Genomic DNA, 112,604 nt, shown 5'->3' with positions numbered 1-112,604 from the left:
CAAGCTCGCCAAGGCGCTGCTGCCGGCGGTGATCCGATCCAGCACGATGCGCACGGTAATCTCCATGGAGGAGGTGCGCCCCGGCCAAACCGGGACGCTCGCCTTCCACCGCTGGGGCGAGCTGATCCGCGATCATGCCAGCGCGCCCGAAACGATCGTGGCGAGCGCGACCCGCGCCGACACCGCGTGCATCATCTACACCAGCGGAACCGGCGGCGCGCCGCGCGGGGTGATGCAGCACCACGGCGCGATCCTGCACAACGTCGCGGGCACCTCCGCTATCATCGCCGAGGATTTCAGCTGGGGCGACGAGGTGTTCCTGTCGTTCCTGCCGCTCAGCCATGCCTATGAACATACCGCCGGCCAGCATCTCCCGATCGGTCTCGGCGGGCAGATCTATTATGCGGAGGGCATCGAAAAGCTCGCCGCGAACATCGCCGAGGTGCGCCCGACCATCATGGTGGTGGTGCCGCGCCTGTTCGAGGTGCTGCGCGCGCGCATCACCAAGGATGTCGAGAAGAAGGGCGGCATCGCACCGTGGCTGCTCGACCGGGCACAGGCGATCGGCACCAAACGGTATCAAGGTACATCGACAGTGCTCGACAAGCCGATGGACCTGCTGCTCAACGCCACGCTCCGGCCCAAAGTCGCGCAGCGTTTCGGTGGGCGGATCAAGGCGATGGTATCGGGCGGCGCGCCGCTCACGCCCGAAGTCGGCGTGTTCTTCCAGTCGCTCGGCATCGCCTTCCTGCAAGGCTATGGGCAGACCGAATCCGGGCCGGTGGTGTCGTGCAACCGCCCGGCGGCGGGGCTCAAGATGGACACGGTCGGTCCGCCGCTCGACGCGACCGAGGTGCGGATCGCGGAGGACGGCGAAATCCTGGTGCGCGGCGAACTCGTCATGCACGGTTACTGGCGCAATCCGGAGGAAAGCGCGCGCGTGTTGCAGGACGGCTGGCTGCATACCGGCGACATCGGCCTGATCGACGAACGCGGGCGCATCAAGATCACCGATCGCAAGAAGGACATTATCGTCAACGACAAAGGCGAGAACGTCGCCCCGCAAAAGGTCGAGGGGATGCTGACGCTCCAGCCCGAAATCGCGCAGGCGATGATCTACGGTGATCGCAAACCCTATATGGTCGCGCTGCTGGTGCCGGACCCCGAGTGGACGCAGCAATGGTGCGCGATGAACGGCGACCCGTGCAATTTTACCCGGCTGGCCGAGAACAGCGAATATCGCACGATCATCGGCCAGGCGGTGGAGCGGGTGAACCGCGACCTGTCAGTGACCGAGCGAATTCGCCGCTACGTACTGGCCGAGGCGCCGTTCAGCATCGAGAACGAGCAGCTAACCCCCTCGCTCAAGATCCGCCGGCACGTCCTGCGCGACGTCTACGGCGAGCGGCTCGACGGGCTGTATCGCGGCTGAACCGGACATTTCACGATCCGCCACACACGAGTGGTATCGTCGCGACTCGGCCAAAAAGGGGCGAGGTCCGGAAGATTTGCGACGAAATGTGGGCGGATCGCTTCGACACTGCCGTACACAGGTTGCGATTTCCCCTACCAATCGTGTTTCCTTGGCCGCATAAGACCCTCGGACATTCAGGGCCGGGGGGTAGCAATACAGTTGCCCAGGCAAAGGCCTGCCAACGATGGGAGAAACGTCCATGAAGAAGTTCGTCACGATGTCGCTGATCGCCGTCGCTGTTCTGGGCGCAGCTGCTTGCTCGCCGAAGGCCGACACCACCAACGACACCATGGTCACCAACGACACCGTCGTTGAAGATTCGAACATGACCACTGTCGACGATTCGAACATGATGGATTCGAACATGATGGGCTCCAACGCGATGGATTCCAACGCGACGATGTCGAACGCGATGTAATCGTTTGTGGCCGGCGCGGCCTTTCGCCGCACCGGCCACGACGCTATATTGACGTATGCCCGTTGCGACGGGATGAGTCGTTCCGGGTGCTCCCTGGACAGAACCTCAGGGTCCGGCGTGTTGCCGGGCCCTTTTTTATGCGCGTTCGACTCCGGCCACCATCCTCACGGCAGCAGCACGGTCGATCCCTGCGTCTTGCCGGCCTCCAGCGCACGGTGCGCGTCGGCGACGTCCTCCAGCGCGAAGGTCTGGCCGATGTTGGCGGCGATCGCGCCTTGCGACAGCATCTCGAACACGCGCGCGATGCCGGCGCGGCGCTCCTCGGGCGTGACGTAATAGTCGAACAGGGTCGGGCGCGTGATGAACAGCGAACCGCTGCGCGCGAGCAGGCCGAGGTTGACCCCGTCCACCGCGCCGCTCGCGTTGCCGTAGCTGACCACCAGCCCGCGCCGCGTCGTTGCCGCCAAAGATGCTGACCACGTCGCCTTGCCGACGCCATCGAACGTCACCGCCACCCCGTCCGGCACGATCACGCGCACCGCCTCGGCGGTATCGACCTCGCGGTAGAGGATGACGTGGTCGGCGCCGGCGGCCTTGGCAGTGGCGACTTTCTCCTGCGTGCCGACGGTGGCGATCACGGTCGCGCCGATCGCCTTGAGCCAACCGCATAGTAGTTGCCCGACCCCGCCGGCGCCGGCATGGACCAACACCGTCTGGCCGGCCTCAACCCGTGCGCAGCGTTCGACGAGGAACTCGGTGGTGGCACCTTTCAGCATCAGCGCGGCAGCGGTGCGATCGTCGATGTGCGTCGGCAGCTTGAACAGATCGCGCGCCGGCAGGTTGCGGGCGGTGGCATAGGCGCCGCGCGTCGGGCCGAAGGTGGCGACACGGTCGCCGGGTGCGAAATCCGTCACGTCCGCACCGACTGCCTCGATGACGCCCGCCGCCTCTGTGCCAAGGCCGCTCGGCATGTCGATCGGGTACAGCCCGCCGCGATGATAGGTGTCGATGAAGTTCAGCCCGACCGCGGTGTTGCGCATCCGCACCTCGCCGGCAGCGGGTTCGGCCAGCGTGACGTCGTGCCATTGGATCACCTCGGGGCCGCCGGTGCGCTCGATATATGCGGTACGGGCCATGGTTCGTCCTCCTAGCGGGTTATGTGATGCAGGGCGGCAAGGTCCGCCTCGGTATCGATATCGATGAGCTCGTCGGCACGCGTCACGATGTGCCGACCGGAGCGGATCAGGTCGCGCGCGCCCTGATCGCCGCTCAGGCTCGCAAGCGTGTCGAAATGGGCTGCGCTGAACAGCGCGGGCGGGGACAGTCGCACGCCATCACTCGACGCGACGACCGTGTTCGCGTTATCGCTCGCATCGAACAACCGTTGAATATGCGCGGTCGTCACGCACGGCATGTCGGCGAGTGCGATCAGCACCGCATCGCAACCGTGCGTCCGTGCCGCCGCGACGCCGAGCGCGACCGAGGTGGAGGCGCCCTCAGCCGCGCGTGGGTTGAACAGCATTTCGAAGCCGTGCGCCGCATAGTCCGGTGCGGTACCGCCGCACACGGCTATGCGTGCGGCAAAGGGCAGGGGCGCCAGCGTGGCGGCGACGTGTAGCCCGAGCGGCCGACCGAACAGGTCGGCGGCAAGCTTGTCGGCCGCGCCGAACCGCGACGAGCGGCCGGCGGCGAGCAGCACCAGCGCGGTGCGCTCGGGCGTCAGCCGGTCACCGTCTGTCATTGAAGGCGGCAACCATCGCGGCGGCGATCGACAGCGCGATCTCGGCCGGGCCGATCGCGCCGATGTCGAGCCCGACGGGGCCTTCGATCCGGTCGAGGTCTGCCGCCGCGACGCCCGCCGCCGCCAGCCGTTCGCGCCGGGCGGCGTGGCTGCGCCGCGAGCCGAGCGCGCCGACATAGCAGGTCGGCCGGGCGAGCGCGGCGATCAGCGCGGGGTCGTCGATCTTGGTGTCGTGGCTGAGCGTCACCACTGCGGTCGACGGGCCGGGGCCGAGTGCCTCGATCGCCTCGTCCGGCCAGCGGTCGTCCAGCGTCACACCGGGAAAGCGTTCGGCGGTGAGGAAGCGCGCACGCGGGTCGATCACGGTGGCGGCAATGCCGAGTTCGCGCGCGAGCCCGGCAAGCGCCTGCGCGATCTGCACCGCGCCGACGATTAGCAGCCGGCGCGGCGGATCGTAGCGGTTGACGAAGGCCGCGCCCTCCAGCGTGCGCAGGCTCGACTGGCCGGTGTCGAGATCGGTCGAGACGGCGAGCGCATCGCCGGCATCGCGCGCCTCGGCGATGCGGTCGAACAGTTCGGGATCGAACCCCTCGGCGCCGACCGGTTGCACCATCACCGCGATCTGCCCGCCGCACGGCAAGCCGACTTCCCACGCGGCATCGTCCGCCACGCCATATTCCTTCAGCGCGAACGGTGCGCCGGCGATCACCTCGGCGGCGGTGGCGAGGATGTCGCTTTCCACGCAACCGCCCGACACCGATCCCTCGAACCGGCCGTCGGCGTGGACCAGCATGTGGCTGCCGCGCGGGCGCGGTGCCGAGCCCCAGGTCGAGACCACGGTTGCGAGCGCCATCGGCGCACCTTTCCACTGCGTGGCGGCGGCGAGGACGGAGTCGTTATCGGCCATGCGCATGTCTCCGGCGGCTGGCGGTCGCGTTGATCTTCAAGCTGTCATGATCCTGTTGCATGGCGCGGATGCGCATGGAACGCGCCGCCTTGATGGGGACAACGCCTGTGATGATGATGGTTTCCGGCCTCGCGCCGCGCAAGACACGCTTTTCGTGGCGGATGGTCGCGACCGCGGCCGCGTTGCTGCTCGCGCCGGTCACGGCGCGCGCGCAGACCGCGACGGTGCCGCGCCTCGATCCCAAGGCCCCGCTGATCCTGATCGGCCACCGTGGTGCGAGCGGATACCGTCCCGAACACACACTCGCCTCCTACCAACTGGCGATCGAACAGGGCGCCGATTTCATCGAACCCGATCTGGTGCTGACCAAGGATGACGTGTTCGTCGCGCGGCATGAGAACGACATCACCGGCACGACCGACGTCGCCATGCACCCGGAGTTCGCCGCCCGCAAAACCACCAAGACCATCGACGGCGAAAGCCACACCGGCTGGTTTACCGAGGATTTCACGCTGGCCGAGCTGAAGACGCTCCGCGCCAGGGAACGCCTGCCGCAGCTTCGACCCGGCAATGCCGAATATGACGGCCAGTTCCAGGTGCCGACGCTCGACGAGATCATCGCGCTCGCCAAGCGGCGGACGAAGGAATTGCACCGCAGGATCGGCATCTATCCCGAAACCAAGCATCCGAGCTATTTCGCCTCGATCGGGCTGCCGATGGACGACAAGCTGGTCGCACAGTTGAAGAAGGCGGGATGGAGCAAGCCGACCGACCCGGTGTTCATCCAGTCGTTCGAAGTGAACAACCTCAAGCACATCCACACGCTCACCGGCATCCGCCTGATCCAGCTGATGGATGCGCGCGGCGGTCCCGCTGACAAGGCGGCGCCCTCCTATGCGGCGATGGCCACACCTGACGGGCTGAAGCAGATCGCAACCTACGCCTATGGCGTCGGCCCTGGCCTCGACATGATCCAGCACGGTGACGATACGCCTTCCACGCTGGTGGCGGACGCACACGCGGCAGGCTTGCGGCTGCACCCCTGGACGTTCCGCGCGGAGAATTATTTCCTGATCCCCAGCTTCCGCACTGGCACCACGCCAGCCACGCATGGCCGTCTTTCCGACGAAATTCAGCACTATATCAATCTGGGTATCGACGGCTTCTTCACCGACTTCCCCGATATCGGGGCATCGGCGCGACGAGCCGCCGCCGGGGAGTAGGTTTGGTCATGCGTAAGCTGTTGGTGTGTGTGTCTCTGGTTCCCCTCCTGGCGGGCGGCTGTGTCAGCACGGTCGCGCATATCGTGACCGCGCCGGTGCGGATCACGTCCAAAGCAGTCGACTGGACCACCACCAGCCAATCGGAAGCAGATCGCAACTACGGTCGCAAGATGCGCAAGCAGGAAGCGAAGGAGGGCCGCGAACGCCGCCGCGAAGCCAACGAATGTCGCCGCCAACACGGGCAGAATTGCTGATCGGCTGTCAGGCTGCGGGCGCAGCGCTTCTCACGCATATCGGTGTCGGCGCGCGTCATCTCGCAGGCGAGCGGCGGCTACTTCCCGGCGAGGATGCCAGCCACCGCCAGCATTACTTCGGCGCGCCATTGCACGCCGATATGGCTACTGCGCACCTCAATCGAGCGTGAGCCCGGCGCGTGGCAGATCTCGCCCGCGACCAGCCCGTCGCTGCGGCTCCAGATCGCGGTTTCCGGTACCGGCAGCGGGGTGGCGGCAAGTGCCGCCTGCGCGACGACATGTTCGTCGTCGAGCCGGTCGCCGGTGAAAAACTCGAACTGCCGCCACACGTTGGTCGCCCGCGCGGAACCGGCGTAAGGCGAACTGATCGTGACGACCTCGCGCACCAGATCGGGGGCGCGGTGGGCGGCGATCCGCGCCATGATACCCCCCAGGCTAACCCCGATCAGCGTCACCGGCGCGCCCGTCTCGGTGTGAAGCGCGGCGATCCGCTCCATCAGCACCTCGCCCTCGCGCCCGATCGCCTTCGTGCCGAGGTTGCGGCCCAGCCCCCAGCCGTCGACGCGGTAACCGAGCGTGCGCAGAAATCGTTGCAGCAGCGCATTGGAACGATCGGTGTTGACGAGGCCAGGCAGGATCATCACCGGCCGCCCGTCACCGCGCGGTGCCGTCTTCAGCCGGGTGCGCGCGGCGAGCAGTTCGGCCAGCCCGAACAGACCGCGCGGCACTTCTGCGGCGTACAGAAACCGGGAGGGGGGCGGGAGCGCCGCTAGATCTTGAACCGCTAAATCTTGAACCATTGCATGACCGATGCCGCAAACGGCGTCCATGCACCAACGCGGACACCCGCATATCTTAACGCATCGCCGGTCCATGTGTTGCAGGTGCGGATCGCACTGTAGTGGCCGCGCCCGTCGTAGAAGGCGTCGGCGGTGAAGTAGCCGGGGCGATGCCAGCCGCTCTGGCCGAAGCTCGCGCGGATGAAGGTGGCGAGGCGGCGGTACTCCTCGGGCCGCAACGTGACGACCCGGTTGTTCGCATCCGGCGCCGGAAAGGGCAGGTGGTCGACATGCATCACCGTCCGGTCGCTGCCGATCGCGGCGGCGACCACCGTGCCCGGCCGCACGTCCGCCCAGGTCGGCGTTTCGAGGTAAAAGCCGCGCTCGCCCCAGCCGATCTCCACCGCCGGATAGCCGGCGTAGCGCGGATCGCGCAGGTGTTCGGGTCGCAACAGGCCGCGCCAGTCCACCCCGGCGGCGACTACCGGCACGATCAGCCCGGTGTGCACGCCGTTGCTCGACACCGCGATGCGGATGCCGTCTGCCGGCGCGCGCCAGCCGGCGTTGCTGGGGATCGCACCGCCGATCAGCCCGGCGACGACATATCCGGCGAACACCGCCACGACGCCGATCGCCACATTTCGTATCCAACGCCACCGATTCCGCGTCACGCTGCTTTCCCCTCCGCCGTCCCGCGTGTTACGATCTTTTCATGACCACCGATACGCTCCCCACGCATCCGCCCGCAGGTGCCGCCGCCGACTGGACCGTGCCGCAGAATTGGGATCGTTATACGCCGGAGGAACATGGCGTATGGGACACGCTGTTCGCCCGGCAGGCGGCGCTGCTGCCCGGCCGCGCGTCGGATGCGTACCTGCGCGGGCTGGATGTGCTGAAACTGTCCAAACCCGGCATTCCCGACTTCGCGGAGCTGTCGGACCGGCTGATGGGGCTGACCGGCTGGCAGGTCGTCGCGGTGCCGGGACTGGTGCCGGACGACGTGTTCTTTGATCACATGGCGAACCGCCGCTTCGTCGCGGGCAGCTTCATCCGCCGCGCCGACCAGCTCGATTATCTGCAGGAACCGGACGTGTTTCACGACGTATTCGGTCACGTGCCGATGCTCGCCGATCCCGTGTTTGCGGATTACCTCGAGGCGTATGGCAAGGGCGGGCAGCGCGCGGTCGGGCTGGACGCGCTCAAATACCTCGCGAGGCTCTACTGGTACACGGTCGAGTTCGGGCTGGTGGCGGAGCCGGAGGGATTGCGGATCTATGGCGCGGGGATCGTGTCGAGCTTCTCGGAAAGCCGGTTCGCGCTGGAGGATGCCAGCCCCAACCGCATTGCCTTCGATCTCGAACGCGTGATGCGGACCGAATACCGGATCGACGATTTCCAGCAGAATTACTTCGTCATCCCCAGTTTCGAGGAACTGCTGAGCGCGACCACGCAGATCGACTTCGCGCCGCTGTATCGAACGGTGCGGCGCCAGAGTGACCTCGCGCCCGGCGAGGTGCTGCCCGACGACGTCGTGGTGACGCGTGGTACGCAGGATTATGCGCGGGGCAAGGCGCTGGCCTGAGCCGCGCCAGGGTCGCCTGACCGGCGAAGCGCTGCGTCACAGCGACCTTGCAACGGGACCCCGGCCTGCGGCGGGGAAGCGGGAGCGAGTTAAAGCCTCACCAACTCCCGAACCCCGGTGCATCGTTGGCGCCGCCCGGCCCGAGCCGCGTCACCCGCGCCGCGCCGTAGCGCGCGCGTTTGCGCAAGACCAGCGTCGGCCAGTCGCCAATCGCGTTGGCGGAGACCGGCATCAGCCCCTGCCGGCGGTAAGCGGCGGTGACGGGCGCGGCCTGCCAGTCGAGCAGCCCGGCCACGACCAGTGTGCCGCCCTCGACCAGCGCCATCGCGATCGTCGGGGCCAGCCCGATCAACGGCCCGGCAAGGATGTTGGCGACGATCAGGTCGTATGGCGCGCGGCTGATCAGCAGCGGATGCTCCAGCCCCGGCGCGGTGGCGAGCGCGAGCGCCCCAGGCCCGCTGCCGAGCGCCACGCCGTTGACGTGCGCATTCTCCGCGCTGATCGCCACCGCCGCCGCATCGATATCCGAGGCGGTGGCGTAGGCACGCGGCCATAGATGCAGTGCCGCAAAGGCGAGCAGTCCGGTGCCGGTGCCGATATCGAGCACGTTGCGAAAGCGTTTGCCTGCAACCTTCATCGCATCGAGCGCGAGCAGGCAGCCGGTGGTGGTCTGATGGTGACCGGTGCCGAACGCGCGGCTCGCCTCGATCTGGAAAGCGCGCGCGCCGTCGGGCACCGCGCCCTTGTTCGCGCTGGTGTGGACATAGAAACGCGCGGCCTGCACCGGCTCGATCCCGGCCTGGCTGAGCGTGATCCAGTCCTCGTCGGGCACGCGCTCCGCCTTGGCCTTCACGCCTTGCGAACTCGGCGCGAGCGCGCGCACCGCGGTGATCACCGCGCGGCCGGGCTTGCCGCTGAAGAACGCATCCAGTCGCCAGCTCGTCGGATCGTCCTCGACCTCCTCGCTGGTGAGGATCACGGGCGAGGGATCGAACCCCGCCAGCCCTTCTCCCATATCGATCGCCTCCGCCTCGTCGCGGGTGCACGGGATCGACAGCTTCCAGCTTTCGGTCGGGTCAACGGACATAGCTTGCCCCGTTCACGTCGACCACCGCGCCGGTCATCGACGGCGGTGCTTCCAGCGCGAGGAACTTCACCGTCGTCGCCACCTCTTCTGGTGCGGCAACGCGGCCGAGCGGAATGTCGGCGAGCAGCTTGTCGCCGCCGCGACTCGCCAGATAGTCCTCCGCCATGCCGGTCATGGTGAAGCCGGGGCACACCGCAAAGGCGAGGATACCCTCGCGCGCGTACCCTCGCGCAATCGTCTTGGTCATCGCCACCATGCCTGCCTTGGACGCGGCATAATGCCAGTGCGCCGGGCTGTCGCCGCGATAGGCGGCGCGGCTGGCGACGTTGACGATGCGGCCCGGACGCCCGCGCGCCTGCCAGTGCAGTACCGCCAGCCGGCACAGTTCGGCCGAGGCGGTAAGGTTGACGCGCATCGTGCGCTCCCACTGCGCCACCCATTCGTCACCGTCGAGCGGACTGGCCTCGAACACGCCGGCGTTGTTGACCAGCACATCGATCGTGCCGAGCTGCGCCACCGCCGCATCCCATAGCGCCTGCGGGGCGGCGGGGTCGGCGAAATCCGCAGCAATGGTGCCATCGCCGCCGCGCGTCGCCTGCTTGGCGAGGGCAACGTCGGGCAGGTCGAGCGCGGTGACGATCGCCGCGCCGATGCCGCGCGACGATCCGGTCAGGAGGATGTTGGTCATGCGGCTTTTTAGAGCCGAATTGCGCCGAGTCGAGAGTGCGCACCGCCCGTTCGGTCGCGGGCGGGGTTCGAACCCAGCCAGTGGAGGTCGGTAACCGCCCACCCCGGCTTCGCGCCGGGACGGGCTGCAATCGTCAGGCGGCGACGCGCGCCACGAAATCGGCGGCGCTGCTCTTGAGCGTGCCGAGCTTGCCCTCCAGCGTATCGAAACCGCGCCCGACCTGGTCGATGTCGGACGCGACGTTCTCGGTATCCTCGCGGATGGTCGCGATGGTGTGCGACATCGAATCGGCGGCGAGCGCGGTTTCGTCGACGGCGGCGGTGATCGCGGTGACGGTCTGCGCCTGTGCCTCCATCGCGTAGCGGATGCGGTTGGCGCTTTCCTGCACTTCCGCCACGGTCGCCTTGATGCCGGCGTTGGTGTCGACGGTCGAGCGAGTCGCAGACTGGATCGCGGCGATCTTGGCGGCGATGTCGTCGGTCGCGCGCGCGGTCTGGCTGGCGAGCGATTTCACCTCCTGCGCCACCACCGCGAAGCCACGTCCGGCGTCGCCCGCGCGCGCCGCCTCGATCGTGGCGTTGAGCGCGAGCAGGTTGGTCTGCCCGGCGATGTCGCGGATCAGCCCGAGTATCGACTCGATCGACTTGGCATGATCCGACAGCGTTTCCGACATTCCGACCGCCTGGCTGGCCTGGCCGGACGCGCGCGTTGCAATTTCGGCGGCGGCTTCCACTTCGGTGCGGGCATCCTCGATCGCGCGGATCAGTCCGGCGGCGGTCTGCGCCGCCTCGCGCATCGCCATCGCCGATTGTTCGGCGGCAGCGGCGACTTCGGAGGTCTTGCCGAGCATCCCGCGCGTCGAGGCGGAGGTCCGCACCGAATGCGCGCGCAGCGTCACGCTGTCCTCGGTCGCACCCTCCACGGCGCGGGCAATGCCTTCGCGGAACTGCGTCGCGAGTCGTTCGCGGGCATTCAGCAAGGCGTGTTCCTCATAGCTGCGGTACAGCGACGCGGTAACGTCGCATTCCAGCGCGGAGAGCCGCAACAGCGCATCGACCATCGCCGGCAGTCGGGCGTCGCCGGGTTCCAGCCGCTTCAGCAGCACCGACATCGCCACCCGATCGCTCGCGCAGATCATCGCGCGCAATTCCATCGGCGCGACGTCGCCCTTCGCCGCGGTAGCGACCGAGCGTTCGATCGACTCGATCCACGCCCGGCCCACGGGATCGCAGAACCGGTTGCGCAGGAAGGTGCAGCCGATATCGATCATCTTCTCGGTTTCGCTACGGTCCCAGGCGCGGCTGTCGGGGAAGCAGCGCAGCCATTGTGCCCAATACGCCTCGGAGATCACCCGCACGTCGGGCTCCAGGACGTCCCATACCGCGCGGCAAGTCGCCAGCATCGTCGCGTCCATGTCAAACGCGCGCAGCCGTGCGCCGATATCGAACCCTGCTGCGAGGGTGCCGGGGGCGGGCAGGTCTTCAAGGTTCAAGCGGAGGACTCCGGTTGGTGCAACGGCTGCCCGTCGAGCGACGGGTGCTGCTGCCGGTCCTAAGCGGCGCTGGTTAAGAGCGGGTTAGGGCGCCGCGCCAACCGGCGATTTCCTGGCGGCGGACGCCGGGCGCAACTTCATATTGCGTCGCAGCGCTTGCATCGTGCCCCATGGGGACTAATACGACGCCGATAGCCCGCAAGAGGATTTCCGTCTTGGCCAGCCAACGACCCGCCGCACGTCCGTTAAGTCCGCATCTCAGCATCTGGAAATGGGGGCCGCATATGACGGTCTCGATCCTCCATCGCGTGACCGGCAGCGGCATGGCGACGGTCGGCTCGGTGCTGCTGGTCTGGTGGCTCGCTGCCATCGCAGGGGGTGCGAAGAGCTATGCGCTGTTCCACTTCGTGTTCGGCGAAGCGCTGGGCGGCGCGCTCGGCTACATCTTCGGTGTCGGCCTGACGCTGTCGTTCTTCCAGCATCTGGCAAGCGGCGTGCGCCACTTCATCCTCGATACGGGTGCGGGGTACGAGTTGAAGGGCAACAAGCGCGGCGCGCTGGCTACGTTCGTCTTCTCGATCCTCGCCACGATCATCTTCTGGGCATTCATGTTGGGGGGCAAATAATGGGTCGCGGGACTGAACTCGGTCGCGTTCGCGGCCTCGGCAGCGCCAAGCACGGCGCGCACCATTGGTGGAATCAGCGCCTGACGGCGGCGTCCAACCTGTTTCTGATGATCTGGTTCGTCATCGCGATCGCGCGACTGCCGGGCTACGACTACGCAACGGTTCGGCCTTGGCTGTCTTCGGCATGGGTTGCCGTGCCGATGGTCCTGCTTGTCATATCGGTGTTCTGGCACTTCCGGCTGGGACTTCAGGTCGTGATCGAGGATTACGGCCATGCCGAGACGCGCGTCGCGCTGATGTTCGCGCTCAACTTCTTCGTGGTCGTGACTGCTGCGATCGCAATCTTCTCGATCCTCAAGATCGCCTTTACCGCCGGGATGCCGCTCTGATGGCCGAAGCCTACAAGATCATCGATCACACCTATGACGCAATCGTCGTCGGCGCGGGTGGCTCCGGCCTGCGTGCCACGATGGGCATCGCCGAGACCGGTCTGAAGACCGCGTGCATCACCAAGGTGTTCCCCACGCGCAGCCACACCGTCGCCGCGCAGGGCGGCATCGCCGCATCCTTGGGCAACAACACGCCCGACCATTGGTCGTGGCACATGTACGATACCGTCAAGGGTTCCGACTGGCTCGGTGACCAGGACGCGATCGAGTACATGGTGCGCGAGGCGCCCGCCGCCGTCTACGAGCTGGAGCACGCCGGCGTGCCGTTCAGCCGCAACGACAACGGCACGATCTACCAGCGCCCGTTCGGCGGTCACATGCAGAACATGGGCGACGGCCCGCCGGTGCAGCGCACCTGCGCCGCCGCCGACCGGACCGGCCACGCCATGCTCCACGCGCTCTACCAGCAGAGCCTGAAGTATGACGCGGACTTCTACATCGAATATTTCGCGCTCGATCTCATCATGGAGAATGGCGCCTGCCGCGGCGTGATCGCTTTGTGCATGGAAACCGGCGCGATCCACCGTTTCCGTGCGCACAGCGTCGTGCTGGCGACCGGCGGCTACGGCCGCACGTATTTCTCCGCGACCTCGGCGCACACCTGCACCGGCGACGGCAACGCGATGGTGCTGCGCGCCGGCCTGCCGCTGCAGGACATGGAGTTCGTCCAGTTCCACCCGACCGGCATCTACGGCGCGGGCGTGCTCATCACTGAGGGCGCGCGCGGCGAGGGTGGTTACCTCACCAATTCCGAGGGCGAGCGCTTCATGGAGCGTTACGCGCCGTCCGCGAAGGATCTCGCCTCGCGCGACGTCGTGTCGCGTTCGATGGCGCTGGAAATGCGCGAAGGGCGCGGTGTCGGCGAGCACAAGGACCACATCTTCCTGCACCTCGATCATATCGACCCCAAGGTGCTGGCCGAGCGTCTCCCCGGCATCACCGAGACCGGCAAGATCTTCGCCAACGTCGATCTCACCCGCCAGCCGCTGCCGGTCACGCCGACCGTGCATTACAACATGGGCGGCATCCCCACGAACTATCACGGCGAAGTCGTCCACTTGCGTGACGGCAACCCGGATGCGGTCGTCCCTGGCCTGTTCGCGGTCGGCGAGGCGGCGTGCGTCTCGGTGCATGGCGCCAACCGCCTGGGTTCGAACTCGCTGATCGATCTGGTGGTGTTCGGCCGCGCCACCGGCCTGCGCCTCAAAGAGACGCTCAAGCCCAACACTGCGCACAACCCGCTGCCCAAGGGTTCCGAGGAGATGGCGCTGACCCGGCTCGATCGGTTCCGCAACGCCAATGGCAACATCCCGACCGCGAAGATCCGTACCGAGATGCAGCGCACCATGCAGAAGCATTGCGCGGTGTTCCGCGACAATGCGCTGCTCGGCGAAGGCCAGCAGAAGATCGCGCAGATCTACGGGCAGATGCAGGACGTCCACGTCACCGATCGCTCGCTGATCTGGAACACCGATCTGGTCGAGACGCTCGAGCTCGACAACCTCGTCGCACAGGCGGTGGTGACGATGGAAAGCGCCGCCAACCGCAAGGAATCGCGCGGCGCGCACGTCAACGAGGATTATCCGGACCGCAACGACGCGGAGTGGATGAAGCACACCACCGCGACGTTCACCGGCTGGGGCGGCACCGGCGGCAAGGTCGAGATCGGCTACCGCCCGGTCCACGACTACACGCTGACCGACGACGCCGAGTATATCAAACCGAAGAAGCGCGTTTACTAAGGCGCGCCGTGCACGCCGGAGCCAAGCTCCGGCGTGCACCGGCGGCGCGCCCGGCTGGCGCGGCTGCAGCGGCGACCGACGGCGTGGGCTTGGCGCGCGCTCCGGCCGCACGCACCCGCATTCCAACCACACGCTGACCGTTCGTTAACCCGCCACCGCTACGCTCCGGCAGGTCAACGGACGGAAGCATGTCATGGCTGGAACCTTCGGCAAGCGCACCACCGCCCTTGCCACGCCGCATCCCGGTACGCACCCGCGAACCGCGATCGCCGGCACGACACCGCTAAGCTTCGAATACCGCCCCAAAGCCGCCAGTGCGCTCCTCGTGACCGCGCTTACCGGCGCGGTTGCGGTATTTACGGTATGGACCGCGCGCGACAATGACCGCGGCCTCATCATTAATCACCTGATCCGGCTCGACCCGTCACAGGCGACGATTTTCTGGTGGGGGATGGCCGTGGTATGCGGCATCGGTTTCCTGTTGGGGCTGTTCCTGCTGGTGCTGGCGGTGAGTCCACCTCGGCTGGTGACGCTCGACGCAACGGGCATCACCGCGCCACGTAATACGTTCACGACCGCAACCGTCACGCTTGCTTATGGTGCTATAACCGACCTGCGCATCGTCACCGTCAAGCGCCATCGTACGCTGACCATCGCCCACCGCGACGGCCGGCTCAGCATCACCGAAACGGTGATGGGCGAGCATTTCGACACGCTGATCGACGCTCTGGCCGAACGCTGCTCCAGGCGCCGCTAGGCACTCGCGCCAAGGCCGCGCCGACGCTACACGAGCGGAATGCGCACCCGGCTCAGCATCTGCCGCCGCAAGGCACGCTACACTTCCGAAGCCGACGCCCGCGCTGCCGCGTCGGCGGCGCCGTTCGTGCTGCTCCCCTATGCCTGCGACCGGTGCGGCCGGTTCCACCTCACCAGCCGCACCAAGGGCAAGCGCACCGCGCCTGCCCCACGCACATAACGGCAGCGTTACCGCGCCATCGCTGCCGATTGATCGACCGGCACCACCGGCAGCAACACCGAGCTCGCACCTGCCGCGCCATGTTCGATCGTCACGGTCGCCGCCTTGTAGTCACCCGGCTTGGCAAGGAAGATGTTGGGCACGAAGGTCTGCGGGTTGCGGTCATACAGCGGGAACAGTGAGGACTGAACCTGCACCATGATCTTATGGCCGGGCAGGAACTCGTGGTTCACCGCGGGCAGGCGGAACTTGTATTCCTGCACCTTGCCCGCCGGAATGGCGGTCGGCTTCGCAAAGCTGTCGCGATAGCGGCCGCGGAAGATGTCGAGGCTGATCGGCAATTCGTAGCCGCCCATCTTCGGGTCGGTGGCGTTCTCCGCCGGGAAAACGTCGATGATCTTCACCACGAAATCGCCATCGCTGCCGGTCGTCTTGGCGAAGATGTCCGCCCACGGCACACCCGATACGCGCACGGTCTGGGTCAGCACCGGCGTCTGGTACACCATCACGTCGGTGCGCCCGTCGACCGAACGCTGGTCGGACACCAGCCAGTCGCCCCAGCGGCCGTCGTTGAAGTTCACCGGGCGCGGCAGGTGGGGAACCGGGTTGGCGGGATCGGACAGGTAGCTGTCACCCCCGCTCGCCGCCTTCTGGAACGAAAGGCCCTTGTCGGCCTGCAGATACATCGGCGTCAGTGGCGTCGCGCAATCCTTGTCGCAGGACAGCGGCCATTTGCTGAACCGGTCCCAATGGTTCTCGCCCGTATTGTAGATCGCCGCCGCCGGCAGCGTCACCGCCGGGCCGTCCTTCAGATACTGGTTGAAGAACGGCAGCACCATGTCCTCGCGGTATTGCTGTGCGGTGTCGCCGTTCCAGTCGAACGCACCGAGGCTGCGGCCGCTGCGGTTGACCTGGCTGTGCCGCCACGGCCCCATCACGATGAAGTTGTTGGCGCTCTTGCCCGCCTTGACCAGCGATTCGTAGCTGTGGATCGCACCCCACATATCCTCCTGGTCCCACAGCCCCTGTTCCCACAAGGTCGGGACGTCGGACGGGCTTTGCGCCAGCAGCTTGTCGAGCGCCTGCCCCTGCCAGAAAGCATCATAGGCGGGGTGCGACACCATCCGCTGCCACGCCGGCAACTGGTCGTAGCCGGACTGCTTCGCCCAGTCGCCCGCCGAGACGTTGCGGAAGTTCTCGTAATCGTCGTACCCGCCCGAACGCGGCGCCTTGCCCTCGCCCTTGTAGCCGGTCTGCGAGCCGATCCAGCCGATGTTGGCGAGCCGGAACGCGCCGTAGTGGAACCAGTCGTCGCCCATCCAGCCATCGATCATCGGGCTCTGCGGTGCCGCGACCTTCAGCGCGGGGTGCGGGTGGAGCAGCGCCATCACCACGGTAAAGCCTTCGTAGGACGAGCCGATCATGCCGACCTTGCCGTTCGACTGCGGCAGGTTCGCCTTGTTCACCAGCCAGTCGATCGTGTCGTAGGCGTCCGTCGTGTGATCGACCTTGGTCGGGTTGAGCGGGCCGATCGGCGGGCGCGTGACGATGTAATCGCCTTCCGAGCCGTATTTGCCGCGAATGTCCTGATACACGCGGATATAGCCCGCCTTGACGAACATCTCGTCGGCGAGCGGCAGCGTGGAGAGTTCGTTCGGGCTGTCCATGCGGTTGGCACGGCCCTTGGCGTTATACGGCGTGCGCGTCAGCACGATCGGCGCGTTGGTCAGCCCCTTGGCATAGACGATCACGGTGTAGAGCTTGGTGCCGTCGCGCATCGGGATCATCACCTCGCGCTTGACGTAATCGCGCGCCGCCTCGGGCTGGGTGAACTTGGCCGGAATGTCGCCGCCGGCGGCGGGCTGCGGCGGCGAGACCGGCGGGTTCTGCGGCGCGGTCGCCTTGTCCATCTGCGCGGCGGCGGGGGTGACCGCGCCCGACAGGGCGGCGGCGGTGGCGAGCAGCAGGAGCGATTTGGCGCGCATCGGCAGGGAATGACCTTTCATGAGGTGATGGTGACGGCGTAGAGCGGGAAGCAACTTTGTTTCAACTGTAATCCGCATTGACTTGGCGGCTGCACGCGAGTGAGCATCGCCGCTTCTCCCGGCAGGATATTCCGATGCGTGTACGGCGTTCATTCGAGTGGCTTTTCGCGTCGGCGCTGGTGCTGTCGGTCGCGGCGTCGGCGCAGACCAGGGCGCCGGCCAAAAAGCCGGTCGCGGCCGAACAGGACGATGACGAATTCGGGCAATATACCGCGCAGGGGTTCCAATTCGAACATGCGCGCTCGCCCGAATGGCAGCTTGCCGAGCATCGCCGACTCGACCGCGCGCTCGCCGGCGTGCAGCCGCAGCGCAAGGGCGTGGTCGATGCCTATGTGCTGGTGGCGGGGCTCGACAGCGATGCGGTGTTCGGGCGTGAAGCGCGCGAGGCGGCGAAGGTGCTGACGCGCCGCTACGACGCGGCCGGTCACACTATCGTACTGGCCGGACCCGATGGTCACGGCGCCGACACGCTCGCCCGCGGATCGCCCGACAATATCGCCGCGGCACTCGCCCGCATCGCCGAGGTCATGGATAGGAAGGAAGATGTCCTTGTCCTCTACACCACCAGCCACGGCGCGGATTACGGCATCGTCTATCAGGATGGCGACGCCGGTGTCGGCACGATCGCGCCGGTGCGGCTGGCGGCGATGCTGGATGGCCTCGGCATCAAGCGGCGGCTGGTGATCGTCAGCGCGTGTTACGCGGGCGTGTTCGTGCCCAAACTCGCCGAACCGGACGGCGTGGTGATGACCGCCGCCGCTGCCGATCGCTCGTCGTTCGGGTGCGAGGCGGACAGCGACTGGACGTTCTTCGGCGATGCGCTCGTCAACCACGCGCTGCGCAAGGACCAGCCGTTCGCGGCGGCGGCCAAGGAGGCGATCGCGACCATCGCCAAATGGGAGCGGCAGGGCAAATTGCGCGCCTCCAATCCGCAACTCGCGATCGGCGCGCGGGCGGCACGGTGGCTGAGCGTGCTCGATCGCGGTGTGCCGAAGGTGGCGGGCACGCCGGTCGGTCGTCCCGCGACGAGCCTGTTCACGCGCAAGGGGCCATAGCGCACCGCTCGAAGCTGACGGGGCGCAACTCTACCAAACTGCCCGACATGTGGAACTCACCCTGCGCGCAGCGGTTACGCGCGCCATGAACGATATCCGCTACCCCCTGCTTGCCAGGCCGCACATACGTCTGTCGGGTACGATCGACGATGATATGTACACCCTGTTCCGCCAGCAACTTGATGGCTGCCCACAGGAAGGGACGCTGGTCCTCGCGCTCACCACGCTCGGCGGTGACCCGGAGGTGGCGCGTACCATGGCTGACGATATCCGGCTGATCGCCGACTATACCGGTCGCGAAATCCTGTTCCTCGGCAAGGTCGCAGTGTATTCGGCGGGCGCCACGCTGATGTCGGCGTTTCCGGTCGATCGCCGCTTCCTGACGCGGCGCACGCGGCTGATGTTCCACGAACGGCAACTCACCAAGACGCTCGAGATCAAGGGGCCGCTGCGCACCTGCGTCGCCACCATCAAGGCGACACTGCACGAAATCGAGGAGTCTATCCGCATTGAGGAAGAAGGCTTCCGCGATCTGGTAAGGGGCAGTCAGGTTGATTTCGATACGCTGCGGGAGAAGGCGCCCGACAACTGGTATATCGAGGCCGAGGAAGCGCGCGACCTCGGCCTCGTTCTCGACGTGATCTGAAACGACGATCTTACGCCGACAGGCCGCCGTCGACGTCGATGGTGGTGCCGGTGATGAACGACGCCTCGTCGCTGGCTAGGAAGGCGGTGATCGACGCAATCTCGTCGGCGCGGCCGTAGCGGCCGATCGGGATCATCTGCGTGAACTGTGCCGCCATCGCGCCATCGGCGGGGTTCATGTCGGTATCGACTGGCCCGGGCTGCACGACGTTGACGAGGATGCCCCGGCTCGCGAGATCGCGGGCCCACCCGCGCGCCAGTCCCGCCACCGCCGCCTTGGACGCGCCGTACGGGGCGAGGCCGGGTGCGATCGCGCTGTGCGCGTTGATGCTGCCGATAATGATGATGCGGCCGCCATTGCTGATGCGTGGCGCGGCGGCGGCGGTGCCGGCCTGCACGCCGGTCACGTTGACCGCGAAGATCCGCTCGAACGCGGCGTTATCGGTTTGGTCGATCGGTGCCATCTCGAACACGCCGGCGTTGTGGACGAGGATGTCGAGCCCACCGAGCGTGTCGATCGCCTGCCCGATGGCGGCGGTTTGCGCGTCGGCGTTGCCGGCGTCAGCCTGGATCGCATGGCCCTTGCGCCCGGCGGTGGTGATCGCCGCCACGGTCAGGTTGGCCGCGGCCTCGTTACCGCCATAGGTGATCGCGACGTCGGCGCCCTCGGCAGCGAGTCGCCTGGCGATCGCTGCGCCGATCCCGCGCGAGCCGCCGGTGACGATCGCCTTCTTGCCTTCGAATCTGTTGCTCATGGAACGTATCCCTATGCGCAGGCCCGGCACGAGACGGGTCTTTCCGCGCTGCGGCGGAAATGGGCGCGGCTGCGGTACGATCAACGGGTCGCTCTGCTGGCGTTTCCCTTGTGTAAAGGTGAATGCGACACCATTTCAATATTTTGCCAGATGCAGCAAGTTTTCCTTGCGCAGGCGAAACCATTGCTGCTGCCGCACGGGTGGTCGGCAGCTAATGTTTGCGACGCGGCGCGTGCTTGTGTAACGGCATGTGCAAAGCCCTTTGCGCCTCGGCGCACACCAGCCACGGGACACCGATTGTAATGGCCGAATTCTTCCTCCCCGCGAACAGCAAGCCCAAGGCGAACGGCAAGGTTCACGCAGCGGGCGCGGAGGCGAAACGGGTCAAGAAGTTCAAGATCTATCGCTACGATCCCGACACCGGTGAGAACCCGCGCTACGACACGTTCGAGATCGACCTCGATACGTGCGGGCCGATGGTGCTCGACGCGCTCATCAAGATGAAGTCGGAGCAGGATTCCTCGCTCACCTTCCGCCGCTCCTGTCGCGAGGGCATTTGTGGCTCGTGCGCGATGAACATGGACGGCAAGAACGGCCTCGCCTGCACGACGGCGATCGAGGACATTCGCGGCGACATCCGCATCACGCCGCTGCCGCACATGGACGTCATCAAGGATCTCGTCCCCGATTTCACGCACTTCTACGCGCAATATTCGTCGATCAAGCCGTGGCTGCAAACCGTCACCCCGCCGCCCGCCGGCAAGGAGCGTCTGCAGTCCCCGGAAGACCGCGAGAAGCTCGACGGCCTGTACGAATGCATTCTGTGCGCGTGCTGCTCGACCTCGTGCCCGAGCTACTGGTGGAACAGCGACAAGTTCCTCGGCCCGGCGATCCTGTTGCAGGCCTATCGCTGGCTCGCCGACAGCCGCGACGAGATGACCGGCGAGCGGCTCGACGAGCTGGAGGATCCGTTCCGCCTGTATCGTTGCCACACCATCATGAACTGCGCGAACGTCTGCCCGAAGGGGCTCAACCCCGCCAAGGCGATCGCCGAAATCAAGAAGATGGAAGTCGAGCGCGCGCTGTAAGGTGACCGACGCTACGGGTGGTGCCTTCGCGGCGATCGACGATCCCGATCAGCCCGGCTGGATGGTGTGGCGCGGCGGTGACCCGTCGACCTACAACGCCAGTTTCGGCCCGCTGTGGGTGCGCGTCGAGGCCGACACCGCGCGGGTCCGGATGCGGCCCGGTGCCGGCCACGGCAATTTCCACGGCGCGCTGCACGGCGGCGCCGCGCTCGGCTTCATCGACATCGCGCTGTTCGCGGGTGCCTACGCGCTCGGCGCACGCGGCGCGGCGAGCGGCGTGACGGTCGATCTCGCGACGCAGTTCATCAGCGCCGGCCGACTCGACCGGATGTTGGAGGCGCGGATCGAACTGCTCCGCGAAACCGGTCGGCTGCTGTTCCTGCGCGGGCTGCTGGTGCAGGAGGACGAGCCGGTGATCGCCAGCTTTACCGGCACCTTGCGCAAGGTCACGGCGTGACCGGCGTTTTAGCCCGCTACAAAGCGCTCGTTGCCTCCGGCGAATTGCGCGTCGACGCCGAACAAGCTGCGGTTGCCGTGCGTTTGGATGCGTTAGCCGTCGCGCTGGAGGCGGTTCCGCGCAAGGGTTCCACGCTGTGGAAGCTGCTGGGGCGCAAGCCCGATCCGGTGCGTGGCCTCTATATCTGGGGTGGCGTCGGGCGCGGCAAATCGATGTTGATGGACCTGTTCTTCAACAAACTCGACATCCGTCGCAAGCGCCGGGTGCACTTCTCCGAATTCATGCTGGAGGTTCATCAGCGTATCGCGGCCGAGCGCAGGAAGGAAGTCGGCGACCCGATCGTCCCTGCCGCGCGCGGAATCGCCGAAGAAACGCGTGTGCTGGCGTTCGATGAGATCATGGTGACGAACAGTCCCGATGCGATGATCCTGTCGCGACTGTTCACGCAGTTGCTGGCCGAAGGCGTGACGGTGGTGACGACGTCGAACCGTCAGCCTCGCGATCTCTACAAGGATGGCCTCAACCGCGAACATTTTCTACCGTTCATCGACCTGATTGAGACGCAGCTCGACGTGCTGACGCTGAACGGCCCGGTCGATTACCGCCGCGATCGGCTGGGTGCGATCGACACGTGGCTGGTCCCCAACGGCGCCAAGGCTACCGACCTGTTATCGGGCGATTTCTTCCGCCTTACCGACTTCCCGGTCGAGGACCGCGCGCACGTGCCCTCCGAGGATATTCCGGTCGAAGGCGGCCGCACACTGCATGTGCCGAAAAGCATCAAGGGCGTCGCGGTGTTTTCGTTCAAACGGCTCTGCGGCGAGGCTCGGGGTGCCGCCGATTATCTCGCGATCGCAAGACGTTACCATACCGTCATCCTGGTCGGCATCCCAAAGCTCGGCCCGGAGAATCGCAACGAGGCCGCGCGTTTTGTGGCGCTGATCGACGCGCTGTACGAGCACAAGGTCAAGCTGCTCGCCGCAGCCGACGCCGAGCCGGACCAGCTATACGAAAAGGGCGACGGCCGCTTCGAGTTCGACCGCACCGTCAGCCGGCTGGAGGAGATGCGTTCCGAAGACTATCTCGCGCAGGGGCATGGTTCGGCGGGGGCGACGTAACCCTGCACGGCGTATCTGTTACGATCCGCTCCACCTGCTATCCTTCTGCTCAAACACCGGGAGGATGCCATGCTCGTCACCACCACCGAGACCGTCCCCAATCATACGGTCCGCGCCACGCTTGGCCAGGTGTTCGGCGTCGTCGTGCGTAGCCGAGGCCTGGGCGGCAACATCACCGCGTCGCTGCGTTCGATCGTCGGCGGCGAAATCCCTGAATACACCCGGCTGATCGAGGACACCCGCCGCCACGCGATCGACCGGATGGTGCAGAACGCCACGCTGATGGGCGCGAACGCCATCGTAATGATGCGCTTCGACTCGGGCGAGATCGCACAGTCGATGAACGAGGTCGTCGCCTACGGTACTGCCGTCATCCTCGATCCGGCGCCCGAGTGATGCTGCGCACGCTGGTGCTCGTTGCGGCGATGTTGGCGTTCACCGCCGCGTTGATCGTCGTGTCGTTCGTGCCGCTCCAGTGGCCGCTGCTGGTCTGGACCGGGGTGGCGCTGTTCGGCATCCTGTTCGAACGCGCGCGTTACGGCTCGGCGCGGCGGCAGCCGACCGGCAACACTTGGCGCGAGACGCCGGAGCGGTTTGTCGATGATGCATCGGGCCGCGTGATGGTAGTATGGTTCGATGCGGTGACTGGCGAGCGGCGTTACGTCGACACCGCAGAGCAGCATAATGCAACTGCGAATGATTTGCATTAATTAGCCTTCGTGGCAATCCTTTAGCGGTTGCCCTCTTCCCAAAACCGGCCTAAGCCGCGCCGCGTCCATAGTGTACGAGGCCGCGTGCGCGGTCAGAACCGACTCCGGAAAGGATGACAATGGCCCGCAAGAAGATCGCGCTTATCGGCGCAGGCAATATCGGTGGCACGCTCGCCCACCTCGCCGCGCTGAAGGCTCTCGGAGACATCGTGCTGTTCGACGTGGTCGAAGGCGTTCCGCAGGGCAAGGCGCTTGATCTCATGCAGTGCGCGCCGGTCGAGGGCTTCGACGCCAAGATCACCGGCACCAACGATTATGCCGACATTGCCGGCGCCGACGTCATCATCGTCACCGCCGGTGTCGCGCGCAAACCGGGCATGAGCCGCGACGACCTGCTCGGCATCAACCTCAAGGTGATGAAGGCGGTGGGTGAGGGCATCAAGGCCAACGCGCCGGATGCGTTCGTGATCTGCATCACCAACCCGCTCGATGCGATGGTTTGGGCGTTGCGCGAATTCTCCGGGCTGCCGCACGAGAAGGTCGTCGGCATGGCGGGCGTGCTCGATTCGTCGCGGTTCTCGGCGTTCCTCGCCGAGGAATTCCAGGTCTCGATCAAGGACGTTACCAGCTTCGTGCTCGGCGGCCACGGCGATACGATGGTGCCGGTGATCGAATATTCGGCGGTGTCGGGCATCCCGGTGCCGGACCTCATCAAGATGGGTCGCTCCACGCAAGAGAAGATCGACGCGATCGTCAAGCGCACGCGCGGCGGCGGCGGCGAGATCGTCGCGCTGCTGAAGACCGGCTCCGCGTTCTACGCCCCCGCCACCAGCGGCATCGCGATGGCCGAGAGCTACCTGTACGATCAGAAGCGCGTGCTGCCGGCAGCGGTGCACCTCACCGGCCAGTATGGTATCGATAACCTCTATGTCGGCGTGCCTTGCGTGATCGGCGCGGGCGGTGTCGAGCAGATCGTCGAGATCGCGCTCAGCGATGAAGCCAAGAAGAACCTCGATGTGTCGGTCGACGCGGTCAAGGAGCTGCTGGTCGCGTGCAAGGCCATCGACTCCTCGCTCAACTGATTTGCGGCGCGGGCGTAAGCGCCCGCGTCTGACTCTCTCGACTCAAGGAACCGTGCCGCATGAGCATTCTCGTCGACAAGAACACCAAGGTCATCACTCAGGGCATGACCGGTGAGACCGGCAGCTTTCACACGCAGACCGCGCTTGCTTACGGCACGCAGATGGTCGGTGGCGTAACGCCGGGCAAGGGCGGCACCACCCACCTCGACCTGCCGGTGTTCAACACCGTGCTGGAAGCCAAGACCAAGACCGGCGCCGATGCCAGCGTGATCTACGTGCCGCCGCCCTTCGCCGCCGATTCGATCCTCGAGGCGATCGACGCAGAGATCCCACTGATCGTCTGCATCACCGAGGGTATTCCGGTGCTCGACATGGTCAAGGTGAAGCGCGCGCTGTCGGGTTCGAAGTCGCGGCTGATCGGGCCGAACTGCCCCGGCGTGCTGACCCCGAACGAGTGCAAGATCGGCATCATGCCGGGCAACATCTTCTCCAAGGGCTCGGTTGGCGTCGTGTCGCGCTCCGGCACGCTCACCTATGAGGCGGTGTTCCAGACCACCAACGCTGGCCTCGGCCAGACTACGGCGGTCGGCATTGGCGGCGATCCGGTCAACGGCACCAACTTCATCGACGTGCTGGAACTGTTCCTCGCCGATGACGCCACCCAGTCGATCATCATGATCGGCGAGATCGGCGGTTCGGCGGAAGAAGAAGCGGCACAGTTCCTGCGTGACGAGGCCAAGCGTGGCCGCAAGAAGCCGATGGCCGGTTTCATCGCGGGCCGCACCGCGCCTCCGGGTCGCCGCATGGGCCATGCCGGTGCGATCGTGTCGGGCGGCCAGGGCGGCGCCGAGGACAAGATCGCGGCGATGGAAGCGGCCGGCATCAAGGTCGCCGACAGCCCCTCGCTGCTTGGCGAGACGCTAGTTTCGGTTCTCAAGGGTTAAGTGCACGTGCCCCGGTGGGTTCGCCGGGGCCGCTACGGTGCGGGGCGTGGCAGGCGTGCTTATATGTTGACGGCTCCGGCCCTCCGCCGGCGGAATGAAGGATAGTCCGATGGGCTTCGAAGGCCAGGATTTCGGTGACATTGCAGCCGGCGTAAGCCCCGCATTTATCGATTCGCTTTACGCGCGGTACAAGACCTCACCCGAAAGCGTCGAGCCGGCATGGCGCGGCCTGTTCGAGGGTCTCGACGGTGCCGCGCAAAGCCCGAGTTGGGAACGCTCGAACTGGCCGCTCGCCAGCACCGACGACCTCACCGCAGCGCTCGATCCGACGCAGATGGAGCCGGCGCCCAAGCCCGCCAAGGGCGGTGCCAAGCCTGCTGCCGCACCCGCCGCACCGGCGTCGGAAGCCGACATCGTTCGTGCCGCCGCCGACTCGATTCGTGCGATGCTGCTGGTGCGCACCTACCGTGTGCGTGGCCACCTTGCCGCAACCCTCGATCCGCTTGGTCTATCCAAGCGCGAGCTGCCGGCCGATCTGACCCCGGAATATCACGGCTTTTCCGGCGCCGACCTCGATCGCAAGGTCTATATGGGCGGCACGCTTGGCCTGGAATGGGCGACCGTGCGCGACATCGTCGCGACGTTGCGCGCCAATTACTGCGGCAACGTCGGCCTCGAATACATGCACATTGCCGATGTCGAGGAGCGTCGCTTCCTGCAGGACCGCATGGAAGGTCAGGACAAGGCGATCGAGTTCACCGACGTCGGCAAGAAGGCGATCCTCAACAAGGTGATTGAGGCCGAGCAGTGGGAGCGCTTCTGCGGCAAGAAGTACGTCGGCACCAAGCGTTTCGGGCTGGACGGCGGCGAAAGCATGATCCCGGCTCTGGAAAGCGTCATCAAATATGGCGGCGCGCTCGGCGTGCGGGAACTCGTGTTCGGCATGGCGCATCGCGGCCGTCTGAACGTGCTGTCGAACGTGATGGCGAAGCCGTTCCGCGTGATCTTCCACGAATTCGGCGGCGGATCGGACAATCCCGACGATGTGGCAGGCTCGGGCGACGTGAAATATCACCTCGGCACTTCTACCGACCGTGAGTTCGACGGGATCAGCGTGCATATGTCGCTGGTCGCCAACCCGTCGCACCTCGAGGCGGAAGATCCGGTTGTGTTGGGCAAGACGCGCGCGATCCAGACGATCGCGGGTGATCTCGAAACGCACACCGCATCGCTGCCGGTGCTGATCCACGGCGACGCCGCGTTCGCCGGGCAGGGCATCGTTTGGGAGTGCCTCGGCTTCTCCGGCATTCGCGGCTACAATACCGGCGGTTGCCTGCACTTCATCATCAACAACCAGATCGGCTTCACCACCAGCCCGCAATATGCGCGCTCCTCGCCGTACCCGAGCGATGTGGCGAAGGGCGTGCAGGCGCCGATTTTCCACGTCAACGGCGACGATCCCGAAGCGGTTACCTTCGCCACCAAGATGGCGATCGAGTTCCGCCAGCAGTTCCACCGCGACGTGGTCATCGACATGTGGTGCTATCGCCGCTTCGGGCATAACGAGGGCGACGAGCCGGGCTTCACGCAGCCGCTGATGTACGCGCAGATCCGCCAGCATCCGCCGGTCAGCGAAATCTATGGTTCCAAGCTGATCGAGCAGAAAGTGGTCGATCGCGCCTGGATCGACGGTGCGGTGAACGACTTCACCACGCTGCTGGAAGGCGAGTTCGAGGCGGGCGCTTCGTACAAGCCCAACAAGGCGGACTGGTTCGCCGGTCGCTGGTCGGGCCTGCATGCCCCGGTCGATGCCGAAACCACGCGGCGCAGCGTCGAAACCGGCATCGAACAGAAGCTGTTCGATTCGCTTGGTCGCACGCTCACGACCATCCCTGAGGACCTCACCGTTCACAAGACGCTGGCGCGTGTCATCGATGCCAAGCGCGAGATGTTCCGCAACGGTGCCGGCTTCGACTGGGCAACTGGCGAGGCGCTCGCGTTCGGGTCGTTGTTGTCGGAAGGATATGGCGTGCGCCTGTCCGGGCAGGACTCGGGGCGTGGTACGTTCAGCCAGCGCCACGCGGTGTGGACCGACCAGACCGACGAGCATAAGTATCGTCCACTCGAGACCATTCCGCATGGCAATTTCGAGGTGCTCGACTCGCCGCTCAGCGAATATGGCGTGCTCGGTTTTGAGTACGGCTATGCGCTGGCCGATCCGAAAACCTTGGTGCTGTGGGAAGCGCAGTTCGGCGATTTTGCCAACGGCGCGCAGATCATGATCGATCAGTTCATCGCTTCTGGCGAGAGCAAGTGGCTCCGCGCCAATGGTCTCGTCATGCTGCTGCCGCACGGGTACGAGGGGCAGGGGCCGGAGCATAGCTCGGCACGGATGGAGCGGTTCCTGCAACTGTGCGCGCAAGACAATATCCAGATCGCGAACTGCACCACGCCGGCCAACTACTATCATCTTCTGCGCCGGCAGATGCACCGGCCGTTCCGCAAACCACTGGTGGTGTTCACGCCCAAGTCGCTGCTCCGTCACAAGCTCGCGGTTTCGAAGACCGCCGACTTCCTTGGGGATAGCCACTTCCACCGGTTGCTGTCCGATCCGTCGGCGCCGGCGGACGCGGATGTGACGCGGCTGGTGCTGTGCACGGGCAAGGTTGCGTACGACCTGATCGAGGCGCGCGATGCCGCCGGCGACAAGAACACCGCGATCGTCCGTGTCGAGCAGATCTATCCGTTCGCAAGCGAGGCGCTGACCGCGCGGCTGAAGGCGATGCCGAACCTCGAAACGGTGGTGTGGGCGCAGGAAGAGCCGAAGAACAACGGAGCGTGGTTCTTCGTCGAGCCGTTCATCGAGGAGTGTCTGGTTGCTGCTGGCGGCATCGCGCAGCGTCCGCGTTATGCGGGCCGTGCGGCGTCGGCTTCGCCCGCCACGGGCTTGATGAAGCGCCACCTGGTCGAGCAGGGCGCGCTCGTCGCTGAGGCGCTTGGGCACAACGTCCGTGGTGAAATCCGTCGCACACGCAAGAACTGACCGGAACCGCCGCGCCGCCGTTCGGCGCGTGGCGTATGATTGATGCAGATGGACCCCCGGCGGCGCCGGGAACGAGGAAGATAGCATGGCAACCGAAGTCAAAGTCCCCGTTCTGGGCGAATCGATCACTGAAGCGACACTTGGCGAGTGGCTCAAGAAGCCGGGCGAGGCGGTCAAGGCCGACGAGCCGATCGCCAGCCTGGAGACCGACAAGGTGTCGGTCGAAGTGCCATCGCCGGTTGCGGGCGTAATGGGCGAGTGGGCGGTCAAGGTCGGCGATACGGTCGAGGTCGGCGCGATGATCGCGACGATCGAGGCGGGTGACGGCGCCGCCGCTGCTGCGCCGGCCGCCGCGCCGCAATCGGCCCCTGCCGCAACCGTCGGGCAACAGGCACCCGCGCAGTCCAGCGCCAACCCGTCCAACAACGCGCCCGCCGCGCTGTCGCCGTCGGTGCGCCGCGCGGTTCTGGAGACCGGCGTGGATCCGTCGACCGTGCAGGGCACCGGCAAGGACGGCCGCCTTACCAAGGATGACGTGTTCGCCGCCAAGCCGGCGCCGGCCGCCGCCGCTGCGCCTGCACCTGTTGCGGCATCGGTCGCGGCATCCACGGGTCGCAAGGAAGAGCGCGTCCGCATGACGCGCCTGCGCCAGACCATCGCCAAGCGCCTCAAGGATGCGCAGAACACCGCGGCGATGCTCACCACCTTCAACGACGTCGATATGACGGCGGTGATCGAGGCGCGCGCCAAGTACAAGGATCTCTTCGAAAAGAAGCATGGCGTTCGCCTCGGCTTCATGGGCTTCTTCGTGAAGGCCGCGACGATGGCGCTGAAGGACATTCCCAGCGTCAACGCCTCCATCGAGGGCGACGAGATCGTTTATCACGATTACGCCGATATTTCGGTGGCGGTGTCGTCGCCGGGCGGCCTGGTCGTGCCGGTGATCCGCGATGCCGACCAGATGTCGGTTGCGACGATCGAGAAGACGATCGGCGATTTCGGCAAGCGCGCCAAGGACGGCACGCTCAAGATGGACGAGATGAAGGGTGGTACCTTCACCATCTCGAACGGCGGCGTGTTCGGCTCGCTGATGTCGACCCCGATCATCAACCCGCCGCAGGCCGCCGTGCTCGGCCTGCACCGTATCGACGAGCGGCCGGTGGTGGTGAACGGGCAGGTCGTGGTGCGCCCGATGATGTACCTTGCGCTCAGCTACGATCACCGCCTGATCGACGGCCGCGAGGCGGTGACCTTCCTCGTCGCGCTCAAGAACGCGATCGAAGATCCGACGCGCATCCTGATCGACCTGTGATCCTTTTCGCTACGTCGCGGTGACGCGGCGTGGCGGATGTAATTTGACCGGGCGATCACCAGATATTGCCTGACAACTGGGCCCCGGCGAAAGCCCGGGAGCGGAGATTGAAATGGCTGAATACGACTATGACGTTCTGGTGATCGGTTCCGGCCCCGGCGGCTATGTCGCGGCGATTCGCGCGGCACAGCTCGGGCTGCGTACCGCGTGCGTCGAGAGCCGCGAGACGCTGGGCGGCACCTGCCTCAACGTCGGCTGCATCCCGTCCAAGGCGATGCTGCATGCCTCGGAATATTTCGACGCGGCGGCGAACGGCGCGATGGCGAAGATGGGCATCAAGGTGACACCCGAGCTCGACCTGCCGACCATGCATGCGCAGCGCCAGGACGCGGTGAAGCAGCTTACCGGCGGCATCGAATATCTGTTCAAGAAGAACAAGGTGACGTGGCTGAAGGGGCGCGGCGCTTTCGTCGATGCGCATACCGTTCAGGTCGGCGAACAGGCCGTTACCGCCAAGGATATCGTTATCGCGACCGGATCGTCGGTCACGGCGCTGCCCGGCGTGACGATCGACCAGAAGGTCATTGTCGATTCCACCGGTGCGCTTGAACTCGCCCGCGTGCCGGAGCACCTCGTCGTGATCGGCGGCGGTGTGATCGGCCTCGAACTCGGCAGCGTGTGGCGCCGGCTTGGCGCAAAGGTCACGGTGGTCGAGTATCTCGACCAGATCCTGCCCGGCTTCGACGGCGATGTGCGCAAGGAGTCGAACAAGATCTTCAAGAAGCAGGGTCTCGAGTTCAAGCTTTCCACCAAGGTCACAGCGGTTGCGGTCAACGGCGACAAGGCGACGCTGACGGTCGAGCCGGCCGCGGGTGGCGCGCCCGAGACGATCGAGGCGGACGTGGTGCTGGTGTCGATCGGTCGTCGGCCGAACACCGATGGCCTCGCGCTCGAGAAGGCCGGCCTCGCCACCAATCAGCGTGGCCAGATCGAAATCGATCATAGTTTCAAGACGTCGGTCGCCGGTATCTGGGCGATCGGCGACGTGGTGCCGGGGCCGATGCTCGCGCATAAGGCCGAGGACGAAGGCATCGCTGTGGCCGAGAATATCGCCGGCCGGACCGGCATCGTCAATCATGACGTGATCCCAAGCGTGGTTTACACCTGGCCCGAGATCGCCGGCGTCGGATTGACCGAGGAAGCCGCGCGGGAAACGGGTAGCGAGATCAAGGTCGGCAAGTTCCCGATGCTTGGCAACAGTCGCGCCAAGACCAACCACGAGCCGGACGGTTTCGTAAAGATCATCGCCGATGCCAAGAGCGACCGTGTGCTTGGCGTGTGGTGCATCGCGAGCGTCGGCGGCACGATGATCGCGCAAGCCGCGCAGGCGATGGAATTCGGCGCGACCAGTGAAGACATTGCCTATACCTGCCATGCGCATCCGACGCATTCCGAAGCAATCAAGGAAGCGGCGATGGCGGTGCAGGGCAAGCCGATCCACATCTGAGCGGCGCTCGAACGGCACGGAAGGCCCGCCCGAAATGGGCGGTTTTCCGAACGAAGTCGGATTGGGCCGGAGTGCAGGGTATCCTGCACTCCGGCCTTTTTCGTTTGAGACATGACGATCGGCAGCTGCGCTCCTGAGAGGTTGGCCTGATCCAGAGAACACGTCCGTCCAGAGCCGCCGGCGAACGCATCCGCAGCCACGGTTCGCAGCGTCCCACCACCGCCGTTCATTTTCGCACCATGCCGCGCTACACCGCGCCGATGCACACTGCGCTCGCTCTTCACTGGCAGGTAGGCCCGATCCTTCCGTGGCTGGATCTGTTCGGCATCGCGGTATTCGCGATCACCGGCGCGCTTGCCGCGACCGGGCGCGGACAGACGCTCGTCACCGCGACATTCTTCGCGCTCATCACCGGCGTTGGCGGCGGATCGGTGCGCGATCTGCTGATCGGCGTGCCGGTGTTCTGGGTCCACGATCCGCTGGTTGCGGGCGTATGTCTCGGCGTGGCGCTGTTGGTGTGGTGGACGCCGGTGCGATGGTGGCAAGGCGCGGCGCTCGCCTGGCTCGATGCGATCGGGTTGGCCGCCTACGGGGTGTTCGGTGCGGCCAAGGCGCTCGACTTCGGAGTACCGCCGATCCCGGCCGCGTTGATGGGCGTCATCACGGCATGTGTCGGCGGCATCATCCGCGATGTGCTCGCGGGTGAGCCGTCGATCCTGATGCGACCGGAATTGTACGTCACGGCAGCCGCGCTGGCGGCGGGGTCGCACGTTGTGTTGGTCGCGCTCGGGGTGCCGCCCAACTTTGCCGCGCCGAGTGCGGCGATCGCCGGCTTCGCGCTCCGTGCAGCGGCGATCCACTGGCGAATTGCACTGCCGGCTTACGGTCGCGCGCGGTGACCGGCACCGCGCGCATACGCGTCAGGCAGGGTGGCTGCCGCCGGCGAGGTAATCCATCTTGCCGATGCCGACGCCCTTCATGCGCAACAGGCTGTATGCGACGGTAAGGTGGAAGAAGAAGTTCGGCAGCGCAAAATCGGTGACGTAACTTGCACCAGTGAAGGTCAGTTCGGTGCTGGGCAGCTTGAGGATCACCTCGGCGTCTTCACGACCTTCAAAACCGGCGGGGTCGACGGCCTCCAGATAGCCTATCGTCTTGGTAATGCGTGCACGCAGTTCCGACAGCGTCTTTTCCTCGTCCGGCATCGCCAGCGGCGCGGACTGACCCACGCGGATCGCCGCGAACTTCGCAGTGTCGCAGGCGATCTGCACCTGACGGGTGAGCGGCAGCATATCCGCGATCAGCCGTGCCTCCACCAGCGAAGCCTCATCCACGCCGCAGTCGATGGCCTTGGCGAGCAGATGGTCGAGGTTCTTAAGGCCACGCACGAACATCGGCACAGTAATGGCATAGAGGCTTGGCATGCTTCGGTTCCCATCGTCTGCCGCAGTTCCGAGATCGGCCGGCGGCATGATCGCCACGTGGGGTGGCCCGGCGCCACTCGCAAGGCGCGTCTCGACTGGGCAGCACCGGCGCTTGCCTGATGCGCCATGCGCCTTATGGTGCGGCGATGACTCTCCCTTCCAAAGCGCGTGGCGCGCTGCGTGCAGCCACGGCAGCGCATCACGACCGGGTCGACGCCGTATTCTCGCACGCCGACCTGACCGATCGCGAAGGCTATGGTCGTTTCCTGCAGGCACAGGCCGGGGCTTACCTGCCAGTCGAGGCTGCGTTGGAGCACGCCGGCGCAGCGAGGCTGGTGCCGGACTGGGCCGCACGGCGGCGGGCGGAATCGCTTCGGTCCGACCTCGCCGCGCTCGAACTGGCGGTGCCGCACGAAACGTCGGCGCTGACGTTTGACGGGGCTGCCGCAGTGCTCGGGGGCGTCTACGTGCTGGAGGGATCGCGGCTTGGTGGTGCGCTGCTGGCGCGGGGCGTTCCGGCGCACTTCCCGCGCGGCTTCCTTGCTCCAGGTGATTCCGCCGGCTGGCGCAGCTTGCTAGGGATATTAGAACATACGTTAACTTCGGCCGGCGATATCGCGTCGGCAATCGAATCGGCGTCTCGCGTGTTCCTGCTGTTTGAAAGCAGCGGGCGTCGATATCTGAGGACGGACCTGCGTTGAACGATTTCGAAAAGGTCGATCTGACCAACTGCGACCGGGAGCCGATCCATATCCTCGGCGCGATACAGCCGATCGGCTTCCTGCTCGCACTGACCGCCGACTGGATGGTCGCGCGCGCGTCCGCCAACACCGCCGACTTCATCGGTTTCGCACCGGATTACCTGATCGGCAAGCCGCTCGCGGACGTGCTCGATGCGAAGGTCATTCACGCGCTGCGCAACCGGACGGCGATGCTGCGCGGTGTCGACTCGGTCGAACGGATGTTCAATTGCGAGATCGTCAACGACGGGAAATGCTTCGACGTGGCGATCCACCTGTCCGGCGGACAGATCGTGATCGAGGCCGAGCCCGCCTCCAGCGAACACGGCGATGCCACCGGCATGGTCCGCTCGATGATCGCGCGGCTCGACCAGTGCGACGACATGGCGGGATTCTACCGCGAGGGTGCGCGCCAGATCCGCGCCCTGGTGGGTTTCGACCGAGTCATGGTGTACCGCTTCGCCGCCGACGGTTCGGGCGAGGTGGTGGCGGAGGCGGTGCGGGCCGGCATCGGCAAGTTCTTCGGCCTGCACTATCCCGCCAGCGATATTCCCCAGCAGGCACGCGAACTCTACAAGCGCAATCTGCTGCGCGTCATCACCGATGTGAACGCCGAGCCCGTCGCGATCGTGCCGCAGCGCGACGAGGCGGGGCGCCCGCTCGATCTATCGCTCTCCGTGCTGCGATCGGTGTCGCCGATCCACATCGAATATCTGAAGAACATGGGCGTCGAGGCGTCGATGTCGATCTCGATCATCGTCGAGGGGCGATTGTGGGGGCTGTTCGCCTGCCATCACTACGCGCCGCGTTGCCCGTCGTTCGAGCGCCGTTCAGTCAGCGAGCTGTTCGCGCAGATGTTCTCCATGCGGCTGGAAAGCCGCGAGCGGCAGGCGACGGTGGATTTCGAACGCCGTGCACGCGATATCTCGGACCAGTTGCTCGGCGCGGTCGCTTCCGACGAGACGTTGCTGAAGGACCCGGACTGGCTCGGCGACATCCTTACCCATGCGATCCAGGCGGATGGCGTCGGTGTGTGGATCGCTGGCAATCACGCATTTTCGGGCACCACGCCGCCGCTGGAGGATTTTCGCAAGATCATTCGCGCGCTGAACGGCACGGCGGCAGGCAAGGTGTTCGCGACCGACCATATCGCCGCGCTGGTGCCCGGTGCCGAGAGCTTTGCGTCGGATGCGGCCGGGATGTTGGCGATACCGATTTCACGAAGCCCACGTGATTACGTGGTGCTGTTCCGCTCCGAACTGGTTCGCTCTGTCCGCTGGGGTGGCGATCCGCACAAGCCGGTCGAATATGGCCCGAACGGCCCGCGGCTGAGCCCGCGTGAAAGCTTCCAGGAATGGAAGGAACTGGTCGAGGGCCGTTCGCGTCCGTTCACCGCATCCGAACTGCGCGTCGCCGAGACGCTTCGCGCGACGCTGATCGAGGTGGTGCTGCGGCTCGCGGACGAGGCATCGGCCGAGCGCCAGCAGGCGAATGCACGGCAGGAACTGCTCATTGCCGAGCTCAACCACCGCGTTCGCAACATCCTCGGCGTGATCCGCGGGCTGATCCGGCAGTCGCAGCCGTCCGAGGAGCCGGTCAAGGAGTTCGTCAAGCTCATCGATGGGCGTATCCATGCGCTTGCGCGCGCGCACAACCAGATCACCGACGATCATTGGGGGCCGGCACCGATGCAGGCGCTGATCGACGCCGAGGCGGCGGCGTTCGTCGATGAACGCGACCGCGTGGAGTCCGATGGCGTGCCGGTGCTGCTCAACCCGCAGGCCTATTCGACGATGGCACTGGTGCTGCATGAGCTGGTCACCAATTCGACCAAATACGGCAGCCTGTCGGTGCCCGAGGGTCGCGTGCGGATCAGTTGGCGGCGCAATGCCGAGCAGGATCTCGTCATTCACTGGCAGGAGAGCGGTGGGCCGCCGGTGCAGGCGCCGACACGCCGCGGTTTCGGCACGACCATCATTGACCGTTCGGTGCCGTATGATCTCGGCGGCGCGGCGCAGATCGACTATGACGCGGACGGCGTTTCCGCGCAGTTCCGCATCCCGGCACGGCACGTGTCGGAGGCCAAGAGCGTGGCCGGGCCCGCAATCCGCTTTCCGCGCCTATCGATGGGTCACCCGCAGACGGCGCCGCACAAAATGCTCGCTGGGCACGACGTGCTGCTGGTCGAGGACAGCCTCATCATCGCGCTCGACGCGGAAGACATCGCGACGCGGCTGGGGGCGAATACGGTCGCGACTGCCGCCACGGTGGAAGGCGCGCTGGACGCGATCGAGGCGCATCGTCCGCAGGTGGCGATGCTCGATATCAACCTCGGGGATCGCAACAGCTTCCCGGTGGCCGACCGGCTGCTGGATCTCGGCATCCCGTTCATCTTCGCGACCGGCTATGGCGAGCAGGCGCAACTGCCGATGGACCACCGTGGCCGTACCGTCGTGCAAAAACCCTATACGCTGGAAAACGTCGCGCGCGCGATGGACGAGGTGCTGGGGCAGCACCTCGGCGTGGATGCGTAGCGCAGCCCTTGCCACGTCCTTCCCCGGCGCCTTGCCGGGGAAGGGTGCGCGTCAGAAGCCGGCGCTGACCGAGAACAGCACCTTGCCCGACGCGATCGAGCGGCCATCCTTGGTGCTGGCGAAGTTGGGCAGGAGATACGCCGAATCGCGACGGCTGATGTCGGTGCCGACGAAGGCGATGCCCAGCGTCACCGGCGCGATCACGTAATCCGCCCCGACCAAGTAATCGACATAGTCGCCGGTCGGCGCAACGCTGGTGCCGTTGGGCCCGAGGCCGGGGTTGCCGCTCGAATAACCGACATGGCCCTTCACGGTCAGTGCCGTGCCGGGCACGCCTGCGCTGGCGTCGCCCCACACGTAGAAATTGTCTTCCTTGTCGCCGATCCGGCTCTCGGGCGTATTGCTCCAATTGCCGAGCGCCTGTTGTTCGGGCGCGTACGCCACGCCGACCAGCGCCGACACAGGGCCTAAGGTGTGGCTGAGCTTGACGTAAGGCTCGGCGAAGTCGGTCTTGCTTGCGCCGCCGGGGTACATGTACCAGGTCAGCCCGACGTCGACCGTGGTGCCGCCGAAGCTGCGCTTGTAGCCGCCGATCACGTCGAGTTCCATGTTGGCGCCGCCGAACGTGCCCCAGCCGGCAAGGTTCGATCCCCACAAAGCGGCGTAGAAACCGCTCTCGTGGCTGGCGGTGAGGCCGCCCTGGACGGCGGCGTTCTTGTCGCTCTGCGAGACGCCGCGAAAGCGATAGTCGCTGACCAGCGCGATGCTGCCGGACACGGTGATCGGCTTTGGCGGCGCTTGTTCCTGCGCGAGCGCCGGGGTCGCCGCGCATAGAACCGCGATGAGCGCGATTGCATATTTCATTTGGAAGACCTTCCCGCTGTATCGGTGAACGTCCCCGCCTGCACCTACGATCGTGCCGCCTCTCGAATGACCGGGGCAGGCATCCGCCGCAAGAACCGCCTTGTCGCAGGGCGGCGTGGCCGGTGCATTGCCGCTTCGTGACGAAACGTGTCTGGGGGCGACGACCCGGTGTGGATCGCCGCCCCCAGTTCGGTTGTGCGGGAGGGTGGGCGTTACGCCGCAAGCCGTTCCAGATGCTTGGGCGAGCCGAGCAGCGTCACGTCGACACCACGCTTGCGCTGGCGGCCGAGCCACTCGCGCAGCAACTCCGAACAGCTATGGTCGATCGCCGGCACCTTGTGCAGTTCCAGCGTCAGCGGCTTGCCCTCGGGCAGCGCGTCCAGCGTCTTGTTGAGCTTGGGCACGCTGAGGAAGGTCGCCGCGCCATCAAGACTGACGTGGCTGCGCTCATCGTTATGCGCGGTCGCCACCTTGAGGTTGAGGCGGCGGACATGCGGGGCGAGTTCGACCAGCGACAGCGCGATCCCGGCCAGCACGCCGGTAAGCAGATCCGTCGTCACCACCAGCGCGAAGGTCGCCACCCAGATCAGCGCCGGCAGCACGCCGTAATGGCTGAACAGATGCGTGACGTGCTTGAGGCTGATGAGCCGTGCGCCTGTCACCACCAGCACGCCGCCAAGCGCCGCCATCGGGATTTCGCGCAGCAGCCACGGCAGAAGCGCGACGAAGCCGAGGATCCACACGCCGTGCAGCACCGCCGACCATCGCGAGGTCGCGCCCGCCTGTACGTTCGCCGAACTGCGCACGATCACGCCGGTCATCGGCAGTGCGCCGGCGGCACCGCACAGCAGATTGCCGATGCCCTGAGCGCGCAGTTCCTTGTTGTAATCGGTGCGCACGCCGTCATGCATACGGTCGACCGCCGCCGCCGACAGCAACGTCTCGGCACTGGCGATGAACGCGATCGCCACCGCCGACAGAATCAGCGCCGGATCGGCGAGCGGCGACAGGAAGCTCGCGCCGGGTACAGAGACTGCGGCGGCAATCGACTCAGGTACGCTTACCCGCACCACGCCGAGGCTGGCGAACCACGCCACCAACGTCGCGCCGACCACGCCGATCAGCGCGCCGGGAACGAGTTTAAGCGCCGCCGGGCGCAGCTTCTCCCAACCGATCATCAGCGCGATAGTAAGCAGGCCGATGCCGAGCGCGACTTCGGTCGAGGTCATGTTGGTGGGGTCGAGACCCATCACGCGACCGGGCGCGGCGGCGAGGTTGGCGAGGCCGTTCGACAGCGGCTTCGCGTCGAACAGGGTGTGAAACTGCCCGACCACGATCAACGCGCCGATACCAGCGAGCATACCGTGCACGACCGCAGGCGAAATTGCCCGGAACCAGCCACCCAGCTTGAAGATGCCCGCCGCCAACTGGAACGCACCCGCCAGCACAAGGATCGGGCCGAGCGCGGACAGGCCATGATCGCGCACCAGCTCGAACACGATGACGGCGAGACCCGCCGCCGGGCCGCTCACCTGTAACGGTGATCCGGCGAACAGACCGACGACGAGGCCGCCAATGATGCCGGTGACGAGCCCCTTCTCGGGCGGCACACCCGAGGCGATGGCGATGCCCATGCACAGCGGCATCGCCACCAGGAACACCACGATCGAGGCCGCGAAATCGCGGACCATCCAGCCCTGCGGGCGGGGCGCGGCGGCGGGTGTCACTCCGCGGCTTCGGGAAGAGTGAAGTTGGCGGCGAGGCGCTGGCTGGCGGGATGCGCCACCGGCAGCGGCGAACCTTCACGCATCGGCACGAACTGCCCGGTCGTGCCGTCGAGGCCGAGCACCTGACCTTCATGGATATCGACCAGCCAGCCGTGCAGCGAGATCTGGCCGCGCGCGATGCCGGCTGCGACCGATGGGTGCGTGCGCAGATGCGCGATCTGCGCGACGACGTTTTCCAGCGCGATCGCGTGGACGCGCTCGTGCGGGGTGAGGTCGTGATAGCCGCCCGTCACGACGCTTTCCGCCGCTGCCGAATGCTTCAGCCACGATGCCACGTTGGGCATGGCGGACAGGCCGGTCGGGTTCGCGACCGCCTTCATCGCGCCGCAGTCCGAATGGCCGCACACGATGATGTCGCGCACGCCGAGTGCCATCACGGCATATTCGACCGTCGCCGACACGCCACCGAGCATCTCGCCATAGGGCGGCACGATGTTGCCTGCGTTGCGGCATACGAACAGGTCGCCCGGGGCGGCCTGAAGCACCTGCTCCGGCACGATGCGCGAATCCGCGCAGGAGATCATCAGCGCCTTGGGACTTTGCCCGTCGCGGATCAGCTTGCTGAACAGGTCGCTCTGGGGCGGGAAATAGGTCTTTTCGAAATCAAAGACGCGGCCGATCAGTTCGTTCATGGTCGAACTCCTTTGGAACACGCGCACATGCGGTGCGCCTTGCCTTCCATGTACGACCGGAACTTTGCCGCGCCGCAGCGTTGCGGTGACAAAGTGTTGCTTGAGTGCCTGTCTGGGAACGTCCCGGCATGCCGCATCTTTTGGTCACCCGGTATTTCAGCCTGCACCCGTCGGCGAAGCTATAAGGGGTGAGGCCGGTCAGCGCGGCAGCGGCAGCGCGATCGTTGCCGCAAGCCCGCCCTCGGCGCGGTTCGTCAGCGTGAGCGCGCCGCCCTCGGCCTCGACCGCATTCGCGACGATCGCCAAGCCGAGCCCCATTCCCTTGGTATTGCGTGCGCGCGCCTCGTCGAGCCGAACGAACGGGGTGAGCACATCGCGCATCCGTGCCTCCGGAATGCCCGGCCCATCATCCTCGACGACGATGCGCACCGCCGCATCGTCGGACTCGATCCGCACCACCGCGCGATCGCCGTAATGCAATGCGTTCTCGATCAGGTTCGACACCGCCCGCCGGATTGCCGACGCCCGCACGCGCATCTCGAGGTGATCCGGGCCATCATACGTGGCCTCCATCCCGCGATCGGCGGCATTGTCGACCGCGGTCGCCACCAGCACGGCCAGATCGGTCAGCGCCGGCTTCTCCGGGTCGTTCTGTCCGCCGAAGAAGGCGAGCAGCGAGCCGAGCATCTCGCTCATTTCCGCCACGTCCTCGCCGAGCTCGGCGCGCAGTTCGCCGTCGCGCACGCCCTCCAGCCGCAATTGCAGCCGCGCGAGCGGCGTGCGCAGATCGTGACCGACCGCCGCCAGCGCCTGCGTGCGGCCCTCGATCAGTTCGTGAATGCGATCCTGCATTTCGTTGAAGGCGTGGATCAGGCTGCGGATCTCGGCCGATCCTTCTTCCGCGATCGGGGTACGCTGGCCGATGCCGACCTCTCGCGATGCACGGATCAGCACCCGCAACGGGCGCAGCGTCGACCGGATCAGCAACGTGCTCAGCACCGCCAGCAGGATCGCCGGTAACAGTGCGCGCAGGATACGGTCGTATGATGGGTTGAACGCGCTTGTCACGTCGCGCATCTGAAAGGTCATCCAGCTGCCATCGGTCAGGCGCAGGTCGCCGAGCACGGTCGATCCGTCCTGCTGAAGCGCGGGCAGCCGCAACCGCAGCGCCGATCGGGCGAGATCGGGCTCCCAGGAGACGATCTGACCCTGCATGCTGCCGAGTTGCGGGCGGAAGGCGGAATGGTCGGGCTGGTTCGCGCTCCAGCCAATCCGGTAACGATCGGTCTGCAACTCGCGCGCGATCCGATCGCGCTGCGCCTGCGGCCATTCGTTGAGGATCTTGCGCGAGACGACGAGATGCTCCGCCAGCCGGTGCGCCTCATCCTCCCGCAGCGACAGTTCGGAGGCGCGTTCGTACAGCAACGTGCTCGCGCCGAACTCCACGCCGATCGTCAGCAGCAGGATCAGCAGCAGCCGCCCGAGCAGCCCGAGCGAGGCGTGACGCCGCAGGTTCAGGACCGCGTCACCCCTGCGCGCAGCATATATCCGATGCCGCGCACGGTGACGATCGGCGCCTCCTGTCCGGTCGCCGACAGTTTCCGCCGCAGCCGGCTGACCAGAACGTCGATGCTACGGTCCGAACTGTCGCCCAGCCGCGTGCGCGACAGTTCGATCAGCCGTTCGCGCGCGATCACCCGCTGCGGCTGAGCGATGAAGGTAGCGAGCAGATCGAACTCGGCGCCGGTCAGCTCGACCGTCGCGCCGCTCGCCGCGCGTAGTTCGCGGCGGGGGAAGTTCACGGTCCAGCCGTCGAAATGCGCCTCGTCCTGGCGTTCCGCGCCGACCAGCCCGTCGCCCGATCGCCGCCGCAGCACCGCGCGCACCCGCGCGATCAGCTCGCGCGTGCCGAACGGCTTGGGCAGATAGTCGTCTGCGCCGAGTTCGAGCCCCATCACTCGATCCTCCTCGCTGCCGCGCGCGCTGATGAAGATGATCGGCACGTCGCTCTTGCGGCGGATCTGGCGGCACAGGTCGATTCCGTTGGTGCCGGGCAGCATGATGTCGAGGATGACCAGATCGGCGGCCACATTGTCGAACGCGATCCACATTTCCGGTGCGGACCCGGCGGTGTGGACGGTGTAGCCGTTTTCGCGCAGCGCCCGTGCGGTCAGCGTACGCAGCGGCGGATCGTCTTCGACGAGGATGATGTTCGGCTCGCTCATGCGGCCGCTCGGGGGTACCATGACATGGCCACGAACCTAGGCCTGCCGGCCCGCGCGATCAACGCCTGTGCCGCCGGTAGCAGCGGCACCGTGGCGAGGAGCAATGATTTGTAATGCGGCGGCAACCGCAGCGTATCGGCCCGGCCATGTTTCCTCACAATCAGGACCATCGCGGGCAACGCGGGGGACATATTTGAAGAGCATCGATTATCACGAGAGGCCACCCCCGATGCTTATCAAATTCGCACTGCTCGCCCTGCCGCTGGCGCTCGCCGCCACTCCTGCCGCCGCGCAGTCGCTTTCGGACACGCACCAGATGCGCTGGGCGCCCGCGGGCAAGACCACGCCGCTGGTCAGCTACCATCCGATTAAGCGTAGCTGCGCCAGCGCGCCGCTGCACCTGTCCGGCAAGACCCCGCACATGACCGCCGCGCCGATCTGCGCAAAGGCCGACACCAAGGCCGAGGTCGCCGCGCGCGACTAAGGCATGATCCGCGTGCCGTCCTCCAATAATTCGGGCCGGACGCGGAACGCCGTCATCGAGATGTGCACTTCGACCAGAAACGAGAAAAGCCCCGCGATCAGCAGCACCATCGCGAGGATGAACGACAGCGCCACCACCGTGCCCATGTGCAGCTTGAACAGCACGGCCACGAACAGGATGGCGACCACCGTGCATGTCATCACCGCGCTCGCGACGGTCAGCGTCAGGGCGCGGTTTATGACGGTCATGCGCTTGTCGAGCAGGCGCAGTTCGCGCACATAGCGGCCGAGTTCCTGCCCGTCGGAACGTGTGTGCCGCGCCTCCAGATCGCGCGCGCGATCGATCACGCGCGACAGCCTGCCGGCCAGCACGTTCAGCAGCGCGCCGATGCCCGCCAGCATGAAGATCGGCGACAGCGAAAGCTGGATCGCCTGCGCGATCGTGTTGACGGGCGGCAAGGCGTGCGGGATCGCGTGCATTGCGTCCTTGTGCGATCCACGTCGCCGATACGCAAGCGAGCTTGCAAGGCGGAACGGCGCACGCCAGTCTCGCCATCATGAAAGCGCGAACCACCCGGCGGCTCCGCCAGATCCATTTGTATATCGGCATGTTCTTCGCGCCGATGATCCTGCTGTTCGCGTTGAGCGGCGCGTTGCAGACCTTCCGCCTCAACGAACCGCGTGGCTGGGGTGGCACGCCGCCGACGTGGATGGTGTGGGTCGGCGCGATTCACAAAAACCAGTCCGCGCCGCGCGACAACGCCCGCCATGATGACCGGCACGACGACCATCAGGACGCCCGCCCCAAGCCGGCGCGGCCGCCCCAGGTCGCTCCGTCGCCGCTGCCGCTCAAGATCCTCACCGTGCTGATGGCGGTCGGGCTTTTCGCGTCGACGGTGATCGGCATGGTAATCGCACTAAACCTGCGCGCTTACCGTACCGGTTCATGGGTTGCGCTTGCGCTCGGCACGGTTTTGCCGATCGTCCTCCTCAGGCTGTGAAGGACGATTTCCTCCGACGGTAAACCATTCGCGCGCGGCTATCCTATAATGTCCTGTGAGCACCCCTTTCCGGATGGGGCGTCTGTTTAGTCAAGCACAGGGAAAGTCGATGAACTGGTTCGAATCCAATGCGCCGATCCGGCTCAAGCTGTTGATAGCGTTCGGCAGCTTCATCGGCTTGTTCGCGGCGAGCGCATGTGCGGTGCTGCTTCTGCCGAAGATGACCGCCTTTGGCGTGGTACTCGGCGCGGGCGGTGTCGCGCTCGTGCTGTCCTATCTCTACCGTGACGCGATCTCGCGGCCCTATGTCGCGACTGTGGTGCGCATGGAGGGTCTTGCGGCTGGTGATCTCGACAGTCCGATCGCCTATACCGAGTATCATGACTGCGTCGGCCGGCTGACCAAGGCGATGTTCGCATTCCGCGCAGCGGCGCAGGAGCAGGTGTCGCTCAACCGCGAGGCCGAGAAGCATGCGGCGATCGTGCGCGGCATGTCCGACAATTTCGGGCGCCTGTCGCGGGGCGACCTGACCGCCGACATCACCGAGGATTATCCGCCCGCCTATGCGGCGCTGAAGACCAGCTTCAACGAAGCGCTGGCGAACCTTCGGGATCTGCTCGGTACGGTCACCGCCAGTACCGACAACATCCGCGTCGGTTCGCAGGAGATCGCGATGGCGTCGGAGGATCTCGCCCGCCGTACCGAGGGTAATGCCGCCAGCTTGGAACAGACCGCCGCGGCGGTGCAGGAAATCGATACGCGCCTGAAGGCGACGGCCGAGGCGGCGACCAGGTCGGTCGACACGCAGATGCAGGCGATGACGGCGGTGACCGAAGGGCGCGCCCGCACCGATATCGCCGTGCACGCGATGCACCGCGTCAGCGAATGCGCCAAGGGCATCGACGATGTGATCGAGGGGCTCGACAAGATTGCTTTCCAGACGCGCGTGCTGGCGATGAACGCCACGGTGGAGGCCGGCCGCGCCGGCGATGCGGGTCTGGGCTTCGCGGTGGTCGCCGACTTGGTTTCGGCGCTGGCGATGCGCGCGGAAGAGGAATCGAAGCGTGCCCGCAATCAGCTCAGCGCCACGCAAAAGGAGATCGGCGACGCGGTCGACGCGGTGCAGAAGGTGGAAACCGCCTTTTGCGTGATCGCCGCCTCGGGTGAAGAGGCGGCACACCTCGCCAGGCAGATCGCCAGCGACAACGATGCGCAGGCGAGCGCGATCACCCAGGTCAACAGCGCGGTCGGCAGCATGGACGAATCGACGCAGCAGAATGCCGCGATGGTCGAGCAGACCTCGGCCGCCGCACGCAACCTTACCACCGAGATCGCGACGCTGGCGGAAAATGCGAGCCGCTTTCAGATCGGTGCCGCATCGCCGGGTTCAGGTGCCGCGGAAACCGCAGCGCCCGTCCGGCGCACGCGTCCCGGCGTGGCGCGTGGTACCCGCGCGGTGTTGGCCTCGCTCGCCGCGAGCAAGGCCGACCACGGCGACTGGTCGAACTTCTAGGGTGTGCGCCGCCGCTGCGTGCTGTGCCTCACACGCGGCGGTAGCGGAAGTACCACACCTCGTGTCCCTGCCGCCGTGCCTTGCGCTCGTACCGTGTCTCGGGCCAGTCGGCAGGACGTTCCAGGTAGTCGCGCGCGCTGCCTGCCAGCCAGGTGAAATCGCGGCGCTGGTTCATCACCATCATCGACCAGCGGCAATAGGTCGGGTCGTCGGTGCCGAGCCGGAACTCGGCGCCAGACTTTAGTTTTGCGGCGATCAGGTCGAGCGGGCCGTGATTGACCATGCGCCGCTTGGCGTGTCGTGCCTTCCTCCACGGATCGGGATGGAGCAGATATAGCCGATCGAGGCTCGCGTCCGGCAACCGCTCGACCACCTCCAGCGCGTCGCCCATGTGCAGGCGCACGTTCTCCAGCGCACCGTCGCGGATGTGGTTGAGCGCGCCGACCACACCGTTCAGGAACGGCTCGCAGCCGATGAAGCCATGGTCGGGCCGCATCGCCGCCTGGCCGGCGAGGTGCTCGCCCGCGCCGAAGCCGATCTCCAGTTCAAGCGGGCGATCCGCGCCGAACAGGGTCGCCGCGTCGAGCGGCCCCGTCTCAGGTACGCTCACGCGCGGCAACAGATCCTCGACCAACGCGGACTGGCCCTGGCGCAGCTTGTGCCCCTGGCGGCGGCCGTAAAGGCGGCGGATCGTGGCGGGGTCGTTCATGGTCGGCTCTGTCATGGTGGCTGGGGCGATAGCGAAGCGCTGCGGCGCCGTCACCCGCTTTGGAGACAATCGGCTGTCCAGCCGTTGCGCTATCGACCAACGATAAGGACGGGGCTTTGGCGGACGAGACAGGCGATGTCGACGATCTCAAATCGGCAAATGCAAAGGAACTGCACCGCGCGGTCAGGGAGGAGGGCGAGGAGGAGCTTCGCCGTCCACTGGCGTCGCTGTTCTGGTCGGGCATCGCAGCGGGGGTGGCGATCAACACGTCGTTGCTCACCGAAGGCGTGTTGCACCAGCACCTTCCCGATACGCCGTGGCGCGAGTTGATCACAGCGCTCGGCTATCCGATCGGATTTCTGATTGTCATCCTCGGCCGGATGCAATTGTTCACCGAAAGCACGATTACTGCAGTTCTACCGCTTGTCAGCGATCCCACGCGCGAATCGTTGCTGCGCACGTTGCGGCTGTGGGGGGTGGTGTTGAGTGCAAACATGATCGGCACCGCAATCGGCGCGGCGACGATCGCCTTTGGTGGCCTCGGGTCGGCCGGTGCGCACGATGCGATGATCGCGGTGTCGCTGCCGATCCTCGATCATGCGCCGTTCGCGACGCTGATCAACGCCGTGCCGGCCGGGTTCCTGATCGCTATTCTGGCGTGGACGCTGCCTAACGCACGCGAGCAGTCCTTCCTCGTCATCTTCGCGGTGACGTGGGTGGTCGCGATCTGTGGTTTCTCGCACTCGGTGGTCGGGTCGTGCGAGGCGTTCCTGTTGTTCTTCTCAGGGCATGCCGATGGCCTGCGCACCGTGTTCGGGCTGATCCTGCCGGCGATCGTCGGCAACCTGATCGGCGGGGCCGGCATCTTCGCGCTGCTCGCGCACGGGCAGGTGCGTGGCGAAATGACCAAGGAGGCGCTGAAGCAGAGAAAGGAAGAGCGCCGCCAGCGCAGGCTCGACCGCCGTGGCGCGAAGTCCGATCAGCATGGCTGAGCTCGCGCGGGTTACTTGATGCTGCCGCTGTTGACCTGCACCGTGCGTTTCTTGCCCCAGGTGCTAGTCTTCGACGCATAAGGTTCGTGCCCGACGATCTCGAACGCCTGTTCCGGCGACGGCAACCGGTCGCGAGCCGGATAGGCGGTGACGGTAGCGACATCGTCCAGTGCGATCGTCCAGCTCGCGGCGTTCGCACCCTTGTCGCTGGCGAGCAGTGCCGCCAGCGAATCCGGGCCGACCCAGATGCCGCGCCCGGCATCGTTGAGCGCGATCAGGTACGAATCCATGCTGCCGACGGGGCGGTAGACGCCGTGCTGCTCCAGTCCGGCATAATGGCCGGTATCGCGGCACCACGCCCGCGCCGGCTCCACCGGCGCATCCTTGCGCGGCTTTACGTCACGGCTGGCGCCAAACAGGCCGGCGAACAGGCTCGATGCCAGCGCGTTGTCACCCTTCACCGCATTGGCCTTGCCGCTGAAGGTGAGCGTCGTCGCGCAATCCGCGATCGGCACGGCGGCGGGTTGCGGCGTGATCTTGCGCGGCCAGCCAAGCGCGGCGATCGCACCGCGCAGCCGCGCGTCGATCTCCTCCGCGCCGATCGTGGTCGAGGAATAGCGCAACTCGACGTACCAGCCCGGCCCGAGCGGCAGATAGGCGAGCGCGGTGCTGCGGTACGGACCCTTCACCGGACGATAGCTCGCGATCAGTCCGCTCGCCGCGCTCTGCCCCGGCGGCGCAAAGGCGACCGGTGGCTTGGCGATGGTCACTCCGCCGTAGGCGGCGCGGGCTGCGACTACGCGGGCGGTGCGGTCGAACCACACCGGCACCGATCCGGTGACGTTGCGGAAGATGAAGACGGTGATGTCCTCGCTCGAATTCGATGTGCCGAAGTTGAAGGCTTCGTCGAGATGATCGGGCGCGAACGCGCGCGCGTCGAAGCGCTTGAGGCCATCGAGCGTCGTCGGGATGACAAGGCTGGTCGGTTCGTGCCGGTACGGCTTGTCTGCGGCGATCGCGAGGGGTGGGGGCTGCGTCTGCGCGGCGGCGGTGACGGGCAGTACCACGCCCGCCAGAAGAAAAGCCAAGATGATGCGCATGAAAAAGCCCCCCGGAAGCGATGTTCCGGGAGGCTAATGCAAGTTTACGCGAAGGGAAGGGGCTTTACGCGACGGCGGCCTTCAGCGCGTCGACCAGATCGGTCTTTTCCCAGGTGAAGCCGTCCGCATCCGGCTCGCGACCGAAGTGGCCATAGGCGGCGGTGCGCTTGTAGATCGGCGCGTTGAGCTTGAGGTGTTCGCGGATGCCCTTCGGCGTCAGCCGGACGAGCTGGGGCAGGACTTCCTCGATCTTCGCTTCCGGCACGGTGCCGGTGCCATGCAGGTCGACATAGACCGACAGCGGCTCGGCGATGCCGATCGCGTAGGACAGCTGGATCGTGCAGCGCTTGGCGAGGCCGGCGGCGACGACGTTCTTGGCGAGGTAGCGCGAGACGTAGGCGGCGGAGCGATCGACCTTGGTCGGGTCCTTGCCCGAGAAGGCGCCGCCGCCGTGCGGAGCCGCACCGCCGTAGGTGTCGACGATGATTTTCCGCCCGGTGACGCCCGCGTCGCCGTCCGGCCCGCCGATTTCAAACGCGCCGGTCGGGTTGATGTAGATCGCGGTCTCGTCGGTGATGAAACCGTCCGGCAGCGTCTCGTTCAGTACGCCGGTGACGTAGCTGCGCAGTTCCTCGTACTTGGCAGGATCGGCATTGTCGCCCTGCAGGCAATAGCCCGGCGCATGCTGCGTCGAGACGACCAGAGCGGTGGCGCGCACCGGCTTCTCGTTCTCATAGGCGAGCGTCACCTGGCTCTTGGCGTCGGGCTCGAGGAAGGGCGCTGCGCCCGAGTGGCGATCGGCAGCCATCCGCTCGAGGATCTTGTGGCTGTAGTACAGCGTGGCGGGCATCAGGCCGGGCGTCTCGTCGGTCGCGTAACCGAACATGATGCCCTGGTCGCCGGCACCCTCGTCCTTGTTGGCGCCTTCGTCCACGCCCATCGCGATTTCCGCCGACTGGCCGTGCAGGTTGTTGTGGAACGCGAACTTGTCCCAGTGGAAGCCCGACTGTTCGTAGCCGATTTCCTTGACGGTCTGGCGCACCGCCGCCTCGATCTCGGCAAGCGCGCCGTCGGCCCAGGCGCCGTTCTCGTACACGCCCTTGCAGCGGATCTCCCCGGCCAGCACGACGAGGTTGGTGGTGGTCAGCGTCTCGCAGGCGATGCGCGCATAGGGGTCCTTGCCGAGGAACAGATCGACCACGGTGTCGCTGATCTGGTCGGCGACCTTGTCGGGATGCCCTTCCGAGACCGACTCGGAGGTGAACAGGAACGAAGCGCGCATATCTTCACCTTTGCTGGCGCGGCCCCGCACGGCGGAACGGCGCATATAAAGCTTTCCTTATATGCCCTAACGGCGCGCCAAGCGGAACGCAACGGCCAACAACAGCATCGCGCCCGCGACCAGCATCGCCAGCCAGTTGCCAGCGCGTGCGAACAGCGTCGGCGGCAGCGCCGCGGGCAGCGGCAGTTCGACCGCGCCGCGCGTGTTCCACGGGATCGACGCCAGCACACGACCGTGCGCGTCGATCGCCGCCGAGACGCCAGTCGGCGTGGCGCGCAGCACCGGCAGCCCTTCCTCGATCGCACGCATGCGCCCTTGCGCGAGGTTCTGTTCGGGGCCGGAGCGGCTGTACCAACTGTCGTTCGAGGGGTTGAAGAGGAAGTCCGGGCGGAGCTTCGGATCGACGACGTGGCCGGAAAAGATGATCTCGTAGCAGATCTGGAACCCCACCTTGCCGAAGCCGGGCAGCGTCATCGTGCGCGGCCCCGCGCCGGGCGCGAAGTCGAGATCGCCCGGCACCAGCCGCGACAGACCGATCGCCGACATCAGTGGGCGGGCGGGGAGATACTCGCCCCAAGGCACCAGATGCGCCTTGTCGTAGCGCCCCAACAGTGTCGCACGCGCGTCGATCGCATAGACAGAATTGGTGGCGCTTTTCAGATTGCCGGTCGCGTCGAACTGCAGGCCGTTGCCGCCGGTCAGCACGATATCGTTCGGCCCGAGCGTCGCGGCGATGCCGGAGCGCACCAGGAACGGTGCGCCACGGAAGTAATATTGCGGCGGATAGCCATCCTCCACGTAGAAGCGCAACGCCCCTTCCGGCCACAGGATCAGGCGCGGGGCGGGGCCGGGCTTGCCACCGAGGTCTTGCAGCGCGCGCAGGTTGGTTTCCGGGTAATCGTCACGCGGGCGCTGTTCCTGATCGAGATCGGGCTGGACGATGCGGACGCGCGGGGCGTTGCGGGCAGGGGCGACCGGCGTCGTCGGCATCACGATGACGCTCAACGCGGCCAGCGCCAACGCCGCCAGCGTACCCGCCGCGAACCGCCAGCGGCGCGTGGCCAGCAACGTGAGCGCGCCCGCCGCGAGGATCGAAACACCCGACAGCGCATAGGTCCCGACATACGCCAGCAGCGCGGACACGCCGGGCAGCGGCAGCCAGATCTCGGCGAGCGGATTCCACGGATAGCCGGTCAGCAGGGTGCCGCGCAGATACTCGGCTGCGATCCAGGCGGCGGCGAAGATCAGCACAAACCCTGCGTCGATCTCGCGCCTGCGCAAGCGCCACGCCGCGCCCGCCGCCAGCATCGGATAGATCGCCAGGTACAGCGACAGCAGGAACGGCGCGAGCGGGCCGAGCCAGTGCGGCATCGCATCCTGATAGGTGAACGCCTGCGCGATCCACATGTTGCCGAACGTGAAGTGCGCCAGCCCGAACAGCCAGCCGCGCCACAGCGCCGCGCGGACCGTCGGTGCCTGATGCACCAGCCATAGCAACGCGGCGAAGCAGGCGAGCGTCACCGGCCACCAGCCCCACGGCGCGAACCCCAGCACCGAAAGCGCACCGAGCAGCAAAGCCGGAAGTGCCGGTCGGCGAGTGACGATGGCGTTGGTCACGATACGTATTCCTTCGTCCCGGCAGCACACGAGGCGAGCGCCCCAAGCTGCGGCTATGCGGAAGGTACGATGCGCGGACAAGCCTGCGTAACGCGGGTGACGAACACGCCGATCCGCGCTAACGTACCGTCATGCCGCGTCCGTTCCACCTCGCCTTCCCGGTTCACGATCTTGCCGCCGCGCGTGGATTTTACGGCAATACGCTCGGTTGCGCGGAGGGGCGCAGCGCCGACACATGGATCGACTTCGACCTGTTCGGCCACCAGATCGTCGCACATCTCGATCCTGCCGCGAAGGTGGTGACGGTGGCGAACCCGGTCGACGGCCATGACGTGCCGGTGCCGCATTTCGGCGTCGTGCTGACCATGGCGGACTGGCAGGCGCTTGCCGATCGGCTGCAGACGGCGGGTACGCATTTCGGGATTGCGCCGCACATCCGCTTCGTCGGGCAGCCCGGCGAACAGGCAACAATGTTCTTTTATGATCCAAGCGGAAACGCTCTGGAGTTCAAGGCGTTCGCCGACGATGCGATGCTGTTCGCGACATAACGTCCGCTGATGAAGGTTTCCTGATCCATGGCCGATCCGATTACGATGGACATTCCGCACCAGCACTCCCGCGCCGAGATCCGTGCGCGGCTTGAGCAGGGCGTGCAGAAGGCCACCACCATGCTGCCCGGCAGTTCCGTGACGGAACATCGCTGGGATGGCGACACGCTGCACTTCACGATCGTCGCGATGGGCCAGCGCGTGTCGAGCCGAGTCGAGGCGCTCGATGACAAGGTGCACGCGGTGATCGACCTGCCGCCGCTGCTGCGTCTGTTCGCGGACAAAATTCGCGCAAAGCTCGCCAAGGAAGGCCCGAAGCTGTTGGCTTGATTCAACAATCGGTTGAAAATGGGCGCGGGTGCGTGTAGGGCGCACCGCTTGCGGCGCGAGCTTTGGCTTGCGACGACCGATTTCTATTGATCCGGAGTTCGAGCTTTTTATGCAAATCATCGTTCGCGACAATAACGTCGACCAAGCGCTGCGCGCCCTTAAAAAGAAGCTGCAGCGTGAGGGCGTTTATCGCGAGATGAAGCTCCGCCGCCATTACGAGAAGCCCAGCGAGAAGCGCGCTCGCGAGCGTGCAGCCGCCGTGCGCCGCGCCCGCAAGCTTGAGCGCAAGCGCCTGGAGCGTGACGGCGCGCGGTAAACGCCGCTGGCGTTCACGCCTTTGACCGTCAAAATAGTATAACCTGATCTGGTGCGCCGTGCGCCGGACGATCCCCCGGGGACAGCCAATGTCGATCACCGCCGTACCGATGAAACCGATCCGTCGGAACATCCTGGTTTATGTGTGGGTCGGCATCGCGCTGGCCTTTGTGGCGGCAGCGGCGCTCGCGATGCAGGCGCCGGTCGATCCGGTCACCGCGTTCCTCGCCAAGAACCGCCATGCCAAGGGTGTTGTAGAGACGCCGTCCGGCTTGCAGTACAAGGTGTTGCAGCCGGGGCAGGGCACCGAGAAGCCGACCGACACCGACGTCGCGCTGGTGAATTACGAGGGCAAGCTGCTCGACGGCACCACGTTCGACAAGTCGCAGCAGCCTACGCCGATGCCCGTCAGCGGTGTCGTGCCGGGCTTCAGCGAGGCTTTGAAGCTGATGACCAAAGGATCCAAGTACCAGTTCTGGATCAAGCCAAGCCTCGGCTATGGCGCCGAAGCCAAGGGGCCGATCCCGGCGAATTCGGTGTTGGCCTTTACGGTAGACCTGCTCGACTTCATTCCTGAAGCCACGCTGCGCCAGATGCAGATGCAGCAGCAAATGCAACAACAGCAGATGCAGGGCGGCGCGCCCGGCGCGATGCCCCCCGGCGTAGTCCCGCCAGCGCCCGGCCACTGATCGGACGCTGAGCACCGCCGCGTTCCCGCTCGAAGCGGATCTGAGAGCCACGAGCGTTTGCTCGTGGCTCTTGTCGTTTGGGCGGGCCAGGAACGTTCTGGCGGGATGCCCAGCCTACCGCGAGCGGCATTGTGCCGAGACACTTCGCTCTGGCGTAGACGGGGAAGGCGGCTTCTACCGCGATGGTGATGCTATTGCGCCGCCCGGAGTGTTGGCAGGTGCCTCATCATCGGCACAGTGTTGAGCGGCAAATGGCGCTCGGCGGCACGTGTCGCGCGACGCCTGCCAAGCGACCGACCTTGCGGTCCATCATCCGCATTCGCCAGCACGGCGTGTCGCCACGATATCGCCGCTAACACTCGGTCGCGCTGCGTCGCGACGCACGCCTGATATCGCCGAACCTTCGTATAACTCCGGCTCGCAGCTTCTAGCCTCGGCAGTCTTCGGTCACGCGCTCGATTTCTGCCCAGGCCGGTACGACCAAAGTGCGGACACCGGACTGCTCTATCGTGAAGCGCCCGCGGCTGAAGCCCATCGCATCGAGCAGCGAATCGCGCGGCGTGATCGCCACCGCAAGATATGGCGGGTTGCCGCCGGTCGGGGTGAAGTTCAGCGTGCGCGCGGTGCTGGTGGTGCGGATTGTTACCGGCGCGGCCGGGCCGCTGCCCGCGCGTGACAGGTACACCATCCGCGCCGCCATGTCGCAGCGCAGCGTCACCAGCGCGTCGCTGCCGGGCACGCCGTATAACGCGATCGAACCACGGGCATCCTGCCGGTACACCCAATCCCCCGGCGTCAACGGCACGTCACGCCAGTCGCTTGCGGCGGGCGGCGGTGGCGGCGGTAACGGCACCGGGGTCCGAACTGGCGCCCGGATCGGCGCAGGCGCGGGCGCGGGCGCGGGGCGGGGCGATGGTGGCGGTGCCTTCGCCACGCAGCCCGCGAGCGAAACGAGGCAAAGGCCGACTAGGAAACGTGCGCGCATGCCGCACGCTATGCGGCAGGCGGGCGTCCGGCTCAACAGCTTGCGTGCCGCTTCGCCGATGAAATGTCGCACCCTCACGTTCAGGAACCGCGCGCTGCGCCACCCGTTACGACTCCGACACGTAAAAGGGCTCCCGCATGACCGATCAACCCGCCACGCAATTGCTGATCTCCTCCAACCGCTCGGACGCGATGAAGGTTCGCAGCCGCGATGGTGAACGCGTTGGCACCGTTCACGCCTTCATGGTCGACAAGCGCAGCGGCCATGCGCTGTACGCCGTGCTGACGATCGGGGGTTTCCTCGGCATGGGCAAGGCGTTCTATCCGCTGCCGTTCAGCCTGCTCGATTTCGATCCGGTGTCTGACAGCTATGTCGTCACGATTGATCGGCGCGTGTTGGAAGGTGGCCCGAGCTGGGCCAATAATGCGCCCGATTTCGATCAGGCCTATGCCGATCGCGTCGCGAGCTATTACGCTGTCCCGAGCGAGAACCTCGCGGTGTAAATCTTGCTGCCGCCTGGCAACTAGCGCGGGTAGCAACATTACCCCCCGACTGAAGTCACTCGATGCCGAAGATGCCGGTGAGCATCAGGCGCGAGGGTGTGCGCTGCGGTAGACGTCGAGCAGGTGCGCCGCATCGACAGCCGTATAGATTTGCGTGGAGCCGAGGCTGGCGTGCCCCAGCAGTTCCTGCAATGCGCGCAGATCCGCGCCGCGCCCGAGCAGGTGCGTCGCAAAGCTGTGGCGCAGGGCGTGCGGGGTGGTGCGTTCGGCTAGCCCGAGCTGCGCGCGCGCCGTCTGCACCGCGCGGCGGATAAGCCCGGGCGCGAGCGAACCGCCCTTGGCACCAAGAAACAGCGGCGCATCGCGCGCTAACGCATAGGGGCAAAGCGAGACGTACGTCTCGACTGCCGCGCGGACTTGCGGCAGCAGCGGTACCATTCTCGTCTTGCCGCGCTTACCCGTCACCACCAATGTCTCGCCAAGCGGGAGCGCCGCCCCCGTCAGACCGACGGCCTCGCCGATCCGCAGACCCGTGCCGTAGAGCAGCAGCAGGACCGCAAGATCACGCGCGCCGATCCAAGGCTCATCGCGCGCCTCTGCCACCGTGTCGGCGAGAGCGATCGCCTCGTCCGGAGAGATCGGGCGCGGCACGCCTTTCTTCACACGCGGGCCGGCGAGGCGCGGCGCGGTGACACCCGCAAAGGCCAGGAACGCGCGAACCGCCGAGAGCTCGCGCGCGGCCGAGGCATTGCCGAGCCCCGTGCCGGTCTCCGCGCCGCGCCGCGCCGCGAGGAACGCGCGTAGATCGGTTGCAGTGATCTGCCCGAGCGCCTCTTGCGTCACCGCGGCACCCCAATGGCCTTGCAGGAACGCCATCAGCCGCTCCGCCGTCGCCTGATAGGCGCGGACGGTATGCGCCGACCGCCGCCGGTCGCGGGCGAGATGCTCGGCAAAGGCGATGGGCAGGATCATCCCCGCTGCCTTACAGCAAACCGCCGCAACCGCGAAGTGGGACGCGACAGTCGCGTTTTGCCGCGCCGGTCCCTAGATACGTGGCCACCATGTCCCGTGCCCGTGTCCTCGTCATGAATTCCGCGCTTGGCCCGCTCGACTACCGCGTGCCGCACGGCATGAGCGTCGAGCCGGGGTCGGTCGTGGTTGCGCCGCTTGGCCCGCGCCAGTTGCTCGGCGTGGTGTGGGAGGCCGACCGGATGCCCTCCGATGCGGAGGTCGGCGACAATCGTTTGCGCAATCTGATGGATGTGCTGCCGGTGCCGCCGCTCGCCGCGCCGCTCAGGCGGTTGATCGAGTGGACCGCGAATTATTATCTTGCGCCGCCCGCCGCGGTCGCGCGGATGGCGCTCGCGTCCACCTCGGCGCTGGAGGGGGCGAAGCTCATCACCGAATATCGCGCGACCGGCGATGTGCCGGACCGGCTCACCCCGCAGCGTGCCCAAGCGCTGGAGCGGATCGGCGCGCATCAGGGGCTGATCCGCGAGCTCGCCACCATCGCCGACGTATCCGACGCGGTGATCCGCGGGCTGGTGAAGACCGGCGCGATCGAGCCGGTGTCGGTGGATATCGACCAGCCGTTCCCGATGCCCGACCCTGCACACGGCGCACCCGCACTGTCGGCGGACCAGCGCGACGCGTCGGCGCGGCTGGTTGCGGATGTCGTGGCGGAGCGGTTCCAGCCGACCCTGCTCGACGGGGTGACCGGGTCGGGTAAGACCGAGGTGTATTTCGAGGCGGTGGCGGCGGCGATCGCGGCGGGGCGGCAGACGCTGGTGCTGCTCCCCGAAATCGCGCTGACCGAGCCGTTCCTCACGCGCTTCGCCGCGCGCTTCGGCTGTGCGCCGGTGGCGTGGCATTCGGGCTTGCGGTCTTCCCAGCGGCGGCGGGCATGGCGGCAGATCGCCGACGGTCAGGCGATGGTGACGGTCGGCGCGCGTTCGGCGTTGTTCCTGCCCTACGCCAATCTCGGGCTGATCGTGGTCGACGAGGCGCACGAGACCAGCTTCAAACAGGAAGACGGCGTGCATTATCACGCCCGCGACGTGGCGGTGATGCGCGGCAAATTCGAAGGCTGCCCGGTGATCCTCGCCTCCGCCACGCCCGCGATCGAGACGCGCCAGCAGGTCGCCGCCGGGCGTTATGCCGAGGTCAAGCTGCCCGGTCGCTGGGGTGCGGCGGAGATGCCCGCGATCGAACCGATCGACCTTATCGCCGAACCGCCCGAGCGCGGCAAATGGCTGGCGCCACGTCTGGTCAAAGCGCTCGACGAGACGCTGGCGCGCGGCGAGCAGGCGCTGATGTTCCTCAACCGGCGTGGCTATGCGCCGCTGACCTTGTGCCGGACCTGCGGGCATCGTTTCCAGTGCCCGAACTGCACGTCGTGGATGGTCGAGCACCGGCTGGTGCGGCGGCTCGCCTGCCATCACTGCGGCCATGCCGAGCCGGTCCCGCGCGTCTGCCCGGAATGTTCGACCGAGGATACTTTGGTACCGGTCGGCCCCGGCGTGGAGCGCATCGCCGACGAGGTGCGCGCGCTGTTCCCGGAGGCGAAGGTGGCGGTGGTCACCTCCGACACGATCTGGTCCCCCGCCAAAGCCGCCGAGTTCGTCGGCCGGATGGAGGCGGGCGATATCGACATCATCGTCGGTACGCAGCTGGTGACGAAGGGCTATCACTTCCCCAACCTGACGTTGGTCGGCGTTATCGACGCCGATCTCGGGCTGGAAGGCGGCGACCTGCGCGCGAGCGAGCGGACCTTTCAGCAGATCATGCAGGTGTCCGGCCGGGCCGGGCGCGGCGCCAAGCCGGGCCACGTCTACCTCCAGACGCACAGCCCAAACGCGAGCGTGATGCGCGCGCTCATCACCGGCGATGCCGAGGCGTTTTATGCCACCGAGACGGAAAGCCGGCGCGAGGCGGGGGCGCCGCCGTTCGGGCGCTTCGCCGCGATCGTGGTATCGAGCGAGGATCAGGGTGCCGCGCAGGACACCGCCAAGGCAATCGGCCGCGCCGCGCCCAAGATCGAGGCGATGGAAGTGTACGGCCCCGCACCCGCGCCCTTGGCGATGCTGCGCGGGCGGCACCGCTTCCGCCTGCTCGTCCACGCGCGGCGCGCGCTCGACGTGCAGGATGTGATCCGCAGTTGGCTGGATGGGGTGGACTGGTCTGCCAAGGTGCGGGTGGTGGTGGACGTCGATCCGTATAGCTTTCTGTAAGGCGCGCTCTTACGCTTGAGGCGCACGGGGGCGTGTTGGGGGGCTGCGATGATTCGACGGTTGATGGCGCTGTGTCTGGCATGTGTACCGGCCGCCGCGCACGCCGACTGGTACGAGGCGGATTCGAAGCATTTCGCGGTGTTCTCGAACGATGACCCCAAGCATCTGCAATCCTATGCCGAACAGCTCGAGCGGTTCGACAAGGCTATGCGGGTGTTTCGGGGCGTCGATGATCCGCCGGTGCCACCGGTCGCGCGCGTCACGGTGTACGTCGTGAAAGATATCGCGGAGATCGAGAGCCTGGCCGGGCCGAACGTCGCGGGCTTCTATCGCCCGTCGGTAAGCGGTCCGGTCGCTTTCGTGCCGCGCAGCGCACCGTCGAAAACGCACATCACCGGCTCCCGCCTGTTTACCGGCACCAGCGGCGGCGCCTACGATCTGGACGGCGATTCCGTGCTGCGCCACGAATATACGCACCATTTCATGTTCGATACTTATCCGACGATGGCGTTGCCGTACTGGTTCGTGGAGGGCTTTGCCGAATTCCATGGCACCGCGACGTTCGGCGTGGAAGGATCGGTGACGTTCGGCGCGCCGCCCGCGTACCGCGCACGCTCGCTGATCGATCGGAACGCGTTGTCGGTGCGGGATATGCTCACGTCCGACTCGCGCAAGATTTACATGGACGAGGTGAGCGAAATCTACGGGCGCGGGTGGTTGCTGATCCACTACCTGACGTTCGAGCCGAGCTGTCGCGGCCAACTCGGGGCGTTCCTGCAAGCGCTCAACCAAGGCAAGACGCCGATCGAGGCTGACAAGGTGTTCGGCGACCTCGACCAGCTTCAGCGCGAACTGGCCAAGCAGATCAGCGCGGCGAAGGTCGACGTGCGTACCGTGCCGGCGAGCGCGATCACCATCGATGCGGTCAACGTTCGCAAGCTGGGTGCGGGCGAGGCGGCGAGCATGCCGGCACGGATCCGTAGCAAGGCGGGCGTGGACAAATCGAACGCGCCCGGCGTGCTGGCGCTGGCGCGCAAGGCCGCGACGCTGGTACCGGACGACGCCGCGGCGCAGCTCGAGCTTGCCGAAGCCGCGATCGACGCGAAGGATAACGCAACCGCGCTCGCCGCCGCCGATCGCGCCATCGCGATCGCCCCCGCCACCGAAAAGGCGTTCGTGTTCAAGGGCCGTGCAGAGTAGGAACTCGCAAAGGCGGCGAAGCGGAGCGACGCCGCGACATGGAGCGCGGTGCGCCGCAGCTTCGCGCAGGCCAACCGCCTCCAGACCGAAGATCCCGAGCCGCTGATGCTCTATTACCGAAGCTTTGCGGCGGCCGGTCAGGCGCCGACGGCAAACGCCAAGGCTGGGCTGTACCATGCGCTTGACCTGCTGGCGGACGATCCGCGCCTGCGCTTCGACGTAGTGTTCCAGCGGATCGCGGATGGTGAGTATCCGGCGGCCAAGGCAGCTCTCGCGCCGATCGCCTACGCGCCCAGCCACGGCGCCAGGTTCACCACCTTTGCCGCCGACCTTTCGACCGCGCTCGACAGCGGCGACAAGACGCGGATCGACACGGCGTTGGCCGCGCTCAAGGAGCAGCGCGACCGCCACGAGTCGGACAGCTAATCGCGCGAAACGCGCCGGGCGATCGGGGCAGGTGGCCGCTTTTGGGCTGTCCTGCCGCGTCGCTTCCTGCCAGAAAATACCGCGATGACCGTTTCAACCTTCCTCGTCGCCGCGCGTACCGTTCGTATCGATCGGCTGATCGTGATGCTGGCAGTCGCACTCCTCGCCGCGCTTGCCCCCGCCCGCGCCGACGATATCTCCGCCGCGGCGCGTGGCGTGGTACGCGTCGTCACGATCGCGATGGTGGATGGCGAGGTGGTCGGCTTCGGTCACGGCAGTGGTTTCGCGATCGCGCCCAACCGTATCGTCACCAACGCGCATGTCGTCGAGGTGGCGCATCGCTACCCCGGCAACGTCGTGGTCGGCGTGGTCCCATCGGAGGGGACCAAGAGCTACGAGGGCAAGGTGATCGCGTTCGATGCGGCGCACGACCTTGCCATCATCGAGTTCACCGGCGCGCGGCTGCCGCCAGTCGCGCTCTACAGCGGCCCGGTCGAGGAGGGTAGCGGCGTCACCGCGCTCGGCTACCCCGGCAACGTCGATCTCGCCACCGCGCAATCCTCTACCGACTATATCCACCCGCTTACGCCGGTGCGGACCGAGGGCACCTATTCCGGGCGGCGCTTGATGTCGGGCACGCAGGTGCTGCTTCACACCGCCGCGATCGCACGTGGTAATTCGGGCGGCCCGTTGCTCGACCCATGCGGGCGGGTGCTTGGCGTGAATTCTGCGATCACGCAGAACCAGGATGGCGACAGCAGTTTCGGTTTTGCCATCGCCGACAGCGAACTGACCGCGTTCCTCGCCGCCGCAAAGCAGCCGTATGCGGCGGTCGGCCTGCCGTGCACCAGTCTGGCCGACACGCTCAAGCGCGACAGCGATGCCGATGCGCAGGCGATCGCGCAGGCCGATGCCGCGAAGCGTGATGCCGCCGCCCGCGCCGCTCTCGCGCATGAGGCGGCACTCGCCAAAGCGCGCGCCGATGTCGAGAACAACCGTGAGAATGTGATGGCGCTCGCCGCCGTGCTGCTCGTCGCCGGTGCGCTTGCGGTCGGTGCGGGCGGGCTGCTCGAAGTTCGGTCGCAGCGGCGCTGGGCGATCGGCGCGGGCGCGTTCGGCGTGCTGCTGATGGTGGCATCCGCCGTCGTGTTCTTCAATCGTCCGACCGGCGACCCGGTGCTGCCGCCCGACACGACGCCGCTCGCCACGCCGACCCCGCTTGCGCAGGCGGCGAGCGGCAAATTGCTGTGCTCGGTCGTGGCCGAGCGTAGCCGCATCGTCTCGTCCTCGACCGATCCGGTCAAGCTCGACTGGGGACGGGACGGGTGCATGAACGGCCGCACGCAATATGCGGAGAACGGTGCACGGTGGGAGCGTGTACTCGTGCCTTCGGAAGAGCAGACCGTGTCGCTGCTGCAGTTCGACCCAGCGACCGGCAGCTATACCGCGCTGCGCTATTTCCTCGGCGCGGACCAGATGGACGCGGTGCGGAAGATCCGCGCGCAGGTGCCGCTCAAGGCGTGTTCGGCCGATCCCGCCGCGCGCGCCAGCCTGGCCACGCAGCAGGCGGCGGTGCGGGCGGCGCTACCGTCCAGCCCTAATGAGAAGATCGTCTACCACTGTAGTGCCGACACGACGCCGTAACGCTGCTCGGCCTTACTGTGCATACAGTCGGTGCGCCGCGTCATCGGCGATCAGGCTGAGATTAGTATCGGTCGGCGCGATGTCGTGCAGGTGCGTCATCAAGGAGGCGCGCGTGAACCTGTGGGTCCGCTTCACCGCGCGGTCCACGATCTGGCAGAACAACCCACCGCACCGCCCATGCGACGACGCCCGTAACAGTGCTCGGCATCCCGCCTCGGCAGCGGCAATGCTGCGCGGGGTCATTCCGGCGGCAATATGCAGACGGCGAGAATCGCCCGCGCCGGTGTCGCGTAGGCGAGTGCGGAGCGTTCGCCCCACTGGTCGATCCGTCAAGCCGGTCGTCTACCGCGTCCCGTCTATCGCGGGGTCGAGGTTGGCGCTGGACAAGTAGCGCGGCGCAACTCTTGCGTGTGAAGCCTGTTCGTAGACATAGCCCGCGTTCAGCACCGTCTGATCGCCCCACGCCGTCGCGATGAACGACAGTCCGACTGGAAGGCCCTTTGTGAGACCCATTGGCACGGTAAGGTGCGGGTAGCCCGCCACCGCCGGCAACTGGCTCGCGCTCGGCCCTTCGCTGCCGTCACCCGACACGGTGTCGCTGAGCCACGCGACGCCGTAGGTCGGGGCGACCAGCAACGTGGCGTTCGCCTGCGCCAGCATCGCATCGATCCCCTCCTTGCCCGCAAGCCGCCGCGATTTCGCCAATGCGCCGAGATACTCGGGATCGCTCAGGCCATGCGTCCGTTCGGCGGCAAGGAAGAACTCCTGCCCGAAGAACGGCATTTCGGCTGCCGTGTTGGCGTCATCGAACGCGATCACGTCGCCAAGCGTGCGCGTCTTCACCGCCGCCGGCGTGGTGGCGAGATAGCTGGCGAGATCGGCCTTCAACTCGGTGTGCAGCACCGCGCTTTCCGCCTCGCCCAGCCCGTCGAGCTTGGGCGCGTCGACACCGACCAGCACTGCGCCTTGCGCCTTCAGCACGGCGAGCGCGGCGGCATAGACGGGCTTCATCGCCTCGGGCATGTCGGGGCGCAACACCGCGATGCGCACGCCCGTCAGCGATGCGGCAGCAAGCGGTGCGGCGAAATCGTGGACATGTGCGTCCGCTGGGCGCGTGGCGGGGTCGGCAGGGTCGCCACCGGCCATTCCGCCGAGCAGGATCGCCGCATCGCGCACGCTGCGCGCCATCGGTCCGGGCGTATCCTGGCTGTGGCTGATCGGCACGACATGCGTGCGGCTGACAAGGCCGAGCGTCGGCTTCAGTCCGACCAGCCCATTCATCGCGGATGGGCACACGACCGAGCCATCGGTCTCGGTGCCGACGCCCGCACCGGCGAAGCTCGCAGCCACCGCCGCGCCCGTCCCGCTCGACGACCCGCACGCGGTCCGGTCGAGCGCATAGGGGTTGCGCACCAGCCCGCCGACACCGCTCCATCCGCTCATCGAATGGTCGGAGCGGATATTGGCCCATTCCGACAGGTTGGTCTTGCCGAGGATCACCGCGCCGGCCGCGCGTAGCCGCGCCACCACCGGTGCATCGCGGTGGGTGACGTTGTCCTTCAGCGCGAGGCTGCCGGCGGTCGTTGCGATCGGGTCACGCGTTTCAATATTGTCCTTCACCAGCACCGGTACGCCGTCGAGCGGGCCGAGCGGTTTGCCCGCCTTGCGTCGCGCATCGCTTGCCCGCGCCGCCGCCAGCGCGTCGGGGTTGAGCGCGATGATCGCACGGAGGGTCGGCCCGGTGTGATCCATCGCCGCAATCCGCGCGAGGTAAGCGCGGGTGATCCCCTCGCTGGTCGCGGTGCCGTTCGCCAGCATCGCGTCGAGCCGCTCGACCGGGACTTCCTCGATCGCCACGGTTTGCGCCGTCGCCGGCGCGGCGCCGGCCAGTGCCGCCAGCAGGATGATGTTCCGCATTGTACCCCCGTACCCGTGTTCGTGTGCGATGATGCGCAAGGCCGCACGCGCCCGCAAGTGCCCGCGCAATATCATTAGGCAATCCCGCGCGCGGTGCTACGATGAGGAAAGCTCGAAACAGGGCAGACGGGAGAGGCGGGCCGCACGCGGCCCAAATGGGGGTTAATAACCGGACGATGTTCGACGCCTTCAGACGCCGGTATCTCGATGTGCTCGGCTCCATCTACATCTACAACGAACATCGCGGGTATACGAGCATCGACCGTGTGCTGGAGGCGGTGCTGGCGCATTGCCCGGATGACGCCGGCTTTATCGCGGCGATCCGCAAGCACCGTGCCGACGAGCGCAAGCATTACGTGATGTTCCGCCGCTGGTTCGAACTGCGCGGACACATGCCGCTCTCGGTCGATAGGGCATGCGGGCATATCGATCGTTTCGTCGAAATCGCGTTCGGCTCGACCATCGATGACCTCGATACGCAGGCGGTGATCGCCAGCGAAGCGCTGTTCGAGCGGTTGTGCCGTGTCATCATGCTGACCGAGATGCGCGGCATGAAGCAGGTCGACACGTTGCTGAAATCAGCGCTGGTGCGGTCCGATCCGGTGCTGGTGAAGATCTTCCGCATCGTCGAGCGCGACGAGCCAAGCCACTGGCAACCCTATCGCGACTGGCTGGTCCGCACCGGCCGCCCGCAGGCGAAACGGCGCGAGCGGTTGATCGACTTCTGGATTCATCGCGAGTTGCTGTTCCTGAAACTGCCGCTGCTGTTCCTCAACCCCTGGCTGCCGCGTGCCACCGGATGGGCGGATGCGAAGGAGGGGGAGGCAAGCCGCCCGGTGATTGCCGCCTCCCCCCGCTGACGCGGGCATGCATCTGCAGAGCGTGCGCTGACAGATCATCGCGCGCTGCCCGGGGAGGCTCAGGCTATCACGTTCGGCAATACCGGCGCGGCATCGCTCTGCACGGGCCCGAGCGCGTGCGCGATCGCGGCCGCCGCAGCATCGGCGCCATATTCGCGCGAGACCTGCCCGCCGATGCGTTCGGCCGTGGCAACGTATCTGGTGTCGTCGAGCAATCGCCCGATCAACCCGGCTGCGCGCGTCGCGGTAAAGCGGTGCGCCTTCATCGACAGACCGACACCAAGTTGCTCGATCCGCTGGCCGTGATCATATTGGTCGCCCATGTGCGGCACGACCAACTGCGGTTTCCCCGCGCGCAGCGCCTGCCCGGTCGTACCGACACCGCCGTGATGCACCACCGCCGCCGCCGCCGGGAACAGCAGCGAGTGCGGCGCGTAGGGGCAGCGGAACACGTCGCCCTCGTCACACGGTGCATCGCGCCCGCCGGTCAGCAGCACCGCGCGCCGGCCGATCGCGCGCGCGGCAGTGGCAGCCTCCGCATAGAAGTTCCCGGGGCAGTGCACCGCGAAACTGCCCAACGTGAACACGATTGGCGCCTCGCCCCGCGTGAGAAAGGCGGACAGCGCGGGGTCTAGCATCTCCTCCGCGCCGCTCTGACTGTCGAAGATCGGAAAGCCGACCAGTCGCGTGTTGCCGGCGACGTCGTGCGGCAGCGGAGCAAAGTGGTGCGAGTAAATGCCGAGCGTCAGCACCGATCGGTCGCTCGCCTCCAGCAGGCGGCGCGCGCTTTTGCGGGGCAGATCGTGACGTGCACGAGCGCGGGCGAGCGCCGGGCCGCATTTGATCTGCACGGCCCGCCGCATCGTCGCGTACACCATGCGGTTCCACGCGCGCCCGATCGCGCCGTTGGGCGCGTGGCGCATCATCCAGAAATCGGGCGTGCGCGGCGGATCGTAGGCGGACAGCATCGCCATCGGCTGCAACACTACCGAGACCAGCGGGACGCCGGTCTTCTCCGCGACGATCGGTGCTGCGAACACGAAGATCGACGCGACGATCGCCTCTGCGTCATATGCCACCGCCTCGAGCTTTTCGATGCATTCCGGCAGGGCGGGGAGCAGCACCTGTTCGAGCATCTCGATCTGGTTGCTCATGATGCGCTTGACCGCGGCGTTCTCGCTCAACCCCATGCGGCGCTGTACCGTGTCGAAGCCCGGCAGCACCGCCACGGCCTGGATCCCCGCCGCGCGGCATTTGTTGAGCTGGTCCTCCGCGACCGCCAGCACCGGCGTGAAGCCGTGGCGATGCAGCGCCTGCGCGATGGCGATAAAGGGGTGGAGATCACCAAGCGTGCCGATGGTGGTGAGGACGATCTTGCGCATGCCCTCGCCCCCCTGTGAAATCGCGCAGGCGGCGTCAATCACAGGATCATGGCGGCGGGGAAAATGCGACCGGTGGCGAGGAAACAGCCGATTTCTGTGCTGCGGCTCTTGCTAGATGAAGCAGAGATTGCGCGGCGATGACGACCCCCTCGCCGTCGGATATGAAAAGAGGCTGCCGGGGCCTTTCGGCACCCGGCAACCTCCTGACATGGTCAGCGGCCGGAAGCTCCAGCTTGGGAGACCATGCGGACCGCGAAGCTTTGATGGGCGGCGACGTTGTCTGGGGGAGGATACCCCCCGTCACGCCCGGCAAGCTTTAGCGGTGCGTCCCCCGAACGAACTGAACCGACCCCATTGCTGAACCATGAGACATCGGATCACCTCCTTTCGCTTAGTTAACACGGCGTACCCAGGCCTGGGCACGCCACATGTTTGCGCAACATTTTCGCGCGAAACAAGCCTTGTATTGTGCCGGAGATTGGACGATTCTCTTCGCCCCGAGCGGGAAGGCTCGCCGGTCTCAATCGACCGCGCCGAACTCCTCGTCCGCCATGTTCTGGGCCTGGCCTCTGGCCACGCCGCTGGCGATCAACGTTGCGTAATAGCGCTGCCATTTCGAACGCGTTTCAGCATCCACGCCCGACGTCTGCATCGCGCCCGTTGGGGCGAATGCGACCGGCGTCGCCACGGCGCGCATCACCGTCGTGGCAGGCGGCGTGACGATCGTCGGGCGCATCGCCATCGCCGGGACGTAAGGCGGCGCGACCGTAGTGGCCAGCACCACCGGCGCGGCGGCAAGCCGGTAGCTCGGCAGCGGCGCGCCGGCGGGCGCAAAGCGGAACGCCACCGTCAGCGTTTCATCGCCGACCTGCACGCTCAGCCGGACCTGATCGTTCGGCGCATGTTTGAAACGCGACAGGAAGATGCGTCCGCCATACGACTGACCGGGGAACACCGTCGTTAACTGCAACATCTGTTCGCCAAGTTGCCGGCGCGTCTCGTCGAGTCGGTATTGGATCTGGTCGAGCGTGGAGCCGGTCTGCGCTATCGTCTCACTCGCGGCGATCTGACAACCGCCGCAGGCGGTGCTGGCGTTTACCGCGGCGAAGCTGCGCGGAGTGGCGGCGACGGCAGTATAGTGATTGCGTTGGGTCGCCTGCGCCGCTGCCGCCAGCCCGCCGCCGACGATCATCAGCGCCTTCGCCCAGCCGGCGCGGTTCGCCGCCATGTGTTCCATCTGCGCGCGGGTGAGCACGCTGACCGGCTCGGCAACGCCATCGACGCGGATGTTGCCGACATCGATGTTGATCGCTTCCGCGCCGGTGTTCATCACCGCCACCACGAACGAGAGGTGGCCGTGGTCGCTCGGCATCGCCCGAATCTGCACTGCCGCACGGCGGCCGGGGTGGTCGACGATGTAATCACCGCGATCGAACCGCACGCTTTCCACATTGGCCTGAACCGGCTGGAGCACGTCCGCAGGTGCGGCCTGTGCGGCGATCGGCATGGCAAGGGCGACGATCGCGACCGCGCCGCGCAAGTTCCTGTACATCCTATACTCCCCCAAGCAGTAGACGCCGGCTTAGGGAGATACGTTAAACAGCGGATTGAGCAGAATGGTTACCGAATGCCAACCGCAGGGTGACCGAGCCGTTACGACGCGGTATTTTGCAAATCTTACGTCGCTTTATCGTCGCGATATTTGATCTCCAGAAAGCGACCGCGCGTGGCGAAACTGTCGAGATCGCCCTGCGCCAGTTGCGCGCTCATCTCGCGGATCTCGTCGTCGATCAGCTTCAGGCTGTCGGTCAGTTGCGCATCGGGCGATCGGCCGTTGCGCGCCTGGGCACGCAGCGGCTCCGGCACGCGCGCATAGCCACGGATCAGTTCGGGTAACTGTTCGCCAAGCAGCTTGCGCACCTCGGCAGCGGCGGGCTGTTGTTCGTCGAGCGTCGCCAACTGCGGGCTGAGCATGTCGAGCCGCGTGCCGATCCCGTCGAGCAGCATCTGCGCGGGCGCGGGCAAGGCGGGGCGCTGTGTTTCCAGCCATTGTTCGGTCTTGGCGGGCAGCGCCTTCAGCGGCACCTGCGCAAGCCGTTCGGGTGCGACCGGCGTCGACAGCCGTGCGAACGCGAGGATCAGCGTCACCGCTACCAGCAACGCCCCGGCGAGCAGCGCGCCGCCCATCCCGATCGGCACGATCCAGCCGACCACAATCGTCGCTACGATAATGGCGAGATCGGCGCCAGCGATCAGTCCGGCGCGTTTGGCGAGGCTGGTGCCGCCGCGCGCCCGCCGCCGCTGCGCTAGCGTCCGCTCGCGTGTCCGGTCGAGCAGGTCGGTGGTGCGCGCGATCTGGCGGTCGACGTCGGTCATGTCACACCGCCTCCAGCTTGAACGTGTCGGCCGGCCCGGACAGCGTGTTCTGCGTCGCCCCTTCGGCCCGCGCGATGTAGCCCTTCGATTTCTCGACTTCGTTCGACAGCGTGGTGACGGTCGACTTCATCGAATCGAGTGCCTTCAGCTTGAACGTGTCGATCGCGTCCATTGTGTCGTAGATGTTCTGGAACGCGCGTTGCAGCGTCTCGACCGGGATGGTCGATGCGGCGGCCTGTTCGTGGATGCGCGCGGTCTGGCTCTTGAGCAGCTTGCCTGTCGAATCGATAATGTTGGCGGTGGTGGTGTTGAGCGCGGTGATCTGGTCGAGCACCAGTTTCTGGTTGGCCAGCGCCTGCGCGACGGTGACGGCGGTGCGCAGCGCCGAGACGGTGGTGGTGGAGGCGCGATCAACGCCTTTCACCAGCTCGACATTGTTCTTCTTGACGAGATCAAGCGCGAGATAGCCCTGCACCGTCACCGCCATTTGGGTCAGAAGGTCTTGGGTGCGCTGGCGGACATAGAACAATGCCGTCTCGCGGATCGCCTTCGCCTTGGCGGGGTCGCTGTGATCGAGTTCGTTCGCCTTGTCCTCAAGGCTCGAATCCATTTCCTTGGACAATACGATCATCTGTTCGAGCCGGCCCATTGCGGCCCACAGATTGGCACGTTCGATATCGATCGCGGCATTGTCCATCAGCAGCTCGTCCTTGCCGCTGGCCAGTGCCTTCAGGATCGCATTGATGTGCGTCTGCGAAGACCGGTATTTATCGAAATAGCTGGTGACGCCACCGCCAAAGATCTTGCCGAGCAATCCGCCCTTGCCCGAGATCAGGCTGCTGTTGGCGGCGGGGTCGAGCTTTTCGATCGTCCGGCGCAGCGCGGTGAGATCGGCACCGACGCCGCTTTCACCGTCCATCGCCTTGACCGGGCGGTCGAGGAAGCGGTTGGACTGGCCCGCCGCCTCGCGGATTTCCTTCTGCCCCATCGCCGCGATCTGATCGACGCGCTTGCCGAACTCTGGCGAGTTGACGTCCTGCGCGACGAGATCGCTCACGAACCCCGCCACCCGCGTCTGCAACTGCGTGCGGACCGTGTCGTCGACCGGCACCAGCCCCGCTGCCTTTTCCGGGGCGAGGACGGGCACCGGGTCGGGCGGGGTCAGCACCAGGCTCTGCTCGGTGGTCTGCGTATCGGCCATGCTCTCATCCTTTGCGGGATCGCCCGCGGTCTGACTGTGGTATGTAGATAACACGCTGGGTTTTGCAATCACTGGCTGCGTGCACTCTAGCCGGCTTCGTGGTCGGGTTGAAGCGCCAGCGGGTGCGCGATGGGCATGACTTTGCTCTCGCGGTACGACCGGGCTAGGGTGCGGCATTATGGCGCTGTTTTCCCTTCCCGCGATTTTCTCGCGGCCGTTCTTCGAGGATAAGGCGCGCGCCTTCTGGCGGCTGCAATCCGCCGGGTGGTCGGGCTATCTGATCCTGCGCAGTGTCTCCAGCCTGTCCAACGGGCAGGATATCTCGGGCGTGGTGCCGGTGATCGTCGAGTCGATCGTCGGCTATTGCATCACATTGCTGCTCGCCACGCTGTATCATTATTATCGCAGGCGGCGCCGGCTCACCTCCGCGATCCTGTCGATCATCACGCTCGCGGTCGCGACAGTGCTGTACTCGGTGCTCGACGCCTTCTCGTTCTCGTTCATCAAACTGGCCGATCCGGGGCTGAACCTCAGCCTGGTGCTCGGCACGATCTTCCTCAACTTCACGGTGCTGGCGGGCTGGTCGGCGCTGTATTTCGGGATCAACTTCTACCTGATCGTCGAGCAGCAGATGGACCAGATGGCCGCGCTGGAGAACACCGCCAGTTCCGCGCAACTGGCGATGCTGCGCTATCAGCTCAACCCGCATTTCCTGTTCAACACGCTCAATTCAATCTCGACCTTGGTGCTGCTCAAGCAGACCGAGCGTGCCAATGCGATGCTCAGCCGGCTGTCGTCGTTCCTGCGCTACACGCTTGCCAACGAGCCGACCGCGCACGTCACGATTCAGCAGGAGGTCGAGACGCTCAAGCTGTATCTGGAAATCGAGAAGATGCGCTTCGAGGATCGGTTGCGGCCGAGCTTCGATGTCGATCCGCGAGTCTCGCAGGCGCGGCTGCCGTCGTTGCTGCTTCAGCCGTTGGTCGAAAACGCGATCAAATATGCGGTGACGCCCAAGGAGGAGGGGGCCGAAATCAACGTCGTCGCGCGGTTGAGCGGGGATCGGGTGCAGATCGGCGTATCGGACACCGGGCCGGGCTTGCATGAAATGAAAGCGCGGGCAAGCGCTTCAACTGGCGTGGGGCTCGCCAATATAAAGGAGCGACTGGCGCAGGCTTACGGGCCTGACCACCGTTTCGAGACGCGTTCGATCCCGGGGGGCGGATACGGGATCGAGATTGAAATACCGTTCCAGTTAGAGGAACCGAAGAGAGAGGCCGCATGACGATCCGTACCATTTTGGTCGACGACGAAACCCTTGCTATTCAAGGGCTTGAGTTGAGACTGCAAGCGCATGACGATGTCGAGATCATCGAGAAATGCGCCAACGGCCGTGAGGCGATTCGCGCGATCAAGACGCACAAGCCCGATCTCGTCTTCCTCGATATCCAGATGCCCGGCTTCGACGGCTTCTCGGTGGTGCAGGGGCTGATGGAGGTCGAGCCGCCGCTGTTCGTGTTCGTCACCGCCTATTCCGACCACGCGCTGAAGGCATTCGAGGCGCAGGCGACCGATTACCTGATGAAGCCGGTCGACGAATCACGCCTCGCCGACACGCTCGACCGCGTCCGCCAGCGCCTTGCCGAAAAGCGTGGCGTCGAGGAGGTCGACCGGTTGCGCGAGGTACTTGCCGAGGTCGCGCCCGATTCGGTCGAGGATATCACCGACGGCGGCGATCAGGTATCCGCCAACCGGTTCGAGAAGCTCATCAACATTAAGGATCGCGGCCAGATCTTCCGCGTCGATGTCGACACGATCGAGCGGATCGACGCGGCCGGCGATTACATGTGCATCTACACCGGCGACAACACGCTGATCCTGCGCGAGACGATGAAGGACTTGGAGAAGCGGCTCGATCCGCGCCGGTTCCAGCGCGTCCACCGTTCGACCATCGTCAACCTCGATCTGGTGAAAGAGGTGAAGCCGCACACCAACGGCGAGTGCTTCCTGGTGCTGGGGTCCGGCGCGCAGGTGAAGGTCAGCCGCAGCTACCGCGACGTGGTCGCGCGGTTCGTACACTGAGGCACGACTCCACACCCAGCGTTCGTCGCGAGTGACGTCGAGGGACCACTCGACGTGCCGGTGTCTCGACACGAACGCTGGAAGAATTGCCGGAGACCTAGGATCAAACCGACCGCTGCAGTCCTGATCGCACCCGCGCTCCTTTTGGTGTCACCCGCCGCGCAGGCGCCTGCCGCGCCGGTTCGGTCCCGGGTGGTGGGTCTCTGCACCGTCGACGAGCGTCCGATCTTCTCGTGCAGCACTGGTCGTCAGACCGTGTCGGTATGCGCAGGCGCGGGTGGCGTACAGTACCGCGCCGGTAGGCCGGGTGCGGTAGCGCTCGCCTCGCCGGCGAACTCGGCAGACCTGTCCTATGCTAACACCGCCTATTCAGGCGGCGGCGAAAGTCAGGTGCGGTTCTTGCGCGGCGACTATGCCTACACCGTCTGGAGCGGTGTGTACCGGACCGGCTTCAAAACCACCAACAATCCCGAATTCCGGTCGGGTGTGATCGTCAGCAAAAACGGAAAGCCGTTCTCGACGCGCACATGCGTGGCACCAAGCGACGCGGTTCTAGACCTCGGCCTGGCCGAGCAGACCTTGCCGGCGGGCAGCTTCGTCGATCACGACTGAGGGTAGGTGGGCTTACGCCTCGTCGGCGGATGCCGCTTCATCGTCAGCCGGGCGCTCGAACCACGCCTCGACCTCGCCCGACAGCTTCAGCGTCAGCGGCTGGCCCTTGCGATCGACCTTCTTGCCGAGCGCGACGCGGATCCACCCTTCCGAGCGGCAATACTCCTCGACGTCGGTGCGCTGCTTACCGTTGAAACGGATGCCGATCCCGCGTGACAGCTTGGCCTCGTCGAAGAACGGGCTGCGCGGGTTGGACGAAAGGCGGTCGGGGGGCGTGTCGGTCATGATGGCGGGCCTCTTGGCGCAAAACGGTGCCGAACGCCAGATACGAAAACGGCGCGGGGGTTACCCGCGCCGTCTCGTCGTCCAGATCGCGTCGGATCAGTTGCAGACGCGAACCGGGATGTTCTCGCCGTAATACGGGTCCCAGCGATACGACGTCCAGCAGCGCGGGCCACGGTAATAGCCGTCGTAGTAGGCGACTGGCGGTCCCGCGTAATAGCCGCGATAGCCGCGGTCATAATAGCCGTCGCGGTAATAGCCGCGGTTGTTGCTCGCGATCGCCGCGCCGACGCCAAGCCCGATCACGCCGCCGAGCAGCGCCGCGCCGGCTGCGTTGCCGCCACGATAGCCGTGGTAGCCGCCATGATAGCCACCGCGATACCCGCCACGCCACTGCGCCTCGGCAGGAACGGCCGCAGTCAGTGCGGTCGCGGCGAGGGCAGCACCGAGACCGGCCTTCTTCAACAACGAGTTCATGTTGGTTCTCCTTGCATCCCAAAGCCCTTCCGCCTGTGGCAACTATAACGCCTCGGTGGACCAGCTTGTTGCAACCACCTAAACGAGTCGCGCTGAACGGGTCCGGAATGCGATGTTAAGCCGGCGTTTATTTACGCATCTCGCCGTCGGAGGCGCCTATCGTGTTGCCGCTGGAATTGCGCTCCGTCAGGCGCGGCCGGCCTGACACGCCGGCTGATCCGCGACGCAAAGAGGGCGTACCGTCCGACAGCATGACGAGAATGTCACACGCGGGTCAGCAACGCGACGCGGGGGATCGTCCATAGCTGTCATTTCCCTGTAACGCGCGGTAGCAAGCGCGACCGTCCGGCATCGCTCCCGTGCCGCCCGGTAAAACTGGAGCGTCAGTCAGCCTGTGTTCGCCACCCTGTCTCTCCCCGCCAAGTGGATCGCCGCGGGTCTAGCGCTGTCATTCGTCATGCTTGTGCTGCTGATGCGTAGCGCTGGCCTGTCGGTCGATCCGTGGAGCCCGAGCAACCTGCCCTTTGCCGCAGCCGCGGGTATTGCGCTCGCGCTGCGCGTTGCGGCGCTGCGTCACCCGGTGCCGTGGCTGGTGCTCGTCGCGCGAATCGCGGGCTATTACGCGGTGCTCACCGCGATCGTGCTGATCGGCGCGGTATCGACCTATCCGCTGGCGGCGTTGTCGCACGGCTTCAGTGATGCGGCGCTTCAGCGGGCCGACCGGATGCTCGGGTTCAACTGGGTCGGGCTCTACGAGACGGTGGCGGCACACCGCAGCCTGCAGCTGCTCGGCACCGCCGCGTATCGCAGCATCTACCTTACCCCGGCGGTGATCCTGGCTTGGTTCGCCTGGGAGGGTCGCAGTGATGAGGTGTACCGGTTCCTGGCGACGTTCTGGCTCGCGGCCTTCCTGACGCTGGCGCTCTACCCGCTGATGCCGGCGATCGGCCCGCTGTCCTACCTCTGGCATGGCGCGCTGCCCTATCTTCCCGAAAGTGAGATCTGGCAGCAGGGGCTGATCCCTGCGCTGCGTTCGGGCAGCGACCGTGTCGTCGACCTGGGCCATTTGCGCGGCATTGTCTCCGCGCCGAGCTTCCACACCGCCTCTGCGTTCATCTACATCGCGGCGGGATGGCAGATCGTGCGGTTGCGCTGGGCGGTGGTGGCGATCGACGTCGCGATGCTGCTGTCGACGCCGATCGAGGGTACGCATTACCTTTCAGACATGATCCTCGGCATGCTGGTCGCGCTGGTCGCGATTGCGGTGGTCGGCTTCATCGCCGCCGAACGCCGCCGCCCTGCCGCCCCGCATGGGCTGCGGCCGAGCCGGATCTAACGCTTCGGTCCGGACCGCGTTCATCCCAGCCGTCGCTTCGGGGGAAAAGCGGAACGGAGCGGCACGAATGTGGCGGCGCCGCGTTTGGCACGTTCAGCCTTGGGAGTTAGAACGATGCATCACAACCCGCCGATGCCAAAGGAGTCCATCTCTCCGTTTCCGCTGAAGGCAGCGCAATCGGCGGAGCTTCAGGACACGCGGCACGATCTGGCAAAACAGGCTGCGGCCAATCTGAAAGCGGCAAAGCCGGTGACGCAACCCGAAGGCGGCAGCCGCTTAATCATGAGCCTTGCCGCCGGCGCGGTGGCGGTCGCTGCCGCGATGCTGTACTTCAACCGTTCGCGCTAAAGCGGGGTAAACCGCCCGAAAGCATCACCGCTACGTCCGCTTGGGTCGAGCACATGGCCAGAAACCGGACGTTCGATCATGTTGAAATGTCCTCCCCTGCGAACCCGCACTGTCGTACAGCGCGGCTTCGCGGGGTAAACATGCCGCGTGGCCCCCTTAGAACAGCCCCGGCACGGCGCGTTGTGCCGGGCTTGGCCGGTTGGGCGCAACCAGCGTCTGCACCGGCGCATCCGCCGTGGTGAAGCGGATCGCATTGTCGTGGACAGACGCGCTCGCGGTGCTTGCGGTGGTGCCGATCGCGGTGCAGCTCTTGCCCTCGATGTAGTCGAGCGACTGGCGGATCGAAGCCTCCTGCGGGTCGCCGAGCTTGTGGGTGAGGTCGTCGCCCGCCTGACAGGTCTTCTCCATCGTCGCGGCGAGGCCGTTAAAGTAGTTCGCATTATGCGCCGCGTTCTGGAGCGCGAACGAGATTACGCGCAGCCGGTCGTCGCACGCCGCCTTGTCGAGCGCGATCTGGCCGACCGGCTTGCCATAGGTGTTGGTGCCGATCAGCGCGGCATTGGCGTGCAGGTACGGCGGGAAGGCGTTGATGACGAGTTCGCTCGCCGATGCGGTGCCGCCCATGCCGATAAAGGCGATCTTGGTGGGCGAGATCGACTGGGCTTGCGGGGCGAACAGGTCGGTCTCGTTCTCCGACGCCTTTTCCGGCCGGAACGTCTGATAGGCGAAGACGTCCGAGGTCGAGCGATTGCCGCCAAGCAGATTGCCGAGCACCTGCGCGGTCGAGAGCAAACCACCGCCGTTGTAGCGCAGATCGACGATCACCTCGGTGATCCCGGCCGCGCGGAACGTGGCGAAGGCGTCCCGCATCGCGCCTTCCGCCGGCGTGATGAACGTGCGCAGGTTGATGTAGCCGACCTTGTGCCCAGCATCGTTGATCACGCTCGCGCCGTAGCGGGTCGATACCGGCGCGACATCGTAGGTGGTCTTGGTCAGCGTCACCGTGCGGGTGCCGGCGGCATCGCCCACGCTCAGCACGCGCGTCGTGCCGTTGGTGTCTGGGCCGAGCGCATCGACCAGCCCCTGCGTCCCGCTCGTCGCCATGATGCTCGACACGCTCTGGAGGTTGGCGGCGCTCGTGCCGATCGCGAGGATCTCGGTACCCCGGTCGATCCCGGCGGCGAGCGCGGGCGCACCCTCGAACGCTTCGGCGATGAACAGCCGGCGCGCATTGGTGTCGGCGGTCAGCCGTACGCCCAGACCGGCGCTCGATCCGGATGCGTAATAGGCATTCTCCGCCGAGATCGACGTGACATAGGTGAAATAGCGGTCGCGTCCCTGCGCGCGCGCGGTGGCGGTAAGACCGTCAACATAGTCGGACAGCGTCGAATACGGCGTCGGGTCTAGGCTGGCGGGCAGCGTCTCGGGGAACAGATACCATTCGTTGAGCTGCGCCGACGCCCAGCTCTGCCGCTCCCGCAAGCTGCAGCCGGCGGCTGCGGTGGGGGTAGGGGTCGCAGTCGGGCTGGGCGTAGGGGTCGGCGTGCTGGCACTGGGCCCGGAGCCGCTACCGCCATCGCCGCCGCTGCACGACGACAGCATTGCGAGAACCAGCAAAGACGAAACGATGCGCCCACCAACCATGACATACTCCCCCTGTTGCGAGCAGCTTAGCCGATCATGTTGCGAAGGGAAGATGGCACGCACGGGCCGGGTCAGCGTGTCGGCGTTTCCAGCCCGATATTCATGTCGGTGAGCGGCGTGCCGGTTTCCGCGTCCACCACCACCGGGTGAATCGTGCGGCCGGTTGCTCGGTCGATCGGTCGGCTCGTCCCTTCGTCGCCAAAATGCGTTCGCGCCCAGCCGCCGAGCATCAGCAGGATCGACACATAGTCGCGCCCCGCCGCCGTCAGCACATATTCGTCGCGCGGCGGCCGCTCGCTATAGCGCCGCCGTTCGAACAGCCCGGCCTCGACCAGCGCCGAGAGCCGGCGGGTGAGGATATTGGGAGCGATGCCCAGGCTCTTCTGGAACCCATCGAAGCGTGTCTGGCCGAGCCCGGCATCGCGCAGCACCAGCATGCTCCATGCGTCGCCGACCCGCGCGATGCTGCGTCCGATCGCACACTGCCCACCGGAAAGTTTCTCTAAGTCCATTGCAAAGAGATAGTCATTACCTATTAAAACGCAAGTCACCTGGCGTCGTGCTGGGTGTCGAGGAGATCCCATGGCCCCCGTTCTCAACGAAACCGCGCTCGTCACCGGCGCATCCGCAGGTATCGGCGCAGTCTATGCCGAACGGCTTGCCGCTCGCGGTTATGATCTTATCCTCGTCGCGCGTGATACCGCCCGGTTGGAGGCGCTCGCCCGGCGGCTGCGTGACGGGACCGGCCGGACCGTTACCGTGCTGCGCGCCGACCTTACCGACTCTGCCGATGTCGCCACCGTCGCCACGCGGCTTGCCGATGATGCGGGCATTACGCTGCTCGTCAACAATGCCGGGATGGCGCTCGACGGCGATCTTCTCACCGCGTCGGCCGCCGATGTCGCGCGGATCATCGCGCTCAACATCACCGCGCCGACCCTGCTCGCGCGTGCGGCCGGCAAGGCGTTCGTGGCGCGCGCTGCCGCCGGTCAGGCAGGCGGCGCCATCGTCAACATCGCCTCGGTGCTGGCGCTGATGGCGGAGACGTTTGATGGGGTCTATTCGGGCAGCAAGGCCTATCTGCTCAACCTCAGCCAGAGCCTGGCCGCGCACTATGGCGACAAGGGGCTCTACGTGCAGGCGGTGCTGCCCGGCGCGACGCGCACCGAAATATGGGAACGGTCGGGCAAGGATGTCGAAGCGATGCCGGCGGAGATGGTGATGGCGGTCGACGATCTCGTCGACGCGGCGCTCGCCGGTTTTGATGCGCGTGAAACTGTGACGATCCCGCCGCTCGCCGATGCGGAGCTGCCGCGCTGGCAGGCGCTTGACACCGAGCGCCAGAACCTCGCCACGGTGCTGAGCCGCCGCGAGCCCGCCGCGCGCTACCGCACCCCGGCGCAGGCCTGAATATGTTGAGGCCCGCCGCACTGTGGTGCCGCGGGCCTCGTCATCATTATGTTCGTTTTAGCTACGTGCCGGTTATGACCAACATCGCAAGGATGGTGTCGGGCCGCCGCAGCAAAGCCGCGTCGTCGGACGCCGCTTGAGCGACGTCAGGCCGCCTTCGAGCGGCTCTGGCGCTTGCGCTCGTTCGGATCGAGATAGCGCTTGCGCAGGCGGATATTCTTCGGCGTCACCTCGACCATCTCGTCGTCGTCGATATAGGCGATCGCCTGTTCCAGCGTCATCTTCTTCGGCGGGGTGAGGCGGATCGCATCATCCTTGCCGCCGGAAGCGCGGAAGTTGGTGAGCTGCTTCGCCTTCATCGGGTTGACTTCGAGATCGCCGGTCTTGGCGTTCTCACCGATGATCATGCCCTCGTACAGCGCCTCGCCGTGGCCGACGAACAACACACCGCGCTCTTCGAGCGGACCCAGCGCATAGCCCTGTGCTTCGCCAAGGCCGTTCGAGATCAGCACACCGTTCTTGCGGCCTTCGATGGTGCCCTTGTGCGGGCCGTACTTCTCGAACAGCCGGTTCATGATGCCGGTGCCGCGCGTGTCCGACAGGAACTCGCCGTGATAGCCGATCATGCCGCGCGATGGCGCGGAGAAGGTGATGCGGGTCTTGCCGCCACCCGACGGGCGCATGTCGGTCATTTCGGCCTTGCGCAGGTTCATCTTCTCAACGACCGTGCCCGAATATTCCTCGTCCACGTCGATGATGACGACTTCGTACGGCTCGGTCTTCTTGCCGGCCTCATCCTCGCCGAACAGCACGCGCGGGCGGCTGATGCCGAGCTCGAAGCCCTCGCGGCGCATCGTCTCGATCAGCACGCCGAGCTGAAGCTCGCCGCGGCCCGCGACTTCGAAGCTGTCCTTGTCCTCGCTCTCGGTCACCTTGATGGCGACGTTCGATTCGGCTTCACGGGCAAGACGATCGCGGATCATGCGGCTCGTCACCTTGCTGCCCTCGCGGCCCGCCATAGGCGAATCGTTGACCGCAAAGCGCATCGACAGCGTCGGCGGATCGATCGGCTGGGCGTGGAGCGGCTCGCTCACGGCGGGGTCGCAGATCGTGTTCGAGACGGTCGCGGTGGTCAGGCCGGCGATCGAGATGATGTCGCCCGCGTTCGCCTCGTCGGTCGGCACGCGATCAAGGCCACGGAAGGTCAGGATCTTGGAGGCGCGGCCGGTCTCGACCACGTTGCCGTCGTTGTCGAGCGCATGGATCGGCATGTTGGTCTTGACCGATCCCGAATAGACCATGCCGGTGAGGATGCGGCCAAGGAAGTTGTCGCGGTCGAGCAGCGTCACCAGGAACTTGAACGGACCATCCGGATCGGCCGAGGGCGGCGGCACGTGATCGACGATCTTCTGGAACAGCGGGGTCAGCGTGCCTTCGCGGCGCGCGGGGTCCTCGCTCGCATAGCCGTTGCGGCCCGAAGCATAAAGCACCGGGAAGTCGAGCTGCTCGTCGGTCGCGTCGAGCGAGACGAACAGGTCGAACACTTCGTCAAGCACCTCCTGGATACGTTCGTCGGGGCGATCGACCTTGTTGACGACCACGATCGGCTTGAGGCCGAGCGCGAGCGCCTTGCCGGTCACGAACTTGGTCTGCGGCATCGCGCCTTCCGACGAATCGACCAGCAGGACGACGCCGTCGACCATCGACAGGATCCGCTCGACCTCACCGCCGAAATCGGCGTGGCCGGGGGTGTCGACGATGTTGATGCGGGTCAGCGTGCCGCTGCCGTCATCCCATTCGATCGAGGTCGGCTTGGCGAGGATGGTGATGCCGCGCTCTTTTTCGAGATCGTTCGAATCCATCGCGCGCTCTTCGATGCGCTGGTTTTCGCGGAACGTGCCGGACTGGCGGAACAACTGGTCGACGAGAGTGGTCTTGCCGTGATCGACGTGCGCGATGATCGCAATATTGCGAAGGCTCATGAAAATGCCCGATGCTTTGAGAGAGAAGAGATTGCGGGCGCCGATAGCTTAATTGGCGCCGGACGGGAAGGGGGCTGTCATAAAGCCTCCAAAACGAAACCGCCGCTCCCTTTCGGGAACGGCGGCTGTATCGCGTATCCTGATGCGTTGGGCGATCAGAATTCGACGTTGAGCGAACCACTGATCGTGCGCGGCGACCCGAGATAGGTGAACGGCACGCTCGTGTAAGAGGAGTTCGAGTTCCCCAGGTTGCCGACGTAATATTCGTTGAACAGGTTGGTGACGTTCAACTGGAAGTAGGTGCGGTCGTTGAGACCGGCCCAGCCCAGCGAGACGCGCGCATCTAGATCAACGACCGTATAAGCAGGCGCCTTGCTGCCGTAATACTGTGTCGTCGTCGGGTTGCGGATGTCGACGTTGCTGTACACCGGCAGATTTTGGTCGTTGATGTAGCGTGGTCCGGTACGCTTCGCTTGAATGCCGACGCTGAACGGTGCGACATCCACTTCGGCGCGACCACCGAACGTGTAGGTCGGCGCACCGGCTTCGCGCTTGCCCTTCGTGGCAAGGTAATAGTCCGCGCCGAGCGTGGTGCAGCTGAACGTGCCGTAGGTCACGTTTGTAGCGCCGCAGGTGCCGCCCAAGACGTTATCCTGAATTTCCGACTTCAGGTACGACCCGAACGCGTAGAGCGAGAGCGCCTTTACCGGCTGATACGAAATGCTGCCGTCGACGCCATACTTCTTGACCTTGCCGAGGTTGCGGTAGGTCGTCTGGTCGAGCAGCGGATCGTACGACGAGGCAAGACGGTTGGTGAAAAGCGAGTACCACGGGCCGACCTGCGCCTGGATCTTGCTGGTGGTGTAGCGGATGCCCGCATCGAAGTTGTCGGTCACTTCCGGCACCGGCGACTGGACGCCGACCGGGTAGTAGAACGACTGGTACAGGTTATCCGTACCCGGAACCTGCAGGCCCTTCGAGTAGCTGCCGTACACCTGGAAGGCGCCGGCGAACTTGTACTGGATGCCCGCGCTCGGCAACGCCTTGTTGTAGGTGAACTGGCGGAACTGAGGGGGGGCGAAGCCGGTCGGAACCGCATTGCCGGCAGCGTTCTGGGTGAAGTTGTACGGGCCGGTCGCGCCGTAGGCCGCTACCGTAGCCGCATCGCCGGCGATACAGGAGACGTTGCCGCTAACCGAGGTGGTGTAGCAATAGTTCTTCAGGTTGCGCTTGAACCACGGCACGCGCACGCCGGCAGTCAGCGACAGCGCGTCGTCGAAGAATTTGCCGCGATATTCGGCCGACGCCTGATCGAGCACCGCGTAGGAGATGCGGTTACGCTTTTGGACGGCGATGCCGTTCGAGGCGAGCAGAGGGCTGTTGAGCGGGAAGACGTCCTGCGGTTGGCCGTTCAGCAGCAGGTTGATGCCTTCGCCGCTCTGCCGGTGACGGCCGTAATCGTGCGAATAGGCGACGCGAACCGTCTGCGTGTCGGTGATGTCATAGCGCAGCGAAGCATTGATCGTCCAACGGTGCGTCACGGTCTGGCTAGTCTGATCGAGTTCGACCTTGTCTAGACGATCACCATCACCGTTCAGATCGCGACCGTAATAATAGTTGCCCGCGACGTAGCCGAGGTATCCGCCCGGGCCAGCCGTCTCGTTCGCGCTAACGCCATACGATCCGCCGTTTGCCTTGGTGTACTGGAAGTTCGGATCAACCGTGAGAACGAGGCCCTGCGCCAGAGTGAAGCGCGAGTTGATACGTACTGATCCCGTGTTCGATGGGTTTACGTTCTGTTCGTACAGCGTGCCGCAGGTGTTCGGGACATCGGCAACGCCGGCCTGCGGAACGTCGGTGGTGCAACGCGGGCTGTTGAATGCGAACGCTTCGGCGAGGCTGGATGGAATGCGGCCGCTCGACGTGCCGTTGACCGGCAATGCCGGATTGTTGACGAGCCGGAAATCGGGCGTGTTGTTATTGCGATTGACGTTGTAACTGCCGGCTATCGAGATGAAGTCTCCGTTGGAGCCGATCGGCTGATAGATCTTGGCGTCGTATTCGTCCTTCTTGATCTTGCCGAAGTTCGAGAAGATCACGTCGTTGATGGCATTGTTGGCAGAGAACCAAGCCTTGGTGCCCCACGGGGTAAATACGCCGGTGTTGACCAGGCCGAAGATTCGATGAAAGTTGAAGTCGCCAATCGAACCCATCAGGCGTGCATGGAAGTCGTCGGTCGGCGTGATCGTGCGATAGGCGACAGTGGAACCCGAGGCCGAGGCGGTCGGACTGTCGATGTCGGTCGAACCCAGCGTGACGTTGACTTGGTCGATCAGTTCGGGCGCGATCTGCTGGTTTGAATACAGCGCGTAGTTGCCGGTGTCGTTGGTCGGAATGCCGTCGATCGTCTGCGAGATACGATCCGGACCGAACCCGCGGATGGTCAGGCGGCCCCCCGACGAGCCATATGGATCGTTGTTCTGGAAACTGACGCCCGGCATCTGGTTGATGATCTCGTCGATCGACTGGCCGGGAACCTGCTTTTTAATGAATTCCTGCGTCAGCACCTGACGCGTCTTGGGTGTGTCGGGAATCTGGATGCCCGCAACGGAAGTGTTGCGCGAACCCTTAACGACGATATCCTGATTATCGATGTCGGCGGCGCCGGTCGTCTGGGCGAGTGCCGCGCCCGGGACAAGCAGCGCAGCCGTCGCCACGCTAAAAAGCAGTGTATTACGCATTGGGTACCCCTGTTATCTTATCGCTTTGGCGGACACGCGATCATCTGGACGCGGCGTCTACGCCGTCACCCGGCCCCCTGACGTCCGAATGTTTAAGTAAAATGACAATGGGCTCATGCGCCAGCCCCGGATGCCGGTTAGTTCCGCTGCGTTGCAAAAAAACATCACACCGGCCGGGTCGGCCGCATGCCGCATCAGGTGCTGGCCGCCACGATCGCGGCCCAGGCCGCCTCGTCGATCACCTCGATACCGAGGTCGCCGGCCTTCTTCAGTTTGGAGCCGGCGCCCGGACCTGCGACCACCAGATCGGTCTTCGCCGAAACGGAGCCGGACACGCGCGCGCCCAGCGCCTCGGCTTGCGCCTTGGCCTCGTCGCGGCTCATCGTTTCAAGCGTGCCGGTGAACACGATGGTCTTGCCGGTGACGGGGGATTCGCGCGTTTCATGCACCAGTTCGGCCGGTGTGACCTGACCGAGCAGATCGGCGACCGCCTGCGTGTTGTGCTCTTCCGCGAAGAAATCGGCGAGCGCCAGCGCGACCTCCGGGCCGATACCGGGGGTTTCCACGATTGCCGCCAGCTCCTTGGCGGTGCGCGCCAGGAACTTGTCGTCGCTCTCGCCCAGTGCCGGCGTCAGGTCCACGCGCCGCGCCGCCATGCGCGCGATCATGTCGTGGAACACCGCCCAGGTCCGGTATCGCCGCGCAAGGTCGCGCGCGGTGATCTCACCGACATGCCGGATGCCGAGCGCGAACAGGAACCGATCGAGCGGGGGCGCGCGTTTCGCGTCGATCGCGTCGATCAGGTTCTGCGCGGAGATCTCGGCCCAGCGCTCGCGCGCCAGCAACGCCTCCTTGGTGAGCCGGTAGATGTCGGCGGGGGTATGGATCAGCCCGTCGCGGACGAAGCTCTCGACATTAGTGATGCCGAGCCCCTCGATATCGAGCGCATGGCGGGAGGCGAAATGCCGCAATCGCTCGACCCGCTGCGCCGGACAGATCAGCCCGCCCGAACAGCGGAAATCGACCTCGCCCGGCTCGCGCTCGGCGGCACTGTGGCATTCGGGACACTGCGCGGGGAAGGGCCATGCCCCCCGCGATTCATCCCGCGACAGGTTGTCGACGATCTGCGGGATGACGTCGCCGGCGCGTTGCAGCACCACGCGGTCGCCGGGCCAGACGTTGAGCCGCGCGATCTCATCGGCGTTGTGCAGCGTCGCGTTGGTGACGACGACGCCGCCGACGGTGACGGGGGTGAGCCGCGCGACCGGGGTGAGCTTGCCGGTGCGCCCGACCTGGATGTCGATCCGCTCCAGCGTGGTTTGCGCCTGTTGCGCGGGAAATTTGTGCGCGATCGCCCAACGCGGCGCCCGACCGACGAAGCCCAGCCGCTGCTGCCAATCGAGCCGATCGACCTTGTAGACCACGCCGTCGATATCAAACCGCAGGTCCGCACGCTCGGCCTCGATCCGGGCATAGGTGGCAAGCGCGTCTTCCAGTGTCCCGCCCGGCCGGAACGCCTCGGCGACGGGGAAGCCCCATGCGCGGATCGCCGCGATCACCGCGCTTTGCGTATCGCCGGGCAGGTCAGACGTCTCGCCCCAGCCCCAGGCGAAGAACCGCAGCGGCCGCTCGCGCGTGACGGCAGCATCCTTCTGGCGCAGCGACCCGGCGGCGGCGTTGCGCGGGTTGGCGAACTGGCGCGCCTCCCGGGATGTGGTTTCCGCCTCCGCCAGCAGACGCGCGTTCAATGCGGCGAAATCGTCCTTCGCCATATAAACTTCGCCGCGCACCTCGAACACGTCGGGCGCATCGTCGGGCAGCGTAGGCGGAATGTCGGCGATGGTGCGGACGTTGGCGGTAACGTCTTCGCCGATCTGGCCATCGCCACGGGTGAGCGCTCGAACGAGGCGGCGGTTCTCGTAGCGGATCGAACAGGACAGGCCGTCGATTTTGGGCTCGGCGGTGAGCGCCACCGCGTCATCGTCGGCAAGCTTGAGGTAGCGGCGCACGCGGCCGAGGAAATCGGCGACCTCTTCGGCGTTGAACGCATTGTCGAGGCTGAACATCGGCCGGGCGTGTGCGACCTTGGCGAGATGTCCGGCGGGCGCAGCTCCAACCTGTACGCTCGGCGAATCGGCACGGATCAACTGCGGGAAGGCCGCCTCGATCGCGGCGTTGCGGCGCACCAACGCGTCATAGTCGGCATCCGAAATCTCGGGGGCGTCGTCGGTATGGTACAGCTGGTTGTGGTGCGCGATCGCGGCGGCGAGCGCGGCAAGCTCGTCGGTAGCGGCGTCTTCGGTTTCGGGCAGCGGCGTCGGCATCGCGACGGGCTAGCGGAGAGCGGGGCGGTGGATCAAGCGGCGATCCTGTCTCGGCCGCAATCCCCGTGCGTTCGCGTGGATATGGTCAGTCAGGTGCGCTCGGGGTGTTGCAGATGCCCGATCCCCACCACGCCCGGAGGCAGATCAATCGTCCGCCGTCATTTCCGCCGACAGCTTGGCATCTTCGTTTACGCTGCGACGCTCGGCGGTTTTCTCGGCGCGGTTGGCCATCTCGTCCCAGGCTTTCGCGGCGCGCAGCCAGCGATCGCGGACGTTGTCCAGCTTGGCGGATGCGGCGTCGGCATGCGCCTGACGGGCACGGTCCTGGTAGAACATTACGGTGGTGTTCATCGCGCGTCTCCTTGAAAGGGGAAGGTCGAGCGGCGCCGTTTATCGACGCCGCCCGGTCCGTTTACGCTGCGCTCAGATTGACGGCGGACACCTTGCCGCGACGATCCTGCTCCAGTTCGTAATTCACGCGCTGCTCGCGGTCGAGCGTGCGCATGCCAGCGGCTTCAACCGCGCTGATGTGGACGAAGGCGTCGTTGCCGCCGTCTTCCGGCGCGATGAAACCATAGCCCTTGTCGGCGTTGAAGAATTTTACGGTGCCAATCGGCATGAGTGTACTTCCTTGAGAATCGACAGCGCTTGAAAAGCGTCGCCGCAGGGCCGGGATCAAAGGCGGGCGCGCCGTCCGGCCCTGGCCGGCGTGCCCGATGACGTGGCGCTCAGCCGATCGGCGAGCACGCGCGTACGATCGCCAGGTGGCGGTCGCACGAAACCTGAAAGGAGCAGTGAAGAAACAAGAACCGCATCCGTCGCTGTAACAAGCGGGAGCGCGGGAGGTCTCTCAGTCCCGGCGATGCTTGTGGGCGAATTCGCGGGATGCCGGTGTTGTAGCACGCGCGGTGTACGTTGTCGCCCTCTAATACTGTTGGGAGGGTGTGCGTCTCATGGTAGGGTGATCGCGATGCTGTTGCTGCTCGCCCTGTTGGCTCAGGCCGTGCCGATCGACGATGCGTCGCCGATCGGCGAGGCCGGTCCGAAGGTCGCGCCGCCACGCTGTCGCGGCGGGACCGATGCGAACGGCGAGATCATCGTGTGCGGGCGAACCGATCCCGAGCAGTTCCGGCTGCGGCCGGTGCCGGACGCGTACCATCGCAACAACGGGCCAGGGCTGGGCTTCCGCGTCGGCAGCGTCGACGGTAACGCCTATGTCGCGCAGGAGTCGACGCCGGACGGCAAGCCCGACAAGCGCATCATGGTGACGTTGAAGAAGGCGTTCTGATCGCTCGAACGCGGGCTCAGGCCGTCTCCAGCAGCCGTTCGGCCTGCGCGCGCGCCTCCGGCGTGATGGTCGCGCCGGACAGCATGCGCGCAATCTCCTCACGGCGTTCGGCATCGTCGAGCGCGCGCACACCAGTGCGGGTGACGGTGCCGTCGTGACTTTTGGCGATCAACAGGTGCTGGTGCCCGCGCGCCGCCACCTGTGGGCTGTGCGTCACCACCAGCAACTGCGTGCGGCGGGCGAGCCGTGCCAGCCGTTCACCGATCGCACTCGCCACCGCACCGCCGACGCCGCGATCGATCTCGTCGAACACCATCGTCGCGGCGGCACCTTCCTCGGCCAGCGCGACCTTCAGCGCGAGGATGAAGCGCGACAGTTCGCCGCCCGAGGCGATCTTGACCAGCGGCGCGAACGGCGCACCCGGGTTGGTCGAGATCTCGAACTCGACGCGGTCCTTGCCGCTCGGGCTCCACTGCGCGGGCGACAGCGGCGCGACGACGGTGCGGAAGCGCGCCGCGTCGAGCTTCAGCGGTGCGAGTTCCCCCTTCACCGCCGCGTCGAGCCGCGCGGCGGCAAGCGTACGCGCGGCGGTCAGCGTGGCGGCGGCATCGTCATAGGCGGCGGCGGTCTCGGCCACCGCGCGCTCCAGCGCCGCGATTCCCGCCCCGCCGCTTTCCAGCAGATCGAGCCGCGCGCCGAGCTGCTCGGTCAGGTCCGCCAGTGCATCAGGCTGGACGCGGTGCTTCCGCGCCAGCGCGCGCAAGTCGAACAGCCGCGATTCGTCCGCCTCCAATTGCGCGGGATCAAACGCCATATCGCGTGCGGCGGTGTCGATGCCGTCCTGCGCGGCGCTTGCCTCGTTGATCGCGCGGTCGATCGCCTCCAGCGCCTCGGCCAGCGCCTCATGATCCTCCGACAGCCGTTCGAGGATGCGTGCCGCCTGCCGCAGCCGCGCGAGCCCGCCGTCGGACCCATCGAGCAGATCCGCCACCGCCTGCAGGTCGCCGGCGATCTTCTCGCCGCGCTGCATGCCGGCGCGCCGGGTGGCGAGTTCCTCCTCCTCGCCGGGCTCGGCGGCGAAGCTGCGCAACTCAGCGACGGCATGTTCGAGCCATTCGCGATCGCGCTCCTGCGTGTCGAGATCGGCGCGTGCCGCCGCCAGCGCGTCTTCCGCTTCGCGGAACGCGCGGTGCGTGCGGGCAGCGGTGCCGATGTCGAGTCGCGCGAAACTGTCGAGCAACGCGCGGTGGCCAGTGGCGGCGAGCAGCCCGCGATCGTCATGCTGGCCGTGGATCTCGACCAGGTGCGTGCCGAGTTCGCGCAGCAAGGCGGCGGGGGCGGGCGAGCCGTTGACGAACGCCCGGCTGCCGCCATCGGCCTTCACCACCCGGCGCACGATTAGTGGCTCGCCCGGCTCGACGTCGAGGCCATTGTCCGCGAGCAACGCCGCGATCGGGCCGGCGGCGTGTGGCGTATCGAATACCGCGGTCACCACCGCCTGTGCGGCACCCTGGCGCACCAGGCCCGAATCACCTCGCGCGCCCAGTGCCAGCCCGAGCGAATCAAGCAGGATCGACTTGCCCGCGCCGGTTTCGCCGGTGAGGACGCCGAGCCCTTCGTGGAAATCGAGGTCGAGTGCCTCGATCAGCACCACGTCGCGAATGGATAGCGAGGTCAGCATGTCAGCCCCTACGGCCTGACGATCAGGCCTTCTTCGCAGCCGGCTTGACCGGATGTTCCTGCATCAGCTTGTACGCACGTTGATACCACGGCGTTCCCGGATAGTTCGCGCCGAGCACCGCCGCCGCCTTCTCCGCCTCTTCGCGCGTACCGAGCGCGAGATAGCATTCGGTCAGCCGCATCAGCGCCTCGGGCGTATGCGTGGTGGTCTGGTACTCGTCGATCACGGTACGGAAGCGCATCGACGCCGCCAGCCACTGGCCGCGCCGTTCGTAGAAGCGCCCGATCTCCATCTCCTTGCCGCCAAGGTGATCGCGCACCAGATCGACCTTCAGCCGCGCGTCGAGCGCGTATTTGCTGTTGGGATAGCGCCGCATCAGTTCGCCCAGCGCATCGAGCGCCTGTTGCGTGATCTTCTGGTCGCGCGTCACGTCGCTGATCTGTTCGTAATAGCCGAGCGAGATCAGGTAATAGGCATAGGGCGCATCGCGGTTGCCGGGGTGGACCGACAGGAAGCGCTGCGCCGCCTGGATCGAATTGGTATAATCATGCGCGAGATAATAGCTGAACGCGCTCATCAACTGCGCGCGGCGGGCCCAGATCGAATAGGGGTGCTGGCGCTCGACCTCGTCGAACAGCGCGGCGGCGATCTTGTACTGGCCCATATCGAGCCGCTTGCGCGCCGCCGTATACAGCGTGCCGACATCGCGCGCGACATAGGGAATATCCGCGTTCGCCTTGCCGCGACCGGCACAGCCGGCGACAGGAAGCGCCGAGGCGGCAATGAGCGCAAGCGCGATCGAGCGAGACAGTGGGATACGCATCGCGTGCACCCTTAGCCGAACGCCGGACGCGCTAACAATCCCCCTCGAAAAAAGCCGTATCCGCGCCGCGTTTCGGCCACGGATCGGATAGCGGCGGCCGTGCGTTGCCGCTAGGACAACCCCGAAACGAATATGGGACATCCGATGACGGCGACTCTTCTGGCAACCAAGCGCGTCGAAAAGCCCTGGGGCAGGCACGACCTGTGGCCCGGCTTTCCCGATCCGGCACCGGATTCACCGCCAATCGGTGAGGTCTGGTTCCAGACGCCCCATGCCGGTGAGCCCGAACTGCTCATCAAATATCTGTTCACCAGCGACCGGCTGTCGGTGCAGGTCCATCCCGACGATGCCGAGGCGCGCGCGGCAGGCTATCCGCGCGGCAAGGACGAGGCGTGGCTGATCCTCGCGGCCGAGCCGGATGCGACGATCGCGCTCGGCACGCTAGAACCGATGACCAAGGACGAGCTGCGCGCGGCGTCGCTCGACGGGTCGATCGAGCACAAGCTCGACTGGAAACCGGTAAAGGCGGGCGAGTTCTATTATTCGCAGGCCGGAACCGTCCACGCGATCGGCAAGGGGCTGACGGTGATCGAGCTTCAGCAGAACGTCGATCTCACCTATCGCCTGTACGATTACGGCAGCGACCGCGAACTGCACCTCGATGCCGGCGTCGCCGCGTCGAACCCGGTACCGTTTGTCCCGCTACCCACGCCTGCGCCCGATTCGGTGTCCGCGGGCAAGGACCGCACGATCCTCGCCGAAGGGCCGAAGTTCGTGATCGAACGGTTCGGCGGCGGCGCGCGCGACATCACGCTGCCGGAGGGGGTGATGGCGTGGCTGGTGCCTGTCACCGGTTCGGGCGTGGCGGACGGCGTGGCGTGGAAAGCCGGCGAATGCGTGACGCTAACCGGTGCGTGCCATGTCGTCGCGGAAGCCGGTGCCGACGTGTTGCTGACCTATCCCGGCGACAAGCGGATCTGAGCTAGGGTGCGCTCCGGCAGCGCACCCTTAACCTTCGGGCGCTAGGGCAGGCGGCATGCTCCGCGTCCTGACCCTCGCCACGCTGTTTCCGCACGCCGCCGCGCCGAACCTCGGCGTGTTCGTCGAACGGCAGACACTTGGGCTTGCCGCGCACCCCGCCGTCGATCTGCGGGTGGTTGCGCCGGTCGGGCTCCCGCCCTGGCCGCTGTCGCGACACGGCCACTACGCGCCGCTCGCCGCGCTGCGGGCGCGGGAAACGTGGAAAGGGCTGGACGTGCGCCGCCCGCGCTTCACCACCGTGCCGGGCACGCGCGGTCGCTTCCACGCCGCAGCGTTGACGCGGGCGCTGGTGCCGGTGCTGACCGACCTCCGCCGCGATTTCGCGTTCGACGTGATCGACGCGGAGTTCTTCTTCCCCGACGGTCCGGCGGCGGTTGCGCTCGGTAAGCATTTCGGTGTGCCGGTGTCGATCAAGGCGCGCGGCGCGGACATTCACCATTGGGGCACCGCGCCCGCCACCGCCCGGCAGGTGATCGCGGCGGGACAGTCGGCGGACGGGCTGCTCGCGGTATCGCAGGCGATACGGGGCGACATGGCGGCGATCGGCATCCCCCAATCGAAAATTCGCGTCCATCACACCGGCGTCGATCTCGATCGCTTCGCACCGCGCGAGCGTGCATCGGCAAAGGTCCCCTATGGCGTGACCGGGCCGCTGGTGGTCTCCGTCGGCGCGCTGATCCCGCGTAAAGGGCATGACGTGGTGATCGACGCGGTCGCTGCGCTGCCCGGCGTCGCGCTGCTGATCGCCGGGTCGGGTGGAGCGCGGGGCATGCTGGAGGCGCAAATCGCCGCTCGTGGCGTAGGCGATCGGGTGCGGTTGCTCGGGCCGATCCCGCATTGTGATCTCCCGGCGCTGGTCGCGGCCGGGGACGTGATGGCGCTCGCCTCCTCGTCCGAAGGGCTCGCCAATGCCTGGGTCGAGGCGCTCGCCTGCGGAACCCCGGTCGTCATCACCGATGCCGGCGGCGCGGGCGAGGTGGTGACCGAACCCGGCTACGGGCGCGTTGTCGGGCGCGACGCGGCGGCGTTTGCAAGCGCGATCGCCGACGTGCTCGCCGCCAAGACCCCACCCGCCGCGGTGCGCAAGGGCGCGGAGCGTTTCACCTGGGGTGCGAACACCGAGGCGCTGTACGCGCACCTGCACGCGATCGCCCGCCACTAAACAGGCGGCCGCTGGAACGACTCCGCGCGCCGAGAATTGAATCGGTTTCGTAATGAAGGAACCGGCACATGGCGGCACGCGCATATTGGCAGGGGCAGATCCGCCTCGCGCTCGTCTCGATTCCCGTGGAGATCTACAGCGCCACCAAATCGGGCGCGCAGATCAGTTTCAAGCAGATTCACGAGCCGACCGGCAAGCCGATCCATTACGAGAAGGTCGTCACCGGCGTCGGTCCGGTCGACACCGACGAGATCATGAAGGGTTTCGAGTTCGAGAAGGGCAATTACGTCCTGCTCGAACAGGATGAGATCGACGCGGTGAAGCTCGAATCGAAGAAGACGCTGGAGCTGACGCAGTTCGTCGATGCCGACGAGATCGACGTGCTCTACTACGAAAAGCCGTATTTCGTGGTCCCCGCCGACGATCTTGCCGAGGAAGCGTTCATCGTGCTGCGCGAGGCGCTCAGGCGCGCGAAGAAGGTCGGTTTGGGGCAACTCGCCATGCGCGGCCGCGAATATGTCGTCAGCCTCAAACCCTGCGGGCGCGGCATGGTGCTGGAGACGTTGCGTTATGCCGACGAAGTCCACAAGGCGCAGGGGTATTTCCGCGACATTCCGGAAAGCAAGCCGGACGACGATCTGCTCGATCTGGCCGAGACGCTGATCTCGAAGAAGTCGGGGCCGTTCCACCCGCAGGAGTTCCACGATCGTTACGTCGATGCGTTGAAGCAACTGGTCGAGCGCAAACGCAAGGCCAAAGGCGGCAAGGTGGTCGAGGAGGCCGAGGGCGACGCGCCGAAGAAGGGTGGATCGAACGTGGTCGACCTGATGGCGGCACTGAAGAAATCGGTCGAGAGCCGTAGCGGCGCGGCTGCGGACGAGAAAGCTCCGGCCAAAAAGGCGCCGGCGCGTAAACCGGCGGCGAAAAAGCGCGCTTGAGGCGAAGTGGCATGGCGACCCCCGATCCGCTCGAACGCTACAACGCCAAGCGCGACTTCGCGAAGACCGCCGAGCCCGCCGGTACGCTCGCCCCCGGCCACGGCAATCGCTTCATGGTGCAGAAGCACGACGCCTCGCGCCTGCACTGGGATTTCCGCATCGAGGTCGACGGCGTGCTGAAAAGCTGGGCGGTCACGCGCGGCCCGAGCCTCGATCCCAATGAGAAGCGGCTGGCGGTGCGGACCGAGGACCACCCGCTGTCCTACGCCGATTTCGAGGGGACGATCCCCAAGGGCGAATATGGCGGCGGCACGGTGATGCTGTGGGACGACGGCACCTGGGCGCCGGTCGCGGGAAAATCCGCCAAGGACATCGAGCACGGCCACCTCCATTTCGTCCTGAATGGCGAGCGCATGAAGGGCGAGTGGCTGCTGATCCGCCTCAAGCCGCGCGGCAAGGAAAAGGCCGAGAACTGGCTGCTCCGCAAGATCGACGATGCGGCGGCGGGCGCGACCGATGCGCTGGTCGAAACCGCGCTGACCAGCGTGAAGACCGGCCGCACGATGGCGGAGATCGCCGAGGGCGCCGAACCGCACCGTCCAGCCGCAAGCCCGTCGAAGCGCGCCAAACCCTCGCGCACCAAAGCCGCGAGCGGGGCGGCCAAGGCCCGGCGCACCGGCAAGGCGCCCGATTTCCGCGCGCCGCAGCTATGCACGCTGATAGATGCGGTCCCGACCGGTTCGGGCTGGCTGCATGAGGTGAAATACGACGGCTACCGCGCACTTGTCGCCATCGCCAACGGCAAGGCGAAGGTGTTCACCCGCAGCGGCCTCGACTGGAGCGACAAATTCCCCGGCATCGCCGAGGCGGCGGCGACGCTCGACGTGGCCGACGCTCTGATCGACGGCGAGATCGTCGCGTTCAAGGACGGTCGCCCGGATTTCTCCACCCTGAAGGATGCGATCTCGGCTGGCGGCGAAATGACGTTCTTCGCGTTTGACCTGCTCGAGCTCGACGGCGAGGATACCGCGAGTCTTAGCAATATCGATCGGAAGGAACGGCTCCGGCCATTGGTTACCGGCGTCGACGCGCGGCTGCAATATTCCGAACACATCATCGGCAGCGGTGAGCAACTGTTCGAGACGATGTGCCGCGAAGGCTATGAAGGCGTCGTCTCCAAGCGCGCGGATGCGCCCTATCGCGGCAAGCGCACCACCGACTGGCTCAAGATCAAATGCATCCGTCGGCAGGAGTTCGTCATCGTCGGCTGGTTGCCATCCGACAAGGGGCGCGGATTTCGCTCGCTGCTGCTCGGGCTGCATGGCCCGGACGGGCTGATCTATGCGGGGAAGGTCGGCACCGGCTTCAACGCCGCGTTGATCGACGATCTGTCGGGCAAACTGGCGAAGCTGGAGCGCAAGACCGCCACCGTCACCGCGCCGCGGGCGATGGTGCGCGGCGCCCATTGGGTGACGCCCAAACTCGTCGCCGAGGTGGCGTTCGCCGAGACGACGCCTGACGGGGTGCTGCGCCATTCGAGCTTCATCGGCCTGCGCGAAGACAAGGCGGCGGCCGAGGTCGTGGCCGAGGTGCCCGTCCATGTCGATCCGCCCTCCGCGAAGGGCAGGAAGGCAAAGGCGGCGGCTGTCACCCCCGCAATTCACGTCACCGTCAGCAGCCGGGAGCGGCTGATCTTCCCGGAATCGGACGTCACCAAAGGCGATCTCGCCGATTATTACGCGCAGGTATCCGCGATCATGCTGCCATGGGCGGGAAATCGCCCGATCAGCCTGGTGCGCTGCCCGCAGGGGCGCGGCAAGGCGTGTTTCTTCCAGAAGCATGATGCCGGCAGCTTCGGCGATCAGGTTCATCAGGTGCCGATCCCCGAAAACGATGGTTCGACCGAAAACTACCTCTATGTCGACGATGCCGATGGCCTCGTCGCCTGCGTACAGATGGGAACGATCGAGTTCCACGGCTGGGGATCGTCGGTCGCCACGCTGGAGCAGCCCGACCGCATGGTGTTCGATCTCGACCCGGACGAGGATCTCGGCTTCGAGATCGTGCGCAAAGCGGCGGAGGACTTGAAAGAGCATCTCGCCGAGATCGGCCTCGTCAGCTTCGCGATGCTGTCGGGTGGCAAGGGCGTGCACGTCGTCGTGCCGCTTACCCCGCAGGCGGAGTGGCCAGCGGTGAAGGACTTCGCCGACCGCTTCTCGCGTGCGCTTGCCGCCAACGAGCCGGAGCGGTTCGTCGCCACCATGTCCAAGGCGAAGCGCAAGGGCCGTATCTTCATCGACTGGCTGCGCAACCAGCGCGGTGCGACGGCGGTGTTGCCCTATGTGGCGCGCGCCCGCGCCGGGGCGCCGGTGGCGGCACCGGTGAGCTGGGCGGAATTGCGCGACATTACCCATGCGAACCAGTGGGGCGTGCGCGACGCGGCTGCGCTGATCGAGCGCGCCGGCAGCCGCGCGCTCGCCGGCTGGGGCGTGGTGGATCAGGTGCTGCCCGATCTGTGAAGGGCGGTTGCACGCGCTGCGGCTTTGTGGGACGCGACGGGCGGGCTATGATGCGTTGGTGACACCTGCGCACTGCAAAAGGGGCTGACCTGACGTGCCGACGCTGACCGCGACGAGCCTGCTTGATCCGTCCGTTCACGCGCGGCGCTGGATCGCGGACTATTGCACCAAGGGTCGCGCCGGCGACGTGCTGTGCGACGCGTCCGACAGCGCCGCGTGGGCGGCGATGCTGGAGGAGATCGTCACCGTTGGCGGCGACGATCTGGAGGGTGCGCGCGAACGCGTGCAGCACCATGCCGAGGATATCGGCACGGGCTTCCGCATCGCCGGAGAATCCGAGGAACGGCCGTGGCCGTTGTCGCCGGTGCCGTTGCTGATCGAGGGTGCGGAATGGGCGCAGATCGCCACCGGTATCGTCCAGCGTGCGGACCTGCTCGAACACGTCGTCGCCGATCTCTATGGCGAGGCCAAGCTGGTTGAAAAGGGGTTGATCCCGGCGGCACTCGTCACCGGCAGCCCGCATTTCCTGCGGCCGATGGTTGGGCTGGAACCAACCGGCGACCACCATCTGTATTTCGTCGCGTTCGATCTCGGGCGCGGGCCGACCGGCGAGTGGCGCGTGCTGGCCGATCATCTGCGCGCGCCCGCCGGTGCCGGCTATGCGCTGGAGAACCGGCTGGCGATCAGCCGTGCGTTCGGCGGGTTGCAGACGCGACTGAACATCGAGCGCCACGCGCCATTCTTCGCCGCGTTCCGAGACGGCCTCGCCGCCGCCTGCCGCCGGACCGAGCCGCGCATCGGCCTGCTTACGCCCGGCCGCTACAGCATCTCCTACGCGGAACAGGCGCATCTCGCGCGTTACCTCGGCTTCCTGTTCGTCGAGGGTGCCGATCTCGCCGCGCTGGAGGACAAGCTGTACGTCCGCACGATCGGCGGACTGAAGCGCATTGATGCTTTGTGGCACCGCATCGACCCGCGCCTGCTCGATCCGCTCGCGTTCGATGCGCATTCGCAGATCGGCGTGCCGGGCCTGATCGACGTGATGGCCGCGGGCAATACGCTGGTCGCCAACGCGCCGGGCGTCGGCGTGCCTGAATCCGCGGCGTTCGCGGCGTTCCTGCCGCGCATCTGCGCGCGTGAGACCGGTCGCGACCTCCTCCTGCCCAACATTGCGACGTGGTGGTGTGGGCAGGACCGCGCGCGCGCCACCGTGATCGAGGATTTCGACAACCTGCTGATCGGCCCCGCGTTCGGGGTGCAGCCGCAGGGCATGGATGGGCTGCGGCCGTTGCCGGGTGCCGAGATCACCGGGCAGGCCCGCGCGCGCCTGCTCGCCGATATGGCGCTGCGCCCGCAGGATTATGTCGGGCAGGAGATCGTGCGGCTGTCGACCATGCCCGTCGTTACCGAGGCCGGGCTCGTCCCGCGCCCGTTCACGCTCCGCGTGTTCGCGGCGCGCGGGGCGGACGGCCAGTGGACGGTGATGCCCGGAGGCTTCGCGCGGATCGGTGCGGAGCCGGACGTGCGCGCGACGGTAATGGGCGAGGGCACCTGGTCCGCCGATGTCGCGATCCACGGATCGGACCCGGTCGATGCGGTGTCGCTGCTGCCGCCCGCCGACACCGTGCACATCCGCCGCAACCCCGGTACGCTGCCGAGCCGGGTGGCGGACAATTTCTTCTGGCTGGGTCGCTATCTCGAACGCGGCGAGGCGTTGCTCAACATCATCCGCGTGATGCTCGGCAATTCGATCGACGCGGATGCCGGCGGTGCCTTGGGCGTGGAGACGATCCGGCGACTGGTCGCGCTGGTGGTGAACGGCGGTGCCGCTAGCAAACCCGCCAGCCTTAAGCGCGCCGACCTCATCCAGTTCGCCCGCACCGCGCTGGAAAGCGAGGACACGCACAGCGTCCGCGCCATCAACCGCTCGGCGCGCGGCATCGGCAAGGGCTCGCGCGACCGGCTCGCGGCGGATTTCGTGCGGCTGCTCGATGCACCCTATCCGACGCGCGGCGGGATGCTCGATCGCACCGGCTCGCTGCAACGCCGCTACGCCGCGCTTGCCGGTCTGTCGGCGGAGCATATGGGGCGGACGGCGGCGTGGCGGTTCCACGATCTCGGCCGCCGGATCGAACGCGCGCTGACGATGGCGCGCGCGGTGCCCGCGTTCGGCATGACCGGCACCGGCGTCGACGATCTGTCGACGTTGCTCGACCTTGCCGACAGCCAGATTAGCTATCGCCAGCGCTACCTGACCGGCATCGCCCGCGTGCCGGTGGTCGATCTCGTCGCGCTCGATCCCGGCAACCCGCGCAGCCTCGCTTATCAGATCGAGCGCATCGTCGAGCATCTCGGCGCGCTGCCGGTGCTCGGCGACGACGGCATGGCGGAGGACCAACAGGCGCAGGCGAACGCGCTGCTCGCCGCCGTGCTGACCGCCAGCGCCGCGCAACTGAGCGAACCGGCGCTCAAGAAGATCGAGCAGCAACTCTACGCGCTGTCTGACGCGATCGCGCGCCGCTATTTCCTGCAAGGCGCCGAACCGCTCCGCGCCGCCGGCATGACGCTTGCCTGATATGATCTACGACATCCGCCACATCACGCGCTTCGACTATCAGGGTCAGGCCAAGTTCGCGCGCTGCAACCTGCGGCTGAAGCCGGTGGCCTGGCCGGGACAGGAACTGCTCGAGTATCGGCTGGTGATCTCGCCCTCGGGCCGCACTTATCCGACCCGCGCCGAGGGCGGGCTTGCCAATGTCATGCGGCTGGTGGTCGAGGAACCGGTCAAGTTCCTGTCGATCGACAGTATCTCGCGTATCGCGGTCGATCGGCCCGCACCGGTACCCGCCGCCGACGATCCCACGCTGGCCGAAGTCGCGCAGGCCGCACGCGCCAGCCGCGACGTCTCGCCAGTAGGGCCAGCTGCCTATCTGTTCCCGTCCCCGCGCATCCCGCTCGACCGCGATATCGGCGACTATTGCGCGCTCGATCTCCAGCCGGATCGCGGCGCGCTTGAGGCGGGCATGGCGCTGTGCCAGCGCATCCGCCGCGAGTTCAAATTCGACTCCGATGCGACGCTGATCGACACGTCACCGCACGAGGCCTTCGTCCAGCGCGCCGGCGTGTGTCAGGATCTCGCGCAGATCATGATTACCGGCCTGCGCACCGCCGGTCTGCCCGCCGCTTATGCCTCCGGCTATATCCGCACCATCCCGCCGCCCGGCAAGAAACGGCTGGTCGGTGCCGATGCCACGCACGCCTGGGTGCTGCTATGGTGTGGTGCGCGGATCGGCTGGGTCGGGCTCGATCCCACCAACGGCATCTGGATGGCGAACGACCATATCATCACGGCGGTCGGCCGTGATTACGGCGACATTGCGCCGATCGACGGCATCGTGCTGGGAGCGGGCGCGCAAAAGCTCGACGTCAGCGTCGACGTCGCGCCGGAGATGGAAGCGGCGGCGTAACGCGACAATTGCGTTCGGCGCGCCGACGCACCAAATGGACGCAAAGTTTTCACATCGGGGAATATCGTGGCCGATCCATACAAGACGCTCGGCGTGGCGCGAGACGCCGGCGAGGCCGACATCAAGAAGGCCTATCGCAAACTCGCGAAGGAACTCCATCCCGACCGCAACAAGGACAATCCCAAGGCGTCCGAGCGGTTCAGCCAGGTGACGCAGGCGTACGACCTGCTCAACGACAAGGACAAGCGCGCGCGCTTCGATCGCGGCGAGATCGACGGGGACGGTAACCCGTCCGCGCCGTTCGGTTTTGGCGGCGGCGGTGGCGTGCATCCCGGCGGCGGCTTCCGCCCGTCCGAGGGCGGGTTCGAGTTCGGCGGCGACCCGAGCGACCTCTTCGAGGGGTTGTTCGGCGGGCGCGGCGGCGGTGGCGGTGGCTTCGCCAGCGGTTTTGGCGGGTTCGGGCGCCGGCCGCAGCCGAAGGGGCCGAACGTCGTCTACGAACTGAAGGTCCCGTTCGTCGATGCCGCGACGCTCACGCCGCAGCGCGTGACGCTTGGCGACGGCAAGACGATCGACCTCAAACTGCCCGCCAACCTTGAGGACGGCACGCAGATGCGGCTCGCCGGCAAGGGGCAGGTCGGCCCGGGCGGGGCAGGCGACGGCATCGTCAAGATCGAGATCCAGCCGCATCGCTTCTTTACACGCGACGGGGACAATGTGCGGCTCGACCTGCCGGTCAGCCTGTCCGAGGCGGTGCTGGGCGCGGCCGTGCGCGTGCCGACGGTGGAGGGCGAGGTGATGCTGACGGTGCCGAAGGGATCGACCTCCGGCAAGACGTTGCGGCTGCGCGGGCGCGGCTTCCACAAGGCGGACGGCAGCGGGCGCGGCGACCAGCTCGTCACGCTGATGGTCGACCTGCCGGTCGGCGACGATGCACTCGTCGCCTTCGTCGAGGGTTGGAAAGACCAGGACAAGAGGAACCCGCGCGCCAATCTGGGCGTCTAAGGAAATATGGCCGACATCTCACCCTTCTCGCCCGAAGAACGCGGACTGCACGGCGAGGAGGGCATCGGTCTCAAGCCGGAAGATGTGCCGGTCGGTTTCAAGCGGCTCACCTACGCCTGGTTGATCGTGAAACGCGTGGTGCTGGGTGTTTTGTCGGACGGGTTCATCCATGCCGGCAACCTGGCCTATCTGGCGTTGTTGACGGTGTTCCCGTTCTTCATTCTGGCCGCAGTCATCGCCTCGCTGTTCGGCCAGAGCGCGGAGACGCAGCGCGCGGTCGCCTCGTTCCTGCACGTGCTGCCCGGATCGGTGGCGGATCTGCTGCGTGACCCGATCGCGCATGTTCTGCAGGCACGCAGCGGCAGTTCGCTCGCTTGGCTGGGCGGCCTCGTCGCCCTGTGGAGCGTCGGCAGCTTCGTCGAGACGATCCGCGACATCTTCCGCCGTGCGTATGGCGTCAAATCGAGCAAGCCGTTCTGGCATTACCGGCTGAGCTCGATGGCGGTGATCCTCGTGTCCGTGATCCTCGCGGTGTTCTCGTTTCTGGTGCAGGGTCTGCTCGTCGCTGTGGAGCAGTTCATCTACACGCTGCTGCCGTTCGCGCAGAACATCGCGGGATGGATCGGCCTGTCGCGCCTGATCCCCGGCTTCGTCATGTTCCTGGCGCTGTTCATGCTGTTCGTCGCGGTCACGCCCTCCAAATACCGCTTTGGCGGTAAATCGCCGGAATGGCCCGGCGCGCTGTTCACCACCGCCTGGTGGCTGTCGATCACCGCGCTGCTGCCGATCGTCCTGTCGCGGCTCGCCGATTACGATCTCACCTACGGCAGCCTTGCAGGTGTCATCATCACGCTGTTGTTCTTCTTTCTGGTGGGCCTGGGCATCGTGTTCGGCGCGCACCTCAACGCGGCACTGGCGGAACCGCTGCAACCGGGAGTAGAGACACCGCATACGGATGCGACAACAGGGACGTTATAGGCGTGAACGAATTGATGAAGGGCAAGCGCGGGCTTATCATGGGCCTCGCCAATGATCGCTCGCTTGCGTGGGGGATCGCCAAGAAGTTGAGCGAGGCCGGCGCGGAACTCGCGTTCAGCTACCAGGGTGAGGCGATGGAGAAGCGGGTCCGCCCGCTTGCCGAGCAACTCGGCACCGCACGGCTGTTCGATTGCGACGTAAGCGACATGGCCGCGCTCGACAGAACCTTCGCCGCGCTCGCCGTCGACTGGCCGACGATCGACTTCGTCGTGCACGCGATCGGCTTCTCCGACAAGAACGAGTTGCGTGGCCGCTTCATGGACACCAGCCTCGACAACTTCCTGCTGACGATGAACGTCTCGGTCTACTCGTTCGTCGCCGTCGCGCAGCGTGCCGCAGCCATGATGCCGAATGGCGGTAGCCTGCTGACCTTGAGCTATTACGGCGCCGAAAAGGTCATTCCCCACTATAACGTGATGGGTGTCGCCAAGGCTGCGCTGGAGACCAGCGTGCAGTATCTCGCGGTCGATCTCGGTCGTGACAACATCCGCGTCAACGCGATCTCGGCCGGACCGATCAAGACGCTCGCGGCTTCGGGAATCGGCGATTTCCGCCTGATCCTGAAGTGGAACGAACTGAATTCGCCGTTGAAGCGTAACGTCACGATCGAAGATGTCGGCGGGGCCGGCCTCTATCTTCTCAGCGATCTGGCGAGCGGCGTGACCGGCGAGACGCATCATGTCGACGCTGGCTACCACGTCATCGGCATGAAGGCCGAGGACGCGCCGGATATCGCGCTGGCCTGACGGCGCGCCTCTCGACCTACGGAGGGGTCGGGGCTGACGGGGCGGCTCCGGCGCACCACCCGCTGTGAACCCTCCCCGGGGGCGCATTTGCCATGAGTTTCAACACGTTCGGACGCGTTTTCCGGTTCACCACCTGGGGCGAATCGCACGGTCCCGCCATCGGCGCGGTGGTCGACGGGTGCCCGCCCGGCATTGCGCTGTCCGAAGCCGACATACAGCCGTTCCTCGACAAGCGCCGTCCCGGCACCTCGCGCTTCACCACGCAGCGGCAGGAGCCCGACCAGGTTCGCATCCTGTCCGGGGTGTTCGAGGGGCGAACCACCGGCACGCCGATCAGCCTGATGATCGACAATGTCGACCAACGCTCCAAAGACTATTCCGAGGTCGCGCTCGCCTATCGGCCGGGCCACGCCGATTATGCCTATGACGCGAAATACGGCTTCCGCGATTATCGCGGCGGCGGCCGGTCGTCGGCGCGCGAAACCGCGTCTCGGGTCGCCGCCGGCGCGGTGGCGCGCGCGGTGATCCCGGAGGTGCGGATCCTCGCCTGGGTCGAGGCGATCGGCGGCGACGCTATCGATCACGCCAATTTCGACGCGGCCGAAATTGGCAACAACCCGTTCTTCTGCCCCGACCCGCAAGCCGCTGCGCGCTGGGAGGCGCTGGTCGATGACGCGCGCAAGGCAGGGTCGTCGCTGGGGGCGGTAGTCGCCTGTCGGGCCGAAGGCGTGCCGGCGGGCTGGGGTGCCCCGCTATACGCCAAGCTCGATTCCGAACTGGCCGCCGCCTGCATGAGCATCAACGCGGTAAAGGGCGTCGAGATTGGCGACGGTTTCGCCGCAGCCGCCCTCACGGGTGAGCAGAACGCCGACGCAATGCGCCCCGGACCTGCGGGACCGATCTTCGCGGCAAACCACGCTGGCGGCATCGCCGGCGGCATTGCAACCGGGCAGCCGGTCACCCTGCGCGTTGCCTTCAAGCCGACCAGCTCGATCCTCACGCCAATGCCGACCATCACCCGCGACGGTGACGCTGCCGAGTTGCGCACCAAAGGTCGCCACGATCCCTGCGTCGGCATACGCGGCGTGCCGGTTGTCGAGGCGATGGTGGCGCTGGTGCTGGCCGACCAGAAGCTCCTCCACCGAGCACAATGCGGGTGACTGCCGAAGCGGACGTTGAAGCAATCGATCATCGCCGCTGAACCACATCATTGATCAAGGTCAGTGGTTGTACTTCGCAACTTTACAGCATCGCGGTGTCGGCAACAGACGCGGGAGCTTGCGTGTCAGAACAACGCCTCCGACACGTCTTACTCTCCCAATGCTTGGTAAACGCCAGGCCGTTTTAAATTAGCGATCTGCTGAGATTCTATTGTGGGATACGTGCGTTCTAACCCCCGAGCCTGAACACCATCAGGTGATACTGGAGAGATACAATGCGAAAGAGCATGATGTTCGCCGTTGCGGCACTTGGTCTGTCGACAGCAGCAATTGCACAGACCGGCACGACCACGGGCGGCGCCGGCACCACCGGTGGCCAGACGATGCCAGGCGGAACCGCAGGAACCACCGGGACCTCGGATATGGGCACCACGACCGGCACGCCGGATTCGACGATGTCCACCACGCCGCCGGCATCGACCGACACGATGTCGACGACCGGTACGGCCGGGGACTCGGCATCGACTGCCGGAACCTCGACCACCGACACGTCGACCAAAATGACGACGAAGTCGAAAAAGCGTCGTCATTAATATCGGGAACGCCCGGCGGCTCACGCTGCCGGGCGTCGCCTTTTAATCCGCGAAAGGATCGCGCACCAGGATCGTGTCCTCCCGTTCCGGACTGGTAGACACCAGCGCTACCGGGCAGCGGATCAGTTCTTCGATACGGCGAATGTATTTGATGGCCTGTGCAGGAAGTTCAGCCCAGCTACGGGCCCCAGCCGTCGATTCCTGCCAACCTGGCATCGTCTCGTACACGGGTACAACACGCGCCTGATCGGCAGCGTGTGCAGGAAAATAATCAAGCGTCCCTTCGCCCAGTTTGTAGCCGGTGCAGATCTTCACCTCGTCGAAGCCGTCGAGCACGTCGATCTTGGTAAGCGCAATGCCGGTGATGCCGCCGACCGCCGCCGACTGGCGCAGCAACACCGCATCGAACCAGCCGCAGCGGCGCTTGCGGCCCGTTACCGTACCAAATTCGTGTCCACGCTGTCCGAGCCGCTCGCCGGTCTCGTCTTCGAGTTCGGTCGGAAAGGGGCCGGAGCCAACCCGCGTCGTATAGGCTTTGGCAATGCCCAGCACGAAGCCCACCGCCGCCGGTCCGAGGCCGGAGCCACCCGCCGCCGTGCCCGCGATCGTGTTCGACGACGTGACGAACGGGTACGTGCCGTGATCGACGTCGAGGAGGACGCCCTGTGCGCCCTCGAACAGGATTCGGCGACCACGCTCACGCGCCGCGTTCAGGTCACGCCATGCCGGCCGTGCGAACGGTAGCACAAAGCTTGCAATCTCACGCAGCTCGGCCAGCAACGCCGCACGGTCGATCGGTGCTTCCCCAAAGCCTGCACGCAGCGCGTCGTGATGCGCGGTGAGGCGATCGAGCTGCGGCCCGAGATCGTCGAGATAGGCGAGATCGCACACCCGGATCGCACGCCGGCCGACCTTGTCCTCGTACGCCGGGCCGATGCCGCGCCGTGTCGTACCGATCTTGCCGGCACCGCTCGCGTCTTCACGCAGGCCGTCGAGGTCGCGGTGCAGCGGCAGGATCAGCGCGCAGGTATCGGCGACCATCAGCGTATCGGTGGTGATCGTCACGCCCTGGCCGCGCAGCTTCTCGACCTCGGCCTTGAGCGCCCATGGATCGAGCACCACGCCATTGCCGATCACCGAAGGCGTACCGCGCACGATGCCGGAGGGGAGGAGCGACAGTTTGTAGACCGCTTCGCCGACGACGAGCGTGTGGCCGGCATTATGCCCGCCCTGGAAGCGCACGACCACATCGGCGCGCTCCGCCAGCCAGTCGACGATCTTGCCCTTGCCCTCATCGCCCCACTGGGCGCCGATTACCGCTACGTTCGCCAAAACATCCGTTCCATCTTGTCGCCGGGAAGCGCGATCCCTAATCGGCCAGCCGCGCGCGGTCCACGCCTAATCAGCCCTCAGGCGAGCGGGAACAGCGCCGCCGCGATCCAGCGGCCCTCTCCGCGCAACACCGCCCAGGCGCGGGCGGCAGCGCGGCTGTCCATCGCCTCGATGCCGAAGCCCATCGCCTCGACCGCGCGTGTAAAGGTGACCGGTGGCCGCACCAGCGTCGCGCCGGTGCCGAGCAGGAGAAACTCCGGCTTCGGATCGAGCGCCAACAGCGGCGCGATCGCCTCCGGCGTGAGCGCGTCGAGCGCCGGTGGTTCCCAGCCGTCCGCACGCTCGGGCGTGAGCAGCAACGCGCGGTACACGCCCTCGTCGACCTTGAAGCCGCCGAGCGAGAACGCCGAGACGATCGGCCCGTCGCTCCCCTGGCTCTTGTCCATCCGCATCAGCGTTTCTTCGTCGGCATGCCTTCGCTCGGCACCGTCTTGCCGGTCGGCATGTCACCCTTGGTCGGATCGGGCCGCAGCCCGAGCGAGATCAGCAGCGACGACGACACATAGATCGACGAATACGTACCGACGACGATGCCGAGGATCATCGCGGCGGTGAAGCCGCGCAACACATGTCCACCGAAGATCAGCAGCGCGAGCAGCGCGATCAGGATCGTCAGCGAGGTCATCACGGTACGCGGCAGCGTCTCATTCACCGAGAGATCGACGATCTGCGGCATGTCCATCTTGCGATAGCGGCGCATGTTCTCGCGGATGCGGTCGTCGATCACGATCTTGTCGTTGATCGAGTACCCGATGATGGTCAGCACCGCGGCGACGATGTTGAGGTCGAACTCCAGCTGCGTCAGCGCGAAGAAGCCGAGCGTCATCAGCACGTCGTGAACGATGGCGACGACGGTGGAGACGCCGAACTGCCACTCGAAGCGGAAGATCGCGAACAGGCCGATGCCGAGCACTGCGAGAACGACCGCGAGCGCACCCTTCCAGATCAGTTCGTTCGAGACCTTGCCCGAGACGGCGTCCTGCTTGGAGAAGCGCGCGTCGGGGAACTTGGCAGTGATCGCGGCCTGCACCTGTTTGACGACCGCGTCGGTGGCGCCCTTGTCGGCACTTTTGGGTGGCGGCAGCTTGATCGAGACGGTCTTCTCGTCACCCACATTCTGAAGCCGCACCTCACCGAGGTTGAGCCGATCGACAGTGGTGCGCAGCGTATCAAGATTGGGCGGCGTTGCGAACTTCTCCTCGATCATCAGGCCGCCGACGAAGTCGACGCCAAGATTGAGGCCGCGTGTGACCGTCAGCGCAACCGCCGCGATCGACAACAGCATGGTCAGCGCGAAAGCCCACGTCCGCAAGCTGACGAAGGGCAGGTTGGTGTTATCGGGAACGAGTTTCAGCAGGCGCATTTTACACCGTCACCCCGGCAGGAGCCGGGGTCTTGTTGGGGAGGACGCAGCGGGCGCCACAGGGAGACGGGTTCATATCGTGATATCCGTCGGGCGCGTGCGGCGAATCCAGGTGACCACCAGCATGCGGGTGAAGACCACGGCGGTGAACACCGAGGTGACGATGCCGATCAGCAGCACGATCGCGAAGCCGCGGATCGGGCCTGAGCCCATCAGCAGCATGATGACCGCCGAGATGGCGTGCGTCACGTTTGCCTCGAAGATCGTACGGCTCGCTTCCTTGTAGCCGAGCTCGACCGATTGCAGCACGCTGCGGCCGCGCCGACGCTCCTCGCGGATGCGTTCGTTGATGAGCACGTTGGCATCGACCGCAGTGCCGACCGTCAGCACGAAACCGGCGATGCCCGGCAGCGTCAGCGTGGAGTTCAGCAATGCCAGCACGCCGACGATCACCACCACGTTGATGACGACGGCCAGGTTCGCGTAGGCGCCGAAACGGCCGTAGGTCAGGAACATGAAGATGATGACCGCGAGCACCGCGATCGTGCAGGCGAGAATACCGGCATGGATCGAATCGGCGCCGAGGTCGGGGCCGACGGTGCGTTCCTCGACCACCTTCAACGGGATCGTCAGCTTGCCGGACCGCAGCGCGATGGCAAGCTGGTTCGCGCTGGCGACGGTGAAGCGTCCTTCGATATAGCCGCTACCGCCGAGGATCTCGGTGTTGATCGACGGTGCGGTGATGACCCGGTCGTCGACGATCACCGCGAAGCGCTTGCCGATGTTGGTCTGCGTGATCCGCGCAAACTTCTTGCCGCCTTCGCTGTTGAAGGTGAAGTTGACGATCGGCGAATTGTCCTCTGGCTTGAAGCCCTGCGATGCGGTGACGAGCTGGTCGCCGGTCAGGATCGCCTGCCGCTTGACCATGATGGTGGTGCCGGGCGTACCATCGTCATACGGCAGGATCTGGTCGCCGAGCGGGAGGATGCCCTTTGCGGCCTGCGCCTGATCGGCCGGCGTTTCGTCGACCATCTTGAATTCAAGCTTGGCGGTCTTGCCGAGCAGATCTCTCAGCGCCTGTGGGTTTTGGAGGCCCGGCACCTGCACGACGATCCGGTCGGTGCCCTGGCGCACGATGGTCGGCTCCTTGGTGCCGAGTTCGTCGATACGCTTGCGCACCACTTCGGTGGCATCACCCATCGCCTGGTTGAGCGCCTGGTCGAAGCCGGCCTGCGTCGGCGTCATTACAATCCGCGACGAATCGACGACGCTGAGATCCCAGTCGCGCTGCCCGGTAAGGCCTGCGCCGGCGGTCAGCTTGTTGAGCCGTTCGCGGGCCGCATCGACCTTGCTGACGTCGCGCAGCATGAAGCTGATCTTGCCGGTGTCGCTGGCGATGTCGCCGATGTCGATCGCGGGCGCGCGCGCCATCTCGCTCTGCACCTGATCGCGCATCGCATTCAGGCGCGTCTTGGCGAGATCGGACGTATCCGCCTCCAGCAGCAGGTAACTGCCGCCGGCAAGATCGAGGCCGAGATTGACGTGCGGGTGCGGGATCCAGCCCCACGTATCGGTCTGTTTCTCAGGAAGGAAACTCGGAATCGCCAGCGCCATCAGGCAGGCGAGCAGCCCCAGGATCGAGGCGATCTTCCAGCGCGGGAAATCGAGCATGATATCAGTCGTTCGCGGGCTTGGTGTTGAGGCCGGTCACCTCGGTCAGCGTCGCCTTGACGACGCGGATGCGGACATTGGGGGCAACTTCCAGTTCGACATACTGATCCTCGACCTTGGTCACCTTGCCAAGCACGCCGCCGGCGGTGATCGCCGAATCGCCCTTCTTCACCGCGGCGATCTTGGCCTGTTGGGCCTTCAGCCGCTGCTGCTGCGGGCGCAGCAGCAGGAAATAGCCGACCACCGCGATCGCGATATACGGGAAGAACAGCAGGAACATCGAGGCGATGCCGCCCGACCCGGCGGCGGACGAACTGGCGGAAGCGGCAAAGGCTGGGCTGGCGAACATAACGTCCCGAACTAAAGATTCGCCGGCAAGCGCCGGGCGTGCGGGAGCGGCAACCGCCCCGCTTACAAGCGGCGCGCGCTATCATGGTCGCGAAGGGCGCGCAACAATCGCCTGTGTGGAAGCGCGCAATGCCGTTCGCGCTTGCATCGCGGCGCGGTGCCGCTTATTGGCGCGTCCCTCGGTCGGGGCGTAGCGCAGCCTGGTAGCGCATCACACTGGGGGTGTGGGGGTCGCAGGTTCGAATCCTGTCGCCCCGACCAAGATTTCTACACACCTCTGGTTGTCGAAACGTCGCGGTCGCGGGTCGCGCGCCGTCAGTCGCGGTAAAGCCGTGCCTTGTGGCGCGCTTTGTTTGCGCTGGCCGGGCGTTGCTTATGTGCGCCGCAGCCTTGCTGCGGTATCATCCGCAACGCTGGTGGGCGATGACGGGCTCGAACCGCCGACATTCTCGGTGTAAACGAGACGCTCTACCAACTGAGCTAATCGCCCCCGCGTGCGGAGAAAGCGCGTCTTAGCGGATTCTCCGGGGGCTGCAAGGCCGCTCGAACATCACGGCTGCTGTGGCGCCGGTATAGCGTCGTCGAACACCGACGCGGCCTCGGCCGGCCGTAGTACCGCGCGGCGCAGCGCTTGGGTCAGCGGCTTCTCCACGTAGCGGAAGATCAGATAACCCGCCGTGGTGACGCTGGCGAAAACCATCACCATGAAGGCGAGATATTGCGGCCAGCCATGCAGCGGCAAGTGCGGCATGACGCGGCCGAGCAGCATCAGCACCATGACATGGAACAGATATATCGAGTAGCTCGCATCGCCGATCATCGTTGCGAGCCGTGCCTGCAACCGGGTACCGTGCGCCTCCAGCGCCAGTGCGCCGACCACCACGCCCATGCCGCCCAGCGCGCGGGTGAGGGCGTCGTCCAGCGGTAGCAGGTCGGACGTGAGGATCAGCAGCGCCCCTGCCGGCAACGCCGCACCCATCCGCCGCGCCAGCCGACCGTTCTCATAGGCCCATGCGACGCCGAGCCCGACCCCGAACTCGAGCATGATCGGACGCGTGTAGGTGAACGGCACCGCGTCTTCCGGGTGGGTGATAATCCCGATCGTCACCGCCACGACGATCGCGATCGTGCTGAACCACGCCGGACGGCGCAGCAGCAGGCCGACCGCGAACAGCAGATAGAAGACCATCTCGATGTTGAGCGACCAGCCCGGCACCAGCACGGGATAGACGTGCCAACTCGACAGATCGTAGCGATACGGAACGAACAGCAGCGATTTCACGATCGTCGTTGCGGTGAGATCGGGTTCGCCGAAATGGCTGAACCGCATCAGCACGAGGGCTGCGGTTGCGATCCAGTAGAGCGGCACGACCCGGATCGCGCGCTTCACCAGGAACGTATCGGCACGCTCGCGCCGCGCCGCGACGTACATGATGAAACCGCTGATGACGAAGAAGATATCGACACCGGCAATGCCGAACTTGAGATGCGAGAAGGGCGCGAACAGCCAGTCGGTGGCGGCGTTCGCATGCTGAAACACGACGAGCATCGCGGCGAGCCCGCGTAACTGCTGGATCGAGACAACCTCGAATGTGTCGCCAGCCGGTCGTGACAAGCCCATTTCCCCCAGCGTCATCGCAGCCCCGTCCGATCCCTTAGCGATAAAGCCGGTGACGACCAAGGCGACCTGCCGCTTGATGGCGCGCTAACCCGACTTTTGTAACGGCTACCAAAATCAGCTTGCATCCACGTGCATGCGCACTATCTGCACGTGCAGATATTTCGGAGGCAGCATCTTGGCACGACTCAGCATCGAGGATTGCGCGACGCAGCGTTCGCCAGGGCGGATGCTGCGGCGGCTCGAACAGGACGTGAAGACGCTGCTCGAACGGCGGTTCGCGGCGGAGGACGTGACCGTGACGCAGTGGATCGCGCTGAAGGTGGTGCGGGATGCTGCGGTATCGAACCCGGGCGAGCTGGCGCGGGAGCTGAACATCACCTCCGGTGCCACCACCCGCCTGATCGACACGCTGGAGGAGCGCGGGTTGATGGCGCGCGATCGCAGCGCCGGGGACCGGCGCCTCGTCGGCCTGAAAGTCACCGATGCTGGTGACGCGTTGGTCCAGACGCTCGCGCCGATCGTGGTGGCGGGCTGGAACGAACTGGTCGCCGATTTCAGCGATGCCGAGGTCGAGCAGTTCTCGGCGATGCTGGCGCGGCTGCTGGTGGTGGCGGAGCGGATGCTCGGCAAGGAAAGCGCGGTCTTCGCAGGGGAAGCGATATCATGATGAAGCCGATGATGAGGCGGGGGATCGTTGCCGCCACGGCGCTGTTGCTTGCCGGCTGTGCCAGCGTGCCGCACGATGCGCCGCAGGTCACGCAGCTGAAACCTGCCGCGCTTGGCCTCGCCGGAACGGCGGTGGTGTCGGATCGCTGGTGGGATGCGTTCGGCGATGCGCAACTCGGCCGACTGGTCGATCTCGCGCTGACCGACAATCCCGACCTCGTCGGCGCGATCGCGCGCGTGCGCGCGGCGCAGGCCTCGGTCGAGGTGCAACATGCCGGCCAGTTGCCGCAGCTCAGTGCGGACACGGGCTTGCAGGTCGAGCGGTTCAGCGAAAATTACATCATCCCGCCGCCTTATGGCGGGCACGTCTATTCGGTGCCGTCGCTCCAGGCCAATCTCGCCTGGGATCTCGACCTGTTTGGCCGCCAGCGCACGCTGGTCGCGCAGGCGCGGTCGAGCGAGCGTGCCGCCGAACTCGATGCCGCGGCCGCACGGCTGATGATCTCGACCGCCGTCGCGCAGAGCTATGCCGGCCTCGTCCAGGCCGATCGCCAGATCGAGATCGCCGACCGCTTCGTAACGACGCGCCAGCAGGCGGTCGGCTACGTCCAGTCGCGCATCCGGCACCAGCTTGCCACGCAGTTCGAGGCGCGCACCGCCGAGACGTTGCTGGCCGAGGCGCAGCAGGCCAAGGTGCGCAGCAGCCAGCAACGTGAGCTGGCGATCCACGCGCTCGCCGCGCTGGTCGGGCGGGGCGCGGATTTCTATCCGCAGATCACCACGCCGACGCTGTCGCTTGATCACCCGCCGCAAGTGCCGGCGGTGCTGCCGGCCGATCTGCTTGGCCGGCGGCCCGATCTGCTTGCGGGTCAGGCGCGCATCGACGCGGCGGTGGCGGGGCAGCACGTCGCCGCCACGGATTTCCTGCCCAACGTCAACATCTCCGCGCTGGCGGGGCTCGCCTCGCTCGGGCTCGGCTCGTTCTTTGCGAGCGGGTCGGGACAGGTCGCGGGCGGCGCGGCGCTGCACCTGCCGATCTTCGAGGGCGGCCGGCTGCGCGCGCAATATAGCGGCGCGACCGCCGATCTCGATCGCGCGGTGGCGAGCTACAATTCCAGCGTCGTCGTGGCGGTACGCGATACCGCCGATGCGATCACCAACGTGCGCGCCGCCGATGCCGCGCTGGTGCAGCAGGACAGGATCGTGGGCGGCCTGCGCGAGACCGTGCGGCTCGATGCGGTGCGAACCTCGACGGGACTCGGATCGCGGCTCGACGCGGTCGATTCCGGGTTCCGCCTGCTCGAAGCCGAGCAGCAGCGCATCGACGCGCAGGCCAATGCGATCGGCCAACGGATCAAACTCATCGCCGCGCTCGGCGGGGGCTTCGACGCCCGCACGACGATGGCAGCAAACACCAGGGACGCGGGACTATGACCGAAGACTCCATCCGCATCGACCGTGACCGTGATCTGCGCGCGGAGGCGTATGACGACGCGCCCGTCGCAGCCGCGCCGGCGCCCGCGCCGCCGCCGTCTCCGCCAGCACCACCGCCCGGCAAACCGCGCGCACGGCGCATCGCCTTCATGATCCTCGGCGTGATCCTGCTGATCGCCGCGATCGTCTATGCGATCCACGTGTTCACCGCGCCGCCGACCGAGGACACCGACGACGCCTATGTCGGCGGCAACGTGGTGAGCGTGACCGCGCGCGACGGTGGCACCGTGCTGGCGATCCACGCCGACAATACGCAAGCGGTGAAGCGCGGCCAGCCGCTGATCGATCTCGATCCGGCGACTACCGACGTGTCGCTGCAAGCGGCGGAGGCGGCGCTCGGCCAAGCGGTGCGGGCGGTGCGCTCCGACACGGCGTCCGTCGATGAGGCGGGTGCGGAAATCGCGCAGGCGCGCGCCGATCTTGCCAAGGCGCGCAGCGATCTGGCGCGCCGGCGGGGTGCGGCGGCCGACGGTGCCGTTTCGGGCGAGGAGGTGAGCCACGCCGCCGACGCGGTGACGACCGCCAACGCCGCGCTCAACCTCGCGCTTGCCAAGCGCGCGCAGGCGGCGAGTGCCGTCGCAGGCACCAGCATCTACACCAACCCGCGCGTGCTGTCCGCGATCGCCAACGTGAAACAGGCGGCGATCAACTCCAGCCACATGCACATCGTCGCGCCGATGAATGGCGTGGTGGCGCAGCGTACCGTGCAGCTCGGCCAGCGAATCGCGCCGGGTACGCCGCTGATGGCGGTGGTGCCGCTTGACAGCTTGTGGGTGGACGCGAACTTCCGCGAGACGCAGCTCGAGCAGATTCGCGTCGGCCAGCCGGCGAAGATCACCGCCGACGTCTATGGCGGCAAGCTCGTGTTCCACGGGAAGGTGCTGGGTCTTGGCGCGGGCAGCGGTAGCGCGTTCTCGCTGCTGCCGGCGCAGAACGCGTCGGGCAACTGGATCAAGATCGTGCAGCGCGTGCCGGTCCGCATCGCGCTTGACCCGGCCGAGCTGCGCCAGCACCCCTTGCGCGTCGGATTGTCGGCGAGCGTGACGGTCGACACCGCCGATCAGTCCAAGCCGCTCGTCGCCGCTGCCGCGCCGCCCGCCGGCGGTACGCAAATGAGCCTTGACGGCGGTCCGGCGATCGACGCGCGCATCCGCCAGATCATCAACCAGAACCTGGGCCGCACCCGGTGAGCAGCCAGCCGCAGGCGGCCGCCGGGCCGCCGCCTCTCGCGGGGATCGCGCTTGCGGTGACGGCGGTGGCGCTGGCGCTCGGCACCTTCATGCAGGTGCTCGACGGCACGATCGCCAACGTCTCGCTGCCGACGATCGCGGGCAGCCTCGGCGTCAGTTCGGACAACGGCACCTGGGTCATCACCTCGTTCGCGGTGGCGAACGGGGTGACGGTGCCGCTTACCGGCTGGTTCATGCAGCGCTTCGGCGTGGTGAAGACCTTCACCGTATCGGTCTTCGCCTTCACGGTCGCATCGTTGCTGTGCGGGCTCGCGTGGGATCTGCCGTCGCTGATCTTCTTCCGCATCCTCCAGGGGGGCGTGTCCGGGCCGATGATCCCCGGCAGCCAGGCGTTGCTGATCGCGATCTTCCCGCCCCACAAACGCGGCACCGCGCTCAGCATCTGGTCGATGACGACGCTGGCCGCGCCGGTGTTCGGCCCGGTGCTCGGCGGGTACATCTCCGACAATTATCACTGGAGCTGGATCTTCCTGATCAACGTGCCGATCGGTCTGGCGGCGGGGTTCATCTCCTGGCAGTCGCTCAAGTCGCGCGAGACGCCGACCCGCAAGGTGCGGATCGATACGGTCGGTCTGATGCTGCTCGCCTTCTGGGTGTTCAGCCTCCAGACGATGCTCGATCTCGGCAAGGATCGCGACTGGTTCAACAACACCACCATCGTCGTGCTGACGGTGTGCGCGGTGGTCGGCTTCGTCGCCTGGGTGATTTGGGAGATGACCGACGGCCAGCCCGCCGTCGATCTGTCCTTGTTCAAGCGGCGCAATTTCGCGCTGGGTACGCTGGCGATCTGCCTCGGCTATGCGGTGCTGTTCGCCAACAATCTGCTGCTGCCGCTGTGGCTTCAGGAGCAGATGGGCTACACCGCGACATGGGCGGGGCTGGTCGCCGCGCCGGCCGGGATCATGGCGGTGGTGATGACGCCGATCATCCAGCGGCTCAGGATCGACGTGCGCTGGATCGCGTCCTTCTCGTTCGTCTGCTACGCGGCTTCGTTCTTCATGCGCTCCTGGTATACGCCGGACGCGAGCTTCCTCGTGCTCGCGACGCCGCTTTTCCTGCAAGGCGTGGCGATGGCGGCGTTCTTCGTGCCGCTCATCACCATCCTGCTCGACGGGATCCCGGCGGAGAAGGTACCCTCGGCGTCGGGCATCTCCAACTTCGCGCGCATCACCGCCGGCAGCTTCGCGGCCTCGCTCACCACCACCTTCTGGGATCGGCGCGAGGCGCTTCACCAGACCCGGCTGGCCGAGGCTGGCAGCAACTGGTCGCCGGTCTACCGGCAGACGCTCGACCAGCTTCAGACGCTGGGCGCGAGTCCGGGGCAGGCGGTCGGCGCGGTGATGCGGCAGATCGTCGGGCAGGCGTATCTGCTCGCCTCGCTCGAAATCTTCTGGCTGTGCGGGTGGATCTCGATCGTGCTGATCGGGGTGGTGTGGCTGGCGCGGCGCCCGGCCCCGGCGGATCATGGTCCGGTTGCGGATTAAGGTGGTTTCGCCGGGATCAACCACGCGCGGATAGCGGCGGTTAAGGGATGGTGGTGTTGACCGGCGCGGGAGGGGTCTTGTCCATGTCAGCCATCACAGGGGTATCCGCACCGGAACTGAGCCTGCCGCGTATCCGGCGGACCGCACCGGATACGGCAACGTCCACGTCGACAGCGCTCGCATCGAGCCAGCCGGCCCGCTCGGCACCGGTCCCACTCGCCGCCTTGCCGGATGCGATCCGCGACGACCGCTTCGAGGCTGCATCCAGCGGTGCCAACACGCACGTCGTCCGGCAGGTCGTCCAGCAGATCACCGCCGCGCTGGCTTATGGTGCGCACGTCTCCGTGGTCAGCAATGGCACGGGCCTCCACGCGACGATCGACGTCTCCGGCTAGGCTGCGTTCGCCAGCGCCGCTACGCGTGCTTGCGCCACCGCAACGAACGCGTCGAACAGCCGCTGCATCGCCGGTTTCTTGTAGGGGAAGGTCGCGACGTCATCGAGGTCGTGTACGATCATCGCGACGTCGACCTCGAACACCAGCAGTCGCCCGTCCGGCAGTTCCGCGCAGTCGATGCCGAAATAGTCGAGCCCGATATGACGGTTGAGCGCCGCAAAGGCGTCGGCGTGGCGCGCTGCGAAGTCGGTGTCGAAATTGGCCATCCACGCCGCTTCGATCGCGCGTTTCGCCGGGTTCTCGGCCATGCCTGAACCGAAATAATGCACGATCCAATGGTCGGACAACGCGAGATGGCTGGGATACGGCTTGCCGCCGATCAGCACGATGCGCTGCTTGCCGAACAGCCTGTCGGCGCCGCGATAATCCACGAACGGCGCAAGGAAGAACGCATCGTCCGGATATGACCCGAGGTAGGTGGCAAGCTCGCTGGAATCGTCCGCCCGGTCGAGA

General features: G+C 66.2%; 108 protein-coding genes and 2 tRNA genes (2 of these 110 only partly in view). 63 read left to right on the top strand and 47 right to left on the bottom strand.

What is annotated here, in order from left to right; genetic code table 11:
- Together OXR00_RS08395 and OXR00_RS08390 are read left to right on the top strand one after the other, a co-directional pair.
- On the top strand, positions 1–1,432 hold the 3' portion of the coding sequence (locus tag OXR00_RS08395; protein WP_267387779.1) for an AMP-dependent synthetase/ligase. Its footprint begins 353 nt before the window's first position; the window shows 1,432 of its 1,785 coding nt (coding positions 354–1,785); its start codon lies off the left edge, out of view; its stop codon occupies positions 1,430–1,432.
- A gap of 241 nt (positions 1,433–1,673) precedes the next feature.
- A complete protein-coding gene (locus tag OXR00_RS08390) occupies positions 1,674–1,892 on the top strand; it encodes a hypothetical protein (RefSeq protein ID WP_242147743.1) in 219 nt (72 codons plus the stop codon).
- Between the two features lie 164 nt (positions 1,893–2,056).
- Here the strand turns inward: OXR00_RS08390 and OXR00_RS08385 are convergent, their stop codons facing one another.
- The 3 genes from OXR00_RS08385 to OXR00_RS08375 are packed head-to-tail and all read right to left on the bottom strand — an operon-like array spanning position 2,057 to position 4,540.
- Positions 2,057–3,028, bottom strand: a complete 972-nt coding sequence (locus OXR00_RS08385; RefSeq protein ID WP_267387778.1) for a quinone oxidoreductase — start codon at positions 3,026–3,028, stop codon at positions 2,057–2,059.
- 11 nt (positions 3,029–3,039) lie between these two features.
- A complete protein-coding gene (locus tag OXR00_RS08380; RefSeq protein WP_267387777.1) occupies positions 3,040–3,633 on the bottom strand; it encodes a nucleotidyltransferase family protein in 594 nt (197 codons plus the stop codon).
- A complete protein-coding gene (locus OXR00_RS08375; RefSeq protein ID WP_267387776.1) occupies positions 3,620–4,540 on the bottom strand; it encodes an XdhC family protein in 921 nt (306 codons plus the stop codon). The genes OXR00_RS08380 and OXR00_RS08375 overlap by 14 nt, the downstream gene beginning before the upstream one ends.
- A gap of 74 nt (positions 4,541–4,614) precedes the next feature.
- On the opposite strand from OXR00_RS08375, the gene OXR00_RS08370 reads away from it, so the two are divergent.
- Both OXR00_RS08370 and OXR00_RS08365 read left to right on the top strand, forming a co-directional pair.
- Positions 4,615–5,763 (top strand): glycerophosphodiester phosphodiesterase, encoded by a 1,149-nt coding sequence (locus OXR00_RS08370; RefSeq protein WP_267387775.1) that lies wholly within the window; start codon positions 4,615–4,617, stop codon positions 5,761–5,763.
- Positions 5,764–5,771: 8 nt separating this feature from the next.
- Positions 5,772–6,017 carry a hypothetical protein gene (locus OXR00_RS08365; RefSeq protein WP_267387774.1) on the top strand — a complete coding sequence of 82 codons (246 nt, stop codon included), beginning with the start codon at positions 5,772–5,774 and terminating at the stop codon, positions 6,015–6,017.
- Between the two features lie 77 nt (positions 6,018–6,094).
- On the opposite strand, the gene OXR00_RS08360 is transcribed toward OXR00_RS08365, so the two are convergent.
- Together OXR00_RS08360 and OXR00_RS08355 are read right to left on the bottom strand one after the other, a co-directional pair.
- A complete protein-coding gene (locus tag OXR00_RS08360; RefSeq protein ID WP_267387773.1) occupies positions 6,095–6,745 on the bottom strand; it encodes an alpha/beta fold hydrolase in 651 nt (216 codons plus the stop codon).
- A 56-nt stretch (positions 6,746–6,801) separates the two neighbouring features.
- Positions 6,802–7,434, bottom strand: a complete 633-nt coding sequence (locus tag OXR00_RS08355) for a TIGR02117 family protein (protein WP_267387772.1) — start codon at positions 7,432–7,434, stop codon at positions 6,802–6,804.
- 74 nt (positions 7,435–7,508) lie between these two features.
- Here OXR00_RS08355 and phhA point away from each other — a divergent pair, with 74 nt between their 5' ends.
- The gene (gene phhA / locus OXR00_RS08350) at positions 7,509–8,378 is read left to right on the top strand and encodes a phenylalanine 4-monooxygenase (RefSeq protein ID WP_267387771.1); all 870 of its coding nucleotides are present in this window, start codon (positions 7,509–7,511) and stop codon (positions 8,376–8,378) included.
- A gap of 97 nt (positions 8,379–8,475) precedes the next feature.
- On the opposite strand, the gene OXR00_RS08345 is transcribed toward phhA, so the two are convergent.
- From OXR00_RS08345 to OXR00_RS08335, 3 genes are all read right to left on the bottom strand, one after another.
- Positions 8,476–9,465, bottom strand: a complete 990-nt coding sequence (locus OXR00_RS08345) for a 50S ribosomal protein L11 methyltransferase (RefSeq protein WP_267387770.1) — start codon at positions 9,463–9,465, stop codon at positions 8,476–8,478.
- Positions 9,455–10,153 (bottom strand): SDR family oxidoreductase, encoded by a 699-nt coding sequence (locus tag OXR00_RS08340; RefSeq protein ID WP_267387769.1) that lies wholly within the window; start codon positions 10,151–10,153, stop codon positions 9,455–9,457. Before OXR00_RS08340 ends, OXR00_RS08345 begins: the two co-directional genes overlap by 11 nt.
- 133 nt (positions 10,154–10,286) lie before the next feature.
- Positions 10,287–11,630, bottom strand: a complete 1,344-nt coding sequence (locus OXR00_RS08335) for a methyl-accepting chemotaxis protein (RefSeq protein WP_267387921.1) — start codon at positions 11,628–11,630, stop codon at positions 10,287–10,289.
- 230 nt (positions 11,631–11,860) lie between these two features.
- Here OXR00_RS08335 and sdhC point away from each other — a divergent pair, with 230 nt between their 5' ends.
- From sdhC to OXR00_RS08310, 5 genes are all read left to right on the top strand, one after another.
- Positions 11,861–12,271, top strand: a complete 411-nt coding sequence (sdhC, locus tag OXR00_RS08330) for a succinate dehydrogenase, cytochrome b556 subunit (RefSeq protein WP_267387768.1) — start codon at positions 11,861–11,863, stop codon at positions 12,269–12,271.
- Positions 12,271–12,660 (top strand): succinate dehydrogenase, hydrophobic membrane anchor protein, encoded by a 390-nt coding sequence (sdhD, locus tag OXR00_RS08325; RefSeq protein WP_267387767.1) that lies wholly within the window; start codon positions 12,271–12,273, stop codon positions 12,658–12,660. The genes sdhC and sdhD overlap by 1 nt, the downstream gene beginning before the upstream one ends.
- Positions 12,660–14,462, top strand: a complete 1,803-nt coding sequence (sdhA, locus tag OXR00_RS08320) for a succinate dehydrogenase flavoprotein subunit (RefSeq protein WP_267387766.1) — start codon at positions 12,660–12,662, stop codon at positions 14,460–14,462. The genes sdhD and sdhA overlap by 1 nt, the downstream gene beginning before the upstream one ends.
- Before the next feature lie 193 nt (positions 14,463–14,655).
- Entirely contained in the window at positions 14,656–15,219 is a 564-nt protein-coding gene (locus tag OXR00_RS08315; RefSeq protein WP_267387765.1) for a hypothetical protein, read from the top strand.
- A gap of 39 nt (positions 15,220–15,258) precedes the next feature.
- Positions 15,259–15,438 (top strand): hypothetical protein, encoded by a 180-nt coding sequence (locus tag OXR00_RS08310; protein WP_267387764.1) that lies wholly within the window; start codon positions 15,259–15,261, stop codon positions 15,436–15,438.
- A gap of 8 nt (positions 15,439–15,446) precedes the next feature.
- Here the strand turns inward: OXR00_RS08310 and OXR00_RS08305 are convergent, their stop codons facing one another.
- Positions 15,447–17,423 carry a CocE/NonD family hydrolase gene (locus OXR00_RS08305; RefSeq protein ID WP_267387920.1) on the bottom strand — a complete coding sequence of 659 codons (1,977 nt, stop codon included), beginning with the start codon at positions 17,421–17,423 and terminating at the stop codon, positions 15,447–15,449.
- Between the two features lie 134 nt (positions 17,424–17,557).
- Between OXR00_RS08305 and OXR00_RS08300 the strand changes: the two genes are divergently transcribed.
- Entirely contained in the window at positions 17,558–18,538 is a 981-nt protein-coding gene (locus OXR00_RS08300; RefSeq protein ID WP_267387763.1) for a C13 family peptidase, read from the top strand.
- Positions 18,539–18,623: 85 nt separating this feature from the next.
- Positions 18,624–19,184, top strand: coding sequence for an ATP-dependent Clp protease proteolytic subunit (locus OXR00_RS08295; protein WP_267387762.1), 561 nt, complete (start codon positions 18,624–18,626; stop codon positions 19,182–19,184).
- Positions 19,185–19,194: 10 nt separating this feature from the next.
- Here OXR00_RS08295 and OXR00_RS08290 read toward each other — a convergent pair whose 3' ends face one another.
- The gene (locus OXR00_RS08290; RefSeq protein ID WP_267387760.1) at positions 19,195–19,938 is read right to left on the bottom strand and encodes an SDR family oxidoreductase; all 744 of its coding nucleotides are present in this window, start codon (positions 19,936–19,938) and stop codon (positions 19,195–19,197) included.
- Positions 19,939–20,240: 302 nt separating this feature from the next.
- Here OXR00_RS08290 and OXR00_RS08285 point away from each other — a divergent pair, with 302 nt between their 5' ends.
- The 11 genes from OXR00_RS08285 (at position 20,241) to OXR00_RS08235 (ending at position 32,098) form a co-directional block, all read left to right on the top strand.
- Entirely contained in the window at positions 20,241–21,026 is a 786-nt protein-coding gene (locus tag OXR00_RS08285) for a succinate dehydrogenase iron-sulfur subunit (RefSeq protein WP_267387759.1), read from the top strand.
- A 1-nt stretch (position 21,027) separates the two neighbouring features.
- Positions 21,028–21,483, top strand: a complete 456-nt coding sequence (locus OXR00_RS08280) for a PaaI family thioesterase (RefSeq protein WP_267387758.1) — start codon at positions 21,028–21,030, stop codon at positions 21,481–21,483.
- Positions 21,480–22,601, top strand: a complete 1,122-nt coding sequence (gene zapE, locus OXR00_RS08275) for a cell division protein ZapE (protein ID WP_267387757.1) — start codon at positions 21,480–21,482, stop codon at positions 22,599–22,601. The genes OXR00_RS08280 and zapE overlap by 4 nt, the downstream gene beginning before the upstream one ends.
- Positions 22,602–22,670: 69 nt before the next feature.
- A complete protein-coding gene (locus tag OXR00_RS08270; RefSeq protein WP_267387756.1) occupies positions 22,671–22,997 on the top strand; it encodes a YbjQ family protein in 327 nt (108 codons plus the stop codon).
- On the top strand, positions 22,997–23,311 hold the full coding sequence (locus OXR00_RS08265) for a hypothetical protein (protein WP_267387755.1): 315 nt from the start codon (positions 22,997–22,999) through the stop codon (positions 23,309–23,311). The genes OXR00_RS08270 and OXR00_RS08265 overlap by 1 nt, the downstream gene beginning before the upstream one ends.
- Positions 23,312–23,430: 119 nt before the next feature.
- On the top strand, positions 23,431–24,393 hold the full coding sequence (gene mdh / locus OXR00_RS08260) for a malate dehydrogenase (RefSeq protein WP_267387754.1): 963 nt from the start codon (positions 23,431–23,433) through the stop codon (positions 24,391–24,393).
- Between the two features lie 59 nt (positions 24,394–24,452).
- Positions 24,453–25,337 carry a succinate--CoA ligase subunit alpha gene (sucD, locus tag OXR00_RS08255; protein ID WP_242147693.1) on the top strand — a complete coding sequence of 295 codons (885 nt, stop codon included), beginning with the start codon at positions 24,453–24,455 and terminating at the stop codon, positions 25,335–25,337.
- Between the two features lie 109 nt (positions 25,338–25,446).
- On the top strand, positions 25,447–28,380 hold the full coding sequence (locus OXR00_RS08250) for a 2-oxoglutarate dehydrogenase E1 component (protein ID WP_267387753.1): 2,934 nt from the start codon (positions 25,447–25,449) through the stop codon (positions 28,378–28,380).
- Between the two features lie 85 nt (positions 28,381–28,465).
- The gene (odhB, locus tag OXR00_RS08245) at positions 28,466–29,692 is read left to right on the top strand and encodes a 2-oxoglutarate dehydrogenase complex dihydrolipoyllysine-residue succinyltransferase (protein WP_267387752.1); all 1,227 of its coding nucleotides are present in this window, start codon (positions 28,466–28,468) and stop codon (positions 29,690–29,692) included.
- Positions 29,693–29,804: 112 nt separating this feature from the next.
- Entirely contained in the window at positions 29,805–31,199 is a 1,395-nt protein-coding gene (gene lpdA / locus OXR00_RS08240) for a dihydrolipoyl dehydrogenase (RefSeq protein ID WP_267387751.1), read from the top strand.
- Between the two features lie 260 nt (positions 31,200–31,459).
- Positions 31,460–32,098, top strand: coding sequence for a trimeric intracellular cation channel family protein (locus tag OXR00_RS08235; protein ID WP_267387919.1), 639 nt, complete (start codon positions 31,460–31,462; stop codon positions 32,096–32,098).
- Between the two features lie 21 nt (positions 32,099–32,119).
- On the opposite strand, the gene OXR00_RS08230 is transcribed toward OXR00_RS08235, so the two are convergent.
- Positions 32,120–32,623 carry a DUF1993 domain-containing protein gene (locus tag OXR00_RS08230; RefSeq protein ID WP_267387750.1) on the bottom strand — a complete coding sequence of 168 codons (504 nt, stop codon included), beginning with the start codon at positions 32,621–32,623 and terminating at the stop codon, positions 32,120–32,122.
- Between the two features lie 146 nt (positions 32,624–32,769).
- Between OXR00_RS08230 and OXR00_RS08225 the strand changes: the two genes are divergently transcribed.
- Together OXR00_RS08225 and OXR00_RS08220 are read left to right on the top strand one after the other, a co-directional pair.
- Positions 32,770–33,324: a biliverdin-producing heme oxygenase gene (locus OXR00_RS08225; RefSeq protein ID WP_267387749.1), complete on the top strand. Its 555-nt coding sequence runs from the start codon at positions 32,770–32,772 to the stop codon at positions 33,322–33,324.
- On the top strand, positions 33,321–35,897 hold the full coding sequence (locus OXR00_RS08220) for an HWE histidine kinase domain-containing protein (RefSeq protein ID WP_267387748.1): 2,577 nt from the start codon (positions 33,321–33,323) through the stop codon (positions 35,895–35,897). Before OXR00_RS08225 ends, OXR00_RS08220 begins: the two co-directional genes overlap by 4 nt.
- Positions 35,898–35,948: 51 nt before the next feature.
- Here the strand turns inward: OXR00_RS08220 and OXR00_RS08215 are convergent, their stop codons facing one another.
- The 5 genes from OXR00_RS08215 to OXR00_RS08195 form a co-directional block, all read right to left on the bottom strand.
- Complete coding sequence (locus OXR00_RS08215) at positions 35,949–36,761, bottom strand: TorF family putative porin (protein ID WP_267387747.1); 813 nt, start codon at positions 36,759–36,761, stop codon at positions 35,949–35,951.
- Between the two features lie 212 nt (positions 36,762–36,973).
- Positions 36,974–38,452, bottom strand: coding sequence for a SulP family inorganic anion transporter (locus OXR00_RS08210; protein ID WP_267387918.1), 1,479 nt, complete (start codon positions 38,450–38,452; stop codon positions 36,974–36,976).
- A 32-nt stretch (positions 38,453–38,484) separates the two neighbouring features.
- A complete protein-coding gene (locus tag OXR00_RS08205; RefSeq protein ID WP_242147677.1) occupies positions 38,485–39,180 on the bottom strand; it encodes a carbonic anhydrase in 696 nt (231 codons plus the stop codon).
- Positions 39,181–39,378: 198 nt separating this feature from the next.
- Positions 39,379–40,692 (bottom strand): ATP-binding protein, encoded by a 1,314-nt coding sequence (locus OXR00_RS08200; RefSeq protein ID WP_267387916.1) that lies wholly within the window; start codon positions 40,690–40,692, stop codon positions 39,379–39,381.
- 2 nt (positions 40,693–40,694) lie between these two features.
- Positions 40,695–41,405, bottom strand: a complete 711-nt coding sequence (locus tag OXR00_RS08195) for a response regulator transcription factor (protein ID WP_267387746.1) — start codon at positions 41,403–41,405, stop codon at positions 40,695–40,697.
- A 229-nt stretch (positions 41,406–41,634) separates the two neighbouring features.
- On the opposite strand from OXR00_RS08195, the gene OXR00_RS08190 reads away from it, so the two are divergent.
- Entirely contained in the window at positions 41,635–41,889 is a 255-nt protein-coding gene (locus OXR00_RS08190; RefSeq protein ID WP_267387745.1) for a hypothetical protein, read from the top strand.
- Here OXR00_RS08190 and OXR00_RS08185 read toward each other — a convergent pair.
- The gene (locus OXR00_RS08185; protein ID WP_242147671.1) at positions 41,886–42,368 is read right to left on the bottom strand and encodes a DUF2721 domain-containing protein; all 483 of its coding nucleotides are present in this window, start codon (positions 42,366–42,368) and stop codon (positions 41,886–41,888) included. The genes OXR00_RS08190 and OXR00_RS08185 overlap by 4 nt on opposite strands.
- A 77-nt stretch (positions 42,369–42,445) precedes the next feature.
- Between OXR00_RS08185 and OXR00_RS08180 the strand changes: the two genes are divergently transcribed.
- The gene (locus OXR00_RS08180) at positions 42,446–42,889 is read left to right on the top strand and encodes a hypothetical protein (protein WP_267387744.1); all 444 of its coding nucleotides are present in this window, start codon (positions 42,446–42,448) and stop codon (positions 42,887–42,889) included.
- Positions 42,890–42,998: 109 nt separating this feature from the next.
- On the top strand, positions 42,999–44,402 hold the full coding sequence (locus OXR00_RS08175) for a methyl-accepting chemotaxis protein (protein WP_267387743.1): 1,404 nt from the start codon (positions 42,999–43,001) through the stop codon (positions 44,400–44,402).
- Positions 44,403–44,430: 28 nt separating this feature from the next.
- Here OXR00_RS08175 and trmB read toward each other — a convergent pair whose 3' ends face one another.
- On the bottom strand, positions 44,431–45,111 hold the full coding sequence (trmB, locus tag OXR00_RS08170; protein ID WP_267387742.1) for a tRNA (guanosine(46)-N7)-methyltransferase TrmB: 681 nt from the start codon (positions 45,109–45,111) through the stop codon (positions 44,431–44,433).
- A gap of 116 nt (positions 45,112–45,227) precedes the next feature.
- Between trmB and OXR00_RS08165 the strand changes: the two genes are divergently transcribed.
- A complete protein-coding gene (locus tag OXR00_RS08165) occupies positions 45,228–46,103 on the top strand; it encodes a formate/nitrite transporter family protein (protein ID WP_267387741.1) in 876 nt (291 codons plus the stop codon).
- An 11-nt stretch (positions 46,104–46,114) separates the two neighbouring features.
- Here OXR00_RS08165 and OXR00_RS08160 read toward each other — a convergent pair whose 3' ends face one another.
- The 3 genes from OXR00_RS08160 to lnt all read right to left on the bottom strand — a co-directional run bounded on the left by OXR00_RS08160 (position 46,115) and on the right by lnt (position 50,102).
- Positions 46,115–47,203, bottom strand: coding sequence for a hypothetical protein (locus OXR00_RS08160; protein ID WP_267387740.1), 1,089 nt, complete (start codon positions 47,201–47,203; stop codon positions 46,115–46,117).
- Between the two features lie 64 nt (positions 47,204–47,267).
- Positions 47,268–48,485, bottom strand: coding sequence for a methionine adenosyltransferase (metK, locus tag OXR00_RS08155; RefSeq protein ID WP_267387915.1), 1,218 nt, complete (start codon positions 48,483–48,485; stop codon positions 47,268–47,270).
- A gap of 66 nt (positions 48,486–48,551) precedes the next feature.
- Positions 48,552–50,102 carry an apolipoprotein N-acyltransferase gene (lnt, locus tag OXR00_RS08150; RefSeq protein ID WP_267387739.1) on the bottom strand — a complete coding sequence of 517 codons (1,551 nt, stop codon included), beginning with the start codon at positions 50,100–50,102 and terminating at the stop codon, positions 48,552–48,554.
- A gap of 131 nt (positions 50,103–50,233) precedes the next feature.
- On the opposite strand from lnt, the gene OXR00_RS08145 reads away from it, so the two are divergent.
- From OXR00_RS08145 to OXR00_RS08130, 4 genes are all read left to right on the top strand, one after another.
- Positions 50,234–50,650: a VOC family protein gene (locus tag OXR00_RS08145; protein WP_267387738.1), complete on the top strand. Its 417-nt coding sequence runs from the start codon at positions 50,234–50,236 to the stop codon at positions 50,648–50,650.
- Positions 50,651–50,677: 27 nt separating this feature from the next.
- Complete coding sequence (locus OXR00_RS08140; RefSeq protein ID WP_242147654.1) at positions 50,678–50,980, top strand: polyhydroxyalkanoic acid system family protein; 303 nt, start codon at positions 50,678–50,680, stop codon at positions 50,978–50,980.
- A gap of 109 nt (positions 50,981–51,089) precedes the next feature.
- Positions 51,090–51,296, top strand: a complete 207-nt coding sequence (rpsU, locus tag OXR00_RS08135) for a 30S ribosomal protein S21 (RefSeq protein WP_034160206.1) — start codon at positions 51,090–51,092, stop codon at positions 51,294–51,296.
- A gap of 88 nt (positions 51,297–51,384) precedes the next feature.
- Entirely contained in the window at positions 51,385–51,984 is a 600-nt protein-coding gene (locus OXR00_RS08130; RefSeq protein ID WP_267387723.1) for an FKBP-type peptidyl-prolyl cis-trans isomerase, read from the top strand.
- Positions 51,985–52,411: 427 nt separating this feature from the next.
- Here the strand turns inward: OXR00_RS08130 and OXR00_RS08125 are convergent, their stop codons facing one another.
- Positions 52,412–52,969, bottom strand: coding sequence for a hypothetical protein (locus tag OXR00_RS08125; RefSeq protein ID WP_267387721.1), 558 nt, complete (start codon positions 52,967–52,969; stop codon positions 52,412–52,414).
- A gap of 137 nt (positions 52,970–53,106) precedes the next feature.
- Between OXR00_RS08125 and OXR00_RS08120 the strand changes: the two genes are divergently transcribed.
- Positions 53,107–53,472, top strand: coding sequence for a PRC-barrel domain-containing protein (locus OXR00_RS08120; protein WP_242147647.1), 366 nt, complete (start codon positions 53,107–53,109; stop codon positions 53,470–53,472).
- 84 nt (positions 53,473–53,556) lie between these two features.
- On the opposite strand, the gene OXR00_RS08115 is transcribed toward OXR00_RS08120, so the two are convergent.
- On the bottom strand, positions 53,557–54,444 hold the full coding sequence (locus OXR00_RS08115; RefSeq protein ID WP_267387719.1) for a tyrosine recombinase XerC: 888 nt from the start codon (positions 54,442–54,444) through the stop codon (positions 53,557–53,559).
- Positions 54,445–54,533: 89 nt separating this feature from the next.
- Between OXR00_RS08115 and OXR00_RS08110 the strand changes: the two genes are divergently transcribed.
- From OXR00_RS08110 to OXR00_RS08095, 4 genes are all read left to right on the top strand, one after another.
- Complete coding sequence (locus tag OXR00_RS08110; protein ID WP_267387717.1) at positions 54,534–56,702, top strand: primosomal protein N'; 2,169 nt, start codon at positions 54,534–54,536, stop codon at positions 56,700–56,702.
- Positions 56,703–56,750: 48 nt separating this feature from the next.
- On the top strand, positions 56,751–57,902 hold the full coding sequence (locus OXR00_RS08105; RefSeq protein ID WP_267387715.1) for a hypothetical protein: 1,152 nt from the start codon (positions 56,751–56,753) through the stop codon (positions 57,900–57,902).
- Positions 57,903–57,950: 48 nt separating this feature from the next.
- Positions 57,951–58,328 (top strand): hypothetical protein, encoded by a 378-nt coding sequence (locus OXR00_RS08100; RefSeq protein WP_267387713.1) that lies wholly within the window; start codon positions 57,951–57,953, stop codon positions 58,326–58,328.
- A gap of 84 nt (positions 58,329–58,412) precedes the next feature.
- The gene (locus OXR00_RS08095; RefSeq protein WP_267387711.1) at positions 58,413–59,972 is read left to right on the top strand and encodes a trypsin-like peptidase domain-containing protein; all 1,560 of its coding nucleotides are present in this window, start codon (positions 58,413–58,415) and stop codon (positions 59,970–59,972) included.
- A gap of 342 nt (positions 59,973–60,314) precedes the next feature.
- Here the strand turns inward: OXR00_RS08095 and OXR00_RS08090 are convergent, their stop codons facing one another.
- Positions 60,315–61,889 (bottom strand): amidase, encoded by a 1,575-nt coding sequence (locus tag OXR00_RS08090; protein WP_267387709.1) that lies wholly within the window; start codon positions 61,887–61,889, stop codon positions 60,315–60,317.
- A 176-nt stretch (positions 61,890–62,065) separates the two neighbouring features.
- Between OXR00_RS08090 and OXR00_RS08085 the strand changes: the two genes are divergently transcribed.
- Positions 62,066–62,749 (top strand): ferritin-like domain-containing protein, encoded by a 684-nt coding sequence (locus OXR00_RS08085; RefSeq protein ID WP_267387707.1) that lies wholly within the window; start codon positions 62,066–62,068, stop codon positions 62,747–62,749.
- Between the two features lie 59 nt (positions 62,750–62,808).
- Here OXR00_RS08085 and OXR00_RS08080 read toward each other — a convergent pair whose 3' ends face one another.
- From OXR00_RS08080 to OXR00_RS08065, 4 genes are all read right to left on the bottom strand, one after another.
- Positions 62,809–64,131 (bottom strand): glycosyltransferase, encoded by a 1,323-nt coding sequence (locus OXR00_RS08080; protein ID WP_267387706.1) that lies wholly within the window; start codon positions 64,129–64,131, stop codon positions 62,809–62,811.
- Between the two features lie 520 nt (positions 64,132–64,651).
- Positions 64,652–65,683 carry a hypothetical protein gene (locus OXR00_RS08075; protein WP_267387705.1) on the bottom strand — a complete coding sequence of 344 codons (1,032 nt, stop codon included), beginning with the start codon at positions 65,681–65,683 and terminating at the stop codon, positions 64,652–64,654.
- A gap of 125 nt (positions 65,684–65,808) precedes the next feature.
- Entirely contained in the window at positions 65,809–66,507 is a 699-nt protein-coding gene (locus OXR00_RS08070; protein ID WP_267387704.1) for a hypothetical protein, read from the bottom strand.
- 1 nt (position 66,508) lies between these two features.
- Positions 66,509–67,708 (bottom strand): toxic anion resistance protein, encoded by a 1,200-nt coding sequence (locus OXR00_RS08065; RefSeq protein ID WP_267387703.1) that lies wholly within the window; start codon positions 67,706–67,708, stop codon positions 66,509–66,511.
- Between the two features lie 178 nt (positions 67,709–67,886).
- Between OXR00_RS08065 and OXR00_RS08060 the strand changes: the two genes are divergently transcribed.
- The 3 genes from OXR00_RS08060 (at position 67,887) to OXR00_RS08050 (ending at position 70,402) form a co-directional block, all read left to right on the top strand.
- A complete protein-coding gene (locus OXR00_RS08060; RefSeq protein WP_267387702.1) occupies positions 67,887–68,993 on the top strand; it encodes a histidine kinase in 1,107 nt (368 codons plus the stop codon).
- A complete protein-coding gene (locus OXR00_RS08055; RefSeq protein ID WP_242147625.1) occupies positions 68,990–69,790 on the top strand; it encodes a LytTR family DNA-binding domain-containing protein in 801 nt (266 codons plus the stop codon). The genes OXR00_RS08060 and OXR00_RS08055 overlap by 4 nt, the downstream gene beginning before the upstream one ends.
- Before the next feature lie 195 nt (positions 69,791–69,985).
- Positions 69,986–70,402: a hypothetical protein gene (locus OXR00_RS08050; RefSeq protein ID WP_267387701.1), complete on the top strand. Its 417-nt coding sequence runs from the start codon at positions 69,986–69,988 to the stop codon at positions 70,400–70,402.
- Between the two features lie 12 nt (positions 70,403–70,414).
- On the opposite strand, the gene OXR00_RS08045 is transcribed toward OXR00_RS08050, so the two are convergent.
- Positions 70,415–70,687 carry a DUF3297 family protein gene (locus OXR00_RS08045; RefSeq protein WP_267387699.1) on the bottom strand — a complete coding sequence of 91 codons (273 nt, stop codon included), beginning with the start codon at positions 70,685–70,687 and terminating at the stop codon, positions 70,415–70,417.
- Positions 70,688–70,783: 96 nt separating this feature from the next.
- Positions 70,784–71,161, bottom strand: a complete 378-nt coding sequence (locus tag OXR00_RS08040) for a hypothetical protein (protein WP_267387697.1) — start codon at positions 71,159–71,161, stop codon at positions 70,784–70,786.
- Positions 71,162–71,555: 394 nt separating this feature from the next.
- On the opposite strand from OXR00_RS08040, the gene OXR00_RS08035 reads away from it, so the two are divergent.
- Together OXR00_RS08035 and OXR00_RS08030 are read left to right on the top strand one after the other, a co-directional pair.
- Positions 71,556–72,497 (top strand): phosphatase PAP2 family protein, encoded by a 942-nt coding sequence (locus OXR00_RS08035; protein WP_267387695.1) that lies wholly within the window; start codon positions 71,556–71,558, stop codon positions 72,495–72,497.
- A gap of 114 nt (positions 72,498–72,611) precedes the next feature.
- Positions 72,612–72,845, top strand: a complete 234-nt coding sequence (locus OXR00_RS08030; RefSeq protein ID WP_267387693.1) for a hypothetical protein — start codon at positions 72,612–72,614, stop codon at positions 72,843–72,845.
- A 156-nt stretch (positions 72,846–73,001) separates the two neighbouring features.
- Here OXR00_RS08030 and OXR00_RS08025 read toward each other — a convergent pair whose 3' ends face one another.
- A complete protein-coding gene (locus tag OXR00_RS08025; protein WP_267387691.1) occupies positions 73,002–74,489 on the bottom strand; it encodes a S41 family peptidase in 1,488 nt (495 codons plus the stop codon).
- Between the two features lie 71 nt (positions 74,490–74,560).
- Positions 74,561–75,001: a helix-turn-helix domain-containing protein gene (locus OXR00_RS08020; RefSeq protein ID WP_267387689.1), complete on the bottom strand. Its 441-nt coding sequence runs from the start codon at positions 74,999–75,001 to the stop codon at positions 74,561–74,563.
- 70 nt (positions 75,002–75,071) lie between these two features.
- On the opposite strand from OXR00_RS08020, the gene OXR00_RS08015 reads away from it, so the two are divergent.
- A complete protein-coding gene (locus OXR00_RS08015; protein ID WP_267387687.1) occupies positions 75,072–75,899 on the top strand; it encodes an SDR family NAD(P)-dependent oxidoreductase in 828 nt (275 codons plus the stop codon).
- A gap of 146 nt (positions 75,900–76,045) precedes the next feature.
- On the opposite strand, the gene typA is transcribed toward OXR00_RS08015, so the two are convergent.
- From typA to OXR00_RS07990, 5 genes are all read right to left on the bottom strand, one after another.
- Entirely contained in the window at positions 76,046–77,881 is a 1,836-nt protein-coding gene (gene typA / locus OXR00_RS08010) for a translational GTPase TypA (RefSeq protein ID WP_242147607.1), read from the bottom strand.
- A 155-nt stretch (positions 77,882–78,036) separates the two neighbouring features.
- Entirely contained in the window at positions 78,037–80,622 is a 2,586-nt protein-coding gene (locus OXR00_RS08005) for a TonB-dependent receptor (RefSeq protein WP_267387683.1), read from the bottom strand.
- A 194-nt stretch (positions 80,623–80,816) separates the two neighbouring features.
- Entirely contained in the window at positions 80,817–82,946 is a 2,130-nt protein-coding gene (gene ligA, locus OXR00_RS08000; protein ID WP_267387682.1) for an NAD-dependent DNA ligase LigA, read from the bottom strand.
- Between the two features lie 144 nt (positions 82,947–83,090).
- Positions 83,091–83,297, bottom strand: a complete 207-nt coding sequence (locus OXR00_RS07995; protein ID WP_242147601.1) for a hypothetical protein — start codon at positions 83,295–83,297, stop codon at positions 83,091–83,093.
- Positions 83,298–83,358: 61 nt separating this feature from the next.
- Positions 83,359–83,565 carry a cold-shock protein gene (locus OXR00_RS07990; protein ID WP_242147599.1) on the bottom strand — a complete coding sequence of 69 codons (207 nt, stop codon included), beginning with the start codon at positions 83,563–83,565 and terminating at the stop codon, positions 83,359–83,361.
- A 351-nt stretch (positions 83,566–83,916) separates the two neighbouring features.
- Here OXR00_RS07990 and OXR00_RS07985 point away from each other — a divergent pair, with 351 nt between their 5' ends.
- Positions 83,917–84,234: a hypothetical protein gene (locus tag OXR00_RS07985; RefSeq protein WP_267387679.1), complete on the top strand. Its 318-nt coding sequence runs from the start codon at positions 83,917–83,919 to the stop codon at positions 84,232–84,234.
- A gap of 16 nt (positions 84,235–84,250) precedes the next feature.
- On the opposite strand, the gene recN is transcribed toward OXR00_RS07985, so the two are convergent.
- Together recN and OXR00_RS07975 are read right to left on the bottom strand one after the other, a co-directional pair.
- Entirely contained in the window at positions 84,251–85,915 is a 1,665-nt protein-coding gene (gene recN, locus OXR00_RS07980) for a DNA repair protein RecN (protein ID WP_267387677.1), read from the bottom strand.
- Positions 85,916–85,937: 22 nt separating this feature from the next.
- Entirely contained in the window at positions 85,938–86,738 is an 801-nt protein-coding gene (locus OXR00_RS07975) for an outer membrane protein assembly factor BamD (protein ID WP_242147593.1), read from the bottom strand.
- Positions 86,739–86,882: 144 nt separating this feature from the next.
- Here OXR00_RS07975 and OXR00_RS07970 point away from each other — a divergent pair, with 144 nt between their 5' ends.
- From OXR00_RS07970 to OXR00_RS07920, 11 genes are all read left to right on the top strand, one after another.
- A complete protein-coding gene (locus OXR00_RS07970) occupies positions 86,883–87,719 on the top strand; it encodes a class I mannose-6-phosphate isomerase (RefSeq protein WP_267387675.1) in 837 nt (278 codons plus the stop codon).
- 55 nt (positions 87,720–87,774) lie between these two features.
- Positions 87,775–88,941 (top strand): glycosyltransferase, encoded by a 1,167-nt coding sequence (locus tag OXR00_RS07965; RefSeq protein WP_267387673.1) that lies wholly within the window; start codon positions 87,775–87,777, stop codon positions 88,939–88,941.
- Between the two features lie 68 nt (positions 88,942–89,009).
- The gene (locus tag OXR00_RS07960; protein ID WP_242147587.1) at positions 89,010–89,879 is read left to right on the top strand and encodes a Ku protein; all 870 of its coding nucleotides are present in this window, start codon (positions 89,010–89,012) and stop codon (positions 89,877–89,879) included.
- A gap of 11 nt (positions 89,880–89,890) precedes the next feature.
- A complete protein-coding gene (gene ligD, locus OXR00_RS07955) occupies positions 89,891–92,398 on the top strand; it encodes a DNA ligase D (RefSeq protein ID WP_267387671.1) in 2,508 nt (835 codons plus the stop codon).
- 94 nt (positions 92,399–92,492) lie between these two features.
- Positions 92,493–94,973: a circularly permuted type 2 ATP-grasp protein gene (locus OXR00_RS07950; protein WP_267387669.1), complete on the top strand. Its 2,481-nt coding sequence runs from the start codon at positions 92,493–92,495 to the stop codon at positions 94,971–94,973.
- 1 nt (position 94,974) lies between these two features.
- A complete protein-coding gene (locus OXR00_RS07945; protein WP_267387914.1) occupies positions 94,975–95,865 on the top strand; it encodes a transglutaminase family protein in 891 nt (296 codons plus the stop codon).
- A gap of 66 nt (positions 95,866–95,931) precedes the next feature.
- Positions 95,932–96,870: a DnaJ C-terminal domain-containing protein gene (locus OXR00_RS07940; protein ID WP_267387667.1), complete on the top strand. Its 939-nt coding sequence runs from the start codon at positions 95,932–95,934 to the stop codon at positions 96,868–96,870.
- A gap of 6 nt (positions 96,871–96,876) precedes the next feature.
- Positions 96,877–97,848 carry a YihY/virulence factor BrkB family protein gene (locus OXR00_RS07935; RefSeq protein ID WP_242147579.1) on the top strand — a complete coding sequence of 324 codons (972 nt, stop codon included), beginning with the start codon at positions 96,877–96,879 and terminating at the stop codon, positions 97,846–97,848.
- Between the two features lie 2 nt (positions 97,849–97,850).
- Positions 97,851–98,654 carry an enoyl-ACP reductase FabI gene (gene fabI / locus OXR00_RS07930; protein ID WP_313931910.1) on the top strand — a complete coding sequence of 268 codons (804 nt, stop codon included), beginning with the start codon at positions 97,851–97,853 and terminating at the stop codon, positions 98,652–98,654.
- A 92-nt stretch (positions 98,655–98,746) separates the two neighbouring features.
- The gene (gene aroC, locus OXR00_RS07925; protein ID WP_267387664.1) at positions 98,747–99,814 is read left to right on the top strand and encodes a chorismate synthase; all 1,068 of its coding nucleotides are present in this window, start codon (positions 98,747–98,749) and stop codon (positions 99,812–99,814) included.
- A 287-nt stretch (positions 99,815–100,101) separates the two neighbouring features.
- The gene (locus OXR00_RS07920; protein WP_267387663.1) at positions 100,102–100,407 is read left to right on the top strand and encodes a hypothetical protein; all 306 of its coding nucleotides are present in this window, start codon (positions 100,102–100,104) and stop codon (positions 100,405–100,407) included.
- Positions 100,408–100,449: 42 nt separating this feature from the next.
- Here OXR00_RS07920 and OXR00_RS07915 read toward each other — a convergent pair whose 3' ends face one another.
- From OXR00_RS07915 to yajC, 5 genes are all read right to left on the bottom strand, one after another.
- Positions 100,450–101,739 carry an adenylosuccinate synthase gene (locus tag OXR00_RS07915; protein ID WP_267387662.1) on the bottom strand — a complete coding sequence of 430 codons (1,290 nt, stop codon included), beginning with the start codon at positions 101,737–101,739 and terminating at the stop codon, positions 100,450–100,452.
- Positions 101,740–101,816: 77 nt separating this feature from the next.
- Positions 101,817–102,191: an MTH938/NDUFAF3 family protein gene (locus OXR00_RS07910; protein ID WP_242147571.1), complete on the bottom strand. Its 375-nt coding sequence runs from the start codon at positions 102,189–102,191 to the stop codon at positions 101,817–101,819.
- The gene (secF, locus tag OXR00_RS07905; RefSeq protein WP_267387658.1) at positions 102,191–103,162 is read right to left on the bottom strand and encodes a protein translocase subunit SecF; all 972 of its coding nucleotides are present in this window, start codon (positions 103,160–103,162) and stop codon (positions 102,191–102,193) included. The genes OXR00_RS07910 and secF overlap by 1 nt, the downstream gene beginning before the upstream one ends.
- A gap of 72 nt (positions 103,163–103,234) precedes the next feature.
- On the bottom strand, positions 103,235–104,833 hold the full coding sequence (gene secD / locus OXR00_RS07900) for a protein translocase subunit SecD (protein WP_267387655.1): 1,599 nt from the start codon (positions 104,831–104,833) through the stop codon (positions 103,235–103,237).
- A gap of 4 nt (positions 104,834–104,837) precedes the next feature.
- On the bottom strand, positions 104,838–105,182 hold the full coding sequence (gene yajC, locus OXR00_RS07895) for a preprotein translocase subunit YajC (RefSeq protein WP_267387652.1): 345 nt from the start codon (positions 105,180–105,182) through the stop codon (positions 104,838–104,840).
- Positions 105,183–105,365: 183 nt separating this feature from the next.
- On the opposite strand from yajC, the gene OXR00_RS07890 reads away from it, so the two are divergent.
- Positions 105,366–105,442: transfer RNA gene (locus OXR00_RS07890), tRNA-Pro, on the top strand.
- A gap of 153 nt (positions 105,443–105,595) precedes the next feature.
- Here OXR00_RS07890 and OXR00_RS07885 read toward each other — a convergent pair.
- Positions 105,596–105,671 (bottom strand) — tRNA-Val (locus OXR00_RS07885).
- 60 nt (positions 105,672–105,731) lie between these two features.
- Positions 105,732–106,817: an acyltransferase gene (locus tag OXR00_RS07880; RefSeq protein ID WP_267387649.1), complete on the bottom strand. Its 1,086-nt coding sequence runs from the start codon at positions 106,815–106,817 to the stop codon at positions 105,732–105,734.
- A 160-nt stretch (positions 106,818–106,977) separates the two neighbouring features.
- Between OXR00_RS07880 and OXR00_RS07875 the strand changes: the two genes are divergently transcribed.
- The 5 genes from OXR00_RS07875 to OXR00_RS07855 all read left to right on the top strand — a co-directional run bounded on the left by OXR00_RS07875 (position 106,978) and on the right by OXR00_RS07855 (position 112,091).
- A complete protein-coding gene (locus tag OXR00_RS07875; protein WP_267387646.1) occupies positions 106,978–107,469 on the top strand; it encodes a MarR family transcriptional regulator in 492 nt (163 codons plus the stop codon).
- Positions 107,466–108,902 (top strand): efflux transporter outer membrane subunit, encoded by a 1,437-nt coding sequence (locus OXR00_RS07870; protein WP_267387643.1) that lies wholly within the window; start codon positions 107,466–107,468, stop codon positions 108,900–108,902. Before OXR00_RS07875 ends, OXR00_RS07870 begins: the two co-directional genes overlap by 4 nt.
- Before the next feature lie 149 nt (positions 108,903–109,051).
- Positions 109,052–110,152, top strand: coding sequence for an efflux RND transporter periplasmic adaptor subunit (locus tag OXR00_RS07865; protein ID WP_267387913.1), 1,101 nt, complete (start codon positions 109,052–109,054; stop codon positions 110,150–110,152).
- Positions 110,149–111,696: a DHA2 family efflux MFS transporter permease subunit gene (locus tag OXR00_RS07860; RefSeq protein ID WP_346731989.1), complete on the top strand. Its 1,548-nt coding sequence runs from the start codon at positions 110,149–110,151 to the stop codon at positions 111,694–111,696. The genes OXR00_RS07865 and OXR00_RS07860 overlap by 4 nt, the downstream gene beginning before the upstream one ends.
- A gap of 83 nt (positions 111,697–111,779) precedes the next feature.
- Positions 111,780–112,091, top strand: a complete 312-nt coding sequence (locus OXR00_RS07855) for a hypothetical protein (protein WP_267387640.1) — start codon at positions 111,780–111,782, stop codon at positions 112,089–112,091.
- On the opposite strand, the gene OXR00_RS07850 is transcribed toward OXR00_RS07855, so the two are convergent.
- Positions 112,088–112,604: the end of a tetratricopeptide repeat-containing protein gene (locus OXR00_RS07850; protein ID WP_267387637.1), read on the bottom strand. Its footprint extends 695 nt past the window's final position; 517 of the gene's 1,212 nt are visible here — the last part of the coding sequence; its start codon lies off the right edge, out of view; the stop codon is at positions 112,088–112,090. The two genes, OXR00_RS07855 and OXR00_RS07850, sit on opposite strands and share 4 nt — an antisense overlap.

Source organism: Sphingomonas sp. GC_Shp_3 (genome assembly GCF_026540945.1).
Classification (GTDB): Bacteria; Pseudomonadota; Alphaproteobacteria; order Sphingomonadales; family Sphingomonadaceae; genus Sphingomonas.
The sequence above is the reverse complement of the archived record's forward strand: the minus strand, read 5'-3'. Positions and strand labels throughout refer to the sequence as shown.

What these genes read in the sequence shown, in the direction of transcription:
- OXR00_RS08390 (WP_242147743.1), top strand. Translation starts at nt 1,674, where the DNA reads ATGAAGAAGTTCGTCACGATGTCGCTGATCGCCGTCGCTGTTCTGGGC.
- OXR00_RS08385 (WP_267387778.1), bottom strand. Translation starts at nt 3,028, where the DNA reads ATGGCCCGTACCGCATATATCGAGCGCACCGGCGGCCCCGAGGTGATC.
- OXR00_RS08380 (WP_267387777.1), bottom strand. Translation starts at nt 3,633, where the DNA reads ATGACAGACGGTGACCGGCTGACGCCCGAGCGCACCGCGCTGGTGCTG.
- OXR00_RS08375 (WP_267387776.1), bottom strand. Translation starts at nt 4,540, where the DNA reads ATGGCCGATAACGACTCCGTCCTCGCCGCCGCCACGCAGTGGAAAGGT.
- OXR00_RS08370 (WP_267387775.1), top strand. Translation starts at nt 4,615, where the DNA reads ATGGAACGCGCCGCCTTGATGGGGACAACGCCTGTGATGATGATGGTT.
- OXR00_RS08365 (WP_267387774.1), top strand. Translation starts at nt 5,772, where the DNA reads ATGCGTAAGCTGTTGGTGTGTGTGTCTCTGGTTCCCCTCCTGGCGGGC.
- phhA (WP_267387771.1), top strand. Translation starts at nt 7,509, where the DNA reads ATGACCACCGATACGCTCCCCACGCATCCGCCCGCAGGTGCCGCCGCC.
- OXR00_RS08345 (WP_267387770.1), bottom strand. Translation starts at nt 9,465, where the DNA reads ATGTCCGTTGACCCGACCGAAAGCTGGAAGCTGTCGATCCCGTGCACC.
- OXR00_RS08340 (WP_267387769.1), bottom strand. Translation starts at nt 10,153, where the DNA reads ATGACCAACATCCTCCTGACCGGATCGTCGCGCGGCATCGGCGCGGCG.
- sdhD (WP_267387767.1), top strand. Translation starts at nt 12,271, where the DNA reads ATGGGTCGCGGGACTGAACTCGGTCGCGTTCGCGGCCTCGGCAGCGCC.
- sdhA (WP_267387766.1), top strand. Translation starts at nt 12,660, where the DNA reads ATGGCCGAAGCCTACAAGATCATCGATCACACCTATGACGCAATCGTC.
- OXR00_RS08315 (WP_267387765.1), top strand. Translation starts at nt 14,656, where the DNA reads ATGGCTGGAACCTTCGGCAAGCGCACCACCGCCCTTGCCACGCCGCAT.
- OXR00_RS08310 (WP_267387764.1), top strand. Translation starts at nt 15,259, where the DNA reads ATGCGCACCCGGCTCAGCATCTGCCGCCGCAAGGCACGCTACACTTCC.
- OXR00_RS08305 (WP_267387920.1), bottom strand. Translation starts at nt 17,423, where the DNA reads ATGCGCGCCAAATCGCTCCTGCTGCTCGCCACCGCCGCCGCCCTGTCG.
- OXR00_RS08300 (WP_267387763.1), top strand. Translation starts at nt 17,558, where the DNA reads ATGCGTGTACGGCGTTCATTCGAGTGGCTTTTCGCGTCGGCGCTGGTG.
- OXR00_RS08295 (WP_267387762.1), top strand. Translation starts at nt 18,624, where the DNA reads ATGAACGATATCCGCTACCCCCTGCTTGCCAGGCCGCACATACGTCTG.
- OXR00_RS08290 (WP_267387760.1), bottom strand. Translation starts at nt 19,938, where the DNA reads ATGAGCAACAGATTCGAAGGCAAGAAGGCGATCGTCACCGGCGGCTCG.
- OXR00_RS08285 (WP_267387759.1), top strand. Translation starts at nt 20,241, where the DNA reads ATGGCCGAATTCTTCCTCCCCGCGAACAGCAAGCCCAAGGCGAACGGC.
- OXR00_RS08270 (WP_267387756.1), top strand. Translation starts at nt 22,671, where the DNA reads ATGCTCGTCACCACCACCGAGACCGTCCCCAATCATACGGTCCGCGCC.
- OXR00_RS08265 (WP_267387755.1), top strand. Translation starts at nt 22,997, where the DNA reads ATGCTGCGCACGCTGGTGCTCGTTGCGGCGATGTTGGCGTTCACCGCC.
- mdh (WP_267387754.1), top strand. Translation starts at nt 23,431, where the DNA reads ATGGCCCGCAAGAAGATCGCGCTTATCGGCGCAGGCAATATCGGTGGC.
- sucD (WP_242147693.1), top strand. Translation starts at nt 24,453, where the DNA reads ATGAGCATTCTCGTCGACAAGAACACCAAGGTCATCACTCAGGGCATG.
- OXR00_RS08250 (WP_267387753.1), top strand. Translation starts at nt 25,447, where the DNA reads ATGGGCTTCGAAGGCCAGGATTTCGGTGACATTGCAGCCGGCGTAAGC.
- odhB (WP_267387752.1), top strand. Translation starts at nt 28,466, where the DNA reads ATGGCAACCGAAGTCAAAGTCCCCGTTCTGGGCGAATCGATCACTGAA.
- lpdA (WP_267387751.1), top strand. Translation starts at nt 29,805, where the DNA reads ATGGCTGAATACGACTATGACGTTCTGGTGATCGGTTCCGGCCCCGGC.
- OXR00_RS08235 (WP_267387919.1), top strand. Translation starts at nt 31,460, where the DNA reads ATGCACACTGCGCTCGCTCTTCACTGGCAGGTAGGCCCGATCCTTCCG.
- OXR00_RS08230 (WP_267387750.1), bottom strand. Translation starts at nt 32,623, where the DNA reads ATGCCAAGCCTCTATGCCATTACTGTGCCGATGTTCGTGCGTGGCCTT.
- OXR00_RS08225 (WP_267387749.1), top strand. Translation starts at nt 32,770, where the DNA reads ATGACTCTCCCTTCCAAAGCGCGTGGCGCGCTGCGTGCAGCCACGGCA.
- OXR00_RS08215 (WP_267387747.1), bottom strand. Translation starts at nt 36,761, where the DNA reads ATGAAATATGCAATCGCGCTCATCGCGGTTCTATGCGCGGCGACCCCG.
- OXR00_RS08210 (WP_267387918.1), bottom strand. Translation starts at nt 38,452, where the DNA reads ATGGTCCGCGATTTCGCGGCCTCGATCGTGGTGTTCCTGGTGGCGATG.
- OXR00_RS08205 (WP_242147677.1), bottom strand. Translation starts at nt 39,180, where the DNA reads ATGAACGAACTGATCGGCCGCGTCTTTGATTTCGAAAAGACCTATTTC.
- OXR00_RS08195 (WP_267387746.1), bottom strand. Translation starts at nt 41,405, where the DNA reads ATGAGCGAGCCGAACATCATCCTCGTCGAAGACGATCCGCCGCTGCGT.
- OXR00_RS08190 (WP_267387745.1), top strand. Translation starts at nt 41,635, where the DNA reads ATGCTTATCAAATTCGCACTGCTCGCCCTGCCGCTGGCGCTCGCCGCC.
- OXR00_RS08185 (WP_242147671.1), bottom strand. Translation starts at nt 42,368, where the DNA reads ATGCACGCGATCCCGCACGCCTTGCCGCCCGTCAACACGATCGCGCAG.
- OXR00_RS08180 (WP_267387744.1), top strand. Translation starts at nt 42,446, where the DNA reads ATGAAAGCGCGAACCACCCGGCGGCTCCGCCAGATCCATTTGTATATC.
- OXR00_RS08175 (WP_267387743.1), top strand. Translation starts at nt 42,999, where the DNA reads ATGAACTGGTTCGAATCCAATGCGCCGATCCGGCTCAAGCTGTTGATA.
- trmB (WP_267387742.1), bottom strand. Translation starts at nt 45,111, where the DNA reads ATGAACGACCCCGCCACGATCCGCCGCCTTTACGGCCGCCGCCAGGGG.
- OXR00_RS08160 (WP_267387740.1), bottom strand. Translation starts at nt 47,203, where the DNA reads ATGCGCATCATCTTGGCTTTTCTTCTGGCGGGCGTGGTACTGCCCGTC.
- metK (WP_267387915.1), bottom strand. Translation starts at nt 48,485, where the DNA reads ATGCGCGCTTCGTTCCTGTTCACCTCCGAGTCGGTCTCGGAAGGGCAT.
- OXR00_RS08145 (WP_267387738.1), top strand. Translation starts at nt 50,234, where the DNA reads ATGCCGCGTCCGTTCCACCTCGCCTTCCCGGTTCACGATCTTGCCGCC.
- OXR00_RS08140 (WP_242147654.1), top strand. Translation starts at nt 50,678, where the DNA reads ATGGCCGATCCGATTACGATGGACATTCCGCACCAGCACTCCCGCGCC.
- rpsU (WP_034160206.1), top strand. Translation starts at nt 51,090, where the DNA reads ATGCAAATCATCGTTCGCGACAATAACGTCGACCAAGCGCTGCGCGCC.
- OXR00_RS08130 (WP_267387723.1), top strand. Translation starts at nt 51,385, where the DNA reads ATGTCGATCACCGCCGTACCGATGAAACCGATCCGTCGGAACATCCTG.
- OXR00_RS08125 (WP_267387721.1), bottom strand. Translation starts at nt 52,969, where the DNA reads ATGCGCGCACGTTTCCTAGTCGGCCTTTGCCTCGTTTCGCTCGCGGGC.
- OXR00_RS08120 (WP_242147647.1), top strand. Translation starts at nt 53,107, where the DNA reads ATGACCGATCAACCCGCCACGCAATTGCTGATCTCCTCCAACCGCTCG.
- OXR00_RS08115 (WP_267387719.1), bottom strand. Translation starts at nt 54,444, where the DNA reads ATGATCCTGCCCATCGCCTTTGCCGAGCATCTCGCCCGCGACCGGCGG.
- OXR00_RS08110 (WP_267387717.1), top strand. Translation starts at nt 54,534, where the DNA reads ATGTCCCGTGCCCGTGTCCTCGTCATGAATTCCGCGCTTGGCCCGCTC.
- OXR00_RS08105 (WP_267387715.1), top strand. Translation starts at nt 56,751, where the DNA reads ATGATTCGACGGTTGATGGCGCTGTGTCTGGCATGTGTACCGGCCGCC.
- OXR00_RS08095 (WP_267387711.1), top strand. Translation starts at nt 58,413, where the DNA reads ATGACCGTTTCAACCTTCCTCGTCGCCGCGCGTACCGTTCGTATCGAT.
- OXR00_RS08090 (WP_267387709.1), bottom strand. Translation starts at nt 61,889, where the DNA reads ATGCGGAACATCATCCTGCTGGCGGCACTGGCCGGCGCCGCGCCGGCG.
- OXR00_RS08085 (WP_267387707.1), top strand. Translation starts at nt 62,066, where the DNA reads ATGTTCGACGCCTTCAGACGCCGGTATCTCGATGTGCTCGGCTCCATC.
- OXR00_RS08080 (WP_267387706.1), bottom strand. Translation starts at nt 64,131, where the DNA reads ATGCGCAAGATCGTCCTCACCACCATCGGCACGCTTGGTGATCTCCAC.
- OXR00_RS08075 (WP_267387705.1), bottom strand. Translation starts at nt 65,683, where the DNA reads ATGTACAGGAACTTGCGCGGCGCGGTCGCGATCGTCGCCCTTGCCATG.
- OXR00_RS08070 (WP_267387704.1), bottom strand. Translation starts at nt 66,507, where the DNA reads ATGACCGACGTCGACCGCCAGATCGCGCGCACCACCGACCTGCTCGAC.
- OXR00_RS08065 (WP_267387703.1), bottom strand. Translation starts at nt 67,708, where the DNA reads ATGGCCGATACGCAGACCACCGAGCAGAGCCTGGTGCTGACCCCGCCC.
- OXR00_RS08060 (WP_267387702.1), top strand. Translation starts at nt 67,887, where the DNA reads ATGGCGCTGTTTTCCCTTCCCGCGATTTTCTCGCGGCCGTTCTTCGAG.
- OXR00_RS08055 (WP_242147625.1), top strand. Translation starts at nt 68,990, where the DNA reads ATGACGATCCGTACCATTTTGGTCGACGACGAAACCCTTGCTATTCAA.
- OXR00_RS08045 (WP_267387699.1), bottom strand. Translation starts at nt 70,687, where the DNA reads ATGACCGACACGCCCCCCGACCGCCTTTCGTCCAACCCGCGCAGCCCG.
- OXR00_RS08040 (WP_267387697.1), bottom strand. Translation starts at nt 71,161, where the DNA reads ATGAACTCGTTGTTGAAGAAGGCCGGTCTCGGTGCTGCCCTCGCCGCG.
- OXR00_RS08030 (WP_267387693.1), top strand. Translation starts at nt 72,612, where the DNA reads ATGCATCACAACCCGCCGATGCCAAAGGAGTCCATCTCTCCGTTTCCG.
- OXR00_RS08025 (WP_267387691.1), bottom strand. Translation starts at nt 74,489, where the DNA reads ATGGTTGGTGGGCGCATCGTTTCGTCTTTGCTGGTTCTCGCAATGCTG.
- OXR00_RS08020 (WP_267387689.1), bottom strand. Translation starts at nt 75,001, where the DNA reads ATGGACTTAGAGAAACTTTCCGGTGGGCAGTGTGCGATCGGACGCAGC.
- OXR00_RS08015 (WP_267387687.1), top strand. Translation starts at nt 75,072, where the DNA reads ATGGCCCCCGTTCTCAACGAAACCGCGCTCGTCACCGGCGCATCCGCA.
- typA (WP_242147607.1), bottom strand. Translation starts at nt 77,881, where the DNA reads ATGAGCCTTCGCAATATTGCGATCATCGCGCACGTCGATCACGGCAAG.
- OXR00_RS08005 (WP_267387683.1), bottom strand. Translation starts at nt 80,622, where the DNA reads ATGCGTAATACACTGCTTTTTAGCGTGGCGACGGCTGCGCTGCTTGTC.
- ligA (WP_267387682.1), bottom strand. Translation starts at nt 82,946, where the DNA reads ATGCCGACGCCGCTGCCCGAAACCGAAGACGCCGCTACCGACGAGCTT.
- OXR00_RS07995 (WP_242147601.1), bottom strand. Translation starts at nt 83,297, where the DNA reads ATGAACACCACCGTAATGTTCTACCAGGACCGTGCCCGTCAGGCGCAT.
- OXR00_RS07990 (WP_242147599.1), bottom strand. Translation starts at nt 83,565, where the DNA reads ATGCCGATTGGCACCGTAAAATTCTTCAACGCCGACAAGGGCTATGGT.
- OXR00_RS07985 (WP_267387679.1), top strand. Translation starts at nt 83,917, where the DNA reads ATGCTGTTGCTGCTCGCCCTGTTGGCTCAGGCCGTGCCGATCGACGAT.
- recN (WP_267387677.1), bottom strand. Translation starts at nt 85,915, where the DNA reads ATGCTGACCTCGCTATCCATTCGCGACGTGGTGCTGATCGAGGCACTC.
- OXR00_RS07975 (WP_242147593.1), bottom strand. Translation starts at nt 86,738, where the DNA reads ATGCGTATCCCACTGTCTCGCTCGATCGCGCTTGCGCTCATTGCCGCC.
- OXR00_RS07970 (WP_267387675.1), top strand. Translation starts at nt 86,883, where the DNA reads ATGACGGCGACTCTTCTGGCAACCAAGCGCGTCGAAAAGCCCTGGGGC.
- OXR00_RS07965 (WP_267387673.1), top strand. Translation starts at nt 87,775, where the DNA reads ATGCTCCGCGTCCTGACCCTCGCCACGCTGTTTCCGCACGCCGCCGCG.
- OXR00_RS07960 (WP_242147587.1), top strand. Translation starts at nt 89,010, where the DNA reads ATGGCGGCACGCGCATATTGGCAGGGGCAGATCCGCCTCGCGCTCGTC.
- ligD (WP_267387671.1), top strand. Translation starts at nt 89,891, where the DNA reads ATGGCGACCCCCGATCCGCTCGAACGCTACAACGCCAAGCGCGACTTC.
- OXR00_RS07945 (WP_267387914.1), top strand. Translation starts at nt 94,975, where the DNA reads ATGATCTACGACATCCGCCACATCACGCGCTTCGACTATCAGGGTCAG.
- OXR00_RS07935 (WP_242147579.1), top strand. Translation starts at nt 96,877, where the DNA reads ATGGCCGACATCTCACCCTTCTCGCCCGAAGAACGCGGACTGCACGGC.
- aroC (WP_267387664.1), top strand. Translation starts at nt 98,747, where the DNA reads ATGAGTTTCAACACGTTCGGACGCGTTTTCCGGTTCACCACCTGGGGC.
- OXR00_RS07920 (WP_267387663.1), top strand. Translation starts at nt 100,102, where the DNA reads ATGATGTTCGCCGTTGCGGCACTTGGTCTGTCGACAGCAGCAATTGCA.
- OXR00_RS07910 (WP_242147571.1), bottom strand. Translation starts at nt 102,191, where the DNA reads ATGCGGATGGACAAGAGCCAGGGGAGCGACGGGCCGATCGTCTCGGCG.
- secF (WP_267387658.1), bottom strand. Translation starts at nt 103,162, where the DNA reads ATGCGCCTGCTGAAACTCGTTCCCGATAACACCAACCTGCCCTTCGTC.
- secD (WP_267387655.1), bottom strand. Translation starts at nt 104,833, where the DNA reads ATGCTCGATTTCCCGCGCTGGAAGATCGCCTCGATCCTGGGGCTGCTC.
- yajC (WP_267387652.1), bottom strand. Translation starts at nt 105,182, where the DNA reads ATGTTCGCCAGCCCAGCCTTTGCCGCTTCCGCCAGTTCGTCCGCCGCC.
- OXR00_RS07880 (WP_267387649.1), bottom strand. Translation starts at nt 106,817, where the DNA reads ATGACGCTGGGGGAAATGGGCTTGTCACGACCGGCTGGCGACACATTC.
- OXR00_RS07870 (WP_267387643.1), top strand. Translation starts at nt 107,466, where the DNA reads ATGATGAAGCCGATGATGAGGCGGGGGATCGTTGCCGCCACGGCGCTG.
- OXR00_RS07865 (WP_267387913.1), top strand. Translation starts at nt 109,052, where the DNA reads ATGATCCTCGGCGTGATCCTGCTGATCGCCGCGATCGTCTATGCGATC.
- OXR00_RS07855 (WP_267387640.1), top strand. Translation starts at nt 111,780, where the DNA reads ATGTCAGCCATCACAGGGGTATCCGCACCGGAACTGAGCCTGCCGCGT.